Annotated in this window: 103 protein-coding genes, 1 pseudogene and 1 riboswitch; of the genes and pseudogenes, 45 read left to right on the top strand and 59 right to left on the bottom strand. The window is 67.4% G+C overall.

What is annotated here, in order from left to right; all coding sequences use genetic code 11:
* Positions 1-97 precede the first annotated feature (97 nt).
* The gene (locus IBJ06_RS07360) at positions 98-865 is read left to right on the top strand and encodes a TetR/AcrR family transcriptional regulator (RefSeq protein ID WP_292158778.1); all 768 of its coding nucleotides are present in this window, start codon (positions 98-100) and stop codon (positions 863-865) included.
* Here the strand turns inward: IBJ06_RS07360 and IBJ06_RS07355 are convergent.
* From IBJ06_RS07355 to ftsY, 3 genes are all read right to left on the bottom strand, one after another.
* On the bottom strand, positions 841-1,467 hold the full coding sequence (locus IBJ06_RS07355) for a MarR family transcriptional regulator (protein WP_292158775.1): 627 nt from the start codon (positions 1,465-1,467) through the stop codon (positions 841-843). The genes IBJ06_RS07360 and IBJ06_RS07355 overlap by 25 nt on opposite strands.
* A 106-nt stretch (positions 1,468-1,573) precedes the next feature.
* Positions 1,574-2,248, bottom strand: coding sequence for a septation protein IspZ (locus IBJ06_RS07350; RefSeq protein ID WP_292158772.1), 675 nt, complete (start codon positions 2,246-2,248; stop codon positions 1,574-1,576).
* Entirely contained in the window at positions 2,245-3,186 is a 942-nt protein-coding gene (ftsY, locus tag IBJ06_RS07345; protein WP_292158770.1) for a signal recognition particle-docking protein FtsY, read from the bottom strand. The genes IBJ06_RS07350 and ftsY overlap by 4 nt, the downstream gene beginning before the upstream one ends.
* Before the next feature lie 137 nt (positions 3,187-3,323).
* Here ftsY and IBJ06_RS07340 point away from each other — a divergent pair, with 137 nt between their 5' ends.
* Together IBJ06_RS07340 and IBJ06_RS07335 are read left to right on the top strand one after the other, a co-directional pair.
* Positions 3,324-5,405, top strand: coding sequence for an NAD(+) synthase (locus tag IBJ06_RS07340; protein ID WP_292158768.1), 2,082 nt, complete (start codon positions 3,324-3,326; stop codon positions 5,403-5,405).
* Positions 5,402-5,626: an alkylphosphonate utilization protein gene (locus IBJ06_RS07335; RefSeq protein ID WP_123288190.1), complete on the top strand. Its 225-nt coding sequence runs from the start codon at positions 5,402-5,404 to the stop codon at positions 5,624-5,626. The genes IBJ06_RS07340 and IBJ06_RS07335 overlap by 4 nt, the downstream gene beginning before the upstream one ends.
* A gap of 12 nt (positions 5,627-5,638) precedes the next feature.
* On the opposite strand, the gene IBJ06_RS07330 is transcribed toward IBJ06_RS07335, so the two are convergent.
* Positions 5,639-6,520 (bottom strand): alpha/beta hydrolase, encoded by an 882-nt coding sequence (locus tag IBJ06_RS07330; protein ID WP_292158764.1) that lies wholly within the window; start codon positions 6,518-6,520, stop codon positions 5,639-5,641.
* Between the two features lie 49 nt (positions 6,521-6,569).
* Positions 6,570-7,097: an HAD family hydrolase gene (locus IBJ06_RS07325; protein ID WP_292158762.1), complete on the bottom strand. Its 528-nt coding sequence runs from the start codon at positions 7,095-7,097 to the stop codon at positions 6,570-6,572.
* A gap of 187 nt (positions 7,098-7,284) precedes the next feature.
* Between IBJ06_RS07325 and IBJ06_RS07320 the strand changes: the two genes are divergently transcribed.
* From IBJ06_RS07320 to IBJ06_RS07310, 3 genes are read left to right on the top strand one after another with little or no spacing between them, the layout of a single operon-like run.
* A complete protein-coding gene (locus IBJ06_RS07320) occupies positions 7,285-8,445 on the top strand; it encodes a DegT/DnrJ/EryC1/StrS aminotransferase family protein (RefSeq protein WP_292158760.1) in 1,161 nt (386 codons plus the stop codon).
* A 5-nt stretch (positions 8,446-8,450) separates the two neighbouring features.
* The gene (locus IBJ06_RS07315) at positions 8,451-9,371 is read left to right on the top strand and encodes a Gfo/Idh/MocA family oxidoreductase (RefSeq protein ID WP_292158758.1); all 921 of its coding nucleotides are present in this window, start codon (positions 8,451-8,453) and stop codon (positions 9,369-9,371) included.
* Positions 9,368-9,967, top strand: coding sequence for a GNAT family protein (locus IBJ06_RS07310; protein ID WP_292158756.1), 600 nt, complete (start codon positions 9,368-9,370; stop codon positions 9,965-9,967). The genes IBJ06_RS07315 and IBJ06_RS07310 overlap by 4 nt, the downstream gene beginning before the upstream one ends.
* A gap of 469 nt (positions 9,968-10,436) precedes the next feature.
* On the opposite strand, the gene IBJ06_RS07305 is transcribed toward IBJ06_RS07310, so the two are convergent.
* From IBJ06_RS07305 to IBJ06_RS07295, 3 genes are read right to left on the bottom strand one after another with little or no spacing between them, the layout of a single operon-like run.
* Positions 10,437-10,997: a DNA-3-methyladenine glycosylase gene (locus tag IBJ06_RS07305; protein WP_292158754.1), complete on the bottom strand. Its 561-nt coding sequence runs from the start codon at positions 10,995-10,997 to the stop codon at positions 10,437-10,439.
* The gene (locus tag IBJ06_RS07300; protein ID WP_292158753.1) at positions 10,994-11,446 is read right to left on the bottom strand and encodes a MaoC family dehydratase; all 453 of its coding nucleotides are present in this window, start codon (positions 11,444-11,446) and stop codon (positions 10,994-10,996) included. The genes IBJ06_RS07305 and IBJ06_RS07300 overlap by 4 nt, the downstream gene beginning before the upstream one ends.
* Positions 11,443-12,435 (bottom strand): threonine/serine dehydratase, encoded by a 993-nt coding sequence (locus tag IBJ06_RS07295; protein WP_292158751.1) that lies wholly within the window; start codon positions 12,433-12,435, stop codon positions 11,443-11,445. Before IBJ06_RS07295 ends, IBJ06_RS07300 begins: the two co-directional genes overlap by 4 nt.
* 82 nt (positions 12,436-12,517) lie before the next feature.
* Here IBJ06_RS07295 and glpK point away from each other — a divergent pair, with 82 nt between their 5' ends.
* Together glpK and IBJ06_RS07285 are read left to right on the top strand one after the other, a co-directional pair.
* On the top strand, positions 12,518-14,038 hold the full coding sequence (gene glpK / locus IBJ06_RS07290) for a glycerol kinase GlpK (protein WP_365812232.1): 1,521 nt from the start codon (positions 12,518-12,520) through the stop codon (positions 14,036-14,038).
* Positions 14,035-15,111: a phosphotransferase family protein gene (locus tag IBJ06_RS07285; RefSeq protein ID WP_292158749.1), complete on the top strand. Its 1,077-nt coding sequence runs from the start codon at positions 14,035-14,037 to the stop codon at positions 15,109-15,111. The genes glpK and IBJ06_RS07285 overlap by 4 nt, the downstream gene beginning before the upstream one ends.
* A 3-nt stretch (positions 15,112-15,114) precedes the next feature.
* Here IBJ06_RS07285 and IBJ06_RS07280 read toward each other — a convergent pair whose 3' ends face one another.
* The 6 genes from IBJ06_RS07280 to IBJ06_RS07255 all read right to left on the bottom strand — a co-directional run bounded on the left by IBJ06_RS07280 (position 15,115) and on the right by IBJ06_RS07255 (position 23,859).
* The gene (locus tag IBJ06_RS07280) at positions 15,115-16,830 is read right to left on the bottom strand and encodes a CHAT domain-containing protein (protein WP_292158747.1); all 1,716 of its coding nucleotides are present in this window, start codon (positions 16,828-16,830) and stop codon (positions 15,115-15,117) included.
* Positions 16,831-16,888: 58 nt separating this feature from the next.
* Positions 16,889-17,575 (bottom strand): hypothetical protein, encoded by a 687-nt coding sequence (locus IBJ06_RS07275; protein WP_292158745.1) that lies wholly within the window; start codon positions 17,573-17,575, stop codon positions 16,889-16,891.
* A gap of 110 nt (positions 17,576-17,685) precedes the next feature.
* On the bottom strand, positions 17,686-18,438 hold the full coding sequence (locus tag IBJ06_RS07270) for a DUF1223 domain-containing protein (RefSeq protein ID WP_292158743.1): 753 nt from the start codon (positions 18,436-18,438) through the stop codon (positions 17,686-17,688).
* A 70-nt stretch (positions 18,439-18,508) separates the two neighbouring features.
* The gene (locus IBJ06_RS07265; RefSeq protein WP_292158741.1) at positions 18,509-20,746 is read right to left on the bottom strand and encodes a prolyl oligopeptidase family serine peptidase; all 2,238 of its coding nucleotides are present in this window, start codon (positions 20,744-20,746) and stop codon (positions 18,509-18,511) included.
* Between the two features lie 65 nt (positions 20,747-20,811).
* Positions 20,812-22,959 (bottom strand): prolyl oligopeptidase family serine peptidase, encoded by a 2,148-nt coding sequence (locus IBJ06_RS07260; protein ID WP_292158739.1) that lies wholly within the window; start codon positions 22,957-22,959, stop codon positions 20,812-20,814.
* A 96-nt stretch (positions 22,960-23,055) separates the two neighbouring features.
* A complete protein-coding gene (locus IBJ06_RS07255) occupies positions 23,056-23,859 on the bottom strand; it encodes a potassium channel family protein (RefSeq protein ID WP_292158737.1) in 804 nt (267 codons plus the stop codon).
* Positions 23,860-23,950: 91 nt separating this feature from the next.
* Between IBJ06_RS07255 and dapF the strand changes: the two genes are divergently transcribed.
* On the top strand, positions 23,951-24,796 hold the full coding sequence (gene dapF / locus IBJ06_RS07250; RefSeq protein WP_292159382.1) for a diaminopimelate epimerase: 846 nt from the start codon (positions 23,951-23,953) through the stop codon (positions 24,794-24,796).
* A gap of 103 nt (positions 24,797-24,899) precedes the next feature.
* Positions 24,900-27,194 (top strand): NADP-dependent malic enzyme, encoded by a 2,295-nt coding sequence (locus IBJ06_RS07245; protein ID WP_292158734.1) that lies wholly within the window; start codon positions 24,900-24,902, stop codon positions 27,192-27,194.
* A gap of 4 nt (positions 27,195-27,198) precedes the next feature.
* On the opposite strand, the gene IBJ06_RS07240 is transcribed toward IBJ06_RS07245, so the two are convergent.
* The 8 genes from IBJ06_RS07240 to rdgB form a co-directional block, all read right to left on the bottom strand.
* Positions 27,199-28,923: an MFS transporter gene (locus IBJ06_RS07240; RefSeq protein WP_292158732.1), complete on the bottom strand. Its 1,725-nt coding sequence runs from the start codon at positions 28,921-28,923 to the stop codon at positions 27,199-27,201.
* A gap of 36 nt (positions 28,924-28,959) precedes the next feature.
* The gene (locus IBJ06_RS07235; protein WP_292158730.1) at positions 28,960-30,468 is read right to left on the bottom strand and encodes a response regulator; all 1,509 of its coding nucleotides are present in this window, start codon (positions 30,466-30,468) and stop codon (positions 28,960-28,962) included.
* A 34-nt stretch (positions 30,469-30,502) separates the two neighbouring features.
* Positions 30,503-32,080: a YifB family Mg chelatase-like AAA ATPase gene (locus tag IBJ06_RS07230; RefSeq protein WP_292158729.1), complete on the bottom strand. Its 1,578-nt coding sequence runs from the start codon at positions 32,078-32,080 to the stop codon at positions 30,503-30,505.
* 67 nt (positions 32,081-32,147) lie between these two features.
* Positions 32,148-33,092 carry a glutathione synthase gene (gshB, locus tag IBJ06_RS07225; RefSeq protein WP_292158728.1) on the bottom strand — a complete coding sequence of 315 codons (945 nt, stop codon included), beginning with the start codon at positions 33,090-33,092 and terminating at the stop codon, positions 32,148-32,150.
* 15 nt (positions 33,093-33,107) lie between these two features.
* Positions 33,108-33,518 carry a YraN family protein gene (locus tag IBJ06_RS07220; protein ID WP_292159379.1) on the bottom strand — a complete coding sequence of 137 codons (411 nt, stop codon included), beginning with the start codon at positions 33,516-33,518 and terminating at the stop codon, positions 33,108-33,110.
* A 17-nt stretch (positions 33,519-33,535) separates the two neighbouring features.
* Complete coding sequence (gene rsmI, locus IBJ06_RS07215) at positions 33,536-34,417, bottom strand: 16S rRNA (cytidine(1402)-2'-O)-methyltransferase (RefSeq protein WP_292158726.1); 882 nt, start codon at positions 34,415-34,417, stop codon at positions 33,536-33,538.
* A 42-nt stretch (positions 34,418-34,459) separates the two neighbouring features.
* Positions 34,460-35,611: a radical SAM family heme chaperone HemW gene (hemW, locus tag IBJ06_RS07210; protein WP_292158723.1), complete on the bottom strand. Its 1,152-nt coding sequence runs from the start codon at positions 35,609-35,611 to the stop codon at positions 34,460-34,462.
* Positions 35,604-36,206 carry an RdgB/HAM1 family non-canonical purine NTP pyrophosphatase gene (rdgB, locus tag IBJ06_RS07205; RefSeq protein ID WP_292158721.1) on the bottom strand — a complete coding sequence of 201 codons (603 nt, stop codon included), beginning with the start codon at positions 36,204-36,206 and terminating at the stop codon, positions 35,604-35,606. The genes hemW and rdgB overlap by 8 nt, the downstream gene beginning before the upstream one ends.
* 465 nt (positions 36,207-36,671) lie before the next feature.
* Between rdgB and IBJ06_RS07200 the strand changes: the two genes are divergently transcribed.
* Genes IBJ06_RS07200 through IBJ06_RS07190 form a run of 3 tightly spaced genes read left to right on the top strand, consistent with a single transcriptional unit; the run spans position 36,672 to position 38,057 of the window.
* Entirely contained in the window at positions 36,672-37,268 is a 597-nt protein-coding gene (locus IBJ06_RS07200; protein ID WP_292158719.1) for a DUF2975 domain-containing protein, read from the top strand.
* Positions 37,269-37,291: 23 nt separating this feature from the next.
* Positions 37,292-37,540 (top strand): helix-turn-helix transcriptional regulator, encoded by a 249-nt coding sequence (locus IBJ06_RS07195; protein WP_292158717.1) that lies wholly within the window; start codon positions 37,292-37,294, stop codon positions 37,538-37,540.
* Positions 37,524-38,057, top strand: a complete 534-nt coding sequence (locus IBJ06_RS07190; protein ID WP_292158715.1) for a Smr/MutS family protein — start codon at positions 37,524-37,526, stop codon at positions 38,055-38,057. The genes IBJ06_RS07195 and IBJ06_RS07190 overlap by 17 nt, the downstream gene beginning before the upstream one ends.
* A 71-nt stretch (positions 38,058-38,128) precedes the next feature.
* Here the strand turns inward: IBJ06_RS07190 and IBJ06_RS07185 are convergent, their stop codons facing one another.
* Complete coding sequence (locus IBJ06_RS07185) at positions 38,129-38,599, bottom strand: Hsp20 family protein (protein ID WP_292158713.1); 471 nt, start codon at positions 38,597-38,599, stop codon at positions 38,129-38,131.
* 289 nt (positions 38,600-38,888) lie between these two features.
* Here IBJ06_RS07185 and IBJ06_RS07180 point away from each other — a divergent pair, with 289 nt between their 5' ends.
* From IBJ06_RS07180 to IBJ06_RS07170, 3 genes are all read left to right on the top strand, one after another.
* On the top strand, positions 38,889-39,674 hold the full coding sequence (locus IBJ06_RS07180; protein ID WP_292158711.1) for a methyltransferase: 786 nt from the start codon (positions 38,889-38,891) through the stop codon (positions 39,672-39,674).
* 114 nt (positions 39,675-39,788) lie between these two features.
* The gene (locus IBJ06_RS07175; RefSeq protein ID WP_292158709.1) at positions 39,789-40,730 is read left to right on the top strand and encodes a methyltransferase; all 942 of its coding nucleotides are present in this window, start codon (positions 39,789-39,791) and stop codon (positions 40,728-40,730) included.
* Complete coding sequence (locus tag IBJ06_RS07170; RefSeq protein ID WP_292158707.1) at positions 40,727-41,803, top strand: alpha/beta hydrolase; 1,077 nt, start codon at positions 40,727-40,729, stop codon at positions 41,801-41,803. Before IBJ06_RS07175 ends, IBJ06_RS07170 begins: the two co-directional genes overlap by 4 nt.
* Here IBJ06_RS07170 and IBJ06_RS07165 read toward each other — a convergent pair.
* Together IBJ06_RS07165 and IBJ06_RS07160 are read right to left on the bottom strand one after the other, a co-directional pair.
* Positions 41,800-42,942, bottom strand: coding sequence for a serine hydrolase domain-containing protein (locus IBJ06_RS07165; protein ID WP_292158705.1), 1,143 nt, complete (start codon positions 42,940-42,942; stop codon positions 41,800-41,802). The genes IBJ06_RS07170 and IBJ06_RS07165 overlap by 4 nt on opposite strands.
* Positions 42,939-44,198, bottom strand: a complete 1,260-nt coding sequence (locus IBJ06_RS07160; protein WP_292158703.1) for a TIGR03862 family flavoprotein — start codon at positions 44,196-44,198, stop codon at positions 42,939-42,941. The genes IBJ06_RS07165 and IBJ06_RS07160 overlap by 4 nt, the downstream gene beginning before the upstream one ends.
* A 462-nt stretch (positions 44,199-44,660) precedes the next feature.
* On the opposite strand from IBJ06_RS07160, the gene IBJ06_RS07155 reads away from it, so the two are divergent.
* A complete protein-coding gene (locus IBJ06_RS07155) occupies positions 44,661-45,335 on the top strand; it encodes a DsbA family oxidoreductase (RefSeq protein ID WP_292158701.1) in 675 nt (224 codons plus the stop codon).
* On the opposite strand, the gene IBJ06_RS07150 is transcribed toward IBJ06_RS07155, so the two are convergent.
* From IBJ06_RS07150 to IBJ06_RS07130, 5 genes are all read right to left on the bottom strand, one after another.
* A complete protein-coding gene (locus IBJ06_RS07150) occupies positions 45,332-46,960 on the bottom strand; it encodes a reverse transcriptase domain-containing protein (protein ID WP_292158699.1) in 1,629 nt (542 codons plus the stop codon). The two genes, IBJ06_RS07155 and IBJ06_RS07150, sit on opposite strands and share 4 nt — an antisense overlap.
* A 156-nt stretch (positions 46,961-47,116) precedes the next feature.
* Positions 47,117-48,922: a phosphomethylpyrimidine synthase ThiC gene (thiC, locus tag IBJ06_RS07145; protein ID WP_292159377.1), complete on the bottom strand. Its 1,806-nt coding sequence runs from the start codon at positions 48,920-48,922 to the stop codon at positions 47,117-47,119.
* Positions 48,923-49,048: 126 nt separating this feature from the next.
* A riboswitch (TPP riboswitch) is annotated at positions 49,049-49,155 on the bottom strand.
* A gap of 16 nt (positions 49,156-49,171) precedes the next feature.
* Positions 49,172-49,558: a hypothetical protein gene (locus IBJ06_RS07140; RefSeq protein WP_292158697.1), complete on the bottom strand. Its 387-nt coding sequence runs from the start codon at positions 49,556-49,558 to the stop codon at positions 49,172-49,174.
* Positions 49,558-50,388 carry a TIGR02587 family membrane protein gene (locus IBJ06_RS07135; RefSeq protein ID WP_292158695.1) on the bottom strand — a complete coding sequence of 277 codons (831 nt, stop codon included), beginning with the start codon at positions 50,386-50,388 and terminating at the stop codon, positions 49,558-49,560. The genes IBJ06_RS07140 and IBJ06_RS07135 overlap by 1 nt, the downstream gene beginning before the upstream one ends.
* Before the next feature lie 35 nt (positions 50,389-50,423).
* Complete coding sequence (locus IBJ06_RS07130) at positions 50,424-50,876, bottom strand: hypothetical protein (RefSeq protein ID WP_292158693.1); 453 nt, start codon at positions 50,874-50,876, stop codon at positions 50,424-50,426.
* Positions 50,877-51,039: 163 nt separating this feature from the next.
* Here IBJ06_RS07130 and IBJ06_RS07125 point away from each other — a divergent pair, with 163 nt between their 5' ends.
* Positions 51,040-51,576, top strand: coding sequence for a hypothetical protein (locus IBJ06_RS07125; RefSeq protein ID WP_292158691.1), 537 nt, complete (start codon positions 51,040-51,042; stop codon positions 51,574-51,576).
* Positions 51,577-51,580: 4 nt separating this feature from the next.
* Here the strand turns inward: IBJ06_RS07125 and prfA are convergent, their stop codons facing one another.
* A complete protein-coding gene (gene prfA / locus IBJ06_RS07120; protein WP_292158689.1) occupies positions 51,581-52,648 on the bottom strand; it encodes a peptide chain release factor 1 in 1,068 nt (355 codons plus the stop codon).
* 186 nt (positions 52,649-52,834) lie between these two features.
* Between prfA and IBJ06_RS07115 the strand changes: the two genes are divergently transcribed.
* Complete coding sequence (locus IBJ06_RS07115; protein ID WP_292158687.1) at positions 52,835-53,614, top strand: sulfite exporter TauE/SafE family protein; 780 nt, start codon at positions 52,835-52,837, stop codon at positions 53,612-53,614.
* Here the strand turns inward: IBJ06_RS07115 and IBJ06_RS07110 are convergent.
* From IBJ06_RS07110 to IBJ06_RS07090, 5 genes are all read right to left on the bottom strand, one after another.
* The gene (locus IBJ06_RS07110) at positions 53,611-54,210 is read right to left on the bottom strand and encodes a glutathione S-transferase N-terminal domain-containing protein (protein ID WP_292158685.1); all 600 of its coding nucleotides are present in this window, start codon (positions 54,208-54,210) and stop codon (positions 53,611-53,613) included. The two genes, IBJ06_RS07115 and IBJ06_RS07110, sit on opposite strands and share 4 nt — an antisense overlap.
* A 2-nt stretch (positions 54,211-54,212) precedes the next feature.
* A complete protein-coding gene (ispG, locus tag IBJ06_RS07105) occupies positions 54,213-55,364 on the bottom strand; it encodes a flavodoxin-dependent (E)-4-hydroxy-3-methylbut-2-enyl-diphosphate synthase (protein WP_292158683.1) in 1,152 nt (383 codons plus the stop codon).
* A 56-nt stretch (positions 55,365-55,420) separates the two neighbouring features.
* Positions 55,421-56,419: a helix-turn-helix domain-containing protein gene (locus tag IBJ06_RS07100; protein ID WP_292158680.1), complete on the bottom strand. Its 999-nt coding sequence runs from the start codon at positions 56,417-56,419 to the stop codon at positions 55,421-55,423.
* 246 nt (positions 56,420-56,665) lie between these two features.
* Entirely contained in the window at positions 56,666-58,867 is a 2,202-nt protein-coding gene (gene ptsP / locus IBJ06_RS07095) for a phosphoenolpyruvate--protein phosphotransferase (protein WP_292158678.1), read from the bottom strand.
* A gap of 117 nt (positions 58,868-58,984) precedes the next feature.
* Entirely contained in the window at positions 58,985-60,244 is a 1,260-nt protein-coding gene (locus IBJ06_RS07090) for an aspartate kinase (protein ID WP_292158676.1), read from the bottom strand.
* Between the two features lie 53 nt (positions 60,245-60,297).
* Here IBJ06_RS07090 and ubiG point away from each other — a divergent pair, with 53 nt between their 5' ends.
* Together ubiG and IBJ06_RS07080 are read left to right on the top strand one after the other, a co-directional pair.
* Complete coding sequence (ubiG, locus tag IBJ06_RS07085; protein ID WP_292158674.1) at positions 60,298-61,101, top strand: bifunctional 2-polyprenyl-6-hydroxyphenol methylase/3-demethylubiquinol 3-O-methyltransferase UbiG; 804 nt, start codon at positions 60,298-60,300, stop codon at positions 61,099-61,101.
* 97 nt (positions 61,102-61,198) lie between these two features.
* Positions 61,199-61,411, top strand: coding sequence for a hypothetical protein (locus IBJ06_RS07080; protein ID WP_292158672.1), 213 nt, complete (start codon positions 61,199-61,201; stop codon positions 61,409-61,411).
* Here the strand turns inward: IBJ06_RS07080 and IBJ06_RS07075 are convergent.
* The 6 genes from IBJ06_RS07075 to IBJ06_RS07050 form a co-directional block, all read right to left on the bottom strand.
* Positions 61,408-61,884, bottom strand: a complete 477-nt coding sequence (locus IBJ06_RS07075) for a DUF6265 family protein (protein WP_292158671.1) — start codon at positions 61,882-61,884, stop codon at positions 61,408-61,410. The two genes, IBJ06_RS07080 and IBJ06_RS07075, sit on opposite strands and share 4 nt — an antisense overlap.
* 29 nt (positions 61,885-61,913) lie before the next feature.
* The gene (locus IBJ06_RS07070) at positions 61,914-62,726 is read right to left on the bottom strand and encodes a helix-turn-helix domain-containing protein (RefSeq protein WP_292158669.1); all 813 of its coding nucleotides are present in this window, start codon (positions 62,724-62,726) and stop codon (positions 61,914-61,916) included.
* 3 nt (positions 62,727-62,729) lie between these two features.
* Positions 62,730-63,161, bottom strand: a complete 432-nt coding sequence (locus tag IBJ06_RS07065; RefSeq protein ID WP_292158667.1) for a DUF1178 family protein — start codon at positions 63,159-63,161, stop codon at positions 62,730-62,732.
* Complete coding sequence (locus IBJ06_RS07060) at positions 63,158-64,006, bottom strand: carbon-nitrogen hydrolase family protein (protein WP_292158665.1); 849 nt, start codon at positions 64,004-64,006, stop codon at positions 63,158-63,160. The genes IBJ06_RS07065 and IBJ06_RS07060 overlap by 4 nt, the downstream gene beginning before the upstream one ends.
* A 9-nt stretch (positions 64,007-64,015) precedes the next feature.
* Positions 64,016-64,273, bottom strand: a complete 258-nt coding sequence (gene grxC, locus IBJ06_RS07055; RefSeq protein WP_292158663.1) for a glutaredoxin 3 — start codon at positions 64,271-64,273, stop codon at positions 64,016-64,018.
* A 63-nt stretch (positions 64,274-64,336) separates the two neighbouring features.
* Positions 64,337-65,146: a ComF family protein gene (locus IBJ06_RS07050; RefSeq protein ID WP_292158661.1), complete on the bottom strand. Its 810-nt coding sequence runs from the start codon at positions 65,144-65,146 to the stop codon at positions 64,337-64,339.
* Positions 65,147-65,192: 46 nt separating this feature from the next.
* On the opposite strand from IBJ06_RS07050, the gene IBJ06_RS07045 reads away from it, so the two are divergent.
* Entirely contained in the window at positions 65,193-66,023 is an 831-nt protein-coding gene (locus IBJ06_RS07045) for a methyltransferase domain-containing protein (protein WP_292158659.1), read from the top strand.
* Here IBJ06_RS07045 and IBJ06_RS07040 read toward each other — a convergent pair.
* From IBJ06_RS07040 to IBJ06_RS07025, 4 genes are read right to left on the bottom strand one after another with little or no spacing between them, the layout of a single operon-like run.
* Complete coding sequence (locus tag IBJ06_RS07040; protein WP_292158657.1) at positions 66,020-66,196, bottom strand: Flp family type IVb pilin; 177 nt, start codon at positions 66,194-66,196, stop codon at positions 66,020-66,022. The two genes, IBJ06_RS07045 and IBJ06_RS07040, sit on opposite strands and share 4 nt — an antisense overlap.
* A gap of 18 nt (positions 66,197-66,214) precedes the next feature.
* Entirely contained in the window at positions 66,215-66,619 is a 405-nt protein-coding gene (locus tag IBJ06_RS07035) for a (deoxy)nucleoside triphosphate pyrophosphohydrolase (protein WP_292158655.1), read from the bottom strand.
* Entirely contained in the window at positions 66,616-68,001 is a 1,386-nt protein-coding gene (argJ, locus tag IBJ06_RS07030; protein ID WP_292158653.1) for a bifunctional glutamate N-acetyltransferase/amino-acid acetyltransferase ArgJ, read from the bottom strand. The genes IBJ06_RS07035 and argJ overlap by 4 nt, the downstream gene beginning before the upstream one ends.
* Positions 67,998-68,909, bottom strand: a complete 912-nt coding sequence (locus IBJ06_RS07025) for a peptidylprolyl isomerase (RefSeq protein ID WP_292158652.1) — start codon at positions 68,907-68,909, stop codon at positions 67,998-68,000. Before IBJ06_RS07025 ends, argJ begins: the two co-directional genes overlap by 4 nt.
* Before the next feature lie 286 nt (positions 68,910-69,195).
* On the opposite strand from IBJ06_RS07025, the gene secA reads away from it, so the two are divergent.
* Both secA and IBJ06_RS07015 read left to right on the top strand, forming a co-directional pair.
* Positions 69,196-72,045, top strand: coding sequence for a preprotein translocase subunit SecA (gene secA, locus IBJ06_RS07020; protein ID WP_292158651.1), 2,850 nt, complete (start codon positions 69,196-69,198; stop codon positions 72,043-72,045).
* 134 nt (positions 72,046-72,179) lie between these two features.
* Positions 72,180-73,370 (top strand): aminotransferase class V-fold PLP-dependent enzyme, encoded by a 1,191-nt coding sequence (locus tag IBJ06_RS07015; protein WP_292158650.1) that lies wholly within the window; start codon positions 72,180-72,182, stop codon positions 73,368-73,370.
* Here IBJ06_RS07015 and IBJ06_RS07010 read toward each other — a convergent pair.
* From IBJ06_RS07010 to IBJ06_RS06995, 4 genes are all read right to left on the bottom strand, one after another.
* Positions 73,367-74,248 (bottom strand): hypothetical protein, encoded by an 882-nt coding sequence (locus IBJ06_RS07010; protein WP_292158649.1) that lies wholly within the window; start codon positions 74,246-74,248, stop codon positions 73,367-73,369. The genes IBJ06_RS07015 and IBJ06_RS07010 overlap by 4 nt on opposite strands.
* A gap of 105 nt (positions 74,249-74,353) precedes the next feature.
* Positions 74,354-75,856, bottom strand: a complete 1,503-nt coding sequence (locus tag IBJ06_RS07005) for a CoA-acylating methylmalonate-semialdehyde dehydrogenase (RefSeq protein ID WP_292158647.1) — start codon at positions 75,854-75,856, stop codon at positions 74,354-74,356.
* 47 nt (positions 75,857-75,903) lie between these two features.
* On the bottom strand, positions 75,904-76,821 hold the full coding sequence (locus tag IBJ06_RS07000) for an alpha/beta hydrolase (RefSeq protein WP_292158645.1): 918 nt from the start codon (positions 76,819-76,821) through the stop codon (positions 75,904-75,906).
* Positions 76,800-77,291 (bottom strand): Fur family transcriptional regulator, encoded by a 492-nt coding sequence (locus IBJ06_RS06995; RefSeq protein WP_292158643.1) that lies wholly within the window; start codon positions 77,289-77,291, stop codon positions 76,800-76,802. Before IBJ06_RS06995 ends, IBJ06_RS07000 begins: the two co-directional genes overlap by 22 nt.
* 109 nt (positions 77,292-77,400) lie before the next feature.
* On the opposite strand from IBJ06_RS06995, the gene IBJ06_RS06990 reads away from it, so the two are divergent.
* From IBJ06_RS06990 to IBJ06_RS06965, 6 genes are all read left to right on the top strand, one after another.
* Positions 77,401-79,515, top strand: a complete 2,115-nt coding sequence (locus tag IBJ06_RS06990; protein WP_292158641.1) for a TonB-dependent receptor — start codon at positions 77,401-77,403, stop codon at positions 79,513-79,515.
* An 87-nt stretch (positions 79,516-79,602) separates the two neighbouring features.
* Positions 79,603-80,406 carry a SapC family protein gene (locus IBJ06_RS06985; RefSeq protein WP_292158638.1) on the top strand — a complete coding sequence of 268 codons (804 nt, stop codon included), beginning with the start codon at positions 79,603-79,605 and terminating at the stop codon, positions 80,404-80,406.
* 148 nt (positions 80,407-80,554) lie between these two features.
* Positions 80,555-81,739 (top strand): acyl-CoA dehydrogenase family protein, encoded by a 1,185-nt coding sequence (locus IBJ06_RS06980; RefSeq protein ID WP_292158636.1) that lies wholly within the window; start codon positions 80,555-80,557, stop codon positions 81,737-81,739.
* 3 nt (positions 81,740-81,742) lie between these two features.
* Entirely contained in the window at positions 81,743-82,864 is a 1,122-nt protein-coding gene (locus IBJ06_RS06975; protein WP_292158635.1) for an acyl-CoA dehydrogenase family protein, read from the top strand.
* Positions 82,865-82,937: 73 nt separating this feature from the next.
* Positions 82,938-84,230 carry a homogentisate 1,2-dioxygenase gene (gene hmgA, locus IBJ06_RS06970; protein WP_292158633.1) on the top strand — a complete coding sequence of 431 codons (1,293 nt, stop codon included), beginning with the start codon at positions 82,938-82,940 and terminating at the stop codon, positions 84,228-84,230.
* Positions 84,231-84,259: 29 nt separating this feature from the next.
* Positions 84,260-84,604, top strand: a complete 345-nt coding sequence (locus tag IBJ06_RS06965) for a hypothetical protein (RefSeq protein WP_292159375.1) — start codon at positions 84,260-84,262, stop codon at positions 84,602-84,604.
* A gap of 112 nt (positions 84,605-84,716) precedes the next feature.
* Here the strand turns inward: IBJ06_RS06965 and IBJ06_RS06960 are convergent, their stop codons facing one another.
* Positions 84,717-87,302 (bottom strand): TonB-dependent receptor, encoded by a 2,586-nt coding sequence (locus IBJ06_RS06960; RefSeq protein ID WP_292158631.1) that lies wholly within the window; start codon positions 87,300-87,302, stop codon positions 84,717-84,719.
* A 421-nt stretch (positions 87,303-87,723) separates the two neighbouring features.
* On the opposite strand from IBJ06_RS06960, the gene IBJ06_RS06955 reads away from it, so the two are divergent.
* The 8 genes from IBJ06_RS06955 (at position 87,724) to IBJ06_RS06920 (ending at position 95,731) form a co-directional block, all read left to right on the top strand.
* Complete coding sequence (locus tag IBJ06_RS06955) at positions 87,724-90,591, top strand: monovalent cation/H+ antiporter subunit A (protein WP_292158629.1); 2,868 nt, start codon at positions 87,724-87,726, stop codon at positions 90,589-90,591.
* Positions 90,592-90,593: 2 nt separating this feature from the next.
* On the top strand, positions 90,594-90,935 hold the full coding sequence (locus tag IBJ06_RS06950; RefSeq protein WP_365812373.1) for a Na+/H+ antiporter subunit C: 342 nt from the start codon (positions 90,594-90,596) through the stop codon (positions 90,933-90,935).
* Positions 90,932-92,473, top strand: a complete 1,542-nt coding sequence (locus IBJ06_RS06945; RefSeq protein ID WP_292158624.1) for a monovalent cation/H+ antiporter subunit D — start codon at positions 90,932-90,934, stop codon at positions 92,471-92,473. Before IBJ06_RS06950 ends, IBJ06_RS06945 begins: the two co-directional genes overlap by 4 nt.
* Positions 92,470-92,961, top strand: a complete 492-nt coding sequence (locus IBJ06_RS06940) for a Na+/H+ antiporter subunit E (protein ID WP_292158623.1) — start codon at positions 92,470-92,472, stop codon at positions 92,959-92,961. Before IBJ06_RS06945 ends, IBJ06_RS06940 begins: the two co-directional genes overlap by 4 nt.
* On the top strand, positions 92,958-93,239 hold the full coding sequence (locus IBJ06_RS06935; protein WP_292158620.1) for a K+/H+ antiporter subunit F: 282 nt from the start codon (positions 92,958-92,960) through the stop codon (positions 93,237-93,239). Before IBJ06_RS06940 ends, IBJ06_RS06935 begins: the two co-directional genes overlap by 4 nt.
* The gene (locus IBJ06_RS06930) at positions 93,236-93,658 is read left to right on the top strand and encodes a Na+/H+ antiporter subunit G (RefSeq protein ID WP_292158618.1); all 423 of its coding nucleotides are present in this window, start codon (positions 93,236-93,238) and stop codon (positions 93,656-93,658) included. Before IBJ06_RS06935 ends, IBJ06_RS06930 begins: the two co-directional genes overlap by 4 nt.
* 47 nt (positions 93,659-93,705) lie before the next feature.
* The gene (locus IBJ06_RS06925) at positions 93,706-95,112 is read left to right on the top strand and encodes a protein adenylyltransferase SelO (protein WP_292158616.1); all 1,407 of its coding nucleotides are present in this window, start codon (positions 93,706-93,708) and stop codon (positions 95,110-95,112) included.
* A 184-nt stretch (positions 95,113-95,296) separates the two neighbouring features.
* On the top strand, positions 95,297-95,731 hold the full coding sequence (locus IBJ06_RS06920; RefSeq protein ID WP_292158615.1) for a DoxX family protein: 435 nt from the start codon (positions 95,297-95,299) through the stop codon (positions 95,729-95,731).
* A gap of 12 nt (positions 95,732-95,743) precedes the next feature.
* Here IBJ06_RS06920 and IBJ06_RS06915 read toward each other — a convergent pair whose 3' ends face one another.
* The gene (locus IBJ06_RS06915; RefSeq protein WP_292158613.1) at positions 95,744-96,865 is read right to left on the bottom strand and encodes a hypothetical protein; all 1,122 of its coding nucleotides are present in this window, start codon (positions 96,863-96,865) and stop codon (positions 95,744-95,746) included.
* A 291-nt stretch (positions 96,866-97,156) separates the two neighbouring features.
* Between IBJ06_RS06915 and IBJ06_RS06910 the strand changes: the two genes are divergently transcribed.
* The 3 genes from IBJ06_RS06910 to IBJ06_RS06900 all read left to right on the top strand — a co-directional run bounded on the left by IBJ06_RS06910 (position 97,157) and on the right by IBJ06_RS06900 (position 100,873).
* Entirely contained in the window at positions 97,157-97,678 is a 522-nt protein-coding gene (locus IBJ06_RS06910; protein WP_292158611.1) for a MerR family DNA-binding transcriptional regulator, read from the top strand.
* 3 nt (positions 97,679-97,681) lie between these two features.
* Positions 97,682-99,466, top strand: a complete 1,785-nt coding sequence (locus tag IBJ06_RS06905) for an acyl-CoA dehydrogenase C-terminal domain-containing protein (RefSeq protein WP_292158609.1) — start codon at positions 97,682-97,684, stop codon at positions 99,464-99,466.
* 243 nt (positions 99,467-99,709) lie between these two features.
* A complete protein-coding gene (locus tag IBJ06_RS06900) occupies positions 99,710-100,873 on the top strand; it encodes an acyl-CoA dehydrogenase family protein (RefSeq protein WP_292158607.1) in 1,164 nt (387 codons plus the stop codon).
* Here IBJ06_RS06900 and IBJ06_RS06895 read toward each other — a convergent pair.
* Genes IBJ06_RS06895 through IBJ06_RS06875 form a run of 5 tightly spaced genes read right to left on the bottom strand, consistent with a single transcriptional unit; the run spans position 100,842 to position 105,975 of the window.
* Positions 100,842-101,246: a hypothetical protein gene (locus tag IBJ06_RS06895; protein WP_292158605.1), complete on the bottom strand. Its 405-nt coding sequence runs from the start codon at positions 101,244-101,246 to the stop codon at positions 100,842-100,844. The genes IBJ06_RS06900 and IBJ06_RS06895 overlap by 32 nt on opposite strands.
* Positions 101,239-102,381: a polysaccharide biosynthesis/export family protein gene (locus IBJ06_RS06890; RefSeq protein ID WP_292158603.1), complete on the bottom strand. Its 1,143-nt coding sequence runs from the start codon at positions 102,379-102,381 to the stop codon at positions 101,239-101,241. Before IBJ06_RS06890 ends, IBJ06_RS06895 begins: the two co-directional genes overlap by 8 nt.
* A gap of 58 nt (positions 102,382-102,439) precedes the next feature.
* Positions 102,440-103,672, bottom strand: a complete 1,233-nt coding sequence (locus tag IBJ06_RS06885; RefSeq protein ID WP_292158600.1) for a glycosyltransferase family 1 protein — start codon at positions 103,670-103,672, stop codon at positions 102,440-102,442.
* Positions 103,673-103,676: 4 nt separating this feature from the next.
* Positions 103,677-104,975 carry a glycosyltransferase family 1 protein gene (locus tag IBJ06_RS06880; protein WP_292158598.1) on the bottom strand — a complete coding sequence of 433 codons (1,299 nt, stop codon included), beginning with the start codon at positions 104,973-104,975 and terminating at the stop codon, positions 103,677-103,679.
* A gap of 1 nt (position 104,976) precedes the next feature.
* Complete coding sequence (locus IBJ06_RS06875; protein WP_292158596.1) at positions 104,977-105,975, bottom strand: KpsF/GutQ family sugar-phosphate isomerase; 999 nt, start codon at positions 105,973-105,975, stop codon at positions 104,977-104,979.
* A gap of 277 nt (positions 105,976-106,252) precedes the next feature.
* Between IBJ06_RS06875 and otsB the strand changes: the two genes are divergently transcribed.
* The 3 genes from otsB to IBJ06_RS06860 are packed head-to-tail and all read left to right on the top strand — an operon-like array spanning position 106,253 to position 110,234.
* Complete coding sequence (otsB, locus tag IBJ06_RS06870) at positions 106,253-107,044, top strand: trehalose-phosphatase (protein ID WP_292158594.1); 792 nt, start codon at positions 106,253-106,255, stop codon at positions 107,042-107,044.
* On the top strand, positions 107,041-108,825 hold the full coding sequence (locus tag IBJ06_RS06865; protein ID WP_292158592.1) for a glycoside hydrolase family 15 protein: 1,785 nt from the start codon (positions 107,041-107,043) through the stop codon (positions 108,823-108,825). The genes otsB and IBJ06_RS06865 overlap by 4 nt, the downstream gene beginning before the upstream one ends.
* The gene (locus IBJ06_RS06860) at positions 108,822-110,234 is read left to right on the top strand and encodes a trehalose-6-phosphate synthase (protein ID WP_292158590.1); all 1,413 of its coding nucleotides are present in this window, start codon (positions 108,822-108,824) and stop codon (positions 110,232-110,234) included. Before IBJ06_RS06865 ends, IBJ06_RS06860 begins: the two co-directional genes overlap by 4 nt.
* On the opposite strand, the gene IBJ06_RS06855 is transcribed toward IBJ06_RS06860, so the two are convergent.
* Both IBJ06_RS06855 and IBJ06_RS06850 read right to left on the bottom strand, forming a co-directional pair.
* Positions 110,231-111,436 carry an acetyl-CoA C-acyltransferase gene (locus IBJ06_RS06855; protein WP_292158574.1) on the bottom strand — a complete coding sequence of 402 codons (1,206 nt, stop codon included), beginning with the start codon at positions 111,434-111,436 and terminating at the stop codon, positions 110,231-110,233. The two genes, IBJ06_RS06860 and IBJ06_RS06855, sit on opposite strands and share 4 nt — an antisense overlap.
* A gap of 88 nt (positions 111,437-111,524) precedes the next feature.
* Positions 111,525-112,433 carry an SDR family NAD(P)-dependent oxidoreductase gene (locus tag IBJ06_RS06850; protein ID WP_292158568.1) on the bottom strand — a complete coding sequence of 303 codons (909 nt, stop codon included), beginning with the start codon at positions 112,431-112,433 and terminating at the stop codon, positions 111,525-111,527.
* 200 nt (positions 112,434-112,633) lie between these two features.
* Here IBJ06_RS06850 and IBJ06_RS06845 point away from each other — a divergent pair.
* A pseudogene (locus tag IBJ06_RS06845) lies at positions 112,634-112,814 on the top strand (cell envelope biogenesis protein OmpA); the annotation flags it as partial.

The following is a 112,814-nucleotide window of genomic DNA, read 5'->3' as shown; positions in this document are numbered from 1 at the left end:
CGGAATTCAGGCTCGGCTGTGGCAGGAATACATACCCCCGGAGGACGTGCCGGATGCGTGATTGCCGGATGGAGGTGGCGCGACTAGCCTTGTCGGCATGAGCAAGATCACCGCGCCGTTGGCCCCCGCCCTGCCCGTCGAGGGCAAACGCGCCGGCCGGATCGAGACCACCGCCCGGCGGGGCCGACCGTCCAAGAGTCAGGGGAACCGCAACGGTGAAACGCGCGACTCGATTCTGGATGCCGCCGAAGACCTGTTTTCCAAACACGGCTTTTACGGGGTGACGATCCGCGAGGTTGCCCGCGAGGCCGGCGTCGATACGGCCCTGGTCCATTATTATTTCGGCGCCAAGCGCGATCTGTTCGACGCCGTCTTCCTGCGCCGGGCCGAGGTCTGGAACAATGAGCGGGTCGAGGCGATCAACCGCTACGCGCGCGAGAACGAAGGCCGGATGACGCTGGAGGGCCTGCTGGAGGCCTTTCTGAGGCCACCCTTCCAGTGGTCGCTGAAGGGGGGGCCGGGCTGGAAGCACTATTCGGCCCTGGTCGCCCAGACCAACGCCAACCCGACCTTTGGCGGCGAGACCATGGCCCGCTATTTCGACCCGTCGATCCGGCGGCTGATCGATCTGCTGCGCGTCGTCCTGCCGGAGGCCAGCGACGCCGATCTGTACTGGGGATGGCACAATCTGTCCGGGGCCCTGACCCTGACCCTGGGTGAGACGGGCCGGCTGGACCGCCTGTCGGGCGGGCTGTGCCAATCGGGGGATCTGGACAGCGCCTGTGACTATATGGTGCGCTTTGCGGCCGCCGGGTTCCGGGCCGTCAGCGGACCGAAGGGTCAGGCGGCCTCAGGTTCCGCCTGAGCGGCATCCTTGCCCCTGGCCTTGCCGGACTTCTTGCCCGACTTTTTCAACGCGGCCTTTTCGGCCTTCTGCGCGGCTTTCTCGGCCTTGCGCAGTTCCTTGAGCCGTTTCTTTTCGGCGCGCGCCGCAGCGATGGCTTCCTCGGGGGCGGCATCGGCCGCTCCGGCCAGTTCGCCCAGGATTTCGAGGAAGGCCTCGCGCCGCCCCTTGGGCAGGAGAGCCATGATCTGACGGTCCGCCTCGACGACGCGGGGACGGGCCTCGGCCAGAGCCGCCTCGCCCTCGGGCGTCAGGCGCACGGCCATGGCGCGCGCGTCGAGAGACGACCGCTCGCGCGACAGAAGTCCGCGCTGCGTCATGCGGGCCACCAGATCGGCGAGGGTCGAGCGGTCGATGCCCGTGGCCTTGACCAGATCGGTCTGCGTCAGGCCGGCGCGCAGCGACACGGCCTCCAGCACGGCAAACTGGCGTTGGGTCAGGCCGTCGGTCCCCACTTCACGTGTATAGATATCGAGGGCGAGCTGCAGGGCCCGGTGAATGAGGTGGCTGGGCGAGTCCGCGAGAGAGCCGGCCTCGCGCGCCTTCTTGCCGGACTTCACCATGACCGATCGCCTCCCCTGACGCGCCTCAATGCCGACAGGGCTATCAGGGCCGCTTTACGCTTTCGCGACGGCTGCGCGACATTTCTTCCGTCCGCGCCCCGGCTGTTCAGGGCGCGGTATTGGGGCCGGGCGGCGGGGCGGCGGGGCCATCCGGGGCTTCGGACTGAAGATTGCGAAAGATCAGGGGCATGTTGCTGAGGCCGAACACGGACGAGGCGATCCACAGGACCCCCCGGAAGCTGACCCAGACGTCGGCCGGGTCAACGCCATCATAGCCCAGCTGATCGGTCACCCAGCCGACCAGGGCCTCGCTGCGCACAGCCTCATTGACCAGGGCCACCGCGGCGAAGAACAGGCCGTAGCGCAGGGTCAGGATGCGCCATGCCCGATCATTGATGGGGATGACGCTGCCCAGCAGGGCCTTGAGCGGCTGCTTGCCCATTTTCAGTCCGCCCAGCAGCAGGATCGAAAGGCTGAGGTTCAGGATGGTGACCTTGAGCTTCACCCATAGATCATCCTGGGTGAACAGGGTCAGCAGGCCGAACACCAGGGCGAATCCGCCCACGATCAGGGGCATCAGCGCCAGGCGCCGCTCGACCACGAGGCCGACGGCGACGGCGATGGCCGCACCGCCGACAAGGAACCAGGTGGCCTGGACCAGGGCCTCGTCGCCGGGAAGCCCGCGCACGCGATAGAGGATGAAGGCGCCCGCGAAGGCGGCGAGAGCCCCGAAATCGACGGCCTGGCGGACCCAGGTGGGGGGAGCGGCGCGCTCACTCATGATGTGGCCTCCAGACCGACCAGCGAACGGGCAAAGGCGTCGGCGTCAAACGGTTGCAGATCGTCGATGCCCTCTCCCACCCCGATCAGCTTGATGGGGGCGTCCGATGCCTGGGCGACGGGGACCAGCACACCGCCTCGGGCCGTGCCGTCCAGCTTGGTCATGACCAGACCCGACACATAGGCTGTCCGGCCAAAGATCTTTTCCTGTTCCAGGGCGTTGCGGCCGACGGTGGCGTCAAGCACCAGCAGGGTTTCATGCGGGGCCTCCGGATCGACCTTTTTCAGGACCCGCACGATCTTGAGCAGTTCGTCCATCAGGGCCGACTTGTTCTGCAGACGGCCGGCGGTGTCGATCAGGACGACATCATAACCTTCGGCCCGGGCCCGGGTCACGGCGTCGAAGGCCAGACCGGCAGGGTCGGCGCCGTCGCGGCGGCTTTCAAACGTGGCACCGGCCCGCTCGGCCCAGACCTTCAGCTGTTCGCGGGCCGCAGCGCGGAAGGTGTCGCAGGCCACGATCATGACCTTGGCGCCCTGACCGGTCAGATCGGCGGCGATCTTGCCCAATGTCGTCGTCTTGCCCGAACCATTGACGCCGACGAACAGGGTGACGAAGGGGCGGGGGCCGTTCAGCGGCTCATAGCGGGCCTCATGAGCGCGCAGCTCGTCGGCCACCGCCTCGGCCAAGGCGGTCTTCACCTCGACCTCGGAGGCACCGGCCCCGAAGCGCAGGGCGCGGAACCGCTCGACGATGCGGTCGGTCGCGGCCGGGCCCAGATCGCTTTCCAGCAGATGCTCTTCCAGCTGTTCCAGTGCCGTCTCGCTGAGGGGCTCCTTGACGAAGGTGGAGACCACCTGTTCGGTCATCTGGCGCGAGGAGCGGGACAGTCCGTCGCTCAGCCGCTGGAACCAGCCTTTTTTCGGTGCGTCATTCATGGGTCCGCTTTAGCGGGCGGGCGCGCCAGCGTCACCTGCGACACGAAGAAACCGCATCTTGGGGAGTGCACCCCATATGTGCGACAAGGCGGCGGTCGGCGCCCAGATGCTCCCTCGGCGCGCTCCCGGATGGATTGATGGCCCAGACACATCCCTTCTTCAGCCCGGCGACCCACGGCTTTGTGCGCGTGGCGGCGGCCACCCCTGTCGTCCATCCTGCGGACCCAAAGGCCAATGCCGATGAGCATATCCGCCTGATCGAACAGGCGGCCGAACAGGGCGTCGACCTGATCGTCTTTCCCGAGCTGAGCTTGAGTGGCTATGCGCTGGATGACCTGCATATGCAGGGGGCGCTGCTGGATGAGGTTGAGCGGCAGATTCGCCGTATCGCCGTGGCTGCCGGGGAGGCACATCTCGTCGCCTTGTTCGGGGCGCCCATCCGGCACGGCGATCGCCTCTACAACTGCGCCGTGGTGGTGGCGAACGCGAAGGTGCGTGGCGTGGTGCCGAAGACCTACCTGCCCAACTATCGCGAGTACTATGAGAAGCGTTGGTTCGCCGCCGCCGATGAGATTGGAGCCAGCTATCCCATGGTCGCGGTCGGCGGTGAGTATGCGCCCTTCGGGACCCATGTGCTGTTCGAGGCCGACAACCGCCACGGCTTCGTGTTCGGCGTGGAAATCTGCGAGGACTTCTGGGCGCCGCTGCCCCCCTCGACCCGTCAGGCCCTGGCGGGGGCTCGCATCCTGCTGAATCTGTCGGCCTCCAATATCGTCATCGGCAAGGCCGATGAGCGGGCCCTGCTGTGCGCCAGCCAGTCGGCGCGGGCCATGGCCGCCTATGTGTTCGCCGCCTCCGGCTGGGGCGAAAGCACCACCGATCTGGCGTGGGACGGTCAGGCCACGGTTCATGAGCTGGGTGCGAAACTGGCCGAGGGCGAACGGTTCGCAATGGGCGGAGGGCTGACGATCTGCGACGTCGATGTGGACCGCATCGGACAGGATCGCCTGCGCAATGGCACTTTTGCCGACTGCGCCAGGCGCGAGCCGGCTGCCACGCATTTCACCCCCTTGAGCTTTAACGCCCGGCCCGCGCGAGGGCGGGACGACCTTATCCGCCCGCTCGACCGCTTTCCGTTTGTGCCGGACGATCCCGCGCGCCTGGACCGCGACTGCTATGAGGCGTTCAATATCCAGGTCCAGGGCCTGATGAAGCGGATGGTGGCGACCGGGTCAAAGACCGTGGTCATCGGCGTCTCGGGGGGGCTGGATTCGACCCAGGCCCTGCTGGTCGCCTGCCGGGCCTTTGACCGGCTGGAGCTGCCCCGCACCGGCATCCGCGCCTACACCATGCCGGGCTTTGCCACCTCGGAAGGGACGAAATCGAACGCCTGGGCGCTGATGAAGGCCCTTGGCGTGACGGGCGAGGAGATCGATATCAGCCCGGCGGCCGAGCGGATGCTGGCCGACATCGGCCATCCGGCGGCACAGGGTGAGGCCGTGCACGACATCACCTATGAGAATGTGCAGGCGGGTCTCAGGACGGATTATCTGTTCCGCCTGGCCAATCAGCACAACGGCTTTGTCATTGGCACGGGTGATCTGTCGGAGCTGGCGCTGGGCTGGGCCACCTATGGCGTCGGCGATCACATGAGCCACTATGGCGTCAATTCCGGCGTGGCCAAGACGCTGATCCGGCACCTGATCCGATGGGTCGCGGACCGGGAACTGGTCGGAGCGGATGCCACCCCGGTGCTCAAGGCCATTCTTGACACCGAAATCTCGCCCGAACTGGTGCCGGCGAAGGACGGACAGATCCAGTCGACCGAGGCGACGGTCGGCCCCTATGCCCTGAACGACTTCTTCCTGTTCCACTTCAGCCGCTATGGCATGGCGCCGTCCAAGGTGGCCTTCCTGGCCTGGCAGGCATGGAAGGATGCCGGCAGCGGGCACTGGCCCTCGGGGACGCCGGACGCTGAAAAGGTCGAATATGATCTGGAAACGATCGTCTTCTGGCTGCGCAAATTCCTCGTGCGCTTCTTCCAGACCAGCCAGTTCAAGCGCTCGGCCCTGCCGAACGGGCCCAAGGTGGTGACGGGGGGCTCGCTGAGCCCCCGGGGCGACTGGCGCGCGCCGTCGGACGTATCGGCCCGGGTGTGGCTGGACGAACTGGACGCCAATGTGCCGATCAAGGCCCCCGTTGAGAAAGCCCCGAAATGAGCGATACCCCGACCCGCGATGCCAACGGCAATGAGCTGGCCGACGGCGACAGCGTCACCCTGATCAAGGATCTGAAGGTCAAGGGATCAGGCGGGGTAACGCTGAAGCGCGGCACCATGGTGCGCAAGATCCGGCTGACCGGGGACCCCGACGAGATCGAGGCCAATGTCGACAAGGTCAAGGGACTGGTGCTGCGCACCGAGTTCGTCAAGAAGGCCTGAGGATCGGCCCGGTCAGGGCACGTCCGACAGGAATTCGAAGATCGCCGCCCGGGCGGCCGGCTCGTCCAGCATGGGGGCGTGGCCGATGCCGGGGACCTCGACATAGTCCATCTTCGGGGCGCGCTTTCTCATCTTCGCGGCGATGCCGGCGCTGAGCAGGTCCGAGGTCTCACCGCGCACAAGCAGGGTCGGCCGCCCCCGGGCCAGTCGCCCGAACATCGGCCACAGATTGGGCACCAGCGCCTTGTCGCCTGCCGCCCGGATCGGCACCGCGATGTCGGGATCATAGTCGAGCACGGGCGTGCCCTCCGTCCCCTCGCGGAACACCCGCCGGGCGAAGGAGGCCCAGTCGTCGGGGCCGTAGTGGGGGAAGGCAACGCCGTTGGTCTTTTCGACATAGGCGGCGGCGGCCTCCCACGTCGGGGTTTCGACCGGCTGGCCAGTGTAGGCGGCGATGCGGGCCAGACCCGCCTTGTCCACCTCGGGGCCGATGTCGTTCAGGATGGCGGCGGCGATCACCCTGGACCGCAGGGCCGCCACCGCCATGGTGATCAGCCCGCCCATGGAGGTGCCGAGGAACACCGCCCGCTCGATACCTGTCTGGGCCAGCAGGGCCAGCACATCCTTCGCATAGGTGGCGGGCTGATAGGTCATGGGATCGGGGGCCCGGTCCGAGCGGCCCCGCCCGCGCACATCGACGGCGAGTACGCGACGGCCGCCCTGGGCCAGCAGGGTCGCAATACCGTGGAAGTCCGCCGAGTTGCGGGTCAGGCCGTGGATGGCGATGACGGGCAGGCGCGCCTGCCCATCGGCCCCGGCATAGTCGCGCGCATACAGATCCAGCCCGTCCTCGGAGGTGAAGCGGCGCTCGGCATAGGTCCGGGTCTCAGTCATGATCTGGGCTCCGACGGCTGGGTATTTCACCCCATGTAGAATTTATGCCTCAGATCGCCAGCAGGTCACGCACGAAATCGTCGAGATTTCCACCGTCGAACAGAAAGCCGGGGATACCCGCTCTCCGTGCGGCCTCCATGTCGCTGGGCCGGTCGCCGATCATGAAGGCGCGCTTCGGATCAATGCCGTGGTCGGCGATGGCGCGCAGAATCATGCCCGGGTTGGGCTTGCGGTCCGGATGATCCGGGTGGTGCCAGGCCGGATCGACGGCCTCGGCATGGTAGGGGCAGGCATAGACCGCCCCAATGCGCGCGCCCTTTGCGGCCAGCCGACGGACGATCAGATCGTTGAAGGCTTCCATCTGGCCGTGGCTGAACATGCCCCGCGCGACTCCCGACTGGTTGGTCACGATCACCACCAGATAGCCCAGGGTGTTCAGGCGCCGCACGGCCTCGGCCGCGCCGGGCACAAAGGCCAGCTGGTCCTCGCGGTGCGGATAGCCGACATCATCGATCAGGACGCCATCACGATCCAGAAACACGGCCGAATGGCCGGCGGACGCCGGTACTGAAATCACGTCTTCTCCCGGATCAGGCGCAGGGGTTGTGTGTCCGCGAACGGACATTGAGATCGCCCTGATTAGGGCGCATCGTAAGAAGTCGCAACGCGAAGTGACCGTCCCCCGTTTGGTCAGAAGGGCGCGTGCTTGCTATGGCGCGCCACCAGACGCGGGGCAAACCCGCCGCACAGAAAGACCGAGACCCATGAGCATTGCCTTCATCGACCTTCAGGCCCAGCGCCATCGCCTCGGCGGCAAGATCGAGGCCGCCGTCATGGCCGCCGTGGAAAGCGGTGCCTGGGTCATGGGCCCGCAGGTCCGCCAGTTCGAGGACGATCTGGCCGCCTTTGGTCAGGCGAAGCACGCGCTGGGCTGCGCCAACGGGACCGACGCCCTGATCCTGCCGCTGATGGCCTGGGGCCTGCGCACCGGCGATGCGATCTTTGTGCCCAGCTTTACCTTCACCGCCACGGCCGAGGTGGTGCCCTGGCTGGGCTGCACGCCGATCTTCGTCGATGTGGACCCGCACACCTGCAATATGGATCCGGCCAAACTCGAGGCCGCCATCGAGGCCGTGAAGGCCGAGGGCAGGCTGAAACCGCGCGTGGTCATCGCTGTCGACCTGTTCGGCCAGCCCGCCGACTATCCGGCGATCCGGGCCATCTGCGACCGCCATGACATGAAGCTGATCTCGGACTCGGCCCAAGGGTTCGGTTGTACGCTGAACGGTGCCCATCCGCTGAAGTGGGCCGACATCACCACCACCAGCTTCTTCCCGGCCAAGCCGCTGGGCTGCTACGGCGACGGCGGGGCGGTGCTGACCGACGATGCCGATCTGGCCGAGGAGATGGATTCGCTGCGCGTGCACGGCAAGGTCGTGGCCAAAGACATGCAGGGGCAGACCTTCGACCATGATCCCAAATACCTCGCCATGCGGATCGGCATGAATTCGCGGCTCGACACCATTCAGGCCGCCATCCTGATCGAAAAACTGAAGGTCTTCCCGGAAGAGATCGAATGGCGCAACCGCATCGCCGCCCGCTATAATGAGCACCTCGCCCCCCACGTCGCGGCCGTGCCGCATGTGATCGAGGGCGGCGTTTCCGTCTGGGCCCAGTACACGATCGAGCACGACGACCGCGCGGGCCTGATCGACCATCTGAAGGCCGAGGGCGTACCGACCGCCGTCTATTATCCGGTGCCCATGCATATGCAGCCCGCCTATCGGCGCTTTCCGCAAGGGGCCGGGGGCCTGCCGGTCACCGAGCGGCTGAAGGACCGGGTGCTGAGCCTGCCGATGCATTCGGATCTGGACGAGGCCACCCAGGACCGCATCATCGCCGCCGTCGCCAGCTACAAGGGATAAGTCCGATGCAAGTTCTGAAGATCGGCGTGGCCGGCGCCGGCGTCATGGGCCGCAACCATGCCCGGGTGCTGACCGATATCCGCGATGTCGACCTGACGCACGTCTTTGATCCCGACGCGCTGGTGGCGAAGGGCGTGGCCGAGGCCTATGGCGCCTCGCCCGTCACGACCGCCGAGGCCTTTGCTGACGCCGGTCTGGACGCGGCCGTGATCGCCACGCCCAACCGCACCCATGCCGATCTGGGCGTGGCCCTGCTGGAACGCGGGGTCCATGTGCTGGTCGAAAAGCCGATTGCGGCGACCCTCGAGGATGCCCAGCGCCTGATCGATGCCGCCAGGGCAAACGACCGGGTGCTGATGGTCGGTCAGGTCGAACGCTTCAATCCGGCGGTCGAGGCGGTCAAGCGCGCCATTGCCGATGAGGACGTCATCTCGATCCAGATCACCCGCGTCGGCCCCTTCCCGCCCCGTATGGGCGAGGTCGGGGTGGTCATCGATCTGGCCGTGCACGACATCGACATCATCCGCCACCTGACCGACAGCGAGATCGTCGAGGTCCAGCCGCAGCTGGCTCGCACCAAGGCCGAGCGCGAGGATACGGCCCTGCTGCAGTTCCGGCTGGCCAACGGCACCATCGCCCACATCACCACCAACTGGGTCACGCCCTACAAGACCCGCACCCTGCAGGTCGCCACCAAGGCCAAATTCGTGGTCGCTGACCTGATGACGCGTCAGGTGACCGAATATTTCGGCCAGCAGCCCGACGGCACCTATTCGACCCGCGGCGTCCACAGCTGGCCCAATGAGCCGCTGAAGAAGGAGCTGGAGGCGTTCGTTCACGCCATCCGCACCGGCGAGACCCCGGCGGTCACCGGCGAGGACGGCCTGCGCAATCTGGAAGTGGCCCTGAGGTGTCTGGGGGAATGAACCTGCTGCCGGCGGTTCTGGAGAACCGGTTCGTCCGGCTGGAGCCCCTCGAGGATCATCATCGGGAGCCCCTGCGCGCTGCCTGCAATGCCGACCCGGACCTTTGGCCGACTCTCTACTACCGGTCCTATGGCGGCGAGTATTTCGACGCGGGCTGGGATGATCTCGTCGCGGGTCAGTCGGCCGGCACCCGCATTCCGTTTGCGGTCATGGTGGACGGCACCCTTGTCGGCATGAGCAGTTATATCGACATCCAGCGCAACAACCGGGCGCTCGAGATCGGCACCACCTACTACCGTCCGTCCGCCCGGGGCGGTCCGGTCAATCCGGCGGCCAAGCGTCTGCTGCTCGAGCATGCCTTTTCCTGTGGTGCCAATCGCGTGTCCTTCAAGGTCGATGACCGGAACGCGCGCAGCCAGGCCGCCATGCTGAAGCTGGGGGCGACGCGTGAAGGCGTGCTGCGCCACGACATGATCACCTGGACAGGCCATGTGCGCAGTTCGGTGGTCTTTTCCATCCTCGCAGAGGAATGGCCGGCGGTCAGGGCGAGGCTGGATGAGCGGCTGGCAGCCTTCGTCCGGGCGTCAGGGGAATAGCGGCGTTCTGTCGTCTGGCACCGCGTCTGCATTGTGGCTGATAATGGTCGAATGAAGCGATCCGCGTTCCGAACCGTGATGGTCTTCGCTGCTGTGGGCCCCCTTACAGGAGGCTTGGTCCTTGGACTTGTGGTCTTAGGCGAGCGAGCACTGGCTGGGGGAGGCAGCGAGGTCGGTGAACTCCTGTGGGGCCTCCTCATGTCGGGGCTTGCCGGATACGTCTACGGATGCATCCCGGCGATAATAACTGGTATGGCCGCAGCCCATGTTTCCAGGGGGGGCCGGAACACATGGTCCTGGCTGGGTATGGCCACCGGCCTCGGCGCGGCGTTCAGTGGGCTGATGAGCCTTCTCCTCGGCGCTCCCGGCCTCGCCTTGATATTGAGTCCGCTCGGCGCAATCGCTGCCTTTGTGAGTGGTTTGACGGCGCTTGGAGTCCGGCCTCTCGGAGACGGAACACCGTCGACGGTCACTGCCGAAACGGCCGGCTGAGGTAGGGCGAGCCCTTGAGGCCAAAGCGCCAAGGGGTGTCGGTGCCCTTGGTGATGCCGATGCGGGCGCCGATGACGACACCGGCAGGGGGCGGACCCGGTTCCAGCACGAAGGGCGGCGCGTCCAGCGGGGCGTGGTCCAGCGCCTTGTCGATCGCCAGCGCCTGACACAGCTTCCCCGGACCGGAGCAGAGCTGTCGCGGGTCGTGGGTGCTGCGCCGCTGCGCCATCATGCCCAGGCCATCGGTCGGCTCCAGCGCCCGGATCAGGACAGCGCTGCCCGGCCTTGTCCGGTCACAGACGATGTTGAAACACCAGTGGGCGCCATAAATCCGGTAGACATAGGCCCGACCAGCCGGACCGAACATGGCGGCGTTCCGGGGCCGGGGACCGCCAAAGCTGTGCGACGCGGGGTCGGCCGGATCATAGGCCTCGGTCTCGACGATGGTACCGCCGACGCCGTCGACCAGAAGCCGCGCCCCGATCAGGTCACGGGCCACCGTGACGGCATCACGCGCCAGCCAGTCATTCAGGCTCAAGACACGACCTGCATCCCCAGCCATTCGGCGATCAGGGCCGGTTTGTCGCCGCTCTCGATCTCGACGGTCAGTTCATGCTTCAGCAGCCAGCGGCCGCCGCCCTTGTCCTCGGCCGAGAGGAGTTTGAACCGGCCCCGGATCTTCGAGCCGGCGGGCACGGGGGCGAGGAAGCGCAGTTTGTCGAAGCCATAGTTGACGCCCATGACCACGCCCTCCAGCGGGGCAACCGCGTCATAGCTCATGGCCGAGGCGAGGCTGAGCGTCAGGAATCCGTGCGCAATCGTGCCGCCGAACGGGGTGGCCTTCGCCGCTTCGGGGTCGACGTGGATGAACTGCTCGTCCTCGGTGATCTTCGCAAAGGCGTCGATGCGCGCCTGGTCGACCTCGATCCAGCGGGACACCCCCACTTCGGTGCCGATCAGGGATTGCAGGTCACTCGGCTTGGTCATGCGGGGGCTCCGGGGGTGAAACGATCCTCGATGATGGCGGCAAACAGGGCCGGGTCAATGTTCCCGCCCGAGAGAACGATGGCCGTGGTGCGGCCCGCTGCCTCGATCTTGCCCGCCAGCAGCGCAGCGAGCGACACCGCCCCGCCCGGCTCGACCACCAGTTTCAGGGTGCGGAAGGCATAGCGAACCGCCTCGGCCACCTCCGCATCGGTGACGGTCAGCACGCCTGCCAGCCGCTGATTGATGGGGAAGGTCAGCTCGCCGGGCCGGTCGCTCATCAGCGCATCACAGATCGAAGGGGCCGCACCGGGCGGATAGGTTATGCGCTCTCCGGCCTCCAGCGAGCGGCGCGTGTCGTCATAGGCGGCGGGCTCGACCGCCAGCATACGGGTCGCGGGGGAGCGCTCGGCAAAGGCCAGGTTGATCCCGGCCATCAGCCCCCCGCCCGAGGCGCCGCACAGCAGCTGGTCGATCGGCGCATCGGCCTGTTCGAGGATTTCCAGCCCGGTCGTGCCCTGTCCCTCGATGATGAAGGGGTCGTCGAAGGGGCGCACCAGCACACTGCCGCGCGTGCGGGCGATTTCCTCGCCGATGGCCTCGCGCGATTCAGTCCAGCGGTCATAGGATCGCACCTCGCCGCCGAAGGCGATCACACCCTCGACCTTCACCCGGGGGCTGTCGGCGGGCATGACGATGATGGCCGAAGTGCCCATACGCCGGGCGGCGGCGGCCACCGCTTGGGCGTGGTTGCCCGAGGAATAGGCCACGACACCGCGGGCCTTTTCCTCGTCGGTCAGGCGACTGATCCGGTTATACGCCCCCCGGAATTTGAAGGCGCCGGCGACCTGCAGGGTCTCGGCCTTGATCAGCACCCGCCCGCCCAGACGATCGTTCAGCGCCGGGCTTTCGATCAGGGGCGTGCGGACCGCGGCGCCGGCGATCTGACGGGCGGCATCAAGGACACCGGAGAAGGAGGCTGTGTGGGTCATGACCGCATCTAGCGCGGCTGGCGGGCGTGTGGCGAGGGGCAATGCGCTTGCCTCGCCCGGCGTCCGTCGTCACTAATCCCCCATGAGCCGGATGATCCTTTCCATCGACCAGGGCACGACCTCGACCCGGGCCATTGCCTTTGAGGTGTCGGAGGCCGGAGCCTTTTCGGCGGTGGCCGTCAGCCAGATCGAACTGCAGCAGCATTTCCCCAAACCCGGCTGGGTCGAGCATGACGCGGGCGAGATCTGGACCGCGGCCCTGCAGACCTGTCGCGAGGTGATCCGCAAGGCGGGCGGCGTCGACCGGTTTGCGGCCATCGGCATCACCAACCAGCGCGAGACCTCGGTGCTGTGGGATGCAAGGACGGGCGAGCCCTTGCACCGGGCCATCGTCTGGCAGGACCGGCGCACGGCCGATATCACCGCCGCCCTGGCGCGGGACGGCCACGAGCCGGAGGTGCAGGCACGCACGGGCCTGATCCTCGATCCCTATTTCTCGGCATCCAAATACGCTTGGCTGCTGGATGCGGTGCCCGGGTCGCGCGAGCGTGCCGAGGCGGGTGAGGTGAAGCTGGGCACGATCGAGAGCTGGCTGATCTGGAAACTGACCGGCGGTCGGGCGCACGTGACCGACGCCACCAATGCGGCGCGCACCAGTTTGATGGACCTCCAGACCCTGAGCTGGCAGCCCGATCTGGCCGCGCTGTTCCGGGTGCCGATGCAAGCGCTTCCGGAGATTCGGGGGTGCACCGACGCTCTGGGCGACTGCGACCCGGCCCTGTTCGGGCGGGCGGTGCCGATCCATGGCGCGGCCGGGGATCAACAGGCGGCGCTGGTGGGACATGGCGCGATCCAGCCGGGTGAGGCCAAGATCACCTATGGTACCGGGGCCTTTCTGGTCGCCAATGTGGGCGCGGAGCCGGTCATTTCGACCAACCGCCTGCTGGGTACGCTTGCATATTCCGTAGACGGACGATCTGCCTATGCCCTGGAGGGGTCGATCTTCTCGGCGGGTTCGGCGATCCAGTGGCTGCGCGACGGTCTGGGCGTCATCAGCCAGTCGCGTCAGTCCGAGGCCTTGGCCCAGAGCCTGCGGGACAACGGCGGGGTCTATCTGGTGCCGGGCTTTACCGGTCTGGGCGCGCCCTGGTGGTCGCCTGAGGCGCGCGGCACGATCACTGGCCTTACGCGCGACTCCGGCCCGGCGCATCTGGTGCGGGCGGCGCTGGAAAGTCTCGCCTATCAGACCCGCGACCTGCTGGATGCGCTGGCGGCCGACGGCGCCCCCCGGCTGGCGCGGCTGAAGGTCGATGGCGGGGTGACCGCCAATGCGCTCGCCATGCAGTTCGTCGCCGACATCTGTGAGGTCGAGGTCGAGCGCCCGGCCTTTCAGGAGATGACGGCGCTGGGGGCCGCCAGGCTGGCGGCGCTGGGCGTGGGCCTGATCGACCGGCTGGATATCGCTCCGGCGGAGACGCCCGCCGTCTGGACGCCCCGGATGGATGCCGCCACCCGCAACCGCCTGCTGGACGGGTGGAAGGCCGCCATCCGCGCCACCCTTGCCGCCGCCCAACCGACTCCTTCACAGACGGACCGCCCATGACCGATGTCGCCCTCGATCCCCAGTCCGCCTTTTCCGGCACGCGCGAAGTCGACCCGCGGCATACGCTGGACGTGGCGAGGCTGGAGGCCTGGCTGGCCGGGAACATCGAGGGCTATGAGGGGCCGCTGACGCTGCGTCAGTTCAAGGGGGGGCAGTCGAATCCCACCTATGAGCTGACCACGCCCGGCCGGACCTATGTCCTGCGCCGCAAGCCGCCCGGCACCCTGCTGCCCAGTGCCCATGCAGTGGATCGGGAGTTCCGGGTGATTTCCGCCCTGCACGCCGAAGGGTTCCCGGTCGCAAGACCCTATGCTCTTTGTACGGAAGATGCCGTGATCGGCTCCATGTTTTACGTGATGGACAAGGTCGAGGGCCGCGTATTCTGGGACCTGAAACTGCCGGGCCTCGCCCCCGCCGAACGCCGCGCCATCTATCAGGCCCAGACTGATACCCTGGCCGCCCTGCACCGGTTCGATCCGGGTGCCATCGGCCTGTCGGACTATGGCAAGCCCGGTAACTATTTCGCCCGTCAGGTCGGTCGCTGGACCAAACAGTATCAGGCGTCCGAAATCGACACGATCGAGGCCATGGACCGGCTGATCGCCTTTTTGCCCCAGAGCCTGCCGGCGGATGGGCCGACGCGGATCGTGCATGGGGACTTCCGGCTCGACAATATGATCCTGGCCCCCGACCGGGCGGAGGTCCGTGCGGTTCTGGACTGGGAGCTGTCGACGCTGGGCGACCCGATGGCGGACTTTTCCTATCTGCTGATCGCCTGGGTGATTCCGGCGACGCTCAGAAACGGTCTGGCCGGGGCGGATCTGGAGGCGCTGGGCATTCCGTCGGTCGAGGACACAGTTGCGCGCTATGCCGAGAAGACGGGAACGGCGGGCCCGGCCAACCTCGACTGGCTGTTCGCCTATAATCTGTTCCGGCTGGCCGCCATCTGTCAGGGCATTGCCGGGCGGGTGCGCGACGGCACCGCCGCCAGCAGCCACGCCCGCACCATGGCCGCCCAGGTCGGTCCGCTGTCGGAGGCGGCCTGGAGCTTCGCAAAAAAGGCCGGCGCCTGACGCCTAGCCGGGGGTGCCGACCAGGGTGAAGGCCGCCCAATAGGCCGGGTGCTGCCAGCGACGGTCGGCGCGCACCTCCAGCATGGCGCCCTGCAGGGCGACGGCGCGGTTGCCGGGCGTCCGGTCCAGTCCGGCGAAGGTGCCGGTGATCAGGGCCGTGGTCGCCTGATCCGAGACCTCCCAGTGAGACACCAGCAGGGACCGGGCCCCCGCATGGAAAAAGGCGCGCGCCAGTCCCGACAGGCCCTGTCCGCCGGGGCGGCCGTCCGACGCGGCCGTATTGCAGGCCGACAGCACGACGAAGTCGGCATTCAACCGCAGCTGCGCCGCCTCGGACGCCGTCAGATAGCCGTCGTCGTCGGGCGTGGCTTCAGTCGGCGGGGTCAGGACCAGTCCCGGCTCGGCGAAGCTGGCGCCGCCCATCAGGCCGTGGGTCGAAAAGACGACGAAGCGCGCCTCGGCCAGAAGGTCGGTATCGGTCTGACGCACGGCCGTTTCGGTGGCGGCCGCGCCGATGCGGACCACGCCCTTCGGATAGATCTGGCCCAGCGCGGTCAGTTCGGCCCGGGCCCCCGGCAGGTCGGGCAGGGCGCGCAGCTTTTCGACATCGGCCAGCTTGCCCGGGCCCAGAATGCCGTCCGCGTCCGGGGCACCCCGCGCGGCGGGCACGGGCGAGCCAGTCAGCACCGGGGCCCCAAAGGCGATAAGAGGCAGGCGGTCCGGCGTGACCGCTGCCCGCTCAACCCGCTCCGGTGTCAGGCGCGGCGGGCATCCCGGGTGCCGCCCGCCCCCGGTCGCCAGATGACAGCGCAGGGCCTTGAGACTGGACACTGATGGCAGGGTCGCGAGTGCGTAGCGGTCGATCAGCCATTCGGTGGTGATCAGGGCCTCGGGACCCGTATCCTCTCCCTCCGGAGGAGCGGTGACCAGGGCGGCCAGGGGCAGGGTGGTCAGGGGCCCGCTCACCACGGTGATCAGGGTGGTGCGGCCCTCGAACACGGATTCCACCGGCTGGATCAGAGCCCGATAAAGGCGATGGGCCTCGCGCCGGTCATAGGCCCGGACCGGGCGGCCAGCGAACAGGGCCGGATCCAGCGTCGGATCGGCCCGTGTGCCGGCCGTGGTCAGGGATTCTCTCAGCTTCGCCACCGACAGGGTCAGGGCCTCCTCGCCCAGATCCCCGGCCCGTGCCCATTCGACCCGATCCGAGGTCACGCCCCACACGTAGGTCGCCTCGGGATTGACGAAGACCAGCAGCAGGGCTTCGTCCGGGTTCAGCAACCCTTGCGTTTCGGCCACGGTCAGGGCGCGGGGACGGGTCAGTTCGGCAAAGGCCGGAAACTCGGCCTCGATGCGGGCGTCTACCTCCGCCAGTTCGGCCAGGGTCTGCTCATAGGTGCGGCCCATGATGCGGCGGCGCTCGCGGGCCGCGTCTGAGTTCTGGGCATAGAGGCTCTCGACCTCGCGCTCCAGCGTATCGCGGCGCTGGATCAGCCGTTCGCGTTGTTCGGCCAGCTGGCCGAGCGCGTCGTCGCCCTCCGCGAAGCGGGCAGAGACCTTGGCGAGGGCATCGGCGGCGTCGGACACGATCGCCCACTGGGCGGCCTCGAAGGCCTCCGCGCGCAGGGATTCGGGCGTATCCGGGTCCTGCGGGGAGGATGCGCCCGATCGGGCGTCCCCGTGGCCGACGATGGCCACGGCCAGCAACAGGGCGATCATGAGCCCGGCAAGGGTCCAGCCCGGAAGTCCGTGTTGCGCCCCAGCCCTCATTCCGTCCTCAGTTGCTGAGGATCTGGACCTTGGTCCAGATCTCGCCGCGGTTGACCACGCTTACACGCACCTTGCCTGCCACGCGGGGCATCAGGGTGCAGACCGGATAGTGGTCGCCGAACCCGTCCTGACACAGCAGGCGCCCGTCCGCGTCCCGGATGATCAGATCGATATTGGTGTCGCCGTCGCCGATGGCCGCGATCCGCAGAATCTCACCGCCGCGCGCGTCCACCTCGAACCCGAAGGTCTCTCGCGCCCTGACATCCTTGACCGTCGCGATCGGACCCCGCCCGAAGGGAGACGAGACCACGCCGCGAACGGTCTGGCCCCGGACCTGTTCGATCGCCGCCAGATAGGCGGGCTGACCGGCCGCCATCGCCTCGGCCTCGTTCAGCAGACCTTCGAAAGTCAGCAGGGGGGGTTGGTTCCCCTGATTGCGTAGCGGAACTTCGGCGACGATGCGCGCCGCCATGATCAGGGCGCCGGGATCGTCATGGGCCCGACCCCAGTCGGCCAGCCCCGCCGCCGTCACCAGCTGGGATACGCCCGCCGCCTCGGGCGAAAGCGCGGGGGCATGCGGGTCCGACGCGCGTCCCGGACCGGCGGCGCAGGCGACCACCGTCAGCATGGCCATCAGGCCCAGCAGACCCCCGCGCACCGGCCTTGACACAATCGCCTGTCCAAATCGCCCCATCAATCTTCCCCACACCCCGCGCGGGACTGCGCGTCGCGACAGCCTGCCTGCCCTCAAGCCCGGAGAATACTGACTGAATGTGATGGTGACCGCAAAGGGTCAGTCACCGTTCAGCGAACGGCGGCGCCCAGGATCTGCCGATCATCGCGGGACTGGACCAGCACGGCCACCCGGTCGCCCGCCTCGATATCGGTCGGCAGGGACAGCAGGATGGGGCGCCCCGTCCATTCGCCGATCGGCTGGATGGACTGCACCACATTGGTGTGGCGGACCACCCGGCCCCGGTTGTCGCCGCTTTCGACCCGCACCAGCACCGGGCCGGGGCGGAACACGACGGCCAGCACCTCGGCACCGTCTGCGGCGACGCGGCCCGAGCCGATGCCGACCCGATCGCCAGTCTCGCGAAACTCGATATCCGGCGCCGACCGGCTACGGGCGGCCTCCTCATTGACGGCGAGCCCGAGGGTGTCTTCGTCCGGCGGGGCCACCGTCCGATGGCCGTCCAGAATGACCTGGGGGGTCGCCACGGCCCGCAGGCGCAGGGCCTGCCGGTATTCCTGCTGCCGGGCGGAGAACTCGGGCCGGGCGAGCGTGTCCGCCCAGCCGGTATAGTCCCAGTAATCGACGGGATAGGTCAGCACGATCACGCCCGGTCGGCCGACCAGGGTCTCGACCCGCTGATTGGCCTCGGGACAGCCGCCGCAGCCCTGTGCGGTGAACAGCTCGACGACGACGGGGTCGCTGCGCATGGCCACCGGCCGGTCCACACGCCGTACCGACTGGGCCGAAGTGCCCACGGCCCCGAACAGGCAGGCGCCCACAGCCCCTGCGATCGCCAAACGTGACCAGCCCCGAAATATCATGGGTCAGACTCCTAGCCGGTCCGGCGTATCCGCGCCCCTCATTTTCGCGTGAGGGGCGCGTGAAGCCGCCTCAGTCCATCAGTTGCTGGGCCAGATAGACATAGTGGCGGGCCCAGCGGCGGGCATTGGCCACCGGATCGGCATCGTTGGAGTGCCCCCCCGCCGTGTCCTCGAAATAGAGGTGGTCGTGGCCCTGGGCCTCCAGCCGCGCCGCAAACTTGCGGGAATGGCCGGGGTGGACGCGGTCGTCGCGGGTGTTGGTGGTGATGTAGACGCGCGGATAGGCGACCTCGGGGCTGAGGCGCTGATAGGCCGAGTATTCGGCGATCCAGGCGGCCTCTTCGGGAATGCGCGGATCGCCGTATTCCCCGATCCACGAGGCCCCGGCGGGCATTTCGTGATAGCGCAGCATGTCGATCAGCGGGCTTTCGATGACCGCCGCATTGAACAGCTCGGGCCGCTGGGTGATCGATACACTGGTCAGGACCCCGCCGTTCGACCGGCCATAGATGCCCAGATGCCGGGGCGAGGTGATGCCGCGCGCGATCAGGTCCTCGGCCACGGCGGCGAAGTCGTCAAAGGCGCGTTGGCGGTTTTCATTGAGGGCCGCCTGGTGCCAGCCCGGACCGAACTCGCCGCCGCCCCGGATATTGGCCTGGACGAAGACTCCGCCGTTCTCCAGCCACAGCTTGCCCATTTCGGGCTTGTAGGCGGGCGGGAAGCTGATCTGGAAGCCGCCATAGCCGAACAGGATGGTGGGTGCCGTGCCATCCAGGGCGAGATCGCGCGGCATGACGACGAAATAGGGGATTTTGGTGCCGTCGGTGGAGGTGGCCTCATACTGCTCCACCCGGTGGGTTGAAGCGTCGAACTTGGGCGGGGCGGAACGGAGCTCAATGATCGAGTTCGGTGAAGCCGCAGTCTCCGTCTGATGTCGCTCCACGAGGAAGTCGACGTTCAGCAGACCGATGGTCGGGGGTGTCAAGAAACCTTGGGAAGAAACGAACAGTTCATTGCGCGCCTTTGAAGAGTCTCCGAGCCCCACCGCACTGTTCGGCGAAACCGCGACCTGACGCTGTGCCCAACCCCACTCGCCCGTATTCTTGAAAATCGAAAGCTGGCCGTTGACGTTGTCGTTGGTAGCGACGGCGACACGGTCTCCGAAAACGGCGACCTGGCTGATCGACTGACGCGGACCGGGCTCGAAAATCTGCCGCGCCTGGTTGCTGAGTGTCACCGCGCCGCCCTCGCGCAACTCGACGAGCGGGAAAGACAACAGTGAGCCCGCCGCGTAGTCCGTGCCCATTGACCACGTCTGCTCAGGGGAAAAGATCAGCAGACTTCCCATGGTCCCGTAGAGACTGACCCGTTCGGGGAGCTTTAGACGAACAGGGCGACCGTCGACCCATTCCCACCGCTCACTGCGGAACGTATCCAGCGGACGGTTGAAGATCACCGCCTGCACCGCGCCATCGCCATCGCGGAAGACCGAGGCGCTGACCCCATAGCCGCCGTCGCCCGCCTCGCCGCGATAGACCTCGGTGGCCTGGGCCAGGGTCTGGCCGCGCTTGAGCGTCTTGACGATGTAGGGATAGCCGGACTCGGTCAGGGTGCCGGGGCCGAAGTCGGTGGCCACCAGCAGGGTGTCGGCGTCCAGCCAGCTGATGCGGTGCTTGCCCTCGGGCAGTACGAACCCACCCTCGACGAAAGTCTTTGTGGTCAGGTCGAATTCGCGGACCACCACGGCATCCTTGCCGCCGTCCGACAGGTTGATCAGGCAGCGGGTCTCGGCAGGCGGCAGGCAGCTGGCGCCTTTGAACACCCAGTCGCGACCCTCGGCGCGGGCGAGGGCGTCGATGTCCAGCAGGGTCTCCCACTCGGTATTGCCCGAAGCATAGGACTCCAGCGTCGTGCGGCGCCAGAGGCCCTTGGGATTGGTGGCGTCCTGCCAGAAATTGCCGATGCCGTCGCCGAGGAAGGACGGGGCGGGGATCCGGTCGGTGGCCGTCAGAATCGCCTCGGCCTGCTGGCGGAAGGGCTCATAGCGCGGGTCGCCCTCCAGCGTGGCCAGGGCGCGTTCGTTTGACCGGGCGACAAAGGCCATGGCCTCGGCCCCCTCGACCACCTCCAGCGCCAGATGATCGTCTGCCGCCGCCACGCCCGCCGGCGTCAGGTCTGCCGGAAAGTTCGGCATGGAGGCCTGCGCCACCGGCACCGAGACCTCGGCCGGGTCCTGCGCCCCCGGCATGGTGCTGCAGGCACCCAGCATCAGGGCAGGAATGGCGGCGGACAGGATCAGGCGACGCATTATGCAAACTCCGGCTTCTTGATCCTCCCCCGTTTCGCAAGCTCCACGGGGGAGGATAGGGTTTCTCAGTCCATCAGGCGGCGGGTCAGATAGGTATATTCCAGCGCCAGACGCCGGGCGGTTTCGCGCAGATTGGCCCCGGCGGCGTGGCCCCCGTCGGTGTTCTCGTAGAACAGCACCGGATAGCCCAGCTCTGCCAGACGGGCGGCGGCCTTCCGCGCATGGCCGGGGTGGACCCGGTCATCCTTGGTCGAGGTGTGGATGAAGACCTCGGGATAGGGCTGGCCCGCGCGCAGATTCTGATAGGGGGAATAGGCGGCGATCCAGGCGCGCTCTTCCGGAATGTCGGGGTTGCCGTATTCGGCGATCCACGAGGCCCCGGCCAGCAGGGTGTGGAAGCGCAGCATGTCGAACAGGGGCACCTGGATGACCGCCGCATTGATCAGGTCGGGGCGCTGGGTCAGCATCGCCCCCATGAACAGGCCGCCCTGCGAGCCGCCCATGATGCCGAGGTGCGGCTGGCTGGTGATGCCGCGCTCGATCAGGTCAAGCGCCACGGCCTGGAAGTCCTCATGCGCGCGCTGGCGGTTCACGCCTTGGGCCGACTGGTGCCAGTTGGGGCCGAACTCGCCCCCGCCGCGGGTGTTGGCGACGACATAGACGCCGCCCCGCTCCAGCCACAGCTTGCCGACCGTGGCTGAATAGCCAGGCAGCATCGACACCTGGAAGCCGCCGTAGCCGTACAGCAGGGTCGGGTTGGAGCCGTCCACCGGCATGTCCGAGCGACCGACGACGAAATAGGGAATGCGGGTGCCGTCGGCGGACACGGCCTCGAACTGGCGGACCTCAAGGCCCTCCGCATCGAACTTGGCGGGCAGGGATTTGACCACCCCGCCCTGGCCGGTCGCGGCATCGACCATCCACAGCGCCTGCGGATTCAGATAGCCGGACACATTGACGAACACCCGGTCGCTGAGGCTGGAGGTCGAGCCGACGCCCACGGTGACGTTCTCGGGCAGGTCCAGCCGGGTGCGGCTCCAGTCCGAGGGGTCATAGACATAGACGGCACCCCGGACATTCTCGAACAGGGCGACGACCAGACGGTTGCGGGTGGCCGAAACCCCCTCGATTGACTCACGCGGGCCCGGGCGGATGACCAGATGGGCCTGAACCGTCGGATCGGCCAGCCAGGCGGCCAGATCATAGGCCAGCACGTCGCCCGTCTGGAACACCTGCCCCGAGGGGGCGGTCCAGTCCTGATCGGTGGTGACGATCAGCTTGCCGTCGACCAGGGCGGTGATCCCGCCCTTGAGCGGCAGGGGCAGCTGGCGGGTCGAGCCGTCGGCGTTCAGCTGCCAGGTTTCGCTCTCATAGAAGTTGATGCCGCGGTTCAGCAGCACGGCCTGAACTGCGCCGTCCGCATCGCGCAGGGTAAAGCCGCTGACCGAGACGTCGGTCTGCTGGCCCTCGAACACCACCGGCGCATCCGCGATCGCCTGGCCGCGCGTCAGCAGGCGCACGGTGCGCGGATAACCCGAATCCGTCAGCGTGCCTTCGCCGAAGTCGCGCGACACCAGCAGGGTGTCGGCGTCGATCCAGGTCACGCCGCCCTTGGACTCCGGCAGGGTGATACCGCCCTCGACGAACCGGCGCGTCTCGCGGTCGAACTCGCGCACGGTGACGGCGTCCTTCCCGCCGTCCGACAGGCTGATCAGGCACATCCGCCCGTCCGGCGGCAGGCAGTTGGAGCCGCGCCAGACCCAGTTGGCACCCTCGGCCGCAGCCAGGGCATCGACGTCGATGATGGTTTCCCATTGCGGGGCCTCGGTCGCATAGCTGTCGACCGTGGTGGTGCGCCAGATGCCGCGCACATGGGTGGCGTCCTGCCAGAAGTTGTCGATCTGCTCGACGCCCCCCAGCCGGCGGAAGCCCGGCGAGGGAATGCGGTCACGTGACTCCAGAATGGCCAGGGCCTGATCATGCAGGTTCTGATAGCGCGGGTCACCGGTCAGCACGCCGAGCGAGCGGGTGTTCTGGTCCTCCACCCAGGCCATGGCGCGTTCGCCCTCGACCTCTTCCAGCCACAGATAGGGGTCTTCGATGTCGGCGGCTGGGGTCATGGAGGGGGCGGGGGCGCTCTGGGCAAAAACGGGAGCCGCCATCATCGTGAGCGGCAGGGCCGCGGCAATGGCAGTCAGGGTGCGACGAAGCATGGGCAGGGGTCTCCGGTCAGGGGTGGGGCACCTTACCCGGGCGACCGGCGGCGACAAGCCGTGGCCGACTTCATTACGGTTTCGTCATGCGGGCCGTCAGTGCTCGTAATTAGGGATGCACAGCCCCTCGCCGCAGGCCTTGCAGTGAACGGCGTCCGTATCGTGGCGCTGCAGGCCGCAGTTGGGACAGGGATAGTGGATCTTGGGCGGGCGCAGCAGGGTCTGTCCCAGGCGAACGAACAGGGTCACCCCCGTCAGCATGATGACGATCGAGATGATCCGCCCCCAGGCCCCGGGCAGCAGGATGTCCCCATAGCCCGTGGTCGTCAGGCTGGTGACGGTGAAATAGAGGGCATCGATATAGCCGGTCAGACCTTCGTGCGTGCCGACGAAGGACGTATAGACAAAGCCGGTGGCGACGAAGACGAAGGTCACCAGGGCGGCCAGCGCCTTGACCACATCCTCGACGTGGGTGTCGTCATACTTGCGGCCCACGGTCCGCCAGAAGAAGTCGGAATTGATCAGGGTCCACAGACGGATGACCCTGAGGAAGCCGAAGTTGAACAGCCAGGCCGGGAACAGCAGGGTCGCCAGAATGAACAGGTCCACCCAGACCACCGGCCGTTTCAGCCAGGACTTCAGATCGGTCCAGGCCAGGGCCCGGGCCAGCAGGTCCGCAGCCAGGAGGGCGGCGATGACATAGTCGAGGGCATAGAAGATCCACCCCTCACCCCGCAGGACAGGCGCGGCGATGAAGAAGGCGATGATGATGAAATCGATGATCAGGACAGTGTAGCGGAACCGCACCGCCTGACGCGAACTGCCGTGGTACAGGGCGCGCAGCCGGGCCCGGATGCGCCAGCCGCGGGGATCGTCCTTCGGGCTCGTCGGGGAAGCCATGGCCTGCGATAGCGCGGATGGCCGCGGATGCAAACCGTTCGTGATCGACCGGTCGCTCGCGCCGGGCGTGCCGCTGGCCTATAGGCAGGACATGAGCGCGAGCGGGATGCCGTATCTGAAGATGAATGGGGCGGGCAACGCCTTCATCATCCTGCGCGCGGACCGGCCGGGCTTTGATCTGGACAGCGATACGGTGCGGCGGCTGGCCGATCCGGCTACCGGGCCGGGCTGTGACCAGCTGATTGTTATCGAGCCGTCGACGGAAGCCGGCCAGACCGCCTTCATGCGCGTCTGGAATGCCGACGGAGGCAAGGTCGAGACCTGCGGCAATGCCCTGCGCTGTGTCGGCTGGCTGCTGCTGGAAGCCTCGGCGCAGGATCGGGCGGTGATCGGCACCCTCGGGGGGGCCACGATCGCCCGGCGGGCCGGTGACCACCGCATCGAGATCGACATGGGCGTGCCCCGGCTGGGCTGGCGCCAGATCCCCCTGGCCGAGGAGATGGACACGCGCGGCATCGAACTGCAGGTCGGGCCGGTCGACGCCCCGGTGATCCACACGCCCGGAGCGGTCTCGATGGGGAATCCGCATGTGGTCTTCTTCACCGACCGGCAGGACGACGAATTCGTGCGCGGGGCCGGGTCTCTGATCGAACATCACCCGTTGTTTCCGGAAGGCGTGAATGTCGGCTTTGCCCATGTTCTGGCCCCCGATCACATCCGGCTCAGGGTGTGGGAGCGGGGCGCGGGCCTGACCCTGGCCTGCGGCACCGGGGCCTGCGCGGCGCTGGTGGCAGCCCACCGGCGCGGCCTGACCGGACGGTCCGCCACCCTGACGCTGGACGGGGGCGATCTCGACATCCGCTGGGACGCGGACACCGACCATGTCTTCATGACCGGTCCGGTGGCGCTTGACGGCACCGGAACGCTCGACCTCTGACCCCCGCCGCCTGACGTAACGTCAAAACGGTCCTCCCCCGCCGTTGTTCACGCCGCACCCGCCCTCTAGGATCGTCCCCTTTCTCTCGCCCTGAAACGACCCCATGCCCGACCTGACCGACAAGAAGACCTTTTCCGACACCGACGCGCTGGACTTTCACCGCGTCCCGACGCCGGGCAAGATTTCCATGGCACCGACCAAGCCCATGGCGACCCAGCGCGACCTGTCGCTGGCCTATTCGCCGGGGGTGGCGGTGCCGGTGCTGGCCATCGCCGACGATGCCGACCGGGCCTATGACTATACGTCCAAGGGCAATCTGGTCGCCGTGATCTCGAACGGGACCGCCATCCTGGGCCTGGGCAACCTCGGCCATATGGCGTCAAAGCCGGTGATGGAGGGCAAGTCCGTCCTGTTCAAACGGTTCGCCGACGTCGACAGCTTTGACGTCGAGGTAAAGACCACCGATCCGGACGAGTTCGTCACCGTGGTCAAGAACATCGGCGACACCTGGGGCGGCATCAATCTGGAGGACATCAAGTCCCCGGAATGCTTCGTCATCGAGAGCCAGCTGCAGGACCTGCTGGACATTCCGGTGTTTCACGACGACCAGCACGGCACGGCCATCATCTCGACCGCCGGTCTGATCAATGCCTGTCACATCACCGGCAAGAAGCTGGAAGACGTCAAGGTGGTGCTGGCCGGGGCCGGGGCGGCGGGCCTGTCCTCCATCGGTCTGATGAAGGCGGTCGGGGTCCGCGCCGAGAACACCGTCATCGTGGACCGCGACGGTGTGGTCTACAAGGGCCGCGAGAATATCGACCAGTGGAAGGCGGCCCACGCCACCGACACCCCGCACCGCACATTGGCGGAGGCGATGGTCGGTGCCGATGTGGTGCTGGGCCTCTCGGCCAAGGGTGCGATCACCAAGGAGATGGTCGCCTCCATGGCGGCCAATCCGATCATCTTCGCCATGGCCAATCCGGATCCGGAAATCACGCCCGAGGATATCCGGTCCGTGCGCGACGATGCGATCATCGCCACGGGCCGGTCGGACTATGCCAACCAGGTCAACAATGTGCTGGGCTTCCCCTACATTTTCCGGGGGGCGCTGGACGTGCGGGCCCGCACCGTCAATCACGAGATGAAGATCGCCTGTGCCCGGGCCCTGGCCATGCTGGCGCGCGAGGATGTGCCGGATGAGGTGGCCGCCGCCTATTCGGGCCGCAAGCTCAAGTTCGGCCCCGACTACATCATTCCGACGCCGTTCGACCCGCGCCTGATCTGGTACATCCCGCCCTTCGTCGCCCAGGCGGCCATGGACACGGGCGTGGCGCGTCAGCCGATCGAGGACATGGAGGCCTATCGCGTCGCCCTGCGCCAGCGGGTCGATCCGTCCGCCGCCCTGATGCAGAAGATCGCCTCGGCCGTGCGCGCCGCCCCCAACAAGCGGGTGGTGTTCGCCGAGGGCGAGGAAACCGCCGTCATCCGTGCCGCCTGGGGCTTCAAGCAGGCCGAGCTGGGCACGCCGATCCTGGTCGGTCGCGAGGATCTGATCCGTCGGAACGCCGCCGAGGCCGGACTGAATTTCGACGAGCTGGACATAGAGATCGTCAATGCCCGCATCTCGGACAGGAACGACGCCTATACCGACTGGCTGTATGAACGCCTGCAGCGGCGCGGCTATCTGCGGCGCGACGTCCAGCGGATGATCAACCAGGACCGCAACTATTTTGCCGCCACCATGGTCGCGCGCGGCGATGCCGATGCGGTCGTGACCGGCACGACGCGGAACTTCAACATGGTGCTGAAAGAGGTCCGCCGGGTCCTCGACGTGCGCGACCGGCTGATCGGCCTGTCGGTGCTGCTGGCCAGGGGGCGGACCCTGTTTGTCGCCGACACCTCGATCCACGAACTGCCCGACGCGCGGGAACTGGCCGAAATCGCCATGCAGGCCGCCACCACGGTCAGGAAGCTGGGCCGCACCCCGCGCGTCGCCTTCCTCAGCTATTCCACCTTCGGAAACCCCCCGGGCGACCGCAGCGAACAGGTGCGCGAGGCCATCCGCATTCTCGACCAGATCGGCGTGGACTTTGAGTATGAGGGCGAAATGCCGGCCGAACTTGCGCTCGATCCCGAGGCGCGGGCCGCCTATCCCTTCATGCGCCTGACGGGCGACGCCAATGTACTGGTCATGCCGGGCATCCACTCGGCCTCGATCTCGACGCGTCTGGTGCAGGCGCTCGGCGGGGCGACCGTCATCGGGCCGCTGCTGGTCGGGCTGGAGAAGTCCGTCCAGATCGTCAGCCTCGGCGCCTCGGTCAGCGAGATCATCACCGCAGCGACCTTTGCCGCCTATGACGGCACCGTCGACAAGGGGGCCGTCGACGCCGAAGCGTGAGGGGTCAGGTGGGCTCCCCCTCGGGCCTGGCCCGCGCCTCGATTTCGGGCTGGCGCTTCGCCACGATGAAGGCGAGCCCGATGGCGAAAACACCGATCAACACGGAATAGAGGAAGAAGGTCACATAGCCCGCCCCCAGAGAAGGGGCGGACACGCCCGCCGTAGCCGCGCCTTCAACCAACGACCCTTGCGGCAGACCTGCAAACCAGCTCCGCAGGCCGGCATTGAATCCTCCCGCCTCCGCCACGCGCGCCGTCTCCTCCACGATCCGGCCGGACTGAGACGCGGTGATCTTGCCGAAGATGGCATAAAGCGAACTGAACAGGGCGTACTGCGTGGCGGTGAACCCGGCACTGGTCAGGCTGGACATGTAGACAATCAGGGCGGTGCCCGCGATGCCCGTGGCAAAGTTGTCGATGGTGATGGCACCATACAGCACCGCCATGTCCGGGCCTGAGACCGCCAGCCAGATGAACACGAGGTTCGACAGGGGACTGGCGAAGACGCCGATCACCATGCTCTTGATGATGCCGAAGCGGGACACCATCCAGGCACCGAAGGCGATGCCGGCCAAAGACGCAACGACCCCGTAAACCTTACGCACCTCCGCGATCTGGGTGAGGCTAAAACCCAGGTCGATATAGAAGGGATTCATCAGATTCAGGACAAAGTCGGAGAGCCGGTAAAGGCAGATCAGCGCCATGATCAGCAGCCCGAACTTCATCCCGAAGCGTTGGAAAAAGTCCCCGAGCGGCTGGCCGTAGGACCGTCGCAGATAGGCACCGGGTCGCGTGACGACACCGGGTATGGGCAGACAGGCCAGAGCAATCAGACCCAACCCCGCCACCACCCCGCCGAATTGCAGGAAGATGCCGTTCGGCCGGGCCTCCCACGCCGTCCTGAAGGCCTCGGCCCCCGCATCGCTCGCACCCAGCAGATTGACGACGCTGGCCAGCAAGGCACCATTGGCCGCCAGTCCCGAGCCGGCCAGCAGGGCTCCCGACAGGATGAGCAGCAGCCTGGCCACCCACTCCACGGCTTCCGGCGCAGGACGTTTGGGCAGGCCGTCGTCGGCCAACAGGGCGACCCGGACCTCGCCGCCACGGGGTGCCAATAGCACGGCGCCGATCGCCACGAACATGATCGCCGCCATCACCGCATAGCTGAGGTTCCAGCTGAAGGCTTCCGCCAGAAACAGCGGCAGCGCGCCGGCCGTGATCATGGCGCCGCGATAGCCCCACTGATAAGCCGCCGCCATCACGCCGTAGCGGGCCTTGTCGACCACCTCGATGCGCCATGCGTCGATGGCGATGTCCTGTGTCGCTCCGGCAAAGCCAACCAGAACCGCCAGCAGGGCCACGCGCGTCAGATTCATCTCCGGATCGGACCCCGCGATCAGCCACAGGCCGAGGATGATGATGATCTGCATCAGCACCATCCAGGACCGCCGCTGGCCCAGAAGTGGTTCGAGGATCGGTATTTTCACGCGGTCGACGACCGGCGCCCAGACGAACTTCAGGGAATAGGACAGGGTGGCCAGCGAGAAGGCTGTGATCGTCTGGAGCGACAGTCCCTCCTGCCGCAGCCAGGCGGACAGGGTGTCGAAGATCAGGAAGAAGGGCAGGCCGGCGGCCATGCCCAGCAGCAGCATGACCGCGACACGCCGCTCTTTCAGCGTCTTGACGAACTCCCAGGTTGAAAGCCGACGCTCTGTCGTATCCGCGCTCATTCCGATCGCCCTTCCTCAGGACGGCGATAACCGTCCCTATCCGGACGCGACCTTGGCGCGCTCCGGCGGGTTCGTCCAGCGGGTCAGGGCGGCGGTCAGGGTCTCCAGGCCCAGAGGCTTGGTCAGATGGTCGTCCATGCCCGCCTCCAGACAGGCGCGGCGGTCGTCGGCAAAGGCGTTGGCGGTCAGGGCCAGCACGGGCGTGGTATCGCCCCGGGCGCGCAGGGCCCGGGTGGCGGTCAGCCCATCCATGCCGGGCATGCGCATGTCCATCAGCACCAGATCGAACCGGGCCCGCTCCAGCGCCCCCAGCGCCTCCTCGCCACCCGCCGCCGTCTCGACCACACAGCCCTGACGCTTCAGCAAGGTGGTGGCCAGCAGGGCGCCGACCGGATTGTCCTCGACCAGCAACACCCGCACGCCGGGGAAGGCCGGGCGAACGAGGCGGTCATCCTCGGCCGTGTCGGGCACCGGGCCCGGGCGGGTCCCGGAGCCGGTCAGGGCCAGAGCCCGCGCGACCAGCGAAGCCGGACGCAGGGGCTTGATCAGATAGCCGTCGAATCCGGCGGCGCGATATTCGGCGATGCGGTCGCGCCGTCCGGGTCGGAGCAGGATCACGGCATGGCGGCTGTCGGGGCGGGGTGCGAGGATCTGGTTTTCCGCCCGACCGTCGTCATCGACCAGTACCAGAGCGGCCTGCTCCGGCTCGACCGATATGGCCCCCGCCGCTTCGGCCATGGCCGTGGCAGCCGCCTCCGTGAACGGATGGGTGCCCGCCGCAGCGATCTTCAGGCCGCCGAGGGGTGCCGCCGGTCCGGCTTCACCGGGGACCGGATCGAACCGGCTCTCGAACACAAATCGGGCCCCGCCGCCCGGGCGGTCGTCGACCGACAGTGTGCCGCCCATGGCCTCGGCCAGCCGCCGCGCCACCGCCAGCCCCAGCCCGGCCCCGTCGTGGCGGGTGGCGTCTGTGCTGTCGGCGTGGCCGAATTCCTCGAAGATGCGGGCGCGGGCCGCCTCGGGCACGCCGGGGCCGGTGTCCTCGACGACGAAGGCCAGCGCCCCATCGCCGGATCGGCTGACGGTGATCGACACCCCGCCGTTCGGCGTGAACTTCACCGCATTGCCCGCCAGGTTGAACAGGATCTGTCGCAGCCGTCCTTCGTCGGCGCGCACCATCGGCACATCGGCGGCGACGCTCCAAGCGATCTCCAGCCCCTTGTCGTGGGCCCGCGGGCTGAGCAGTTCGGCGACCCCGCGCACCAGATCGTCGATGGCCACGGGCGCCAGGTCGAACTCCAGGCTGCCGGCCTCCAGCCGGGCATAGTCCAGCAGATCATTGACCAGCCCCAGCAGATGGTCGGCCGAGGTCCGGGCTGCCTCCAGATAGGCCTTCTGGGCCGGATCGAGACCGCTGTCGGACAGCAGGCCCAGCATGCCGATCACCCCGTTCAGGGGCGTGCGCATCTCATGGCTCATCAGCCGCAGAAAGCGGACGGCGGGATCCGTGTCTTGCGGACCGGGCGGGGCGGCGGGCGACGTCATCGGGCAAGACTAGCGCCGACCTCTTAACGCCCGCTCAAGCCGGGCCGTGGGCCACGGCGGTCGCCCGATTGAACTGGGCCTCGGCGTCCATGCGGCTATGACGATAGATCAGGGCCTCGGCCACATGGCGGCGCAGAATGCCGTCCGATCCGTCGAGATCGGCGATGGTGCGCGCCAGACGCAGCGTCCGCGTCCAGCCCCGCGCGGTCAGTCCCCCGGCCTCGCCCGCCCGCATCAGCAGGGCCCGCCCGTCGGCATCGGGCGCGGCAAACCGGTCCAGCAGGGCCCCCGCCAGATGGGCGTTGATGACGGCCTCCCCCTCGTGGCCGGCTTCAGCCAGCCGGGCGGCCTGGATTTCGCGGGCGCGGGTGACGCGGGCCGCCGCCTCGGCCGTGCCCTCGGCGGGGGCGGGCAGGCTCATGTCGGCGGCGGTCACCGGCGGCACCTCGACCGTCAGGTCGATGCGATCAAACAGGGGGCCGGAAATGCGGTTCTGATAGTCCCTCTGGCAGCGCGGGGCCTTGCCACACGCCCCCTTGCCCGCCCCGCCGAGGCCACAGCGGCAAGGGTTCATGGCCGCCACCAGCTGAACCCGCGCCGGATAACGCACATGGGCATTGGCGCGCGCCACAATCACCTCGCCCGTCTCCAGCGGCTGACGGAGCGAATCCAGGGCCTGCGGCGAGTACTCGGGCAGTTCATCGAGGAACAGCACGCCGTTGTGCGCGAGCGAGACCTCGCCCGGTTTGGCCCGGTGCCCGCCGCCGGTCAGGGCTGCCATGGAGGCCGAATGGTGCGGCGCTCGGAAGGGCCGTTCGCGCGTCAGACCACCCCGCTCGATCAGCCCGGCCATGGACCAGACCATGGAGGTTTCCAGCAACTCCTTTGGCGTCAGCGGCGGCAAGAGGCCGGGCAGGCGCTGGGCCATCATCGACTTTCCCGAGCCGGGCGGGCCGATGAACAGCAGATTGTGCCCGCCCGCCGCCGCGATCTCGAGCGCGCGCTTGGCCCCTTCCTGCCCGCGCACCTCGTTCAGATCGGGCACGGGGCCGTTCGACTTCAGGGGGCCGGGGCGCGGGGCGGCCAACACCTGACTACCCTTGAAATGGTTGATCAGGCCGATCAGCGAGCGGGGGGCCAGCACCGCTACCTCAGGGCCGGCCCAGGCGGCCTCGGGCCCATTGGCTTCGGCGCAGATCAGGCCCAGCCCCATGCCGTTGGCGGCAACGGCGGCAGGCAGGGTGCCGCTGACCGGCACGATCCGTCCGTCGAGGCTGAGCTCGCCCAGCGCGGCCCAGCCATCCAGCGCATCCGGCGCGATTACCCCCATGGCGGCCAGCAGGGCGAGGGCGATCGGCAGGTCGAAATGGCTGCCCTCCTTGGGCAGGTCGGCGGGGGCCAGATTGGCGATGATGCGCCGCGACGGCAGGGCCAGGCCGATGCCGGCAAAGGCGCCGCGCACGCGTTCGCGGCTTTCGGCCACCGCCTTGTCGGGCAGGCCGACCAGGGTGAAGCTGGCCTGGGTGCCCTCTCCCCCCAGAATCTGGACCTCGGCATCGACGCGCCGGGCATCCACCCCGTCGAACGCAACCGTCACCACCCGCGCGACCATGGCCGTCCCTCCGCTCCCGCGAATGGGAACAGATCATGAACGAACGCCGGTTGTCAAATGCGCTGGGTCAGCCGCCCCGCTTGGCCTCGATCACCTGCCACATGCGCTCGGTCGCATCGATGCCGGTAAAGCGCTTCAGCTGTTGCGCCCCCGTGGGTGAGGTGACGTTGATCTCGGTCATCCAGTCCCCGATCACATCGATGCCGACGAAGATCAGTCCGCGTTCCTTGAGCGTCGGGCCGATGGCGGCGCAGATTTCCTTGTCGCGCGCGGTCAGATCGACCGGCCGGGCCGTGCCCCCCACGCGCAGGTTGGAGCGCACCTGGTCCTTTTGCGGGACGCGGTTGATGGCCCCGACCGGCTCGCCGTCCACCAGCAGGATGCGTTTGTCGCCCGCCGAAACGGCCGGCAGGAATTTCTGGATGACCAGCGGGTCGCGCGATCCCATGGCGTGGATCTCGACCAGGGCCGCCAGATTGGGGTCCCCGGCCTTCAGCCTGACCACGCCCGAGCCTGCCGCCCCGTGCAGGGGCTTCAGCACCACATCCCCGTGGCGGGCGTGGAAGTCGGAAAGCTGGACCACGTCGCCCGTGATCAGGGTCGGCGGCGTCAGGCCCTGAAACTGCGCGACCAGCAGCTTCTCGGGTGCCGAACGCACCTCGGCCGGGTCGTTGACCACCAGGGTGCGAGGATGGATGGTCTCGAGCAGATAGGTGGCGGTGACATAGGCCATGTCGAAGGGCGGGTCCTGACGCATCAGGACGACGTCGACGTCCGCGCCCAGATCCAGCCGCACCCAGTCGCCGAAGGTGGCGTGGTCGCCCTTATTCTCCTGAACCTTGACGGGGCGTGCCCGGCAGAACAGCCGCCCGTCCTCCAGCGCCAGGGTACGGAAATCATAGACCCACAGCCGGTGACCGCGCGCCTGTCCGCTCAGGGCCATCAGGAAGGTGGTGTCGGAGGCGATGTCGACCGCTTCCATCGGGTCCATCTGGATAGCGACCTTGAGCATGACGGACCTTTCGGATCAGAGACGATAGCGGCCGTCGAGATCGGTCTCGGCGGCCAGGCCCCGGATATGGCGCGGCAGGCGCCCCGGCGCCAGTGCGATCAGATCCAGCCGCAGCGTCAGGCCCTTCAGGCCGGGCCGCGATTTCCGGACCGCCCCTGCGGCCCGCACCAGCCGGCCGTGCTGCACCGGGCCGAGCGCCTCGATGGCGGCGGCCAGCGTCCCGCGGCGCTTGACCTCGACGGCGGCCAGCACCGGTCCCTTGCGGGCGAGGATGTCCAGTTCGCCGTGGCGGGTCTTCAGCCGGAACCCCAGGATCTGATAGCCCTTGAGCATCAGCCAGACCGCCGCCGTCCATTCCGCCGCATGGCCTTCGCTATGGGCCAGCCGGCCCTTGCGCGTGCGCCCCTCGCGACGGTCGGGCGCGATCGGGGTCACCGGCTCCTTCACTGGCCCGACAGCTCAAGCGCCCGCCGATAGACCTGCTTCCTTGGCAGGCCGAGGCTGGCCGCCACGCGGGCGGCGGCCTCTGATACCGACCGGTCGGCCAGTTCGGCGGTCAGGGCCTGATCCAGCGTCGCCTCATCCGGCGCGACCTCAGCGGTCGGGCCGATGACCACCACCATCTCGCCCTTCGGTGATTGACAGCGCGGGTCGACCGCAAGGCGGTCCAACGGGCCGCGCACCCAGGTCTCGTGCAGCTTGGTCAGTTCGCGGGCGACGACAGCCTCGCGCGGACCCAGCACCTCGGCCATATCGGCGAGCGAGGCCGCCAAACGCGGACCGCTTTCGAACACCACCACCGTTTGGCCGGGCACCTTGAGCCCCTCCAGTGCCGTACGGCGCGCGCCCGGCTTCGCCGGCAGAAACCCGGCGAACAGCACCCGGTCGCTGGGCAGGCCCGCCCCCGTCAGCGCGGCCAGCAGGCTGGACGGGCCCGGCAGCGGGAAGACCGGTAGCCCCGCCTCGATCACCGCCCTGACCACGGCATAGCCCGGATCGCTGACCAGCGGCGTGCCGGCATCCGACACCAGCGCCACCACCTGACCGGACTCCAGCCGCTCCAGCACGCCCGGAATGGCCCGCGCGGCGGCATGGTCGTCGCAGCGTTCCAGCCGCGCCCGGATGCCATAGGCGGTCAGCAGGCGCGCGCTAACCCTTGTGTCCTCGGCCAGCACCAGATCGGCGGCAGCCAGCACATCCAGCGCCCGAAGCGTGATGTCGCGCAGATTGCCGATGGGTGTCGCCACCACATAGAGGCCGGGGTCGACCCGACGCGGCGGCGGGGCGGTTCCGGACCACAGGCGGGAGGGATCGGGGTCGGTCATTGATGGACCGTGCCAGCACCGGGGGCACGGCTCAAGCCGGGATCAGGTCAGCAGGGCTTTCAATACGCTGTCCAGCATCGGACGGCCCCGGGCGGTCGCCGCCACCCGCCCCTCCGACAGGACGAGAAATCCGTCCTCGATCAACTGCGCCAGCGGGCCGTCAGCGGGCCCCAGCCCCAGCTCCGCCAGCATGGCCAGGGGCACACCCTCGACGGTTCGCAGGCCCAGCAGCACCCGTTCCTCAGCCGCCTCGACCAGGGACAAGGCGGTCTGTTCGGCCCAGAGCGTACCCGACCCGACCCCGGCGACATAGTCCGCCACACCCCGGTGGGCGACGGTGGCCGTACGCACGCCGTCCAGCGTCAGCCGCCCGTGCCCGCCCGGCCCAAGGCCCAGATAATCGCCGCCCCGCCAGACATGCAGATTGTGGATCGACCGGGCGGCCACACCGCGCGCATGGTTCGACACCTCATAAGCCTCGAACCCGGCCGACCCCAGAACCGACTGTGTCGCCTCATAGAGGTCGGCCGCCAGATCGTCGTCGGGCGGCGTCCAGGCCCCGCGCGCCACAGCCCGGCCGAAAGCGGTGCCGGGCTCTATGGTCAGCTGATAGGGCGAAATATGCTCGAACCCGCTCTCCAGCGCCCAGAGCAGCTCACGGGTCCAGTCACTCACCGTCTGGCCGGGCCGGGCATAGATCAGGTCGATGGAGAGACGCTGGAAATGGCGGGCGGCGAGCGCCACGGCCCGCCGGGCCTCGGCCCCCGAGTGATTTCGTCCGAGGAATCTCAGCGCCGCGTCGTCCAGCGATTGCACCCCCAGCGACAGCCGGGTGACGCCGGCTCCGGCCAGCGCCGCGAACCGGTCCGCTTCGGCATCGGTGGGGTTCGCCTCCAGCGTCACCTCGATGTCGCCGGGCATCGGAAAGAGGGACCGGGCCCGCTGCACCACCGCGGCTACGGCCTCGGGTGGCATCAGGGAGGGTGTCCCCCCGCCGAAGAAGATCGAGACCAGCGGACGAGGGCCGATCCGCGTCGCCTGTGCCTCCAGATCAGTCAGCAAGGCCGCGACCAGCCCCGCCATCTCGGCCTCGCGTCCCCGGGCCCGCACGACATTGAAATCGCAATAGGGACAGATGCGCGCGCAATATGGCCAGTGGACATAGAGAGCCAGACCGTCGGGCGTGTCAGTCAATCAGGGCGTCTTTCAGCAGGGCAAAGGCCCGGGCCCGGTGGCTGATCCCGTCCTTGAAGGCCGGTTCCATTTCACCAAAGGTCTCGGCGTGGCCCTCGGGGACGAAGATGGGATCATAGCCGAAACCGCGCGCCCCGCGCGGCGGGAACGTCAGGGTGCCGTCGACCCGACCCTCGACGACCACGGCCGGGCCCTTGGGCCAGGCGACCGCGAGGGCCGAGGTGAACCAGGCCATGCGGTCGTCAGAACCGATCTCCTCCAGCCGCTGCTCGACCTTGGCCATGGCATGGGGAAAATCCTTGTCCGGACCGGCCCAGCGCGCGGAAAAAATCCCCGGGGCCCCGTCCAGCGCCCGCACGGACAGGCCGGAGTCATCCGCCAGCGCCACAAGCCCCGAGGCCTCGGCGGCATGCCGGGCTTTCAGCAGGGCATTGCCGCAAAAGGTCGTCTCGGTCTCGTCCGGTTCGGGCAAATTCAGCTCACTCATGGTGACGATGTCGTAATTTCCATCCAGCAGGGCCGCGATCTCGACCGCCTTGCCCGGATTGTGGGTGGCGACCAGCAACCGCATCCCTTTGATTAATTTGAGATTCATGTGGCGACGCTTCCAAGCCGGCGGGATTGCCAAAGTTTAACATCGTTAAACGATATGTAACGTGATTTTTTCACGAGGCAGGGCTATCTATTATTTCAAGGACGCGGGGTTGCAGCGTTCTTGCCAACGGCTCATACCGCAACCATATTGCTGATCTAAACAAAAACACGCAAAACCAGCCCTCTCAGGGCAAGATGGAGAAATATGATGAACGCCATGCCTGTTACCATGCTGATGGACCGTATCGGTCACATCATCCTGAATGTCGCCCTGGTGGCTGCCCTGCCGACCGCCGTTGTGGCCATTCTGGTTCAGTCCTTCTGATCCGGCCCGCCTTGAAGTCCCCGACTTTGACGCTGCAGACAAACACCGCGATTGTGAAATCCGCGCGGGCCTGAACGGCCGGTACCCGCGCGGCGATCGCCCCTGGTCGCGTCCTTGTCGATCCGGCCGGCGAGATTTCCGATGCGCCCACCTTCGCTTCGTTTCGCCTCCCGCTTCGGCACCCGCCTGGGACATGGTCTCCCCGGCTTTCGGGCCCTCGGCCCCGGCTCCGTCTCCAGCCTGCTGAAGACCGCCCTCGATATCACCTACGGCCTGCTCATCTTCCTGACCCTGCTGACCTGTCTGGTCTTTGCCGTGGTCGCCATCATTCCGATGGATCAGGTCGGCCTGACGGTTACCTCCGACACGGGCGGCACCCGCATTCCCCTTCCCCGCGCCCATGCCCTGTTCGGGATCGGGGCCTTCGTCGGCTATTTCGGCGGTTTCACCCTGATCCTGCGCCATCTGCGGCGCATCTTCCGCACCCTGACGCTGGGTGATCCCTTCCATCCCGACAATGTCAGCCGCCTGAAACAGGTCGGCTATATCCTCGCGATCGTGACCGGCGGCGTGTGGCTGGGCCAGTTTCTGGTCGCGCGCCTGGTCCGCGGCATCATGGACCCGCCCAGCCTGTTCAACCTGGTCACCCCGGCCTTTTCGGTGCTGGTGGTGTTCGTCCTCGCCGAGGTCTTTCGCGAGGGAGCCCGGCTGAGACGCGAATCCGAACTGACGATCTGATCTGCATCGACTAGAGTTCCCCCATGGCCATCCGCGTCCAACTTGATCGACTGCTGCAGGAGCGGCGCATGTCCCTGACGGAGCTCAGCGACCGGGTGGGCGTGACCGTGGCCAATCTGTCCATTCTCAAGACCGGAAAGGCCCGCGCCGTGCGTTTCTCGACGCTGGACGCCCTGTGCCGCGAATTGGGTTGCCAGCCGGGTGATCTCCTGTCCCGCGACCCGGGGCCGGCCGGGATGGGGGATGAACCGGGCGATGACCCGCAAATCTGATCGACCCGCCGAGGACGGAGAGCGGCTGTGGCAGAGGGTGGCGTCAACCGTCACGCCCCTGGCTCCCCGGCGCACGCCGGTCCTGCCGCCCATGGCTGTCGAGACCGCGCCGACCCCGCCCCCCCGCCCCGCGTCCGGCCCGGCGGCGTCCGACCGGCCCTCACCCACGCCGCGATCCTTCTCTGCCCCGACCGATATAGACCCGCGACGCCACCGCCGCCTGTCGCGGGAGCGGGAGCCCATTGAAGCGCGTCTCGATCTGCACGGCCACGGACGGTTCCAGGCCCAGGACGTGCTGACGGGTTTTCTGCTGCGCGCGCATCAGCGGGGCCTGCGCGTGGTGCTGGTCATCACAGGACATGGTCGCAGGGCCGGAGGCGGCGAGGGGGTGATCCGCGCCTCCCTGCCGGAATGGCTGCGCGGTCATGCCCTGCGCGGTGTCGTGGCGGCCTATGCTCCGGCGCATCGCCGCCATGGAGGGGACGGTGCCTGGTACATCACCCTCAAGCGGGGTTGACGCATGAAAACGGCCCGGAGGGCTGAACCTCCGGGCCGCAGGTCATTGGGATTGCAAGAAGAGCGGAGGGCTTATGCCGCTTTCTTCTCGATCTTCGGCTCAGCCTTGCCCTCGATGGCCGAGGGGCCGGTCGCGATCGGGATCTGGCGGGGCTTGAGCGCTTCCGGCAGCTCGCGCTTCAGATCCACGGTCAGCAGGCCGTTCACCAGACGGGCCTCGGTCACCATCACATAGTCGGCCAGCTGGAAGCGACGTTCAAAGTCACGCTCGGCCAGGCCGCGATGCAGATAGGTCCGGTCCTCGCCGGTGTTCGCTTTCCGGCCGGTGATGGTCAGCAGGTTCTCCTTGACCTCCATCGTGAGTTCGTCGGGAGAGAAGCCCGCCACCGCCAGCTCGATCCGGTAGGCGTTCTCGCCGGTCGTCTCGATGTTGTAGGGGGGCCATCCCGCCTCGCTGGTGCGCGCGGCGCTTTCCAGCAGACCGGCCAGACGGTCAAAGCCGACGGCGGAACGGTAGAGGGGGGTCAGGTCATAGGTACGCATATCATCCTCCTGGGATCAGCAAGGTTGAACCGCCCGGCGATTTGCCCGGACGGCGGGGTTATGGGCGATACGACCCGCTGTGCGGCGCCGCTCGTCCCGGGAGCCCGATATCGGCACTCCCGATCAGGGATTTGGGGTGGCCGACGGCGTCGTCAAGGGCTCGGTCGACACCTCGCGCATTTTCCGGCGCGACGATTTATCCACCCGCTTCCGGCCCATCGTGCTTGCCCTCGGGGCTCAGCCCCTTAAGGCTGGCAGGCAACCTCTTCACCATGACCGGATCTGTCCCATGACCCACGTCCTTCGCTTGCCCGTACTGATGGCCATCGCGGGGGGGCTGGCCCTGGCGATGCCGGCCCAGGCCCAGACGTCTCGCGCAACCCAGGACCGGGCCCTGGTCCAGCCCATGATCCAGGAAGACGAGGTGCTGAAGACGGCCATCGCCTCGGACACCCGTTCCGAGGCCGACAGGGCTCGAGACGTCCATCGCCGTCCGTACGAAAGCCTGACCTTCTGGGGTCTGCGTCCGGGAATGACGGTGGTCGAGATCCAACCCGGAGCCAATGGCTGGTGGACGCAGATCCTTGAACCCTATGCCGCCGCCACCGGGGGGACCTATGTACCGGTCAACCGCATCCAGGACGGCCTGGGTGTCGCCGACGGCTCGGCCGACTTTATCCTGGTGGCCCGCGCCTTTCATAACTGGCACAGGGCCGGGCGGACGGATGACTTCATGTCCCTGTTTTTCGCCGGCCTGAAACCCGGCGGCATCCTCGCGGTCGAGCAGCATCGCGCGCCGGAGGGAGTCGACGTCGATCAGAGCTCAGCGACCGGCTATGTGCCCGAATCCTATGTCATCGCCGCCGCCCTCAGGGCCGGCTTCGTGCTGGATGCCTCGAGCGATCTCAATGCCAATCCCGCCGATGACCGAAGCCACCCGTTCGGCGTCTGGACCCTGCCGCCCGTGCGCCGCAGCGAGGGTGACGGCCGCGTGCTCACCGGGGCCGAGCGGGCCGCCTATGACGCCATCGGCGAAAGCGACCGGATGACCCTGCGGTTCCGTAAGCCGGAATGATCCCGCACGGCGGCTTTGACCCTGCCTGCGAAGCTGGCTAAGCCGGTCGGGCCGTCGGCCTGCCCGGCGTCGCCCACCCGTGACCGACCCGAGAAAGTGTCCCTGGAACGCGACATGCCCGATCCGACCTTCCGTGTAACCCGGCCTCCCGTGTCCGGCCTGATGCGGCCCTCGCGACGGGGGCTGATCCTCGGCGCGGGCATGGCCGGTCTGGTCGCCGCCTGCGGTGATCGGCAGAAGGCCGAAGAACCCGCGCCTGATGCCCCCCCGGTCCCCGAAGGCCCGCCCGAGGGCAGCCTGGCCTGGGCCATCGCCGGTTCGTGGCGCTCCGAGGCCGAACGCGCCCGCGATGAATGGCGCCATCCGTTCGAGACCCTGCGCTTCTTTGACCTTCAACCCCGGATGACGATCGTCGACTTCTGGCCGGGCAGCGGCTGGTACACCCAGATTCTGGCCCCGTATCTGGCCCGCAACGGCGGAAAGTACGTCGCCGCCAATGTCCAGGCCGGGCTCGGCGTCGATCCGGTCCAGGCCAGGCTGGTCACCGAGTACGAGAAGGTCTTCGGCGAGAACCCCCGCCTGTACGGCACTATCGAATTCAGCGACTTCGGTCCGACCAGCGGACCAGTGGCCGAGGCTGGGTCCGCCGATCTGGTGCTGTTCATGAGCCGGCTGCATCACTGGATGGCGGCCGGCATCGCCGAAAAGGCCTTCGCCGACGCCTTCTCCGTCCTGCGCCCCGGGGCGACCCTCGGGATCGAGCAGCATCGCCTGTCGCCCGAGAAGGATCAGGACCCGATCGCGGCCAGCGGCTATGTCCAGGAGGCCTATGTCCGCCAGCTGGCGGCCGAGGCCGGCTTCATCTTCGTGGCCGCCTCGGACATCAACGCGAATGAAAGGGATGATCGCGATCATCCGTTCGGCGTCGACACCCTGCCCCCCATGCGACTGACCGCGCCCCAGGGCCAGCCGCCGAACCCGAACTTTGACCGCACGGAATATGACGAGATCGGGGAAAGCGACCGCATGACGCTCAAATTCAGGAAACCCGAGTGAACCGAGTCGCTGCCTATGCCGCCAATGCCCCGCTGATGGGCGTGCCCGGGGCCTCGTCGCCCCCCCACGGGGAGGGGGAGTGGTTCAGGGGCGCCGGGGGTCTGCGCCTGCGCGCCGCTTTCTGGACGCCCTCTGCCCTCGTGGCTGCCCGGCCGCGCGGCACGGTCATCCTGAGCCCCGGCCGGACCGAGCCGATCGAAAAGTATTTCGAGGTGATCGGCAATCTGCTGGCGCGCGGCTTTTGCGTCCTGGCGCATGACTGGCGGGGGCAGGGGCTGTCGGCCCGCCTGCTGCCCGACCGGCTGAAAGGCCATGCCCGGGCCGTCGAGGAGTTCCTCGATGACTATGCCCGCCTGCTGGATGCGTTCGAGACCCGGGCACCCAGGCCATGGATCATGGTCGGCCATTCCATGGGAGCCGCGCTGAACCTGATGAGCCTGGAGATGGGCGAGAGCCGCATCGCGGGCGCGGTGCTCAGCGCCCCCATGCTCAAGATCAAGACCGGCAAGCGCTCCATGTGGTCGGTCAAGCTGGCGGTGCGCTGGAACCTGCGCCACGGCAAGGCCGGCGACTATGTGCTGGACGATCCGGACGATCCCTTCGAGCACACCTTCGAGAACGACGCCCTGACCTCGGACGAGACCCGCTATGAGCTGTGGCGGCAGCAGCTGTACGCCTGCCCGCATCTGGCGGTCGGGGGGCCGACCTGGGGCTGGCTGGGCTTTGCCATCGACCTCGGCGAGCGGGCGCTGAAGCCCAAGGCGCTCAAGAGCGTGAAGATTCCCGTCGCCATCGTCCAGCCGGGCGAGGACGACCGCGTCTGGAAGCAGACCAACCGCTGGGCCTCCAAACGGCTCGGGCGCGGCCGCTATGTCGAGGTTCCCGGGTCGAAGCACGAGGTGCTGATGGAGACCGATCCCATGCGGGCGGTCTTCCTAGAAGAGTTCGACGCCATGGCGGACTATGTCTCACCGGTCGAGGATCTGTCGCCGGTGCAGCCGGTCGAGGCCGAACCGGCCGCCCCTGCGGATCCGCTGGCCATGCCGGCCGCCCCGGAACAGCAGACCTCCTAGAGCGTCGCGTAGAGCGCCCGGATCAGGGCCATGGGCCTGGGATCGCCGATCAGGTGCGGCGACTGGCGCGTCATCACATAGGCGGCGGTAAGGCCGGTCCCGGGGTCGGCAAAGGCGCACGACCCGCCCCAGCCGCAGTGGCCGACGGTTTCGGGGTTGGGGCCGAACACCGCGCCTTCGCCCTGGTTCAGCATGACCCCGGCCCCCCAGGACAGGTCAAAGGGCAGCACCCGGTCCGGGCCGGCGATCCGAGGCTTCATCAGGGCCGTCCGCGTCGCCGCTGACAGCGTCTTGCCCGCCACCCCTTCGGGCAGGGCCAGCGTCAGCATGCGCGCGAGGGCCTCGGCCGTCGCATGCATATTGGCGGAGGGGATCTCCATCCTGCGCCATTCGGCCGATCCGCGTCCGGCGGGGGCCGAGCCCTTGTCGAGGAAGGCGGCGGTCTTGATGGGGTCGATTGGGCCGAGGTCGGGGGCGGCGGTCGGCTTCTTCATCCGGGCGACGCGGTCGTGCTCGGCTTCGGGCAGACCCAGCCACAGGTCGAGGCCCGCCGGGTCAGCAAAGTCGGCCTTGAGCGCCTGGCCCATGGTCCGGCCGTCGGCGCGGCGGAACACCTCGCCCGCCAGATAGCCGACGGTAATGGGGTGATAGCCCGAGGCCGTGCCCGGTTCCCACAGCGGCGCCTGGCGGCACAGCACCTCCAGCACCTTTTCCGGCTCGAACCACAGGGTCGGGTCGATGGCCGGGAACGGCCCCGCGAGGCCGGCCTGATGGCTCATCAGCTGGGCCAGCGTAATGTCGGCCTTGCCCGCCTGGCCGAACTCGGGCCAGACCTCGGCGACCGGGGCCTCATAGTCCAGCAGGCCGCGCTCGACGGCCCAGGCGATCATCAGCGCCATGACCGCCTTGCCCGTCGAGAAGACGGGGGCGAGCGTGTCCGGCCCGAACGGCTGGCCCTTCAGGCTGTCGGCCTGCCCGGCCCACAGGTCCAGCACCACCTCGCCGGCCCGGCAGACGGTGAAGCGCGCCCCGATCTCGTCCAGCCCCTCGGGGCCGTCGGTGAAGTTGCGGGCGAAGGCGTCCCTGACCGGACCGAAGGGGTCGGGGCAGGAGCCGTGGATCTCGGGCGCGTCGGTCATTCCGCTTCCCTAACGGGCCCGGCGGCCGCGATCCAGTCCAGCACCCCCTCGGCCGCGACCACGGCCGAGGCCATGACGGCCTGCAGCAGATAGCCGCCGGTCGGGGCCTCCCAGTCCAGCAGTTCGCCGGCCAGGAACAGGCCGGGGTGATCCGCGACCATCAGGCCCGGGGTCAGGGCCGCCCGGTCGATCCCGCCCGCGCTGGAGATGGCCCGCTCCAGCCCCTGAAGGCCGGTGACGGCCAGCGGCACCCCCTTCAGCCGCTCGGCCAGCGCCCGGTCGTCGGCCCCGGCGGGCAGGGGCGGCCCCTGCCGCAAGAGGGCGGCCTCCACGGGCCGGAGGCGGGCGGCCCGGCGCAGGCGATTGGCCCGCGACTGGCTGGACGGCACCCGGGCCAACCGCCCGGCCAGCGCCTCTGCGGTCTCCGAGGGGCGCAGGTCGACATAGAGCCGCGCCACGCCGTCGCGCTCCAGGGCCCGGCGCAGCGCGGGGCCGAGGGCATAGACGGCGCCCCCTTCCAGCCCCCGGCGGGTCACCATGGCTTCGCCCCGCACCCGGTGCCGCCCGACGGTCAGGGCCACGGCCTTGAGCGGCTGGCCGGCGTGGGCCGCGGCAAAGTCCGGCGACCAGACGAGGTCCACCCCGACGTTGGCGGGGCGAAAGGCCGGGCCGGGCACGCCCAGATCGGCCAGCACATCCCGGCCCTGCCCGTCCGAGCCCAGCCGGGGCCAGCTGGCCCCGCCGGTCGCCACAACCACCGCCCGGGCGGCGATGCGGCGACGCTCCCTGTCCTGGTCGAAGACCGGCGCGCCCGCCTCAAAGCCGACCCAGCGCGAGCCGGTGTGCAGCCTGACCCCCTGGCCCCGCAGGCGCTCCAGCCAGGCCCGCAGCAGGGGCGAGGCCTTCATCGCCCGGGGAAACACCCGCCCGCTCGACCCGAAAAAGGTGTCCGCCCCCAGGCCGTCGGCCCAGTCGCGCAGATCCTGCGGCCCGAAGCGGGACAGCCAGGCCATGACCCCGGGCGCGGCCTCGCCATAGCGGTCGGGGAAGCGGTCCGGCGGCTCGGAATGGGTCAGGTTCAGCCCGCCCCGCCCGGCCATCAGGAATTTCCGCGCCGGCGAGGGCATGCGCTCATGCACCGCGACCGCCAGCCCCGCCGCCGACAGCCGCTCGGCCGCCATCAACCCGGCGGGCCCCGCGCCGACGATGACGACGGGACCGGCGGGGTCGGGCTGGAAGGCAGGCGTCGGGGTCATGGGGCGGGTCTAGACCATCCCCCGGGACCAGGCGAGACAACACCGTCTGAACCGTCTGAACCGTCTGAACCGTCTGAACCGTCTGAACCGTCTGAACCGTCTGAACCGTCTGAACCGTCTGAAGGGTCTGGATTGCGTCTCCGTGCCGCGAGGGGGAAGGGCTGACCGGACAGTGTACGCGATGCGGCGACCCGGTTGGGCAGATGGGTGCGGCAACGGGCCGGGGCATTGAAAGGCTTGAAAAAACGGCGGGCGGTTGTGCGGGGGGAAGGTAAGGGGTTCATCACAGCGAACACAGAGGAAGGCACAGAGGGCACGGCGGGGCGGTGCGGGTCTGAGGTCGCTGTGTTTCTCTGTGTGCTCTCTGTGATCTCTGTGAAGAACCCGCTTCGCGGGCGGGCGCGTGACGGCTGACCTTTTGCGCAGACCGTCAGCCCCCATCTAGGGCCAAAGGAGCTCCCCATGACCGCATCGCCCAGACCCCTCCATATCGATTTCGTCTCGGACGTCGTCTGTCCCTGGTGTGTGGTGGGGCTGGGCGGGCTGGAGACGGCGCTGGGGGCGTTGGCGGCCGAGGGCATCACGGCCGAGATCCACTTCCAGCCGTTCGAGCTGAACCCCGACATGGCGCCCGAGGGGGAGACCATCACCGAACACATTGGCCGGAAATACGGATCGACCCCCGAACAGTCGGCGAAGAACCGCGCCATGATCCGCGACCGGGCGGCGGAAGCCTGGCCCGGGTTTGAAATGAAGATGGGCGAGACCAGCCGCATCTGGAGCACCTTTGACGCCCACCGGCTGCTGCACTGGGCCGGCACGGTCGGTCTGGCCGAGCAGAGGGCGCTGAAAGAGGCCCTGTTCCGCGCCCACTTTACCGATAACCGCCCCCTGCCCGACGCCGATGTGCTGGCCGAGGCCGCAGAGGCCGCTGGCCTGGACCGCGCCGAGGCCGCCCGCGTGCTGGCCGACGGCCGCTATGCCACCGATGTCCGCGAGGCCGAGGCCCTGTGGCGGTCGCGCGGCATCACCGCCGTGCCCGCCGTGGTGGTGGAGGGCAAATATCTGATCAGCGGCGGCCAACCGGCGGCGGTGTTCGAAGAGGCGTTGAGGAAGATTGCGGGGGAGGCCCTCTAAGCTGCCAACCAAGTCGCTACTAGGTCAGCGTGCGGTCTAAAGGGCGTAATCGTGTAGGACATTGGGGAGTAATCCTCGCCAATTCGTGGGCCAGTGTTGATTTGCCCGACCAAAAATCCATCGCGACTGAAAACTGGTCCGCCGCTTGATCCGTGCGATAGGGGGCGGTCCACCTCAAGGCGCTGGTTTCCAGAAATGTATCTTTCAGCTGTTATGCGCGTGGAAATAGTGGAAATGCTATTACCGTCTTCGTATTGCGGAAAGCCACAAGCAAAAACGTCGTCACCGATGCGAACGCTCTTTCCGTCTGTTGGAATAGAATGACGAGACAAATCAAACGTGCCAGTAGCCCGTACCAATGCGATGTCTCGCTCGCGATCTATATGGGAAACCACTGCCGTGATTTGCTCTGGGTAGTGCGGAGGGCAGGCTAATTCACAACGCAGAACACCAGGTCGATCTGCAAAGATGTGCGCGGCCGTTAGAAATTTCCCTCCGCCAGTGTGGAAAGCGGTCCCCATCATAAGATCTTGCTCGTTGGTGAGGACGTAAATTGCTTTCTCGCGATCGTCACGGGGTCTAGGTATTGACCGCTCTTCGAACAATCTAGCAGTTCGACGCGCTAGCTTATTGTAGCGCTCTGAATAGTTAAGCACGTGCCCCAAGAATGCTAATCTACCCAGCAAATTCTCACGAAGTTGTAGGGATTCGTTAGGTTTTCTAAAACGATCTATGTAAACCGACTGTGCGGCTTCGTATCCATAATTTTCTATTGCGTTTATCGACGATTTCAGGTTTCTGTAGAACTCCTTAGATACGTTTGTCTTCCTGTTAACAGTTAAGCCTGTAACGGATTGACGAACGCGCCGCGACATCAAGACTGCCTTGTTCGGATTAAGTGAGAATCCGTTCTGGGTAAACAGCGCGTGGAATGAATCGGATAGCTCTTCAGTCCCCCGAATCACAAAGCGATCGCCGACGTGAATGCCGGTTGCCTCATTCAGGTGTCGACTATTTGAAGTCGAAAAGGTTATATCGTCTGCGTAGCGTGTATATCTCAGCTTATGCGCCTTAGCTAGCCTGAGAAGCGAGGAATCCAGCGGCCCGCACACCATATTCGCCAAGATACCAGATGTCGGCGCCCCAATCGGCAGCTGGCCGCCATGGCAGGCTATCTGCGCAATGGCAACGGCCACGTCTCGGCTCAGTGAATATCGGCGTGTCTGTAGTATGCCAGAAACACGTTTGAAGTGTATGGATGGGAAAAAGTCGTTAAGATCAAGATTAAGCACGTAACGCTGACCAACGTGATCACTGGCGTTGGTCAGAATTGATTGCCCTCCCTGAAACCCTCTAACACATGGAGGAGCGTCGTAGATTTCAGCGAGTAGTGGTACTAATCGACGCTGAAGTTTCTTGAGAAGTCGTATCGGAGCATTGATTTGGCGGTCGCCACCGCTCTTCTTGGCAATATTGAAGGATCGATACCTTCCAGTAGGGGGGAAGCGATAAAGGATGTAAGCGAACTCACGAGAGTAACTGACTCCCATTAGTGCGGCTAATTCCCGAGTGGTGGTGATATCTCGAAGCGACTGCCGGGGTGGTACGAGCGTGATATCAACCATGCAGGCAGTGCCGTTGTAACCGGGATGCTCGTCAACTGTCTCCTCGCCGGGCGTATGTACCACCGTAGACGCGAAGCGGCCGCAGTAACGCGACCAAGATACAAACCACGCTCGTACACCGCAGGTTACCCACGGCCAAGGCGTTCGCGCAAGCCCTCACACCTTCACCTCCACCACACTCCCCCCCGCGCGGAATTTCGCGCTCATCTCCGCCATACCCTTTTCGGCCTCGTCGGCTTTTGCGGCGTCGCGGATGTCCTGGCTGATCTTCATGCTGCAGAATTTGGGGCCGCACATGGAGCAGAAGTGGGCGGTCTTGTGGGCTTCCTTGGGCAGGGTCTCGTCGTGGTATTTGCGGGCGGTTTCGGGGTCGAGGCCGAGGTTGAACTGGTCTTCCCAGCGGAACTCGAACCTCGCGCGTGACAACGCATCATCGTGCAATCTCGCGGCGGGGTGGCCCTTGGCCAGATCGGCGGCGTGGGCGGCGATCTTGTAGGTGATGACGCCGTCCTTGACGTCCTGACGGTCGGGCAGGCCCAGGTGCTCCTTGGGCGTGACGTAGCAGAGCATGGCCGTGCCGAACCAGCCGATCATGGCCGCCCCGATGGCCGAGGTGATGTGGTCATAGCCGGGGGCGATGTCGGTGGTCAGGGGCCCGAGCGTATAGAAGGGCGCTTCGTGGCAGTGCTTCAGCTGCTCATCCATATTGGCCTTGATCTTGTGCATCGGCACATGGCCGGGGCCCTCGATCATGACCTGACAGCCGTGGTCCCAGGCGATCTTCGTCAGCTCGCCGAGGGTGCGCAGCTCGGCGAACTGGGCCTCGTCATTGGCGTCGGCGATGGAGCCGGGGCGCAGGCCGTCGCCGAGGCTGAAGCTGACGTCATAGGCGCGCATGATCTCGCAGATCTCGGCGAAATTCTCGTAGAGGAAGGACTCCTTGTGGTGGCTGAGGCACCACTTGGCCATGATTGAGCCGCCGCGTGAGACGATGCCGGTGACGCGGTTGGCGGTCATCGGCACGAAGGCAAGCCGCACGCCGGCGTGGATGGTGAAATAGTCCACGCCCTGTTCGGCCTGTTCGATCAGGGTGTCGCGATAGACCTCCCACGTAAGGTCTTCCGCTACGCCATTCACCTTCTCCAGCGCCTGATAGATGGGGACGGTGCCGATGGGGACGCTGGAGTTGCGGATGATCCAGTCGCGGATGTTGTGGATGTTCCGGCCCGTCGACAGGTCCATGACGTTGTCGGCACCCCAGCGAGTGGCCCAGACCAGCTTGTCGACCTCGTCGTCCACGCTGGACAGCACCGCCGAGTTGCCGATGTTGGCGTTGATCTTCACCAGGAAGTTGCGGCCGATGATCATCGGCTCGACCTCGGGGTGGTTGATGTTGTGCGGGATGATGGCCCGGCCGCGGGCGATCTCCTGACGCACGAACTCCGGCGTGACGAAGTCGGGGATGACGGCGCCGAAATCCTCGCCGTCGCGGATGCAGGGCGCGGTTTGCTCGCGGCGCAGGTTCTCGCGGATGGCGACATATTCCATCTCGGGCGTGATGATGCCGGCGCGGGCGTATTCCAGCTGGGTCACCGGACGTCCGGGCACACCCTTGAAGACCTTGTGGTTCGAGGTGTCGAAGCGCGGCGCGAGGTGGCGGCCCGAGGCATGGCCGTTGTCCTCGGGCTTGACCTCGCGCGGGTTGGCCACAGGGGCGATGTCGCCGCGGTCAAGCTGCCAGCTGGATTTGACGTGCGGCAGGCCCTTCTTGATGTCGATGGTGACGGTCGGGTCGGTATAGGGGCCCGAGGAGTCATAGATGGTCACCGGCGGCTCATTGGCCGAGGGGTGGACCGCGACCTCGCGGAAGGGGACGCGGATGTCGGGGTAAAGCTCGCCCGCCACATAGACCTTGCGGCTGCCCGCCCGCTCGCCGGTCGGGATGGTGCCCGTCTCGCGCATGACCTGCTCCCGGGCTTCCTTCAGCGCCAGATCGGACGAGGGTTCGGCGGGCGTGTCTGCGGGGACGTGGATGTTCATGGCAGCCTCTCGGTCTGAGGGCGCCGACGTCAGGCAGATTGCGGGCGTGAGGTCCGCCCGTTCCCATCCCTTCGCCGGCATGACCCGGATCAGGTTCGACGGGTCAGGACGCGGTCCAATCTCAGCCGCCTTGCGCGGCCCCCCGGAGAACAGGGGCACGATAGGCTGATCTCAGGGCTCGGACCAGCCCCGGATGCGAAATGGCGTGTCGGGGCCGGGGCGGGCCTCGAACACCAGGCTGAGCCGCTCTCGACCGTGGCCGGGGGCGTAGTCGAGCGTGGCCGAGGCCACGTCGGGGGCCTGACCGCCCTCGACCTCGACCGAGGCGGCGGTGGCATCGCCGCGATTGGTGACCTCGACCTCGGCCACCCACTGATCGCCCATGGGCCGGGCCTCGACCAGGCGCACCTCCAGCGACGGCGGCGAAGGGCGGCTTGAGGCATCGCGCAGGACCAGCGCCAGCGCCGCCAGCGTCAGCACCAGGCCCAGCCCCGCCATGACCCACTCCAGCACCGGACGGCCGGTTTCGGTCTTCGGGCCCTTGCGCGCGGTGGCCATCAGACCAACAACCGCGCGGCGGCGGCCCCCAGCGATGCGGGAAAGCCCAGCACGACCGCCATGGACGCGATCTCCGACAGGGCCTGACCCTCGGTGCGGCCGAACACCCACAGCATGAACAGGCTGACCAGCAGCACGAGGCCATAGCCCGCGAGGGTGAAGTGGAAGAAGGCGGTGACCGGCTGGTCGGCCTCTTCCTGACCGGCGAACCCGACGTGAAAGACCAGGGCGTGCATGAGGGCGAGGGAGAGCAGCAACAGGGACGCCGTGTGCCAAGGTGTGGCCCGAACAGCAATCAGCAGCACCTCCTCGGTCGGGGCCACATTGAGGGCGAGGAACAGGGCTCCGGCCACCATCAGGAACAGCTCGCCCGGATAGGAGGCCTGCTCCTCGCGCTGTTCGCCGGAGTCCTCCGCGCCGCTCAGCTGACGCCGGGCCAGAAGGGCGCCGATGGCCCCGGGCATGGCCTGCAGCGCGACCTGGCCCAACGGCTGGCCGAGGGTGGCGCCCGTGTGCAGCACATTCAGCAGGGCCAGCAGACAGCACGCCGTCAGAAAGCCGACCGCGAGGGCCACCAGGGTGTCCAGCAGGTCGGGCAGCCAGCCCCGGTCCCGGCTGAAACCGGCATAGTGGGCAAGGCCGTACAGCAGCGGCAGGCCGGCCAGCACGAAGACGGCCAGCCGCTCCCGGTCGAGATAGAGGCCGAAGCGCCACATCTCCATGGTCATGAGCAGGGGCACGGCGAACAGCAGGGCTCCGCCAAAGGCCCGCGCGAGGTCCCGGGCGTAAGCCGCTTCCCGTGCAGGGTCGATCAGGAGCACGCGCGTCATGGGACCTAAACGCACCCCGGGTCAGACGGCTCCGCTCAGCCCCGCGGCAGGTGGCCCCTGGTGATGAAGCCGCCGAACAGCCACATGATGAAGGCCACGGCGCCGATGCCTGCCCCCGCCAGCGCCAGCAGGCCCAGCATCCAGAGCAGGGCGCCCGAGGCCGCCGCCAGCCACAGGATCAACGCCGCCGCACCCAGGCAGGCGACGATCCAGATGACGATGAACAGGCCGATCAGCAGGTGGGTGGTCAGCATGCCCGGGCCAAGCTTCCGGCAGGAGGGGCAGCGGACCACCTCGCCTCCCGGCCCCTTGGCGAGGGTGTCGAGCTCGTCGTTGGCCGACTGGATGATGGCCTCGTCCGGTCGGGTCAGGCCGCCGGAGTTGCGCTTGACCTCGACCTTGCGGGTGAACTCATAGCGGACGCCGCAGTGGGGGCATTTTATCGGATGGGTCAGGTCGCGCGAAAAGACGAACTGCGGCTTTGACATGGTCCCGTCCCGTGCGGTCGATCATGGCCGCACAGGACCCCGCGCCGCACTGGGGGTCAAGGATTGCTGCCTGTCCGTCAGACGCTGTCAGGAAAACTCGGCATCCTGTTTCCTCCTTCCCCGGGTCCAGCGTAGGATCGTGTGGACGGAAGGGGAGAAGTACATGGTTCTGGCTGCCGTTATCGCGCTGTTGATCAGCGCGCCTGCCCCGCCTCAAGAGGCGTTGTCTATTGAGGCGTGGGAGGCCTGTGCGATTGGAACGTCGCAGAAGTGCGTGATTTCGCGGGAGGCAGAGAACTGGCGCACCTGCATGGAGGGCGTGTCTCCGACACGGGCGCCTCGCGAGTGGGAAATGTGCATGATCACAGCCTTTCCCGAATGCTATCAGCAGGAAGCGCCAGAGGACGTGGAATATCTGCTTAGGCTGTGCAGCGCCAAGGAGGTCGTGGCGACGCGCCAGATCGCTGAGACATGGATTGCTGACTTGGGGCCGCTCGTGGGGCCCGAAGGTAAGAGGCTTCTGGAAACTTTGGTGACGACAACTGAAGCACGTGCCAACGAGGACGTGCCTGATGAGCCGTTGATGGCATCGGCGCGACGGGCGGGAACGTGGGCGGCTTTGCTTGGCCCCCTCGCGGTCATCCGTGAGGGCGTTCTGACCGATGGCAAATCCTTCAGCGAAATGAGACCCTACGACTGACTGCCTAGGAAAACTCGGCCTCGAGGTCGGCGAGGCGGGCGGCCTGGTCCTCGGCGATCAGGGCGTCCAGCAGGGGGTCGAGGTCGCCCTCGAGGATCTGGGGCAGGCTGTGAAGCGTCAGGTTGATGCGGTGGTCGCTGACCCGCCCTTGCGGGAAGTTGTAGGTGCGGATGCGCTCGGAGCGGTCGCCGGATCCGACCTGGGACTTGCGGGCGTCGGAGCGGGCCGCATCCTTGGCCTGACGCTGCTGGTCATACAGGCGGATGCGCAGGTTCTTCATCGCCTTGTCGCGGTTTACGTGCTGCGACTTTTCCGAGCTGGTCACGACGATGCCGGTCGGCAGGTGGGTGATGCGCACGGCCGAGTCCGTCTTGTTGACGTGCTGGCCGCCCGAGCCGGAGGCCCGGAAGGTGTCGATGCGGATGTCCTTGTCGTGGATCTCGATCTCGACGTCCTCGACCTCGGGCAGGACGGCGACGGTGGCGGCCGAGGTGTGGATGCGGCCGCCGGCCTCGGTGACCGGCACGCGCTGCACGCGGTGGACGCCGGATTCGAACTTCAGCCGACCGAACACGCCTTCGCCGGAGACGGTGGCGATGATTTCCTTATAGCCCCCGGCCTCGCCCTCGGTGGCCGAGTCCAGCTCGACCTTCCAGCCGCGGTTGGCGGCATAGCGGGAGTACATGCGGAACAGGTCGCCCGCGAACAGGGCGGCCTCGTCGCCGCCGGTGCCGGCGCGGACTTCCAGAACGGCCGAGGCCTGTTCATCGGCATCGCGCGGGGCCAGCAGCAGGGCGACCTCGCGTTCCATGGCGGGCAGGGTGTCCTTGAGGGTCTGCAGCTCTTCGACGGCCATTTCGGCCATTTCCGGATCGGACGCCATGGCCTCGAGATCGGCCATCTCAGCCCGGGTCCTGGCCAGCGCCATGACGGCGTCGGCGATGGGCTTCATCTCCGCATGCTCTTTCGACAGGCGCACGATCTCCTGACCGTCGGTGGCGGCACCCATGCGCGCCTCGACCTGCTGGAAGCGGTCAATCACCTGATCAAGACGGGCCTGGGGAAGTCGCAAGGGAAACTCCTGGGGGACGAAGCCGGTGCTTTAGCGCGACGGGGCGTTGGATACCAAGGGCGAGGCAGCTGCCGGGAGAATTGAGAATGGCCCTTCCTTCCTACAAGCGACGCCCGCCCGCGCGCAGCTATAATGCCCCGAAACCGTTGTGCTGACGGTGGTGATGCGGCCGGTCGCGGAGTTCCCTTGGAAACCTTCCTGATGTTCCTGCTGGTCGGGCTGCTGGCCCAGTCGGTGGATGGCGCTCTGGGTATGGCCTATGGCGTGGTGTCGAACACGGTGCTGCTGGCCGTGGGTGTGCCGCCCGCCGCAGCCTCGGCCAGTGTTCACGCGGCGGAGGTCTTTACCACGGGGGCGTCGGCGACCTCGCATGTGATGCACCGGAATGTGGCATGGCGGCTGTGGATCCCCCTGACCATTGCAGGGGTGATCGGCGGGGTGCTGGGGGCCTATGTGCTGACGGGGCTGGAGGGCAATGTGATCAAGCCCTTCATCCTGATCTATCTGGGCGTGATCGGGGTATGGATCATTCTGAGGGGGCTGAAGGACCGCAAACCCCGCCATGTCCGCAGTTTCTGGGGCTTTCCGCTGGGGCTGGCCGGGGGCTTCATGGACGCCATCGGCGGCGGAGGCTGGGGACCGACCGCCACCACAGCGCTGGTTGGCGCCGGCAAGGAACCGCGCATGGCGATCGGCACGGTCAATACGGCGGAGTTCTTTGTCACGGTGGCAATCTCGGCGACCTTCGTCTGGGCCCTGGTCACCGGTCACTGGCAAGATGCGGGGGCGATTCGCGACCATGCCACGGCGGTTGCGGGCCTGATCGTCGGAGGGCTGATCGCCGCGCCCTTTGCCGGCTGGATCGCCCGGACGGTGCCGACCCGCATTCTGACCCTGATCGTGGGCGGGCTGATTCTGGTGCTGGCCGTCTATCAGGGCCTGCAACTGGCGGGCTGGGTGCCTTAGCTCGGCCGGGTGTCGAAGAAGCTCGGCCGGGCTTCCAGCCGGTCGGTGAGGGCGACGAGGCGCGGATGGCCGGTGCGCCAGTCGATGTCCGGGTGGCGAAAGCCGGTCCAGGTGGTGGCGACGCCGGTGGCGATCACGCCGAGGTCGAGCGCATCATCGTCGGGCAGGGCCTGTTCAAGGGCGTCGAACGAGCGATGCATATTGCGGGTCCAGCGGTCGATCCAGGACGGCGACTGCTCGCTTTCGGGGCGGCGGCGCTCCAGCACGCGTTTGACGCCCATTTCCAGCGCGCCATGGGCGAGGGTCTGGAGTCTGCGGACCCGCCAGCGCTCCGGACCCTCGGGCGGCAGCAGGCGGGGGCCGGTGGTTCCGTGCGCATCCAGCCATTCGCAGATGACCGGGCTGTCGGTCAGCGGCAGGCCGTCGTCCGCGATCAGGGCCGGCACCTGGACCAGCGGATTGGACGCCATCAGGCCGGGATCATCCGCATAGGGATCGGCCACCACCTCCTCGATACGGTCAGCAAGGCCCCGCTCGCGCGCCACGATCCGGCACAGGCGGGCATAGGGGGAGGGGGTGGTGATGTAGAGTTTCATGCTCACTCGGCAGGTTCCAGCACGGTCCTGGCCTCGGCCGCGCGGCGTGCGGCATCCAGCTCGGCGGCCTTGGCTTCGACGCGGGCGACGATCTCGTCGATCATGCCCTCATTGGCCTGTTTGTGGGCGATCTTGCCGTTCAGATAGACCATGCCTGCGCCCTTGCCGCCGCCGGTGAAGCCGACGTCGGTATAGAGGGCCTCGCCCGGGCCGTTGACCACACAGCCGATGATCGACAGCGACATGGGGGTGGTGATGTGGGCCAGCCGCTCCTCGAGGATGCCGACCGTCTCGATGACGTTAAAACCCTGACGGGCGCAGGACGGGCAGGCGATGATGTTGACGCCCCGGTGGCGCAGGCCCAACGACTTGAGGATGTCGAAGCCGACCTTGATCTCCTCGACCGGATCGGCGGCGAGGCTGACGCGGATGGTGTCGCCAATCCCGGCCCACAGCAGGGCACCCAGCCCGATCGAGGACTTGATCGTCCCGGTCCGGAGGGGGCCAGCCTCGGTCACGCCCAGATGCAGCGGGCAGTCGATGGCGTCGGCCAGTTGCTGATAGGCGGCGACGGTCAGGAAGGGGTCGGAGGCCTTCACCGAAATCTTGAACTCGTGAAAATCGTGATCCTGCAGGATGCGGGCGTGGTTGAGGGCGGATTCGACCATGGCCTCGGGGCAGGGCTCACCGTATTTCTCCAGCAGGTCGCGTTCCAGCGAGCCGGCGTTGACGCCGATCCGCATGGAACAGCCGTGGTCACGGGCGGCCTGGACGACCTCGCGCACCCGGTCCGCCGAGCCGATATTGCCGGGGTTGATCCGCAGGCAGGCGGCGCCCGCCTGGGCCGCCTCAATGCCCCGCCTGTAGTGAAAATGGATGTCTGCCACGAGCGGCACCCGGGCCTCGCGCGCAATGGTTTTGAAGGCGGCGGTGGAGTCCTCATCCGGACAGGAGACGCGGACGATGTCTGCCCCGGCGGCTTCCAGCTGGCGGATCTGGTCGATGGTGGCTGCGGCATCGGCCGTCGGCGTATTGGTCATCGACTGGACGGTGATCGGCGCGCCGCCGCCCACGGGGACATTGCCGACCCTGATCTGGCGGCTGGGGCGGCGCTCGATGTGGCGCCAGGGGCGGACGTGGGAGAGCTCGGACATGGCGGGGTTCAGATAGTCCTTATCGGCGCCGATTGCCACGACGCACGATGTCGCCGTCAGCCCACCGGGGCGAGCCCCGGGTCAAGCCCCCGGCCGCTTTCCTGGGCCGAGCGGACCGCGGCCTGGGTGCGACGGGCGATTTCCTCACTGGCTTGGCGCGCGAGGGCCTCAGCCCGGCGATTGAGCTGCGACAGGGGGGTCAGCGCCTGTTCCAGGCGGCCTCCATGCTCGCCGTTCAGATAGACGTCGAAGGCCGACGGATCGGCGACGTCGATGACTGCCTGGACCCCGATCGGCGCGCGCCAGGCTTCTCCGGCGGCCAGCTGACGGGCGAACAGCACCCGGCCATCGGCCATGCGGACCACGAGGATGGTGGGCTTGCGCGCCTGAAGGACGACCTGGGAGGCGGTGGCGGCGGCGCCATACACGGCTCCGCGAGGATTGAAGGCCTTTTGCACCGGGGCGGTGTCGGCGGCGGCGGCCGCTTCGGTGTCTGCCACGGTCAGGCCGGTCAGCTCGGTCTCGAGCCCGCGGGTGACATAGAGGGCGGGTACGGTCTGGTCGGGCGGGGCGGGGCGGGCCACCTCAAGGGCGACCGTTCCGGGGGCCGAGCCGACCGACCAGCTTTCCGGCACGGCGACCAGATCGGACGGCTGGGCCGGCGACATCAGGCTGACGCGCTGGAAAACGTTCCATCCGAGCACGGACAGGCCGATGATGGCCAGCACGCCGATGATGCGCGGCGAATAGCGGCGGACTTCCTCGAAGGCGATGCCGACGGGGGCCTGGAGAGGGACGGAAGGGTCGGGCACGTCACGCTTGAACCGCTCGACCGCCAGCTGCTCGTCGACCCCCAGGGCACCGGCATAGGCCCGCACATAGCCGATCGAGAAGACCCGCGACGGCAGGATGGAGGTGTCGTTTTGCTCCAGGGCCCGCAGATAGCGGACATGGACGCGGGTGATAGCCGACATGTCCTCGAGCGAGCGACCCGACGCCTTGCGCGCGGCGCGGAGCCCGTCCCCCAGAGTCGGAGCGTCCGTGATGGGGGGCACAGGGTCCCTCCACTCGGGGTGTGCCCGAAACGCGTCGGGGATATTCCCCGTATCCAGTGCCATGAGGCCCGACCCAACTCCCGGCATCGGAGATGCCGCACTCAACCACGACGCAGCGCCTAGCAAACCCGGGTGACGGTTACCGCCTCCCCCCGGAGGACTTTTGCGATCCTCTTGTGGATAACCCATCGTGGCCCCCCGATCAACGTCCCGTTAAGCATCCGGTCCGTTTCAGGACGGGACGCTTCAGAGCACGACGTTCAACTTCCGGGCCAGCGACTCGATCTCGTTGCGGATCGAGCCCGCCGACAGGCCGAGCAGGCTGGTCATGGCGCGCTGGGCCTGACCGAGGTCAGTCGACAGGCACATCCGCTTGACCGGACCGACGCCGGCGGCCGGCGCGGACAGGCGGGTGAAGCCCAGGGTCAGCAGGGCGAAGGCCTCGAGCGGGCGCCCGGCCAGTTCTCCGCACACGGACACGGGCGTTCCGGTCTCGGCGCATTTCCGCTGGATTTCGGCCAGGGCCCTGAGCGCAGGCGGCGACAGGGGATCATAGCGGTCCGAGACCAGCGGATTGGTGCGGTCGGCGGCGAACATATACTGCAGCAGGTCATTGGTGCCGACCGACACGAAGTCGGTCAGGGGCAAAAGCGCATCCAGATGCCAGAGCAGGGAGGGGCATTCGATCATGGCACCCACCCGCAGCAGACTGGGCAGGCTGCGGCCCCGCCTGCGGGCCCAGGCGCATTCGACGTCGACCAGTTCGCGCGCGGCCCGGAATTCGTCGACGGTCGCGATCATGGGGAACATGACGCGCAGCTCGCGGCCCTCGGCGGCGGACAAAAGGGCGCGGATCTGAAGGCGCAGCAGGCCGGGCCGGTCGAGGCCCAGGCGGATGGCGCGACGGCCGAGGGCGGGGTTCTCCTCCCGTTCGGCTTCGAGATAGGGCAGGACCTTGTCGCCGCCGATGTCGAGGGTGCGAAAGACGACAGGGCGGTCTCCGGCGGTGTCCAGGACCTTGCGATAGAGATTGGTCTGGGCGTCCAGCCGGGGCAGTTCCTCGGACACCATGAACTGGAATTCGGTGCGGAACAGCCCGATGCCCTCGGCGCCGGTCTGGTCCAGATTGTCGAGGTCGACGGCGAGGCCCGCATTGGTCAGCAGCTGGATGCGCTTGCCATCCAGGGTGATGGCCGGGGTGTCACGCAGCCGGGCGAATTCGGCCTGGCGCTTGCTGCGCAGGTCGAGGCGGGCCTGGACGGCCTCCAGCACATCGGGGCGGGGACGCAGATAGGCCTCGCCCGTCTCACCATCGGCGATGACCAGATCGCCCTCGCTCAGGCGGTCGCGCAGGCCGGCCATCCGCCCCACGCAGGGAATCTGCAGGGCCCGGGCGACGATGGCGGCGTGGCTGGCCGCCGAGCCTTCTTCCAGCAGCAGGCCCTTCAGCCGTTCCCGCGGATATTCCAGCAGGTCGGCGGGACCGAGGTTGCGGGCGACCAGAATGGTGTCCTCGGGCAGGTCGCGCTCGCCCGGGCGGTCGCCGGCCAGGACCCGCAGCAGGCGGTTGGCCAGATCCTCAAGGTCGTGCAGCCGCTCGCGGATATAGGGGTCGCGGGCCTTGGCGAAGCGGGCGCGGTGCTCGTTGCGGACCCGGTCGACGGCCGCCTCGGCGGTCAGGCCCGAACGGACGGCCTCTTCCAGCGAGCGGTTCCAGCCCCGGTCGACGGCGAACATGCGGTAGGTTTCCAGCACCTCGAACGAGGGGCCGGACAGGCCCTGGCTGCCGTCCAGCATGGCGTCGATATTGGCCTTGAGCGCTTCCAGACCGACCCGCAGCCGTTCTTCCTCCACCGCCGTGTCATCGGCCAGCAGTTTTTCGGGTGGCAGGGGCGGCTCGTGCAGGACGACATGGCCATAGGCGAGGCCGTCCGAGAATTTCTGGCCCTTGAAACGTTCGGGCCGGTGCGGCGCCACCTCGACGTCGCGCAGTTCGTCCAGGCCCATGAGCTCGCCGGACGCGACCGTTTCGGCCAGCACCATGGCAATGGTCTGGATGTCCTCGATCTCGTCCTCGTCGTAGCGACGCTCGGACTGATTCTGGACGACCAGAACGCCGATGGCGCGTCCGCCCCGCAGCAGGGGCGCGCCGAGAAACGCATGATAGGGGTCTTCGCCCGTCTCCGGCCGGTAGGAGAAGCTGGGGTGGGCGGGGGCGTTCGACAGGCTGATCGGCTCGGCCACGCGTGCGACCTCGCCCACCAGACCCTCGCCGGGACTGAGGCGGGTGTTGTGCACGGCCTCGCGGTTCAGGCCCTGGGTGGCGAACAGCTCCAGTTCGCCCGAGGCGCGCCGGAGATAGATCGAACAGACCTCGGCCACCATGGTCTGGGCGATGATGCGGACGACCAGATCCAGCCGTTCCTGGGCCGGACCGCCCCCGGCCATGGCCTCACGGATCTGGCGCAGGAGGTTCCTTGGCCCTCGTGTCGTCAATCCGCTTGCAGCTGGCATGGCCCCTCCGTCAGACCCGATAGATAGGGGGCCCGGGCGATATTCCCATGCTTATACGGCCTCGAGGCCGTAGGCGGAATGGAGCGCGCGCACGGCCAGCTCGGCATAGGCGGCATCAATCAGGACGCTGATCTTGATTTCCGACGTCGAGATGGCCTGAAATTTGATGCCTTTATCGGCCAGGGCGCGGAACATGGTCTGGGCGACACCGGCGTGACTGCGCATGCCGACGCCGACGACCGAGACCTTGGCCACATCCTCGTCGAGACGGATTTCCTGAAACCCGATGTCGGTCTGGGCGGCACGCATCAGCTCGGCGGCCCGGGTCGCGTCGCGGCGTCCGGTGGTGAAGGTAAGGTTCACCGCGCCCTCGGTGCGTGACTGGCTCTGGACGATCATGTCGACGTTGACGCCCGCCTCGGCCAGCCGGGTGAAGACATCGGCCGGGGCGTCGGTGCGGTCGCCCAGTCCGAGCAGGGTGATGCGGGCCTCGTCACGGCTCATGGTGACGCCGGACACGATACGTTTTTCCACGATCTCTTCCTCGTCGCAGATCAGGGTGCCGCCCTTTTCGGGAAGCACGCCGTGATCATCGGGTTCAATAAAGCTGGACAGCACCCGGACGGGTACCTTTTTCGCCATGGCCAGTTCGACCGAGCGGGTCTGGAGCACCTTGGCCCCCAGCGAGGCCATTTCCAGCATTTCCTCATAGGAGATCCGCTCCAGCCGACGGGCGCGGCTCTCGATGCGGGGGTCGGTCGTATAGACGCCGTCCACATCGGTGTAGATGTCGCAGGGGCACTCCAGGGCCGCCGCCACCGCGACCGCCGAGGTATCGGAGCCGCCCCGACCGAGGGTGGTGATGCGGCCGCCGGCGGTCACGCCCTGAAAACCCGGCACCACGGCGATCTCGCCCCCGTCGACGGCCGTGCCGAGGGTCTCGCCCGGAATGTCGATGATGCGCGCCTTGCCGTGCTGGTCGTCGGTCAGGATGGGAATCTGCCAGCCCATCCAGCTCCGGGCCCTGAGACCCATGTTGCGGAGGGTCAGGGCCAGCAGGCCGGCCGTGACCTGCTCGCCCGAGGCGACGACGGTGTCATATTCGTCATCGGAGGGGTCGATGCCCTGGGCCGGGCGCCCGGCACCATCGGTCCAGGCGACCAGCTCATTGGTCTTGCCCGCCATGGCGGAGACCACCACGGCCACGCGCCGTCCGGCCGCGTATTCGGCCGCCACGATCCGCGCCGCGCGCCGGATCCGGTCAAGATCGCCCATGGAGGTCCCGCCGAACTTCAGCACCAGGCGCGTCATTCTGACCGGGATCCTCTCTTGAAAGTGATGTCGGGGGCGTTCATGCCATGCCCATGGGCGCTTCTAACGACACGGCCGGGCCGCGCAAACCGAAAACCGATCCGGGGCAAGCCCCGGGTCCGGCCTACAGCGTCGACCCCGCCGATGTGGCGCGCTTTTCGGCGCTGGCCGAGGAATGGTGGGACCCGAAGGGACCGTTCGCGCCGCTGCACCGGTTCAATCCCGTACGCCTGGGCTTTATCCGGCGCGAGGCGCTGGCGCGGTTCGGGCGCGATGGCAGCGCACGGCGGCCGTTCGAGGGATTGCAGCTGCTGGACATTGGCTGCGGCGGCGGCCTGTTGTCCGAACCCATGGCGCGGCTGGGCTTTCAGGTGACGGCCGTCGATGCTTCGGACCAGAACATCGGCACGGCGCGCATGCACGCCGACGCACAGGGTCTGGAGATCGACTTTCGCCATGGCACGGCCGAAGGCCTGATGGCGGCGGGCGAACCGCCGTTCGACCTGGTCCTGAACATGGAAGTGGTCGAACACGTCGCCGATCCGGCGGCCTATCTGCGCGACACCGCCGCCATGATCGCGCCGGGTGGCATGATGATCGTCGCGACGCTCAACAAGACGCTGAAGTCCCTGGCGCTGGGCAAGGTGGCGGCGGAATACATCCTGCGCTGGGTGCCGCCGGGGACGCATGACTGGGGTCAGTTCATCAGGCCCGCGACGCTGAAGGCCTGGCTGGAGGCCGCGCCGGGCGTGACGGTACGGGGGCCGTTCGGCGTGACCTTCGACCCCCTGTCGGGCCGGTTTTCGGAAAGCGATGACGTCGGCATCAACTATATGATGATCGCCGACCGCGACTGAGTCTTACAGAGATTTCATCCAGATTTCAGACTTGTAACGGGAGTGCATCGGAACTGGCGGGTACAGGTGAAGCTCAAGCTTCACCGGAGATACCCTCATGAAACGCCTGTTCCTGACCGCCAGCCTGATCGCCGCCGGCCTCGCCACCTCGGCCTGTGTCACCATTATTGACGCGACCCACGAGGACGGATGGCGCGCCCGGGCCGCCACGCCCTTCAATGAGGCGCGCGACCAGTGCCGCCAGACCGCTGACGTCCGCAGCCGGGCCTTCCAGACCTGCATGGCCGAACACGGCTGGATCCGCGACTAGGATTGCGCACAACGGGCGTTGAGCGGGGCAGCGTCGAACCGCCATTCCACACTCCGCAGCGTGCCCGCAATCTCGCCTTCGATGCGAGCTTTCAGCCCGTCGCCGTCGCGTTCGTAGCGAATGTGGGTGGGAAAGTCGTTGTCCGGATTCGAGAAGACGACGAAGTCCTCCCCCTGTTCGGTCAGGGTGAACCGCACCTCGTCCTGACCCGAGGGCTTGACGACATAGGCCGCCCCGCCATCCGGCAGGGTGGCGATGAACGCCAGCTCAAACCCCACCCGCCCCTGCGACGAGACCGTGACCGCATGGCCGGCCATCAGGCCCTGGCGCGGATCGGTCCAGGTCTCGGAGGCCTCACGCCCGTCCGAACAGTCGAGCCAGTAGCCGCTCATCCAGCCGAGGCCGGTGACGGGGTCCTGTGCCGGCGTCGTGGTCGTGAGCAGGGCGGCGGCGAGAGCGGGCAGCAGGGACATCGGCGATCTCCGGTTTCGATGTCCAGGTTCTAGCCCGGCTCAGGTCCGCCCGGCTTGTAGGATTGCGACGCGATGGCCCGGGCCAGCTCGACCTGTTCGCGCGCCCATTCGGTTGCGGTGCAGCCGAGAAAGCGACGGAACTCGCGCGCCAGCTGGGGCTGGTCGAAATAGCCGGCGTCCAGCCCCGCCGAGAGCCAGCCTTCGGCCTCCTCGGCCATGGCATGATCGAAGACACGCCGGAAGCGGATGACCGACCGCAGGGTGCGCGGGGCGATGCCCACCCGGTCGAGGAACCGGCGCTGGAGCGCGCGGCGCGCTGAGGCGTCGCGGGGCGGCGACGGCTGATCCGCGTGAATGGCCTCGACCTCGGTTCGGACCAGCGGGTCTATGGACCAGTCATCCCGGCGCTGGCCGGCCATCCAGTCGATCATCTGCCGGGCCTGCGCCTCCGGATCACCGGCGGGCGGGGAGAGGTCCCTCAGCCGGTCGGTCATGTTCAGCCGCTGGTCGGTGGCGGTGCGCAGGGAGCGGCCCAGCCAGTCGCGCGCGCCGTCCGGGTGGAAGCGCAGGGCGACGAGCTCGACCGGTCCGACCGGTCGGATGGCGATGGGGCGGGTCATCTGGCCCGCAAACAGCGCGGGCGGCTGAAGGTGGAAGACGCCGTCGGCGTCGGCTTCTTCGTAAGGGTCGCCGAGATCGAGGATCAGTTCGGGACAGCCGTCGGGCGCAATCCGCTGGATGGTACGGCTGGGGCTCGGGCAGGCATAGGTCCAGACCTTGCGCACCCAGGGGCGGAGCGCCTTGGGCGGGTCGAACTCCTGATAGCGCTCTCCCCCGTCCATGGCCTAGTGCGCCTTTGACGGATCCGGCGGTGGGGCCGGCAGGGGCGCGCAGGGGATGCCGTCCTCCTTCAGCGCCCGGACCTCTTCGGCGGTCGCCTCACCATAGATCTCGCGCCGTTCGGATCGGCCCTCGTGGATGGCGCGAGCTTCGCGGGCGAAGGTGTCGCCGACATAGTCGAAATTGGCCTCGACATGGGCCCGGACCTCGCGCGCGGCCTGCATCATCAGGCTCTGGAGACGGGCCGGGTCCGCTGACAGGGCCGGGCCCCGGGTGCCGGTCACGGCCGGGGCCATGATCTGCTTCGCCACCTCACGCGAGCCGCAGAAGGGGCATTCGACCAGCCCCCGGGCGGCCTGATCGTCATAGTCCGAGGAACTCGAGAACCAGGCCTCGAACGGATGGTCGGCCGCACAGGTCAGGGCGTAGCGGATCATGCGTCGGATGCGGAGCGGAAGGGCCGGTCGTGGGTCAGGGACGGAATGGCGCGCCTTGCCCGATCGACGGCGTCGAGGTCAAGCCGGGCGTGCAGCACGCCGGGCTGGTCGTGGTCGAGGGCAGCGATGACCTTGCCCCAGGGATCGACCACGGTGGACCGGCCCCAGGTCGCACGACCGTCCTCGTGGGTGCCACCTTGCGCCGCGGCCAGCACAAAGGCGCCGGTCTCGATGGCGCGGGCGCGCAGCAGGATCTCCCAGTGGGCCTCCCCGGTCGGCACGGTGAAGGCGGCGGGGACAGTGATCATGCGCACATCGGAGCGGGCCCCGGCCAGGTCGCGGTAAAGCTGGGGAAAGCGCACATCATAGCAGATGGAAAGGCCCAGCCCGCCCCAGGGGGTGTCGGCCACCACGGCCCGGCCGCCGGCACGCACGGCCTTGCTTTCGCGCCAGCTCTCGCCCGTGTCGAGGTCAACGTCAAAGACGTGCAGCTTGTCATAGCGGGCGGTGATGCGGCCCTCGGGGTCGATCAGCAGGGCCCGGTTGGCGGCGCGACCGGCTTCATCGTCCTCCGCACGGACCATGACCGACCCGACCTGCAGCCAGATGCCCAGCTCACGGGCGAGGGCGCACAGGCCCGCGACAGCGACATCTTCGCCTTCATGAGCCAGGGAGGCCCGCCCCTCGCTGCGGCGCTCGACACGGTTGGTCGCCTCGGGCGTCAGCACCAGTTGCGCCCCGCCGGCCGCCGCCTGACGGATCAGGGGCGCGACATGGTCCAGACCGGCCTGGCTGGTCGCCGGCGTGCGGGTCTGGATCAGGGCGATGTCGAGCGGCTCGGCCATGGCGGGGTGTCAGGCTTCCAGCAAGGGGTCCAGTCCGCCCCGGGCGTCCAGGGCATGCAGGTCGTCCGAACCGCCGATGTGGCGGTCGCCGATGAAGATCTGCGGGAAGGTGGCGCGGCCGCCGGATTTCGACATCATCTCGGCCTTGAGCTGCGGGTCGTTGGAGGCGACGATCTCCTGATAGTCCACGCCCTTCTTCTTCAGCAGCATCATGGCCGAGATGCAGTAGGGGCAGCCCGGCTTGGTATAGATAACGACATTGGCCACGGGGCGGATACTCCTTGGAAATTTCAGACGGGGATTCAGCCCGCGGATGGACGGATTGTTCCCCTATCTAGGCATTGTGCGGGCGGTCTGCACGCGAGCGACGACGGCGAGGTCCACGGCGCGCACTCCCGCATCCAGCAGGGCCCGGGCGCAGGCCTCGGCCGTGGCCCCGGTGGTCAGCACATCATCGACCAGCAGGATACGCCGCCCGCGCAGGCGGCCCCGGCGCTCGTCGGGCACGGAGAAGACCCCCTTCACATTCAGTTTGCGGCCCCGCGCGCCCAGCCCGCCCTGGGAGGCCGTGGCGGCCCGGCGCACCAGACTGTCGGGCAGATAGTCGAGACGTTCGCTGCGGGCGAGCGGCCGGGCGATCTCGGCGGCCTGATTGAAGCGGCGGGCCAGCAGGCGCGAGGGGTGGAGCGGCACGGGCACCACGGCATCCGCTTGATCCAGCAGAGGGCGGGCCGACCGCGACAGCCAGCGGGCGAACAGCGGCGCCAGCGGCTGGTCGTCCGCATGCTTGAACCGCAGGATCAGCGGGCGCGACCCGTCGTCATACAGACAGGCCGCGCGGGTCCGGTCGAAGGCGAGCGGATGGGCGGTGCACGGGGCGCAGCGGCCCTCGGCGAAATCGCCGGAGTCGACGGTAAAGGGCGCGCCGCAGCCGTCGCAGACGGGGTCCTCGAGAAAGGTGATCCGCGACCATTCGAGGGGCGTCAGGGACGCGCCGATGCGGCCGGCCGGACCGGGGCTTTCCGGCGGCGGCAGGATCAGATCGGCCAGACCACGCCCCACGATCCGCGCGAAGGACTGGACACGCGCGCCGGGACCGGCTTTCCAGAAGTCGCCCTCCGCCCCCATATCGTTTCGCATGACCCCCACGTCCGCTCCGCCTCGACTGTTCGACCCTGCCCGCAGGATGACGCGTGTGCAACGGGCTGAGCGAGCGGCACCGCCGGTCGACTTCCTGCACCGGCGCGCGGCCGAGGGCTTGGCGGACAGTCTGGATGCCATTCCGCGCGCGTTTCCGGTGGTGGTCGACCTGTCGCCGCGCACGGGGATTTTTGCCGATGTGCTGGCGGCGCATGACGCGGCTGCCCGGATCGGGTCGGTGACCGTGCCCGTGGCATCGGCCGAGCGGGTCGTGCCGGGCGAGGGGCCGTTGGGGCTTGAGGACGGATCGGTCGATCTGATCGCCTCGGTGCTGGGCCTGCACTGGGCCAATGACCTGCCGGGGGCGCTGGCGCAGATCCGGCGCGCGCTGAAGCCGGATGGCCTGTTTCTGGGGGCCATGTTCGGGGCCGGAACCCTGGCTGAGCTGCGCGATGTTCTGACCCGGGCCGAGCTGGATGAGACGGGGGGTGCGGCGCCCCGGGTCTCGCCCTTTGCCGATGCCTATGATGCGGCGGGGCTGATGCAGAGGGCCGGTTTCGCCCTGCCGGTGGTGGACGGCGATACGGTGGCGGTGCGCTACCCGGATATGATGGCGCTGGTGCGTGACTTGCGCGCCATGGGCGAGGGGGGCCCGCCCGAGGGGCCGAAACCGCGCCTGTCGCGCCGAACAGTGGCCCGGGCGGCGGGCCTCTATGATCAACGACATTCCGTGACGGGCGATGACGCGCGTCCCAGGGTGCAGGCGACGTTCGAGACCCTGTTCCTGACGGGATGGGCACCCTCTCCGGATCAGCCGAAACCGCTGAAGCCCGGCTCGGTCGCGACCGGCTTTCGGGTCGCGCCGCGAAAGGTCTAACCGCCGATCGCGGTCTTCAGCGTGGTCATGGCGGTGTTGAAGATGCCCGACCCGGTCCCGCCGAAGGCCGTCAGCGCCGACAGGATCACCAGAAAGATCAAGGAGATGATCAGGCCGTACTCCAGCGAGGTGGCACCGGCTTCGTCCCTGAGGACGCGGCGAAGAAACAACATCGCCCCCTCCCTCGGTGGCTAGAGCAGGTCGCGGAGCCAGGCGACCAGGGGTTCATCGGCGGGCGGCATGGGCCAGTCTGAAAGCTGGTTCGGCCGGACCCATTTGAGCGCGGCATGTTCATGCGCCACGACCGTGCCCTCCCAGCGACGGCACAGATACAGTGGCATCAACAGGTGAAAGCTTTCGTAAGCGTGGCTGGCGAAGACGAAGGGGGCCAGACAGGCCTCTTTCGTCTCGATCCCCAGTTCCTCGCGCAGTTCTCGGATCAGGGCGGCTTCCGGCCGCTCGCCCGGCTCGACCTTGCCGCCGGGGAACTCCCACAGGCCGGCCATCTGCTTGCCCTCGGGCCGCTGGGCGATCAGCACCCGCCCGTCGGAATCGATCAGGGCCACGGCGACGACAAGGACGGTGGGGATCGTCACGAGCGATAGTCGCCGTTGATCTCGATGTAGCGTTTGGTCAGGTCGCAGGTCCAGACGGTGGCGGAGGCGCGGCCTGCGCCGACGTCGACAGTGATGTCGATCTCGGCATTCTTCATATAGGCGCTCATTTTCGCCTCGTCGTAGGAGGGGGACGGCGCACCATCGATCGCGGCGACATGGGGGCCAAAGCGGACGGCCAGGCGGTCGCGGTCCACGGGCTCCTCGGTCTTGCCCACGGCCATGACGATCCGGCCCCAGTTGGCGTCCTCACCGGCAAGCGCCGTCTTGACCAGGGGGCTGTCGGCGATCGACTTGGCCAGTTTGCGCGCCGAGGCCGGGCTGGCGGCACCGTCCACGGTGACCTTGACGAATTTGGTCGCCCCCTCGCCGTCGCGGACCAGCTGGTGAGCGAGGTCGAGCATCACGGCGTCGAGGGCGCGCGAGAAGTCCTTGAGCCGCCGGTCGCCCACGCGGCCGATGCGCGGCGCGCCCGAGGCCCCGGTCGCGAACAGCAGGCAGGTGTCGTTGGTCGAGGTGTCGCCGTCGACCGTCACCGAGTTGAAGGTGGTCCGCACATGCAGGCCAAGCATGGCCCGCAGCACGCCGGGATGGATGTCGGCGTCGGTGACGATGAAGGCCAGCATGGTCGCCATGTCGGGCGCGATCATGCCCGAGCCCTTGGCGATCCCGGCGATCCTTACCGTGTAGCCGTCAATCGTCGTTTCGGCGTACGCCCCCTTGGGAAAGGTATCGGTGGTCATGATGCCGCGCGCGGCGGCCGTCCACTGCTCTGACGCGGGCATAGCGGAGTCGAGACGGGCTTCGACCTCGCCGAGGCGGGTGGCGATCTTGCGGTCGTCCAGGGTGACGCCGATCACCCCGGTCGAGGCCAGCATGACGTCACGCTGGCGACAGCCGAAGCGTTTGGCGACCTCGGAGGCCGTGCGCCGGGCGGCATCCGCGCCGGGCTTGCCGGTGAAGGCATTGGCACAGCCGGCGTTGACGACCAGGGCGCGAACGTCCTTGCCCCCGTCGTCGGCGTCCAGATGGCGACGGCACCAGTCGACCGGAGCCGATCCGATCCTGTGCCGGGTGAAGACGCCCGCGCAGCTGGTGCCCCGGGCAAAGCGGAACACGACCAGATCGTCCCGCTGATGCTTGTAGAATCCGGCCCGCGCGGTGGCGATTTCGACCCCTCCGACGGTGCCGAAGGCCGGGAAGGGCACAGCCAGCGGCGAGATGTCCAGCCCCGGCTTACCGGGCGAGGCGGAGGCGTCGGTCGGGGGTGCCGGCTTCGCGCCGCGCTTGAGGGCCGCCGTGAGCGGATCAAGGGCCTTTTCCAGCGAGGTGCGACCCTCGATCTTTCCCTTGGGCGGCTTCATTCGGGGGTTCCAGCAGACGGCGGAGCCGAAGCCGGCTCCTCGAGGGTGGACTCGGGTTCGGCACCGAGCAGGATTTCCACATCGGCGCGGCCGCGCAACCCTTCCAGCAGCTGGCGCACGCCCTCATAGGTCAGATAGCGCACGATCTGGGGGCGGGCCTGTTCGAGGGTGGGCGGGGTCTCTCGCCTACGATCCTCGACCCGGACGACGGCCCAGCCGCCTTCGGTCTGGAAGGGGCCGACGGTGGACCCCGCGGGCTTGTCGCGCAGGGCGTTGGCGAAGGCTTCGGGCAGGACGTCGAGGGTGCGATAGCCCAGATCCCCCCCCGAGAAGCGGGTCGCCTCATCGATCGAGCTTTCGGCGGCCACGGCCTCAAAGGCGGCGCCGGTGCCCAGCACGCCCATGACGGTCTCGGCTTCCTGGCGGGTGCGCGACAGGATCAGGCGAATGCGGACTTCTTCCGAAGATCGGGCCAGCCGCAGCTGTTCCTGATAGAGGGCTTCCACCGCCTGGTCGGTGATGGTGCCGTTGACCACCGCCTCGACCAGCACATCCCCGAGGATGCGGTCCCGGGTGACTTCCAGACGGCGCTGAACCAGTGGGGACTTGTCCAGGCCCCGGCGTTCGGCCTCGCGGGCCAGCAGTTTCTGGTCGATGACTTCATCCAGGACGCGACGGAACAGGCTGGACGTGACGTCCAGCGGTTCGCCCTCGCCGATCAGGCCCTGGGCCACGGCCTCGCGCTTGACGTCCGAGGCCCAGATGGTTTCGCCCGCGACCCGGGCCACGGCCTGGTCACCCGGCTCGGGCGGACGGTCGCTGCCGCGATCTCCCGTACAGGCCGACAGGGTAAACGCCAGCAGGAGGGCGGTCAGAAGAAGAACAAGCGGATTGGACGACAGTCGCATGCGGCGCTCCTCGGCCCGGGCGAAGGGAATACGGCCTTTTGGGTGGGTCCGGGAGAGGTCCACCGAATGCCCCTCGCGTTGACAGGGATAAGGCCGGTGCTTAAGTCCCGCCTGCGCCCAAGTCGAGGGGTTTCCACCGTTCGCGTGGCCGGGTTTCGGGGTTTTCTCCGCCGGTGCGGGACGGGCGTGACCCTCTCGCCGCGACGGCGTGTATCGCTGTTCGCCTCGTCCCCGACAGGGCCCCACTGATTGAGCCTGTTCGCTCATCGTACCTACCGGATCCTCCATGCTCGGCTTTGCCAAGAAATTCCTCGGTTCCTCGAACGATCGCAAGGTCAAGGGCTTCATGGCCCAGGTCCAGAAGATCAACGCCATGGAGGACAAGTACGCCGCCCTGTCCGACGGCGAGCTTCGCATGATGACCGATGCCTTCCGGGACCGGCTGGCCAGGGGCGAGACGCTGGACAAGCTGCTCAACGAAGCCTTCGCCGTGGTGCGGGAAGCGTCCAAGCGGGTGCTGGGCCAGCGCCAGTATGATGTCCAGCTGGCCGGCGGCATGATCCTCCACGAGGGCGGGATCGCCGAGATGCGGACCGGCGAGGGCAAGACGCTGGTGGCCGTGGCCCCGGTCTATCTGAACGCACTGGCGGGCAAGGGTGTGCACGTCATCACCGTCAACGACTATCTGGCCCGGCGCGACGCCGAGTGGATGGGCCGGGTCTATCGCTTCCTCGGCATGGACGTGGGCGTGATCGTCAATGGCCTGTCCAGCGGCCAGCGCCAGGCGGCCTATGCCGCCGACATCACCTACGGCACCAACAATGAGTTCGGCTTCGACTATCTGCGCGACAACCTGGTCTACGACCGGCGCGAGATGGTCCAGCGCGGCCACCATTTCGTCATCGTCGACGAGGTTGACTCCATCCTGATCGACGAGGCGCGCACGCCGCTGATCATCTCGGGCCCGACCGAGGACCGTTCGGACCTCTATGTGACGCTGGACGGCATCATCAAGGAACTGGTCAAGGAGCCCTCCTATTTCGAGGTCGACGAGAAGCAGCGTCAGGTTCTGCTGACCGAAGAAGGTTCGGAGGCCATTGAGGCCATTCTGGAAGAGCGCGGCCTGTTCGCCGAAGACACGACTGGCCTGTATGACGCCGCCAACATCACCCTGGTGCACCATATGAACCAGGCGCTGCGGGCGAATACGCTGTATCAGCGCGACAAGGACTACATCATCCGGTCCGACGAGGTGATGCTGATCGACGAATTCACCGGTCGGATGATGCAGGGACGCCGTCTGTCCGAAGGTCTGCACCAGGCGCTGGAGGCCAAGGAGGGCGTCAAGATCCAGCCCGAGAACCAGACCCTGGCCTCGGTCACCATCCAGAACTACTTCCGCCTGTATTCCAAGCTGTCCGGCATGACCGGCACGGCCGCGACCGAGGCCCAGGAATTCCTCGACATCTACAAGATGGACGTCATGGAGATTCCGACCAACCGGCCGATCCAGCGCATCGACTATGACGATGAGGTCTATCGCACCGCGCGCGAAAAGAATGAGGCAATCGCCAAACTGATCGCCGAGCGCCATCTGGCGGGCCAGCCCATTCTGGTCGGTACGGTATCGATCGAGAAGTCGGAGACCCTGTCGAAGCTGCTGCAGACCTATGAGTACAAGGTCGAGGTGGATCGTACCCTCAAGCCCGAGTTCAAGGGCCGCGAGAAGGAGGCCCAGAAGGCCGGCGACGCGGCCTATGACATCCGCTATGAAACGAAGCTGAAGGGCATCCCTCACAGCGTCCTGAACGCCCGCCAGCATGAGCAGGAGGCCTTCATCGTCGCCGAGGCGGGCCTGCCGGGCGCGGTGACCATCGCCACCAACATGGCCGGCCGCGGGACCGACATCCAGCTGGGCGGCAATCTGGAGATGCGCCTGCAGCGCTGGCGTCAGGATCAGCGCAACATGGGCATCGAGGTCACCCCCGAGGCCGAGGCCGCCCAGGAGGAAGCCTTCAAGGCCGAGATCGCCGAGAAGAAGAAGATCGCTCTGGAGGCCGGTGGCCTGTTCGTTCTGGGTACGGAGCGCCACGAAAGCCGCCGGATCGATAACCAGCTGCGCGGCCGGACCGGCCGTCAGGGCGACCCCGGCACGTCGAAATTCTACCTGTCCTGCGAGGACGACCTGCTGCGCATCTTCGCCGGTGACCGGCTGGATTCGATCATGAAGACCTTTGGCGTGGCCGAGGGCGAAGCCATCACCCATCCCTGGCTGAACAAGGCGATCGAGCAGGCCCAGAAGAAGGTCGAGCAGCGCAACTATGACATCCGCAAGAACCTTCTGAAGTACGACGACGTCGTCAATGACCAGCGCAAGGCCGTGTTCGAACAGCGTCAGGAGTTCATGGACGCGACTGACATGTCGGAACTGGTCGGGGAATTCCGGCACGATGTGATCACCGATCTGGTCGAACGCTATATGCCGCCCAAGGCCTATGCCGAGCAGTGGGACATCGACGGGCTGGACGAAAAGGTCCGCTCAACCCTGGGTCTGGAGCTGCCGCTCCGGGAGTGGGCCGCCGAGGAGGGCGTGTCGAACGAGGAGTTCGAGGAGCGGCTGCTGGCCGCCGCCGACGCCCGGGCCGAGGAGCGGCTCAAGCTGATCGGCGACGACCGCATGCGGGGGCTGGAAAAGCAGTTCCTGATGCAGATGATCGACATGCAGTGGCGCGAGCATCTGGTGCATCTGGACCATCTGCGCGGCGTCATCGGTCTGCGCGGCTATGGCCAGCGCGATCCGCTGAACGAATACAAGACCGAGGCCTTCGCCCTGTTCGAAAGCCTGCTGTACGACCTGCGTCACAATGTGACCCGCTGGCTGATGACGGTCGAGTTCCGCTTCGAGCCGCCGCCGCAGATGCCCGAGTTCGAGGAAATCCACCTCAATCCCGGCACGGGCGAGAACGAGATGGCCAACCCCAATGCCCAGCTGCCGGAAGGCCGTCTGGACGGGGATGACCGGTCGCGCCTGCCGGTCGAGATGCTGCCGGAAGGCTGGCAGCGCACGGGTCGAAACTCGCTGTGCCCCTGCGGTTCGGGTCGCAAGTTCAAGCACTGCCATGGAAGTTTGATCTAGGGCGCATTGCGCCGCGCTAACGCTCGCGACGCGGTCGCTCGCTGCTTGAGCGCGAGGCCGGGCAGACGGATGGCGTCGAGGGCGACACCGATCCTCGGGTCAAGCCCGAGGATGACGGCTCAGGAGATTGACGCATGACGACGGCGCGCAAGGATCTGTTCACGCGGGCGCTGGCGGCGGCGCCAGGGCGGCTGCATTTCGCAGCGCACAGCCATCATCTGTGGCCGGATGCCAGCTTCGAAGGTCAGGTCGAGGCCTGGAGCGACGGCGTGCGGCTGGCCGACAAAAAGTGGGACCGGGTGTTCGGCGAGGTCGTGCCCGAGGCCCAGGGCCATGTGGCGGGCGAACTGTTCCTGCCCGATCCGGAGACGGTGGTCTTTGCCCAGAACACCCACGACTTTCTGATCCGCATTGTGTCGGGCATGCAGGGGCGGCCCGTCCGAATTCTCACCACCGGCGGCGAATTCCATGCCTTCCGGCGCCAGGCCGAGCGTTGGGAGGAATCCGGCCAGGCGGTGGTGACCCGGGTGTCGCCCGATCCGGCCGGGACGCTGGGCGAACGCTATCTGGAGGCGGCCCGCACGGGCGACTTTGATCTGTTCGTCATCAGCCAGGTTTTCTTCCGGACCGGTCAGGTGTTTGGCGAACTGGAGGCGCTGGCGGGCCTGTGCCGCCCCGAAGGCCCGTGGGGTATCGTCGACGGCTATCACGGCTTCATGGCGACCCCGACCGATCTTTCTCGGGTGGCGGACCGACTGTTCTATGTGACCGGCGGCTATAAATACGCCATGGCGGGCGAGGGCGCGGGCATCCTGCACGCGCCGCACGGCTATTGCGAACGGCCCGGGATCACCGGCTGGTTCGCCGAGTTCGGCAATCTGATGGGACCGCCCGAGGGCGTGCGCTATCGCGGCGATGCCGGGCGGTTCTGGGGCGCGACCTTTGATCCGACACCGCTCTACCGGTTCAATGCCGTGCGGCGGATGCTGGCGGCCGAGGGGCTGACCACGCCGGTTATCACCCGGCATGCACTCGCCCGGCTGGCCCAGTTCCAGAGCGCCGTGCAGGAGGGCCGATGCGGTCTGCTGGCAACGGCGGAGATCGTCAATCCGATCGTGGAGCAAGCGGGCAATGACCTGCCGACCCGGGCCCGGTTCCTGGCGATCCGCCATCCCGAGGCCCAGGCGTGGCGCGCGCGCCTGCTGGAGGCCGACATCGTCACCGATGTGCGCGACGACATTATCCGGTTCGGCTTTGGCCTCTATCAGGACGAAGACGATGTGGAGCAGCTGATCGCCGGCTGTGCCCGGGTTCTGGCGGCCTAGTAGAAGGTGGTGTCGTCCTGACGCTGGGCCTTGGGTGCCGGGGGCGGGGTCGAGGGCTGACGGGGGGTCGGGCGGGTTTCGGACGACGTCGGCGTGTCCGGGCCGGTATCGCCGGTCGGCGTGTCGCTGTCCGGGATCGGCGGCAGATCGGGATAGTCGAGCGGCGCCAGGGCACCGTCGGATTGCGCCTCGGGATCAAGCCCCAGCTCGACCGGCTCATCGGCGGCGATGCGGTCCGGCGCGCCCAGATCGTCACGGATGAAGACCCAGGAACGTGGATCGGTGCAGGCACAGGCCTTGAGATAACCCTGCTGGTCCCGCCACAGGATCAGCGGATAGCCCGGCTGCAGGCCGGAATTCCTCAGATAGCCGGTCAGGTCGGTGACGAACTTCTGTCCGGCGGCGACCACGGCGCTGCGGGCCAGATTGTCGTCCGCGGCGGGGATGCCGGCGGCCGTCCAGCTGGCGGTCGGGGTGGCGGTCCAGCGCTCGTAGAGCGGCCAGTCGCGCGTCAGCCACAGCTCCGCAACCGTGGCGCGCTCGGCGGCGGTCGACTGCTGCATGCCCTCGCGGTCGGGACGGGCGAACAGGATGATGCGCACCTCGGCCCCGGCGGCCTTCAGCTTGGGCACTTCTTCCCGCTCGTAACGCTGCATGGCGGCGCTGTCGCGATAGCCGACGATATAGACGGGCGAGCCGCCCCCTCCGGCCGAGATCCAGCCCGCCTCGTCCAGCAGGGTCTGGATGGCTTCCTGGTCCCGCGAGACGGTGACCGGCTGGAACCGGGCGTAATAGGTCCAGTAGGCCCAGTAACCGCCACCGGCGATCAACAGACCCACGAGCGCGGCCAGAGCCGACCAGACGAAGAACCGACGCATCCCCGGGGCACTCCTCAGTGACTGGGCCTTAACCCTAGCACCGTTCTGTCGGCATTTCTAAGACGGTCAAGCGGTTTCACCCGTCAGCCGCCCTGCGCCCCGATCCTAACCCATCGTCGGGATGACGAAGGAGCTGTCGGCATGCTCCAGGTCGCTGTCGGGCCAGCGGGCGGTGACGGTCTTGACCTTGGTCCAGAACTTCACGCCTTCCATGCCGTGCTGGTTGGTGTCGCCGAAGGCCGAGCGCTTCCAGCCGCCAAAGGTGTGATAGGCGACCGGCACCGGGATCGGCACATTGATGCCGACCATGCCGACGTTTACGCGGGCCGCGAAGTCGCGGGCCGCGCGACCGTTCTGGGTGAAGATGGCGACGCCATTGCCGTACTGGTGCTTCGACGGCAGGGCCAGAGCCTCCTCGAACGACGCCGCGCGCACGATCTGCAGCACCGGGCCGAAGATCTCTTCCTTGTAGGAGGCCATGTCCGGGGTGACGTGGTCGAACAGCGACGGGCCGACGAAATAGCCGTTCTCGTGGCCCTGTAGCGTAAAGCCGCGGCCGTCGACGACCAGTTCGGCCCCGTCCCTGACGCCCTGGTCGATCCAGCCCTCGACGCGGGCCTTGTGGGCGCCGGTGACGACCGGGCCATAGTGGGCGCCGGCGTCGGTCGAGATGCCGACGCGCAGGCTTTCGATCTCGGCGACCATGCGTTCGCGCAGAATATCGGCGGTCTTCTCGCCGACCGGCACCACGACCGGCAGGGCCATGCAGCGTTCGCCGGCCGAGCCGAAGGCGGCACCCGACAGGTCCTTGACCACCTGGTCCATATCGGCGTCGGGCAGGACGATGCCGTGGTTCTTGGCGCCGCCCATGGCCTGGACCCGCTTGCCGTGCCGCGCGCCGGTTTCATAGACATAGTTGGCGATGTCGGAGGAGCCGACAAAGCTGACGGCGTGAATCTGCGGATGGGTCAGGATGGCGTCGACGGCGGTCTTGTCGCCATGCACGACGTTCAGCACACCGGCAGGGGCACCCGCCTCCATCATCAGCTCGGCCAGGCGGACGGGCACGGACGGATCGCGCTCACTGGGCTTGAGGATGAAGGTGTTGCCGACGGCGATGGCCACGCCGAACATCCACATCGGGATCATGGCCGGGAAGTTGAACGGGGTGATGCCCGCGACAACGCCCAGCGGCTGGCGCATGGAATAGACGTCGATGCCGGGACCGGCGCCCCAGGTGTATTCCCCCTTGACCGCATGGGGGATGCCGCAGGCGAATTCGATCACTTCCAGACCGCGCTGGATGTCACCTTTTGAATCGGCGATCACCTTGCCGTGCTCGCTGGACAGAAGCTCGGCCAGTTCGTCCATGCGGGCCTCGACCAGCCGCTTGAACTCGAACATGACCCGCGCGCGGCGCTGGGGATTGACGCCGGACCAGTCCTCGAAAGCCGTCTGGGCGGCCTGGACGGCGCGATCCATCTCGGCCTCAGTCGCCAGCTGGACGCGGGCCTGCACTTCACCGGTGTTCGGATTGAAGACATCGCCGAACCGGGCCGAGGTGCCGGTGACGCTCTGGCCGTTGATGAAGTGATGGATGTCGCGCATGGGCGTCTCGCTCCTGGAAGGCGGGTGTTCTTGTGGTTGCGGGCGGTTTACCGCGCGGAACCGGTCGAGGCCACCCCGTCCGCATCAAGCTGTTCAACCAGCGTCTCGCGAACGGCGTCGGGACTCAGCATGGGCAGGAAATGGGTGGCACCCGGAACGCGTCGGCTGCGCACATGGGCAAGTCCGGGGGGCCGGTCGGGCACGTGGCAGGTGGAGCCGGTCGCGGCCCTGAGAATCCGGACGGGGCCCCGATACCGGGCCATGGCTCCCCACGGGTTGTGCGCCTGGGCGGCATAGCCGGAGGCCTCCCACGCGGGAGGACAGGCAAGGGTCAGTCCTCCGTCGGAGGGCTTCAGACCGGTTTCCAGAAAGGCATCGAGCACCGCGTCGGGCCAGCCGGCAAAGGCGCCGCGTCCGCGATACGCTTTTCGCGCGGCCTCGAGATCGGGAAAGTCGGCGCGGCGCTTTCGTGCATTGCGGACCAGCGGGATGCGCCCTGCCATCCGCGACATGCCCGGCAGGTTGAAGGCCAGGGTGGTCAGCGGCAGCCAGATGACGGGGTCCAGCAGGACGAGCCCCCGCACACGCTCCGGCCGTCTGGCGGCCGCCAGCAGGCTGACGGTGCCGCCCATGGAATGCCCGGCCAGCACGGGCCGGCCTTCTGTCTGATCCAGCAGGGCCAGCAGATCATCGCGCAGGTCGTGCCATCCCCGGCGGCCTGAAGGCTCGGCGGGCAGGTCGGTCAGGCCATGGCCGCGCTGATCGACCGCCCAGATGCGCCGACCCTCGGCCAGCGGCGCCAGCAGGGGGCGATAGGTCGTGGCATTGAAGCCATTGGCGTGCAGGAAGATCAGGTCGACCGGCCCCTCCACCCGGCCCAGTTCGAGCACGGACAGGGCACCGCCTGTGGCCAGCGGCACGGACAGTCGGCGTTCGGCGGATGTCACGCCGGGCAGGCCGGGCAACGGCCGTGGGCCTCTATGGTCGTGTGGCTGATGACATAGCCGGCGGCGGTGGCGGCGCGCGTGAGGCTGATCGCCTGCTCGCCGGTCACCTCCTGGGTCGCACCGCAGCAGTCGCAGATCAGAAAGGCGGCGGCGTGCAGGGGATCCCCGTCAGATTCGGGCTCCGCACAGGCGACGTAGGCGCTGATCGAGGCGATGCGGTGAGCGAGGCCCCGGCGCTCAAGGAACTCAAGTGCGCGATAGACGGTCGGTGGCTTTGCGGCCTGACCGTCTTCGCCAAAGCGGGCGATCAGATCATAGGCCTTCATCGGCTCACCGGCTTCGACCAGCAACTCCAGCACGCGGCGGCGCGGGGCGGTCAGCCGCTCGCCGTCGGCCTGACAGCGCGCCTCGGCCTCGGATATGCGCCGGCGTACCGAGCCGCTGTCCGGTGCGGGGGTGTCATGATCGTGGTCGCAGGCGTGTCCCATGGTGCTCAACAGCTAGCGATGCGGACGGGTTGCCGCAACTGCGCTTGACGTTATGTGATGTTATCTCATAACACACGACGAGTGCTATTTCCTGCCCCCAGAGGTTTCCATGTCCGATCGCTCGTCCCGCCTTTCCAGTGCCGCCCGCGCGGCCCTGCTGAGCGCCCTGATCCTGCCGGTGGCGACGCCGGTCCTGGCGCAGTCGACGAGGCAGGATCCCGACCCCGTGGAGCGGACGACCCGGCTGGATGACATCATCGTCACCGGGGCGCCCTTTGGCATCAGCGCCGAGGCCAGTCTGATCGCTGTCGATGTCCTGGACCAGGAAGCCCTGTCGACCGCACCGTCGGGGACGCTGGGCGATGTGCTGAGCGGCCTGCCCGGTGTGCGCTCCACGGCTTTTTCGCCGGGTGCCAGCCGTCCGGTGATCCGGGGCCTGGCCGGGCCGCGCGTGCAGGTGCTGACCAATGGCATGGGACTGATTGACGCCAGTTCGCTGTCGCCGGATCACCAGGTGGCAGCCGATCCGGGCGAAGCCGTGCGGATCGAGGTGCTGCGCGGGCCCCAGACCCTGGCCTATGGGGGCTCGGCCATCGGCGGGGTGGTCAATGTGATCGACGACCGAATCCCGGAAGAGGCCCCTTATGACGGCTTTGACGGACGGGTCACGGCCCAGGCGTCCAGTGTCGACAATGGCCGCTCGATCGGGGCGGGCCTGACCATTGGCCAGGGCCCCTGGGTGCTGACGCTGGACGGCCTGGATCGCCGCAGCAGCGACTATGACATTCCCGTGCCCGCCGAATCCCGCCGCCAGGTCGAGGACGAGGGAGAGGCATACGAAGACACCGGCCGTTCGACGGTCGAGAACAGTTCCTCACGCGTGCGGGCCTACGGCACCGGGCTGACCTATGTGGGCCAGCAGGGCTATCTCGGTGTGTCGGTGAAACGCACCGAGAGTGACTATGGTGTCCCCGGCCACGCCCATCACCATGACCACGACGACGATGACCACGACGACGATGATCACGACGACGATGATCACGACCACGACCACGAGGATGAAGAGGCCGTCACCATCGGTCTGAAGCAGACCCGCTATGACCTGCGGGGTGAGTGGCGCTTCGCCAATGCCCCGATCGATCGCATCCGCCTTTCGCTCGGCTATGCGGATTACACCCACACCGAGTTCGAGGGGGATGAGGTCGGAACGGTCTTCACCTCCGAGGGTCTGGAAGGGCGGCTCGAGATCGTCATGCCGCGCCGGGGAGGCTGGAACTCCGCCTATGGGCTGCAGGGCCTGACCCGCGATTTCGATGCGGTGGGCGACGAAGCCTATGTGCCGCCGGTCGAGATCACCGAACTGGGTGTCTATACGCTGCACCGCTATGACATGGACAACTGGGGCCTGGAAGGCGGATTGCGGTTCGATACGCGCGATCTGGACAGCCCTTTGGGTGGTCAGCGGGATTTCTCGAACATCTCGGCGTCGGCAGGCGTGTATTTCAAACCGGTCGAAGCCCTGTTCCTCGGCCTGTCGCTGTCCCGCAACGGGCGTGCCCCGACCGAGGCCGAGCTGTTCGCCGAAGGGCCGCACATCGCCACCCGCGCCTTTGAGGTCGGTGATGCCGATCTGGACTCCGAGACGGTGACCTCGATCGAGGCGACCCTTCACTGGGAGCAGGGGCCGTGGACCGCCGACCTGCACCTGTTCCGGGCGGGCTACGACGGCTTCATCGACCTGCGTCCGACCGGCGCCGAGGAGGATGACCTGCCGGTGTTCGCCTATGTGCAGACGGATGCGGAGTTCCATGGCCTCGAGGCCCGGCTGGACTATCAGGCCTGGCAGTCCGGCCAGGACGGGCTGACGCTGGGTCTGGGGTATGATTATGTGCGGGGGGACACCGACCTGGGGCCGCCCGCGCGCATTCCGCCGTGGTCGCTGAGCGGCAGGGCGCAACTTGACCTCGGCCCCTGGACCACCCGCCTGACCGTGCGTCGGGTCGGAGACCAGAACCGGGTCGCGGATTTCGAACTGCCGACGGATGCCTATACGACGGCGGACCTCTATCTGGGGTGGACTCCGGACCGCGCGTCGGGCCTGACCCTCTATGTCGAGGGCCGCAATCTGGGTGATGCCGAGGTGCGCGAGCACACGTCGTTCCTCAAGGATCTGACGCCGCTTCCAGGCCGCAATCTGCGCGCGGGTATGGCCTGGCGGTTCTGAATTCCCGTTCGGGGCGGGCCGGTTTGCCGCCCGCCCCGGCATGGGCTAGAAGGCGCGACCTTCTTTCACTTTCAGTCCCGAGCCTTCATGACCGACACGACCTCCATGCAAACCGGCGACATGTCCGGCCAACTCGCCGGCACCGTTCTGTTCTACGGCAAGCCCGAACCCCTGTCGGTCGAGAACCATGGCAATCTGGGCATCAACCCGTCAGACAAGCCCTATGCCTTCGTCGCCCAGTCGAACATCGTGCCGCTGACGGTGACGGAATTCGCTCCGGCGGCCCTGTCCTTCCCGGTGATCTTCGTCGGCGACAACCGCCAGCCCGTCGCGGTGCTGGGCCTGCGCCAGGGCGAGAATCTTTACATTGATGACGGGATGTTCCGCTCCGATGCCTATATTCCGGCCTATGTGCGGCGCTATCCGTTCGTGTTCGCCAATGACGAGGCGCAACAGCGCCTGATCCTGTGCGTGGACCGCGCTGCGCCCTTCCTCGCGGAAGGGGGCCAGCAGCCGCTGTTCAAGGATGGCCAGCCCAGCGAGTTCACCCAGCAGGCCATGGAGTTCTGCAATAATTTCGAACAGGAGCGCCTGCGCACCGAATCGTTCGTCAAGCTGCTCCAGGACCTCGATCTTCTGGATGTGCGCGAGGCCGTCTTCACCCCGCGCGGACCGCAGGGCGAGCCGGGCGAGCCGCAGAAGATCGCCGAATACTATGCCGTCTCGGAAGACAAGCTGAAGGCCCTTCCGGCCGACAAGCTGGTCGAGCTGCGCGACAATGGGGCGCTGGGCCAGATCTACAGCCATCTGACCTCGCTGCTGGGCTGGGATCGTCTGATCGCCCTGACCTTCCAGCGCGCGGCGCAGCAGCCGGCGGCCGCCAACGCCTGATCCGACAGGATTGACCGGATTGACGCCCGTCCCGCAGGCTGCGGGGCGGGCGTTCGTCTGTCTGCGACGAAAATCCCGGCGGGGGTGACGCAGCGTCAGCCCGCCAAGCCTGCTAGGCTTTGGCAAAACGAAGCGAAACGGGGAGCCCATGCGCGATCTGGATACCTTTCGGGCCGAAGTGAGGGCCTGGCTTGAGACCCACTGTCCGCCCGAGGTCCGGGGACCGGCGGCCGGCGAGGACGCCGCCATCTGGGGCGGGCGCAAGGCGGAGTTTGCCACCCCGGCCCACAAGGCGTGGCTGGAGGCCATGGGGGCGAAGGGCTGGACCGCACCCGAATGGCCGAGCGAGTACGGTGGCGGGGGGCTGACCCGCGAGGAGGCCAAGGTGCTGGCCTCGGAACTGCGCCGCATCGAGGCTCAGCCGGCCCTGCTGAGCTTCGGCATCTGGATGCTTGGGCCGGCGCTGCTGAAATTCGGTACCGAGGAGCAGAAAAAGCGCTTCCTGCCGGAGATCGTGCGTGGCGAGATCCGCTGGTGCCAGGGCTATTCCGAGCCGGGGGCCGGATCGGATCTGGCGGGGCTGCAGACCCGGGCCGAGGACCGCGGCGACCACTGGATCGTCAATGGCCAGAAGGTCTGGACTTCCTACGCCGACAAGGCCGACTGGATCTTCTGTCTGGTGCGCACCGATCCGGACGCGCCCAAGCATCTGGGCATTTCCTTCGTGCTGTTCGACATGGAGACGCCCGGAGTCTCAACCCGGCCGATCACGCTGATTTCCGGCAAGTCACCCTTCTGCGAGACCTTCTTCGACGACGTGCGGGTGGAAAAAGAGAATCTGGTCGGCACGCTGAACCGTGGCTGGGACGTGGCCAAATATCTGCTGGCCCACGAACGGACCATGATCGGCGCCATGGGCGAGATCGGGGGAGGGCGCCCGCTGGGCCAGGTGGCGACCGGCTCGATCGGCACCGACGACGAGGGACGGCTGGACGATCCCATGCTGCGGGCCCGCATCGCCGAGCTGGAAGTGGATGCGGCCGCCTTCCGCCTCGCGCTGGAGCGGAGCGGCGATCATATGAAGGCCGGCCAGGCCCACCCGGCCATCGCCTCCATGCTGAAATACTATGGCTCGGAGCTGAACAAGCGCCGCCATGAGCTGCTGATGGCGGCGGGTGGCATCGATGCCCTGGAATGGGAAGGCGAGCGGTCACACGAGGGTGCTGCTGCCCGCGACTGGCTGCGCACCAAGGCCAATTCCATCGAGGGCGGCACCAGCGAAATCCAGCTGAACATCATCGCCAAACACCTGCTTCAGCTGCCGGGAGCCTGAGCCATGCCGCTGATCCTGACCGAAGAACAAACCATGCTGAAGGAGGCCACGGACGGTTTCCTTGGCGAAAACGCGCCGCTGGCGCACCTGCGCAAGCTCCGCGACAGCCGCGATGTCGACGGCGTCTCGCGCGAGCTGTGGCGGGCGTTCGGCGAGATGGGCCTCGCCGGGGTGATCATCCCGGAGGCGCACGGCGGCGCGGGTCTAGGCGCTGTGGAGGCCGGGGTGGTGGCCGAGAGCCTGGGTCGGACGCTGACCCCCTCGCCCTTCATGGGGTCGGCTGTGCTGTCGGCGCGGGTGTTGATCGATGGAGGATCTGACGCGCAGCAGGCCGCCTGGCTGCCGAAGATCGCGGCCGGCGAGGCGATCGTGTCGCTGGCGGTCGATGAGGGGGCCAAGCATGCGCCCGGTCGGATCACGACCACTGCCGAGCGGTCGGGCAACGGGTTCCGCCTGAACGGTGCCAAGGCCATGGTGCTGGACGGCCATGTCGCCGACGCCGTGATCGTCGCGGCCCTGACCGAGGGCGGGCTGACCCTGTTCCTCGTCGATCCGAAGACGGCGGGGATGGAGGTCGAACGGACCATCATGGTCGACGCCCACAATGCCGCGCGCATCACCCTGAGCGATGTTCAGGTCGATGCCGATGCGGTGATCGGCACAGTCGATGGGGGTGAGGCCCTGTTGGAGGGCGCGCTCAATCTGGGGCGGGCTTGCGCGGCCGCCAGCCTGACGGGTGCCGGCGATCAGGCGTTCCAGATCACCATGGACTATCTGAAGACCCGCAAACAGTTCGGCCGCGCCATCGGCGAGTTCCAGGCCCTGCAGCACCGCGCCGCCCATCTGTTCAGCGAGCTCGAAATCGCCCGGGCCGCGACCCTGGGTGCCCTGCAAAAGCTCGACGCCGGCGATGCCGCCGCACCGCTGGCGGTTGCCGTCGCCAAGGCCAAGGCCGGGCGGGTCGCCGAACTGGCCGTTCAGGAAGCGGTGCAGATGCACGGCGGCGTCGGCATGACCGATGAGTATGATGTCGGCCTGTTCATGAAGCGGGTGCGGGTGCTCAACGAACTGCTGGGCGATCCCGGCTTCCACCAGGACGCAGTGGCGCGGGCGCAGGGGTTCTGAACCGCGGAATGTCGCACGGGGTGGCGGGGCCGTGCCGGCGGGGCTAAATCTCCCCTACAGGGAGACACGCACCATGACGCGATCCAACGCGCCCGCCTATATGCCCGGCTTTGGCAACCATTTCTCGACCGAAGCGGTGCCGGGCGCCCTGCCGGTGGGCCGCAATTCGCCGCAGCAGACGCCGCTGGGCCTCTATGCCGAGCAGCTGTCGGGCACGGCCTTTACCGCCCCGCGCACCGAGAACCGCCGCAGCTGGCTGTATCGCCTGCGCCCCTCGGCCCAGCATCCCGCCTATCAGAGGATCGACCGGGGCCTGATCCGCTCCGGTCCGTTCGATGAGGTGCCGCCCAATCCGAACCGCATGCGCTGGAACCCCCTGCCGGTGCCCGAGGCGCCGACCGACTGGGTCGAGGGTCTGGTGACCTATGCCGGTAATGGCGATCCGGATGCCGATGCCGGGATCGGCATTCACCTGTATGCCGCCAACCGGTCGATGACGGATCGGGTCTTCTATTCCGCTGACGGCGAGCTGCTGATTGTGCCCCAGCAGGGCGCGCACCGCTTCGTGACCGAGTTCGGCATCGTAGAGGCCGAGCCCGGCCATGTGGTTCTGATCCCGCGCGGCGTCCGCTTCCGGGTCGAGCTGTCTGGTCCGTCGCGCGGCTATGTCTGCGAAAACTATGGCGCGGCCTTCCGCATTCCGGATCTGGGGCCGATCGGGGCCAATGGCCTGGCCAATCCGCGCGACTTCGAGACGCCGGTAGCCGCCTTCGAGGACGTCGATCGCCCGACCGAATGCATCCAGAAATATGGGGGAGAGCTGTGGACCACGACCTTTGACCACAGCCCGCTGGATGTGGTGGCCTGGCACGGTAACTACGCCCCCTGTCGCTATGACACCGCCCGCTTCAACACCATCAATACGGTCAGCTATGACCACCCGGACCCGTCAATCTTTACGGTACTGACCAGCCCGTCGGACACGGCGGGTGTGGCCAACTGTGATTTCGTCATCTTCCCGCCGCGCTGGATGGTGGCCGAGGACACCTTCCGCCCGCCGTGGTTCCACCGGAACGTCATGAGCGAGTTCATGGGCCTGGTGACCGGGGCCTATGATGCCAAGGCCGACGGTTTCGCGCCCGGCGGAGCGTCCCTGCACAACCGGATGAGCGGCCACGGCCCGGACCAGGCCACCTATGAGGCGGCGATCGCGGCGGACCTCAGGCCGCACAGGATCGAAGGGACCCTCGCCTTCATGTTCGAGACCCGCGCGCCGATCCGCGTCACGAAATGGGCGGAATCCACCCCCCTGATGCAGCTGGACTATGACGACTGCTGGTCCGGTTTCGACAAGGGCCGGGTCTGAGAGCCGAGGGAGAAACCGCCTTGATCCGTGTGATGCTGATGACCGGTGCGCTGGTCCTGGGAATGGGGCTGTCGTCCTGCTTCGGGGGCGGGCCCACGCCGGAACAGCGGGCCGAGGCAGAGTGCACGGCCCAAGGCGGCAAGATGCAGCGGGTCGGCCGGATGCAAAGCCTGCAGTGCGTGCTGCAGTATTCCGATGCCGGAAAGACCTGCACCGACGCGACCCAGTGCCAGGGCGACTGCCGGGTGCCCGGCAGCGTCATCGTCGAGGACGGGCGCGCCGTCGACGGACAGTGCACCGCCGATTCCAATCGCTTTGGCTGCTATACCCGGGTCGAGAACGGGCGGGCGACGGCGGCGATCTGCGTCGACTGACCGCGGCTCACCGTGGGGCATAAGAAAACCGGCCGGAGAGCGATCTCCGGCCGGTTCCTTATTGGAGAGTCCGCTAGGGACCGTCGGGGGCCTCCGTGGAGGCCCCGTCAGATCAATAGCGGATGCGCAGGGTCATGCCGTAGGTGCGCGGCTGGCCGAGGAAGGCATCATAGGTCTGGGTGTCCAGGGCGGGGTTGTAGAAGGTCCCGTTGGGCTGAACGGTCGTCTGGAAGGCATTGCCTTGCAGCGGCGCGTTGTAGGCGACCTGGACATATTCCTCGTCGGTCAGGTTCTGGGCCCAGAGGTCGAGGGTCCAGCGCTCGTCTTCCGAGCCGATCGAGATGCGGCCGTTCACCAGGGTGTAGGCGTCCTGCTGCTTCCAGGGCAGCAGATCCGAGCCGGTGTTGTACTCGCTCATATATTTGGCCGACAGGGCAAAGCCGCCGCGCAGGCCATTGCCGAGATCGCGATCATAGTTGAGCGAGCCCGAGGCGGACCATTCCGGAGCAAACGAGGCCGTGGCTCCCGGCAGCAAGGACAGCTGCGGGAAGTTGGCCGGATTGGCCAGGTCAGCCGCGGTGAAGTTGCCGTACTTGGTCTCGGTGTAGGTCACGCCGCCCGACAGGCTGAGGCCCTCGATCGGAGTGAACCACAGGAAGTCGGCATCGACGCCGCGCGAGGTCAGCTCAGGGATGGATTCCACCACGAAGGCGGTGCCCAGGAAGGTGTTGAGCTGGAAGTCCGAGAAGGTCTGGTCGAAGTAGGTAGCGTTCAGCAGCAGGGTGCGATTCAGCAGGGTCATCTTGACCCCCGCCTCATAGCTGTCGACCACCTCGGACGGGAACAGCAGGCTGGCGGTGGGGGTGATGCCCGACTGCACGCGGTCCAGGTTGTACCCGAAGCTCTTGTAGCCGCGCGCGTAGGACGCATAGGCCATGAGCGAGGGGTTCAGCCGGTAGGACGCCTTGATGGTTCCGCTCAGTTCGGAGTCGTCGAAGGATTCCGAGAGGGCGCGGTTGTTGAAGGCGACGTTCGACCATGGCAGGCACATACGCGCCAGGAAGGTCGGCGTGTTGGCTCCCAGAACCGGGGCGATGGCGCCGGCGTTGCCGAGGGCCGCGGCGCAGGCCGCGCCATTGCCGTTGACGTTGGTCTGCTGACCCTCGAGGGTCTTTTCGTCCATCGTGTAGCGCAGACCCAGGGTGATATCGAACTGGTCCGTCACCCGGAAGGTGTTGTTGGTGAACAGGGCGACGGAGGTCGATTCCTGTTCATAGGTGTCGTAGTACCCGGCCCCGACGGTGAAGCCGATGCCGCCCGTGCCGCCGACGGCACCGCCGGTCCCGAGGCAGGTCTGGAAACCGACCGTGGTCTGTCCCGGAGCCGTGAAGCACCGGATGATATTCGGGCTGACGGGAACCAGGGGGTTGGAGCCGTTGATGGCGGCGCTGAGCAGGAAGGACAGGAAGGGCGTGTAGTCCGCCCCATAGTTCCAGCTGTCGTTCCGGCGGATGTCTTCCTTGGTGACGAACACACCGACCAGCCAGTCCAGACGGTCGGTCGAGCCGGCCAGGCGCAGCTCCTGGGTCAGGTTCTCGACACCGTAGCCGTATTCGCCGTTGTCCAGACGATAGGCGATGTCCGCGCCGGTGTAGTCGACGTCCATGCCGATATCGCCGTCCCACTTCCGCCACGAAGTCAGCGACGTCAGGGTGGCGTTCAGCGACGGCATGTCGAAGTTGGCTTCCAGCGAGACGCCGCGATCCTCGATGCGCTGGCCGGTGCCGCGGTTGGCATAGGCGAGGCGCGAGAACGGCACGGCACCGAAGCCGGCCGACGGCGGGGTCTGACCCGTGCCGGTCGAAAGGCCGTCAATAAAGGGATAGGTCGGCCCCACGCGGGTCTGGACGCCGACGCAGCAGTACTCGTCCCGCTTGGAGTAGTCGGCGATCAGACGGAAGGAGGCCGTGTCGCTGGGCAGCCACAGCAGCTGGCCACGGACGGTCCAGAAGTCCTGGTTGGCGTCGTCGGTCTGACGTCGCGGGCCATCGCCCGTGTCCACGTCATAGAAGCCGTCGCGCTCACGGATGCCGGCGTACAGGCGCATGGCCAGGGTGTCGCTGAGCGGGCCGGTGACCGAGCCGTTCAGCGCGCGGGCACCGTAGTTGCCGATGGTGACCTCGGCATTATAGCCCGGGGTGAAGGACGGCTGCTCGGTGATGATGTTGATGACGCCCGCCGAGGTGTTCTTGCCGAACAGGGTGCCCTGCGGGCCCTTCAGCACCTCGATGCGCTGCAGTTCGCCCAGGTCGCCGAAGCCGACCGAGTTGCGCGAGCGGTAGACACCGTCGATCACGACGCCGACCGAGCTTTCAAGGCCGGGGTTGTCGCCCACGGTGCCGACGCCGCGGATGCGGGCGGTGGTCGAGGCCTCGGACTGGGTCGAGGTGACCGTCATGCCGGGGGTCAGGATCTGCAGATCCTTGATGTCGCGGACGCCCGCGTCCTGCAGGGTTTCCTGCGACAGGGTCGTGACCACGATCGGCACGTCCTGCAGGTTCTGCTCGCGCTTCTGGGCGGTGACGATGATGTCGTCGACCGTGGTCTCCTGGGCCGAGGCAATTCCGGCAAAGCCGAAAGTCACGGCACCGACGACGGCGGCGGACGCTGTGGTACGAAGAAGGGTAGTGAGGCGCATGATGGCTCCCGGCTTGATGCTCGACAGCTGAATGGCCGTCGAGCCGTTTCCTTATCCCTGGATCTGCCCTTCTGGCGGGGCGAGGATCCTCCAGCCCTTGGGGTAATCCAAGCGTGGCCCAGCCACAAGCATCGGGCCCTTCCGGGGCCTGGATTCCGCCCTGTGGTGGACTGAACTGTGACGCAAAAGCGACAGAAACCGATGACGTTACGTCAATATTCGTTCAATCGTCGACAGTAACCGGGCGGTCGACGGGTAAAATCCTGCGCGCGACCGCTCCGATACGGGTCGGGGACCGCCCCGTCCTTGCCCCGGATGCGGCACGGGTGCGACATTTTTTTGCAGCGGGGGAGAAATTCGGACGGGCAGCCTCTACAAGAACGGCCCGCGCCCCGCCTGACCCCGCTTCCGAGGCCGATCCTTGCTGTTTCTGCTTGCCCTTCTTCCCCTGCTGGGGGCCCTTGCTCCCGCCCTGGCGATCCGGTTCGGCCGGAACGCGTGCGCCCTCGCCGCGGGGGCGGTCACAGTCTCGGCCCTGATCATCCTGGGCAGCATGGTGCCCGGGATCATGAGGGGGGAAGTCGCCACGGCGAGCGTGCCCTGGATTCCCGCCCTCGGCCTCAACGCCAGCCTGTTTCTCGATCCCCTGGGACTGATGTTCGCGGGCCTGATTCTGGGGATCGGCCTGCTGATCATCATCTATGCGCGCTTCTATCTGGCGGCGGCCGATCCCATGGGGCGGTTCTTCACCTATCTGCTGCTGTTCCAGGGCGCGATGCTGGGCATCGTCCTGTCGGACAATGTGCTGCTGCTGCTGATCTTCTGGGAGCTGACCAGCCTGTCCTCCTTCCTGCTGATCGGCTTCTGGCGCTATTCGCCCGAGGCCCGTCAGGGGGCGCGGATGGCATTGTTCGTCACGGGCGGTGGGGGGCTGGCCCTGATCGGCGGCCTGTTGATCCTCGGCAATATCGCGGGGTCGTATGACCTGACGGTGATCCTGCAGCAGGGCGAGGTGATCCAGGCCTCGCCACTCTATCTGCCGGCCCTGTTGCTGATCCTGGGGGGGTGTTTCACCAAATCCGCCCAGTTCCCGTTCCATTTCTGGCTGCCGCACGCCATGGCGGCCCCGACGCCGGTCAGTGCCTATCTGCATTCGGCCACCATGGTGAAGGCCGGGGTCTTCATGCTGGCGCGGCTGTGGCCGGTTCTGGCCGGCACGGATGCCTGGTTCCTGATCGTGGCCACCACCGGTCTGGTGACCATGGTGTTCGCCGCCTGCGTCGCCCTGTTCAAGGATGATCTGAAGGGGCTGCTGGCCTATTCGACGATCAGCCATCTGGGCTTTCTGACCATGCTGTTCGGCATCGGCACTCCGATGGCGGCGCTGGTGGGCGTGTTCCACATCCTCAATCATGCGATCTTCAAGGCGGCCCTGTTCATGAACGCCGGCATTGTCGACCATGAGGCCGGAACCCGGGACATCAAGCGGCTGGGCGGACTGTTCGGCCTGATGCCCATCGCCGGAACCCTGGCGCTGGTCGCCGGGCTGTCGATGGCGGGCATCCCGCCGCTGAACGGCTTCATCTCGAAGGAAATGATGCTGTACGAGGCCGCCGACACGGTCTGGCTCAACCAGGCCTGGGTGTTCCCCGTGCTGGCGACGCTGGGGGCGACGCTCTCGGTGGCCTATTCGCTGCGCTACATCGTGCACGTCTATTTCGGAAAGCGGCGCGACGCCTATCCGAAGACGCCGCATGATCCGGGCATCGGCCTGTGGGGGCCGCCGGCGGTGCTGGTGGCGCTGGTGGTCGCCATTGGCCTGGCCCCCGCGCTCGTCGCCGGGCCGCTGGTGGACCGGGTGGCCGGCGCGGTGACCAATGGCGCGGCACCCCATGTGCACCTGGCCCTGTGGCACGGAGTGACACCCGCCCTGTTCATGAGCGCGGCGGCTATCCTTGTCGGTGTCCTGCTGTTGATGGCGCATGGGCGGCTGGAGCGCCTGTGGCGGGCCGCGCGTCTTCCAGAGGCCAAATCCCTGTTCGACGCCGGCGTCGTCGGGGCCGCCAAGCTGGCGCAGAAGGGCACCGACCTGCTGCAGAACGGGTCGCTCCAGCGGGGCCTGGTGGCGCTGATCGGCACCGCCGTCGTCGTGGGATATGCCGGATTCCTCACACCCGGTTATGTCGCAGGCGACCAGCCCGGCGTGCCCGCGTCGCCGGCGGCCGTGGTCGGCTGGGTGGCCCTGATCGCGGCGACGGCCATGGTCGTCCTGACCCACCGGGCGCGGTACGTTTCGCTGATCTACATCGGCATCGTGGGGCTGATCATCTCCATGGCCTTTGTTCATCTGTCGGCGCCCGATCTGGCCCTCACCCAGATCTCGGTCGAGGTGGTGACCATTCTGCTGATGCTGCTGGCGCTGAACCTGTTGCCCAAGGAGACGCCGGTCGAAAGCCGACCCTGGCGCAGGGTCCGCGACGGGTCCGTGGCGGGGGCCGCCGGCCTGGGCGTGGGCGGGGCCGCATGGGCGATCATGACCCGGCCCCTCGACAGTATCTCGACCTATTTCTGGGAGAATTCCTATTCCGGCGGCGGCGGGACCAATGTCGTCAACGTCATCCTCGTGGACTTCCGCGCCTTCGACACCTTCGGCGAGATCATCGTGCTGGGCGTGGCGGCTCTGGGCATCTTCGCCCTGCTGGAGACGGTCGGGACCGGACCCAGCGGACGGCGGCTGGCGCTGTGGAAGCCCGATGCGGTGCGCTCGCCCGAACACCACCCGATGATGCTGGTGGTGGCGACCCGTGTGGCCCTGCCGCTGGCGGTGATGGTCGCCCTCTACATCTTCCTGCGCGGCCACAACCAGCCGGGCGGCGGCTTCATCGCCGGTCTGGTCGTCGCGATCGCCATCCTGATGCAATACATGGCCTCGGGCTTTACCTTCGCAGACCAGCGGCTGCGGGCCGACCACCATTCCATGATCGGGGCCGGCGTCCTGGTCGCGGGGCTGACGGGCCTTGGCGCCCTGGCGTTCGGGGCGCCCTTCCTGACCAGCGCCTTCGACTACTTCACCCTGCCGGTGATCGGCGAGTTCGAATTGGCGACCGCCATCCTGTTCGACATCGGGGTCGCCCTGACCGTCATCGGAGCGGTCATGCTGGCGCTCGCCCAGCTGTCCCAGGTCGCCCAGAAGGCCGAGAAGGAGCCGACCCCCGACACCGAGACGGCGATGGATGTCGATCCCGCGCGCAATGAACCGACCCCCGCCGCCAAGGAGGCCGACCGATGACCATGGAACTGCTCGTGGCATCGGCCATCGCCGTCCTGACCGCCGCCGGCGTCTATCTGGTGCTGCGCGGGCGGACCTTCCCGGTGGTGCTGGGACTGGCCTTCCTGTCCTACGCGATCAATCTGTTCCTGTTCGCCATGGGCCGGCTGGTGATCAACCGGCCGCCCATCTACGACAAGGCGGCGGAAGCTTATACCGACCCCCTTCCGCAGGCCCTGGTGCTGACGGCGATCGTCATCGCCTTCGGCATGACCGCCTTTGTGGTGGTGCTGGCGCTCAGGACCTTCCTTGAGACCGGAACGGACCAGGTTGACGGTCGCGAAGACGGGGAAGCCCGGTCATGACCCCCGTCATCGCCTATCTGGTCGTTGCCGCCGTCATCCTGCCGACCTTGCTGGGCGCGATCACCCTGCTGGCGCTCAGGCATCGGCTGTCGCTCTCGCGCCTGGTCTCGATCGGGTCATGCGCGGCGCTGGTTGCCGTGGCCGGGGCCCTGACCGTGCACGCCTCGGGCGGAACGATCGAAAGCTATGCCCTGGGCAACTGGCGCGCGCCGTTCGGCATCGTGCTGGTGCTGGACCGGCTGTCGGCCATGATGCTTCTGCTGACGGCGGTGCTGGCGCTGGCGGTTATGATCTATGCCGTGGTCACCGGCATTGATCGCAAGGGCTGGCATTTCCACCCCCTGTTCCAGTTCGTGCTGCTGGGCCTGAACGGGGCCTTTCTGACCGGCGACCTGTTCAACCTGTTCGTCTTCTTCGAGGTGTTCCTGATCGCGTCCTATGGCCTGTTGCTGCACGGTCAGGGCGCGGCCCGGCTGAAGGCGGGCGTGCAGTATGTCGTCATCAATCTGGTCGGCTCGACGCTGTTCCTCGTCGGGGTGGGCCTGCTTTACGGAGTCACGGGCACGCTCAACATGGCCGATATGGCGGTCCGGGTCGCGGCGGCCTCGCCCGGCGACCAGGGGCTGATCGCGGCCGGGGCCCTGGTGCTGACCGTGGTGTTTGCGCTGAAGGCGGCGCTGGTTCCGCTTCATTTCTGGCTGCCGGGCGCCTATGCCGCGACGAGCCCCGTGGTCGCGGCCTTGTTCGCCGTCATGACCAAGGTCGGGGCCTATGCCATTATCCGCACCAGCACGCTGATCTTCGGCGAGGACGCGGGTGCCCTGGCCTTCCTTGCCGGCCCCTGGATCCTGCCGGCGGCCCTCGTCACGACCGTCATCGGCTTCGTCGGCCTGTTCGCTGCCCGCAGCGTGAGAGAGATGGCGGCCTGGGCGGTGATCGGTTCCATGGGGGTGCTGCTGAGCGCCGTCTCGGTGTTCCGTGTCGAAGCCATGGGCCCGGCCCTCTACTATGTACTGCACTCGACCCTTGCGGCTGCGGCCCTGTTCCTGGTGGCCGACATGATCGCCCGGCGGCGCGGCGAGCAGGGCGACGCCCTGACGCTTGCCCCGCGGTTCTGCCAGTCCGGGGTGCTGTCCGGTCTGTTCTTCCTCGCGGCCATCGGCGTCACCGGCCTTCCGCCGCTGTCGGGCTTCATCGGCAAGCTGCTGATCCTCGACGGCGTGCGGGCGGTGCCCGAGGCGCCCTGGATATGGGCCGTCATCCTGATCACCACCCTGATCGGGGTGCTGGCCTTTGCCCGCGCGGGCAGCCGCATCTTCTGGAAGAGCGCCTCGGTCGAGGGGATGATCCCGGTGCGCGTCCTCAGGGGGCGCTGGGGGGGCGTGGGGGCGGCGGCCGGCCTGCTGGCCCTGCTGGCGGCGCTGACGGTGATGGGCGGGCCGGTGACGGCCTATACCGGCGCGACCGCGACCCAGCTGTTCGATCCGCAGCAGTATATTGACGCCGTCCTTGGCGAGATGGCGGGAGGTCGCCGATGATCCACCGCCTGTTCCCCCACCCGGCCCTGAGCGCCCTGCTGGTGGTCGTCTGGATGCTGCTGGTGAATGAGTTCACCTTCGGGGCCCTGTTCCTCGCGCTGGTGTTTGGCGTGCTGGTGCCGCTGGTCACCAGCCGGTTCTGGCCGGACCGGCCGAAGGTCCGCTTCGGTTACGATGCGGCGGCCTATCTCGCGGTGGTGCTGTTCGACATCGTGGTGGCCAATTTCGAGATCGCCTGGATCATCCTGACGCGCCGCAACCGCGACCTGCGCTCGCACTGGCTGGTGGTGCCGGTCGAACTGCGCTCTGCCGAGGCGATCACCGTGCTGGCGGGGACCATCAGCCTGACACCCGGGACGGTCAGCAGCGATGTGTCCGCCGACGGCCGGTGTCTGCTGGTCCACGCGCTGGACGTTGCCGATCCGGCGGCCGAGGTCGCCCGCATCAAGCAACGCTATGAAGCCCGTCTGCTGAAGGTGTTCCGATGACCGGTTCCATCCTGTCCTGGGCCCTGGGGTTCGCCCTGGCCTGTATCAGCCTGGCGCTGCTGCTCAGCCTTTACCGGCTCGTCCGGGGGCCGACGTCGGGGGACCGCATCCTGTCGGTCGACACCCTGACCATCAATGTCATCGCCCTGATCGTGGTGTTCGGCGTGGCCGAGGCCACCCAGACCTATTTCGAGGCCGCCCTGCTGCTGGCCATGGTGGCCTTCGTCGGAACGGTCGCCTACTGCAAATTCCTGCTGCGGGGAGACATCGTCGAATGAGCCCGCTTGCGGAAATCCTCATTGCAGCCCTGCTGGTCCTGGGCGGGATCTTCATCCTCGTCGGCTCATGGGCCCTGGCGCGCCTGCCGTCGCTGATGACCCGGCTGCATGGGCCGACCAAGGCGACCACCCTGGGGGTGGGCAGCTGTCTCATAGCCTCGATGATCTATTTCCCGGCCTCGGGTTACGCCTTCTCGGCGCATGAACTGCTGATCACCATCTTCCTGCTGCTGACGGCGCCCATCTCGGCCAATATGATCGCCAAGGCGCATCTGCACCGCCAGGGGCATCACATCGATCCCAATCCGGCGGACGGCATTCCCGAAAGCCTGCCTCCTCCGACAAGCGGCGAGGACTGGGCGACCTTCCATGGTGCCGAAGCGGAACCCGCCGAGGACGCGCCGGCGCGGCGGGTCTGAACCTCTCGCCCATTGCGGGGGAAGAGCAGAGGCCTCATCTGTCGCCGATGCCGATCTCTTCCGCCTATCGCCCCGAGCCGCGCTTCTTTGACCTGGGGGAGGATTACGGCGATGCCGTCCGCGCAGCGGAATTCCCCGAGACCCGATTGCGTTTTCGCAACGACCGGGCCGCGGCGACGGTCGCACTGGACACGCTGACGGACGCGGAATGGATCGCCCATTTCGGCCGGTTCGAGCCCTTGCCGGGTCAGCCGGGGCCGGTGGCCATGCGCTATCACGGCCATCAGTTCCGGACCTACAACCCCGATCTCGGCGACGGGCGCGGGTTTCTGGCGGCGCAGTTGCGCGACGATCAGGGACGGCTGCTTGATCTTGGCACAAAGGGTTCAGGGACTACCCCCTGGTCGCGGGGCGCCGACGGGCGGCTGACGCTGAAGGGCGGGGTGCGCGAGGTGCTGGCCGCCGAGATGCTGGAGACGCAGGGCGTGCCGACCAGCCGCGCCCTGTCGCTGATCGAGACGGGCGAGGCGCTGGAGCGGGGCGATGAGCCCTCGCCGACACGCGCGGCGGTGCTGGTGCGGCTGTCGCACAGCCACATCCGGTTCGGCACCTTCCAGCGGACGGCCTATCTGGAACGCCCCGACCTGACGGCGACGCTGGTCGAGCATGCGCGCGCCCACTATCACCCCTCGGTCGCGGAGGGGGACGTCCCCGGCCTGATGGCGGCGATTGTCGCGGCCTCGGCCCGCCTGACCGCCCGCTGGGTGGCGGCAGGTTTCGTTCACGGGGTTCTGAACACCGACAATCTGAACATCACGGGCGAGAGCTTTGACTATGGCCCCTGGCGGTTCCTGCCCCACTATGAGCCGGGCTTTACCGCTGCTTATTTCGACCGGTTCGGCCTCTATGCCTTTGCCCGCCAGCCCGAGGCGGTTTTCTGGGCGCTTACCCAGCTGGGCGGGGCCCTGAAGCCGATCGCCGATGTCGGCCTCCTCACCGAGGCCCTGAACGGGTTCGGACCTCGCTATATCGCCGGGCTGCGCGCCGCCTTTCTGAAGCGGCTGGGGGTGAAGTCGCTGGGCGAGGCCGCGGACCAGCGGCTGGTCGATACGACGCTCGCCCTGCTGCGCAAGGGGGGTGAGGCGCTCAGATGGGAGCCCTTGTTCCACGACTGGTTCTGCGGCTTCTCCTCGTCCGAGCGGGCGCTCCGGGGGCCGAGATCGCGGCTCTATCAGGGCGAGGCGTTCGACGCCTTCCGCTTTGCCCTATTCGAGCATGAGCCGGACCGCCCCGAGCGGCTGGAGCATCCGGTTTTTGCCGCGCCGGATCCCGAAGAGATGCTCATCGACGAGGTCGAGGCACTCTGGGATGCCATCGACCGCGACGACGACTGGGGCCCCTTCCACACCAAACTGGCGCGGCTGGCGGACGCGCGGGCCGCGCGCCAGGGTTAACCGGGCCGAAAGGCTGTCGGGATTACACATCCGTAGGGATACGGCCACGCTTTGGCCGTCGACCCGGCGCAGAAGGCGATCACGGATGGTTACGCTCACGCTTCGCACCCTTGCGGGACCGGCCCGCCATTCCGACATCGCCACTGTTACCAATAAAGCGAAGCCCCTTCCCGGGCCAAAGACCATGCACTCTCGGACCTACCCCACGGCGCAGGCGCGCCTGAACGCCAGCTATCTGAATCTGACCCTGTGGACGCTGCAGGGCTGGGTCGCGATGTTCTTCGTGGCCGCCGGCTATGCCAAGCTGACCGAACCGGTCTCCACCCTGACGGCCCTTATGGGCTGGCCGCAGCATGTGCCGGTCGATCTGGTACGCGGCGTCGGCCTGGCCGAAATCGTGCTGGCCGTTATGCTCCTGACCCCTCTGATCAGCTGGAGGCTCGGCCGCCCCCTGCTGATCGTGGCCGCCGCGGGCCTGCTGGTGCTGCAGACCGTCATGCTGGGCGTGCACGCCGTGAGCGGCGACCTCGGCCATTCGGGGGTGAACCTTGCGCTGCTGGCGGCAACCGCCCCGGTGCTGTGGTTCCGCCTGCGCGAGGCCTGCCCGGCCCGCGACTGAAGGCGCGCGCTCCTACATCGGATAGCGGAGGATCGCCGCCAGGCCGCTCCCGCCCGGTATGTCCGTAGCGCGGGCCGCAAGCACCCGGGCACCCGTCGCCAGGGCACGGCCGGCGATTTCGTCGACAATGTCATAGCTTGAAGCGGTGGCGGCTTCGGCGAAGCTGATCGCCCCCGTCTCCTCGTTGATCGTGCCGTGCTTTTCAATATCCAGATCGACGATCAGGATTTCGATCGCACCGAAGGTTGCCGCCCGCGCGGCATCCGACAGATCGGTGGTGGTGCGGCTCTGTCCGGCGCGGGAATCGTAGAGCTCCCTGATCTCGCCCATCTGTGTCTGGTGCCAGATTTCGAGAATGGGACGTGCGGCCTGCGCCAGTTCCGCCGCGCTGATCCGGTCGGGACTGTGCTCGATCCCGTGCGGCAGGAGCCGTGAATAGCTGTTGGCCGCGCGATAAACAGGGGCGAGGCGCCCGGTGGCGGCCAGAATCAGGGGCGCCTCCTTTTCCTTGAGCACGGGTCCAAGCACGGCATCGATCTCGGCGGCATATTTCTCCAACAGCCTGTTCTGATGTTCGGCGTTGTGGATGCTGTCGTCATTGTCGCGCCCTTCCGGGGTCGATTTATCGACGGCGTCGGCACTGGGCGGGGGCAGCCCGTCGACGGAAACCTCAACTGCAGGAAGGTCCGCGAACAGTTCCACCAGCCGCACGGCCTTCTGCGACAGCGCCAGCACATAGGCATGGTGGCTGAAGGTGATGGCCCGCAGCAGCGGCTTCAGGTGGAAACGGTCCGCCACCTGAACCGTAGCCTTAAGGCGATTGGCCAGGCGGAACACATGCAGACCATCCGCCGTCGCCAACACGGCCAGACTGTTCGCCTGAAGACGCCAGAAATTGTAGTTCCCATCCAGGGCCTCAATTCGGGCAAGGGCGGCCTCGCGACGGTCGGGATCAAACCCGCCTTGCTCCAATTGCTGACGCGCCTGCCGGACCGCCGATTTCAGGGCGATCCGGGTGGAGTCGCTGTCCTGCGAAAGCGGCGTGGCCTCCAGGTAGATCGAGATACAGAAGTCCGCGCGCAGGGCGCTGAGGTTCGCGAAGTTTCCGGCTGTAGGAATGTCGACGTGCAGCATATTCAGACCTTGTTCGAGGGACGCCCTGCCTGGGATCTGGCCGCACAGGGGGGACGAAGCGGCGCGTCCCGGGCCCGGCGGCAGGGCAACGGTTGAGGTGTCCGGCAAGGCCGGAAGCCCGGGGGGCTTTGGTAGCCGTGAGAGGAGGCAACGCCTTAGGCTCCCGGTTCGTTGCGGTGCTTGGGCCCCGACTCTACGTATCGTCTTCTCGGCGACATCCCCCGTCATGGACATGACGTCGCGTCATCGAAAAAGCTTCCCTTTACGTGCGCGTCAAGTTATGACGGGCGCATGGCCAACGCCGATGATCATCGCACCTATTCCATCCGCCAGCTGTGCCGCGAGTTCGGGGCGACGGCGCGGGCGCTGCGCTTTTATGAAGACAAGGGTCTGCTGACGCCTGCGCGCAAGGGCCAGACCCGCGTCTATTCGGCGCGCGACCGGGCGCGGCTGAAGCTGATCCTGCGGGGGCGCCGCATCGGCTTCTCGCTGCAGGAGATCCAGGAGATGCTGGATCTGTACGACCACAACGACCACAATGTGCACCAGATGGCGGTCGCTCTCAGGCGTCACCGGGCCCAGATCGAAGCGCTGAAGCAGCAACGCCAGGATCTGGACGACGCCATCGCCACGGCCGAGGAGGCCTGTCGCGTCATGGAGCAGCGGCTGGGCCAGTACCGCCCCGACCTGCTGCCCGGTGCCGAAGAGTATGCCAGCCTGCTCAAGGCCCGGCTGAACCCCGACCATGGACCTGTGCCGCCCCTGCACAGCCTTCATTCCCCCCTGTCCCATTCCCAGAAGTCGAGAGTCTGACCCATGGCCTACAAGGCGCCTGTCCGCGACCTGACCTTTGTCCTGAACGAAGTGCTGGAGATCGACCGCTATTCGAACCAGCCCGGGTTCGCCGAGGTCAGCTCCGATCTCGTCCAGCAAATCCTCGAGGAAGGTGCCAAGTTCGCCGAGGAGGTCATCGCCCCGCTGAACAGGGTCGGCGATCAGGAAGGCTGCAAGTGGGACAACGGCAAGGTCACCGGTCCGACCGGCTGGAAAGAGGCCTATAAGCAGATGGTGGCCGCCGGCTGGCCCGGTCTGTCCTCTGATCCCGAACATGGCGGTCAGGGCATGCCCGCCATCGTCGGCATGGCGTTCGGCCAGTTCACGGCGGCGGCCTCGCCCGCCTTTTCCATGTACCCCGGCCTGACCCACGGCTGCTACGAGGCGCTGCACGCCAATGCGTCGGATGAGCTGAAGGCCATCTATTGCCCCAGGCTGGCGACCGGCGAATGGGGCGGCACCATGAACCTGACCGAGCCCCAGTGCGGCACGGATCTGGGCCTGATCCGCACCAGGGCGGTGCCCAACGGTGACGGCAGCTACAACATCACCGGCCAGAAGATCTGGATCTCGTCGGGCGAGCACGACTTCACCGACAACATCATCCATCTGGTGCTGGCTCGCATCGAGGGTGCCCCGGCGGGCATCAAGGGCATCAGCCTGTTCGTCGTGCCGAAATTCTTCGTCAATGAGGACGGCTCGGTGGGCGACCGTAATGAGGGCGTCCAGTGCGCGGGCCTCGAGCACAAGATGGGCATCCACGGCAACGCCACCTGCGTCATGTCGTACGAGAACGCGAAGGGCTGGCTGGTCGGTACCGAGAACAAGGGCATGGCGGCCATGTTCGTCATGATGAACGAGGCGCGTCTGGGCACCGGCCTTCAGGGCCATTCGATCGGCACCGCCGCCTATCAGGCCGCCGTCGAGTTCGCAAAGGACCGCCTTCAGGGGCGCTCGCTGACGGGACCCAAGAATGCCGACGGTCCCGCCGATCCGATCATCGTCCACCCGGACGTGCGGCGCATGCTGCTGGAGTCCAAGGCCTATGTCGAAGGCGGCCAGGCCTTCATCCTGTGGACCGCGCTGCAGGCCGACCTGCAAAAGTCGGACGATGAGGCGACGGCGCAAAAGGCCCGCGACTACATGGGCCTGATCACCCCGGTGGTGAAGGCCTTCCTGACCGACCGCGGCTTCCACGTGGCCTCGCTGGCCATGCAGGTGCACGGCGGCTCGGGCTATACCGAACACTTCACCGCCTCCCAGTCCCTGCGGGATGCCCGCATCACCATGATCTATGAGGGCACCAACGGGGTGCAGGCGCTGGACCTCGTGGGCCGCAAGCTGCCGGCCAACGGCGGTCGCGCGGTCATGACCTGGTTCGGCGAGATCGACGCTTTCGTTTCGGACAATGCCGGCAATGAGGCGGTCAAACCCTTCATCGACGGCGTGTCGGATTCGAAGAAGAAGTTGCAGGAGGCCACCATGTGGCTGATGCAGAACGGCATGCAGAACCCGGACAATGCCGGTGCGGCCTCGACCGACTATCTGCACATCTTCGGCCTGACGGCCATGGCCTATGCCTGGGCCCAGATGGCGATCGCCGCGCAAAAGGCCATCGACGGCGGCTCGGACGATCCCTTCTATGTCACCAAGCTGCAGACCGGCCGCTATTTCGTCGAGCGCATCCTGCCCGACGCCGGCGCCCACCTGGCCAAGCTGAAGACCGGCGCCGACGTGCTGATGGCCATGCCGGCAGAGGCGTTCTGATTTGACTGAAGGCAGATGCCCGGTCTGCGGTTTTCCGGACGGCCTCAGTCCGGATGACCGTTACCAGGAAATCTGTCCGTGTTGCGGCGTGCAGTTCGCTTACGATGACGCGACAACATCTCATGCCGAGCTGCGTCGTCGATGGATCGCGGCCGGAATGCATTGGTGGTCATGTGCCGTGCCGCCTCCGCCCGACTGGAATCCGCGCCAGCAGCTGAACCTGACCTTCTCTGGAGACCCAGAATGAACATCCTCAACGCCCCCGACCCCGATTTCATGCAGGACGAGGAGATCACCCTCTTCTCCGACTCCGTCGGCAAGTGGATCGACGAGCATGCGCCACCGGAAAAGGTGCAGGAGTGGATCGCCGATTCCTCGGTCCCGCGCGAGCTGTGGACCCAGGCCGGCGAGGCGGGCCTGCTGGGCCTGTCGATGCCGGAAGAAGACGGCGGCATGGGCGGCGACTATCGCCACGAGGTGGTGCTGATGCGCCAGCTGGGCTGGAAGGGCGCGGACCACTTCGGCATCTCGCTGCACAACGCCATCGTCGCCCCCTACATCTGGCACTATGGCACCGACGAACAAAAGGCCCGCTGGCTGCCGAAGCTGGCCTCGGGTGAGCTGGTCGGCGCCATCGCCATGACCGAGCCGGGCGCCGGCTCCGACCTGCAGGGCGTCAAGACGACCGCCATCAAGCAAGGCAACCAGTATGTGGTGAACGGGTCCAAGACCTTCATCACCAATGGTCAGCTTGCCAACTTCATCATCGTCGTGGCCAAGACCGACCCGGCCGAGGGTGCCAAGGGCACCAGCCTGATCGTCGTCGAGACCGACGGGGCCGAGGGCTTTGAACGCGGGCGGAACCTCCACAAGATCGGCATGGAGGGCAATGACACCTCCGAGCTGTTCTTCAATGACGTTCGGGTGCCCGGCGAGAACATCATCGGCGGCGTCGAGGGGATGGGATTCGTCCAGCTGATGCAGCAGCTGCCCCAGGAACGCCTGAACATCGCCGTCCAGGGCGTGGCCGCCGCTGAGCGGGGCCTCAGCGAGACCCTCGCCTACGTCAAGGAGCGCAAGGCCTTCGGCAAGCGGGTCATCGACTTCCAGAACACCCAGTTCAAGCTGGCCGAGGTCAAGACCAAGCTGACGGTGGCCAAGGTGTTCGTCGACCACTGTATGGGGCTGCATCTCAAGGGCAAGCTGGATGCCGCGACCGCCTCCATGGCCAAATACTGGGTCACCGACATCCAGGGCGAGACCATCGACGAGATGCTCCAGCTGCACGGCGGCTACGGCTATATGAACGAATACCCGATCGCCCAGCTGTACAAGGACGCCCGCGTCCAGCGCATCTATGGCGGCACGAACGAGATCATGAAGCTGCTGATCGCCCGGACGCTGTAGGCGGGGCGAGGGAGGTCGGCAGGGACAGGGCCAGATCGATCAGGTCCGCCAGCTCCCCCTCGGCCCCGTCCAGCGCGGCCTCCAGCCGTGTGCAGGCCACAAGCACCCGCGACGCCTCGCGTACCTCTGACGCCTCGTGCGCCTCACCCAGCCGGTCCCGCTCCAGATAGCGCCAGCCGCTGTCCGCCGGATGGGACCGGATCAGGTCCCAGCGCGCCTTCACGTCCAGATCATCGGCCACCCGCGCCCAGCGCTTCGCCCGGGGCCCCCTGCGATAGAAGCCCGGCCGTGTCGGCAGGTCGTGGGCCCGATAGACCGCCAGCGCCGACGTCCTCAGCGCCGCCAGCCGCGCCCCTGCCCCTGGGTCAGTCAAGGTTGAGGGCGCTGGTGACCGAGACGTCATAGACCACCCGCGTCACGCTCTGAACCAGCTCGAAGAACTGCCGCAGCTCGGTCGATCCCGCGCGCGGCACAAAGATCAGATCGTCGGGCCGGACCTCGAAGTCCGAGGCCACGAACATGCCGTTGGCACCCGACAGATCCAGACGATAGACGACCGGCACCCCGCGTGGGCTGGGCGGCTGGCTGAGACCCAGGGCGCGGGCGACCGCCGGGCTCTCGAAGCGGAACACCAGCACCGACCGCGCATCGGCGGTATCGGGGTTCGGACCGCCGGCCCGCGCCAGAGCTGCCGCCAGCGTCAGCGGCCCCGGCCCCATCTCGGCCTGTGACACCGCCCCCAGCGCCCCCATGACACTGTAACGACGCGGCCGGTAGTCCAGGCTGACCCGGTCGCCCGGGGCCAGCCGCACATTCTGGTCAAAGCGGGTGGTGACGGCGGTCCAGGGCGCGCGCCAGCTCGTCTGGCCGCGGCTGACCACCACCTCGATCTCCTCAGGGCTGCGTGAAAGCCCGCCGCTGGCCGCGATCACATCCAGCAGGCGGTCGCGGCTGGCCGACAGGGGCACCCGGCCCGGGGTGCGAACCTCGCCCAGCACGGTCACCCCGGTCGAGGGGGCCTCGGCGACCATGACCGTCACCTGCGGATTGCCGACCCGCCCGACCAGCGCCCCCCTCACGGCCGCCCCGGCCTCGGCGGCGGTCAGGCCCTCCACGCGAACGGCTCCGGCAAAGGGAATCTGGATCGTGCCGCTGTCGGCGACGACAACGGGGGGCAAGGTCTGGCTGGCACCCTGCACCGTGCCGCCCCCGCCGCGTGCCCCGAACAGGGCCCCGCTGGGCTCATAGATCGACACCGACAGGGTATCGCCGACGCCGATCCGGTCGAGAGGCGCGGTGCTCTCGGCCCCGGCCAGCGACGCGGTCGGCTCTGCCGGCAAGGCCCGCAGCATCTGGCTGATCCCCGCGTCCAGCTCGACCAGGGCATAGGTCTGATCTCCGGCCTGACCGCTCACATCGCGGGCCGAAGGGCCCTCCACCGGCAGGGTCGAGCACCCGGCCAGCGCCAGGGCGGACAAAAGGGCAGGAAGGGCAAGAGGTCGGGCCATGCCTCAGACTTACCGGCGTTTCAGGGGCCGCGCCAGTCGCCCGCAGGCCCCGGGTGCGTCAGATGCCGGGCGTCATCCCCAGCGCCTCCGCCACGATCCGAAAGTGGGCGTGCCAGGTCGGCGGCTTGTAGGGGGGAGGCTGCCCGTCGCCGCGCGCCGCGCGGTCCAGCGCCTTCAGCCAGCCGGGTCCGTCCAGCGGGTCGATCAGCTTGGCCTTGGGCACCAGTTCCCGGTGGGCGGCGATGTCCGAGGCGATCAGCGGCACACCCATGGCCATGGCCTCGACCGCCGGCAGGTCGAACCCCTCGACGGCCGAGGGGGCCACAACCCCGCGCGACGCCCGCATCAGCCGCGACAGGGCCGCATCCGGAAGTTCCGAGGCCTGGTGCACCAGCCCCTGCAGCGGCGGTGACCGCTCCAGATGATCCAGCACCGACTCATTTTCCCAGCCGTTCCGGCCGATCAGCACCAGCGCCGGGGTTTCCCCGCCCCTCATCTCCTCCAGACGCCGCCACAGGGTCAGAAGGAAGGTCAGATTCTTGCGCGCCTCGATCGTGCCGACGTGGACGAAATACGGGCGCTCCGCGGGACGCCAGCCGGGTTCCGCGAACGGCGGTTCCAGCCCCAGGTGCGCGACCACGACGGTCGGTGTGGCCAGTCCCTCCCGCTCGGCAAACGCCTTGAGCACATTGGCGGTGGTGTCCGAGTTCACGACCAGCACCGACCCCTGCTTCAGCGCCAGTCGCATCCGCGTACGGTGCCGCGCGCCTTCGCCGGGCCGGCAGTATTCCGGGTGGGTGATGGGGATCAGGTCGTGGACCATCAGCACCGACCGGACGCCGTCCTCCGCCAGTTTCGACAGCAGCCGCGAGCTGGTCAGGCCGCTGTGACCGACATTGATGTACAGCGTCCCGCGCGTGATCTCCGGCAGGGCGCGCGTCATCAAGAGCCGCGTCATGACCTGTCGCCGGGGCTCCCGTTCGCGGCTGACGGGGCCGGACAGGGAGCGCGCGCCACGCGGACGCGCCAGAAGGTCGGTCAGCGCCCGCTCGGCCTCGCCCACGCCATTGCCGGTCCAGCGGTCGCGCAGAGACACCGCGAGATCGCCGAACCATCTCCGGTCCAGCGCCATGAGGTGGTCGCCCCGGCTGCGCACCGGGACGAACCGCACATCGGGATGCCCCATCAACCATTCTGCATAGGCCAGACAGACGCGGTCCACGCCCGTCGGCGTGGTCCGTCCGCTGCGCTGTAACAGGCGGCCGGCGTCGAACAGCACGGTGCGGGCCATCGCGTCAGGCGACCCGGGCGTAAAGCGCGCTCAGGCGAGCCTGATAGGCCTCGGGGCTGAATTTCTGCGCCTGAACCAGGCCCCGCGCAGACAGGTCGGCGGCCAGATCGTCGTCGGCATCCAGCGCCCGGATCCGTGCTGAAATGGCCGCGGTATCATAGGGGTCGGCCATCAGGGCGGCATCACCCGCCACCTCGGGCAGGGAGGCGGCGGTCGAGGTGACCACCGGCGTGCCCAACGCCATCGACTCCAGCACCGGCAGGCCGAACCCCTCATAGATGGACGGGAACAGGGTGCCCCGCGCCCCCCGGATCAGGTCGACCAGCAGCGAGAACGGCAGGAAGTCATACAGGCGGATGCGCTTTTCGCGCGCCTTCCTGGTCCGGCGGATCTGGTGCATCAGGGCGGTCTCGTCCTCGTCCAGCCAGGCGCGACCGCCGACGACGACCAGCGGCCGCGTCGAGCCGGAGGTCAGATAGGCCTCGACGATCCGGCCCAGATTCTTCTTGGGTTCGATGGCGCCGAAATAGAGGTAATAGCCCTTCCATCCCAGCTGGTGAACGCTGGCCAGTTCCGCGGCCACCGTCTCGTCGGACTTGGCCAACAGGCGCGGCGGAATGCCCACAGACTGGTATGTGATGCTGATCCGGTCTTCCTCGACACCCAGTATGTCGATGACATCGCGCTTTGTGGCCTCCGACACCACGGCGATGTGGTCGGCCTTCTTCGCGATCTGGCGGCACAGGCCCAGGAACAGCCGCTTGTTGTCCAGCGTCGTGTGCGGCAGGCGCAGCGGGATCAGATCGTGGATCGTATAGATGTTGGGCACGCCCCGCGCGATGCAGGGCAGGACGGTGGTCCAGTGCATGACATCGGGCCGCGCCACCGTCTCGTGCGCGCGAAAGCTCAGGGGCGTGAACACCCTGTCGGCGGCAAAGGCCCGATTGGCGGTCGAGAACAGCCGGGGCGAACTCCAGTAGGCCGAGGCTGCGGGTCGGCCCCCGCCCCGCGAGGGCCAGATCACCATGTCGCTGGGCGCAATGGCCGTCGCCGTCTTGCCCAGTCGCGCTGTCATGGTCTCGACCTTGCGCCGCAGCGGCCGGTCACGCGGCGTATGGGCGTCGATCAGGGCGATCTCGTTCAGGATCGGCCGCTTCCTGTTGATGGCGGCGTTGGGGCCATACAGGACCTGGGTGTCCAGCCCGGCATCGTTCAGGTTCCGCAGCAGGTTCCGCCCATAGGTGGCGATGCCCGTGCCCTTGGCCATGCCGATGTTGAAGCCGTCGATACAAACCCGGGTCATGTCAGGAGACGTAGCCCGCCTGCATCAGTTCGGCGAGGTGGATAATCGCCACCGGCCGGTCGTCCTCGACCACCAGCAGGGTCGAGATACGGTTCTGGGTCAGGATGTCGACCGCGTCGCTCATCCGGGCATCCGGCGATATCTGTTTCGGACGGGCGGTCATCAGGTCCCCGGCGGTGAGATCCTTCAGCGAGGTCGGCTCGCGGCCAAAGGCCCGACGGACATCACCATCGGTGACGATCCCGGCCAGCCGCCCGTCGGCCTCGACCACGGCGGTGGCGCCCTTCATGCCTTCGGTGATGGCCGAAATGACCTCGGCAAAGGGGGTGCCGCGGGTGACGGCGGCGACCCTGCGCGGGCGATCCCCCATCCAGTCGCGCACGCTCTGCAGGCTCATGCCCAGTTTGCCGCCCGGGTGATGCAGGCCAAAGGCCTCGGCCGAGAACCCGCGCCGCTCCATCAGCACCATGGCCAAGGCGTCGCCCAGGGCCAGCGTCATCAGGGTCGAGGTGGTCGGTGCCAGATTGTTGGGACAGGCCTCGGCCACCTGCGGCAGCCGCAGCAGGACGGCGCTGTTGCGCCCGAGGAAACTCTCGGGCCGCTGGGTCATGCCGATCACCGGAATCCCCCGCCGCTGGCAGAAGATCAGGGGATCGCGCAACTCGCGGCTCTCGCCGGAGTTGGAGATGGCCAGCAGGGTACAGTCGTCGCGCAGCATGCCCAGATCGCCGTGGCTCATCTCGGCGGGGTGGACGAAAAAGGCATTGGTACCGGTCGAGGCCAGGGTGGCCGCCAGCTTGCCGCCGATGTGACCCGACTTGCCCATGCCGGTCACCACCAGATAGCCGGGCCGCGACAGGATCACCGAACAGGCGCGCGCCACGCTGTCGTCCAGTCCGGCCTCCAGCGCCTCCAGCGCCTCCCGGTTCAGCCGGATCACTCTCCGGGCATGATCGGTGATGGCCTCGGTGGTGTCGGCATCAAAGGGGGGCTGGGTCATGTCATGCGCGTCAGATCGGCCGTCATCGGCCCGCCGGATGGGAAGCCGCAGGATGTGCCGCATCCCGTCTCGTTTCACAATGCCGGGCCCGCCCTTCCGATCCGCCGCCCTCCGGTTTGATTTGACCACAGATAGCCGACAACCTTTGCCGCAGCGGGGCGTTAGCAGGACCGCGACCCGAGCTGACCGTCTTCCTCCCCGCTGGACGGTCCCTCTTCCGAGTACGGGCACCCGCTCCGGTGTTGCCCCGGCCATGAGAAAGATCCGACCCGACCTGATGACTGCCGCGATCGCCCCGACCGACCCCCGCGCCCTCGCGTCCCCGCCGGCCCCGGCCTCCCTGATCCGGACCCGCGGGCCTCTGGCCCTGTTTCTCGACCTCGACGGTGTGCTGGCTCCGATTGAATCCCGGCCTGAGGATGTCGGCCCCGATCCGCGCCGCTCGCGCCTGCTGGACGCCCTGATCACGACGCTGGAGGGTCGGGTCGCGGTGCTCAGCGGCCGCGCGCTGGCCGACGTCGACCGCATTCTGGAAGGTCGCGTGGTGCCGGTGGCGGGGGTCCACGGGCTTCAGCGCCGCTCGGCCGACGGGCGGATCGAGGCCCGCGGGGCCGAGGCCGACGTGGCGCGGGCGGTGGAAGGGCTGACCCGGGCCCTTGGCGCCGACATCGCCGATGGCGTCGAGATCGAGAACAAGGGCGTGGGCGTGGCTGTCCACTATCGCAACGCGCCCGACCGGGCGGCGGGCGTTCGCCATGCCACGACCACGTTGGCCCGGGACCACGGCCTGCATCTCCAGCCTGGCCATATGGTGGTCGAGCTGAAAGGCGGCGATGCCGACAAGGGTCAGGCCCTGGCCGCCTTTCTGGCCGAGCCGCCCTTCGTCGGAACCCATCCCGTCATGATCGGCGACGATCGCACCGACGAAGCCGCCTTTCGCGCGGCCGAGGCGGCGGGCGGCTTCGGCATACTGGTCGATCCCCGGTGGGTCAGCGCCGCCCGCTATGGCCTGGCCGACACGCGGGCCGTCACCGACTGGCTGACGCAACTGGCGGAGGCGGCCCGATGAAGCCTTCGGTCGATCTCGCCCCCATCGGCAACTGCGCCATCAGTGCCCTGATCGACCGGCAGGGCCGTTATGTCTGGGCCTGTGCGCCGCGCGTGGATGGCGACCCGCTGTTCTCGGCCCTGATGGACGGCAGCGACCCGGACCACGGCTTCTGGGACATTGTGCTGGAGGGTCAGGTCAGCGCCGAGCAGGACTATGTGCGCAATACGCCGGTTCTCCGCACGATTCTCCATGCTGTCGATGGGTCCGCCCTCGAGATCATCGACTTCTGCCCCCGCCATGCGCATCAGCAGCGCACCTATCGTCCGCTGGCCTTCGGACGGCTGATCCGGCCCCTGTCCGGCACGCCACGCATCGCCATCCGCCTCAGGCCCGCCGCTGACTGGGGCGCGCGTCTGGCCGACTGTACCCACGGCTCCAACCATATCCGCTATCTGTGCACCGGTGCCACCTTCCGCCTGACCACCGACTGCCCGGTCAGTCACATCGTCAATGAGCGGGTGTTCCGCCTTGAGAAGCCGCTGGCCTTTTTCTTCGGTCCCGACGAGGCTTACGACCAGGACGTGGGCCCGGGGCTGGTCGCCGCGCGCGACCGGACGATCGGCTATTGGCAGGACTGGGTGCGCAAGCTCTATCTGCCGCTCGACTGGCAGGAGGCGGTGATCCGCGCCGCCATCACGCTCAAGCTGTGCGCCTATGAGGAGACCGGGGCCATCGTCGCGGCCCTGACCACCTCGGTGCCGGAATTCCCCGGCAGCGGCCGCAATTGGGACTACCGCTACTGCTGGATCCGCGACGCCTATTACACAGTGCGCGCCCTCAACCGCCTCGGCGCGGTCGACATCCTTGAAAACTACCTCGTCTATCTCCGCAATCTCGTCGACCAGGCCGACGGCGGCCACGTCCAGCCGGTCTATGGCGTGGGCCTTGAAGAGGACATCGACGAGCGGATCACCGAGACGGTCGAGGGCTATCGCGGCATGAAGCCGGTGCGCGTCGGCAATCAGGCGCGCGAGCATCTGCAGCACGACGTCTACGGACAGATCGTCCTGCCGCTGGTGCAGGCCTTCTATGACCAGCGCATGCTCCGGCCCGGCACGCTGGAAGATTTCCACGCCCTCGAACGGGTCGGACAGCGCGCCTTCGAGATGCACGATCAGCCCGACGCAGGCCTGTGGGAGTTCCGGACCTTCGCCCGGGTCCACACCTATTCGTCAGTGATGTGCTGGGCCGCCTGCGACCGGCTGGCCAAGGCCGCCGACCATCTGGGGCTGGAGGGTCGCGCCGCCGACTGGACGGAAAAGGCGCGCGTCATCCGCGCGCGGATCGAGCGCGAGGCCTATCTGGCCGAAGAGGGCCATTTCGCCGCCAGCTTCGGCGGCACGGAGCTGGATGCCTCGCTTCTGCAACTGACGGATGTCGGCTTCCTGCCGCTCGACGATCCGCGTATGGCCCGCACCTTCGAAGTGATCGAGCGCGACCTGAAAAAGGGTCCCTTCCTGTTCCGCTATGTCGAGCCCGACGACTTCGGCGAGCCCGAGACGGCCTTCAACTTCTGCACCTTCTGGTTCATCGAGGCCCTGCACCAGAATGGCCGCGATGAAGAGGCCCGCACCATCTTCGAGGAGATGCTCAAGCGCCGCACCCACGCCGGACTGCTCAGCGAGGACATCGCCGTCGAGAGCGGCGAACTGTGGGGCAATTATCCGCAGACCTATTCCCTGGTCGGGATCATCAACTGTGCCATCCTGCTCAGCCGCTCGTGGACGGACGTGCGATGAGCCGCCTGATCGTCGTTTCGAACCGCGTCTCGGCGCCTACCGACCCCTCGGCGGGCTCGGCCGGCGGTCTGGCCATGGCCCTGTCGGCGGCGCTGCGCGAATACGACGGCCTGTGGTTCGGCTGGTCCGGCAACACCACACCGGAATGGAAGCCCGAAGCCCAGATCGAGGACCGGGCCGGCGTCACCGTCGCCCTCGTCGACCTCGAACCCCAGGACGTCGAGGAATATTACAACGGCTATGCAAACAAGACCCTGTGGCCGCTGTTTCACCACCGGGTGGACCTCTCGGCCTATGAACGGTCGTTCGGCGAGGGCTATGAGCGCACCAACGACCGGTTCGCCGAGGCCCTGGCCCCGCTGATCCAGCCGGACGACCTGATCTGGATCCACGATTATCACATGATCCCGCTGGCCCGGGATCTTCGGCGTCGAGGCATCAGGAACCGGATCGGATTCTTCCTGCACACGCCCTGGCCCGTGCGCCAGCTGCTGGTGACGCTGCCCTATCATCGCCGGCTGGTGGAATCGCTGTTCGACTTCGACCTGCTGGGCTTTCACACCCGCGAGTGGCTGGACCTGTTCCGGGACTATGTGGCGTCCGAGCCGGGCATCCACGGGCGGCTGTTGCCCAATGACGCCCTGACGGCCTTCGGCAAGACCGTGCAGACGGGGGTCTTCCCCATCGGCATCGACGTGGACGGCTTCCTCGAGGCGCGGAACTCCGCGCTCGGCGTGCGCACCTACGACCGGATGGCGGCGTCTTCGGCCTTTCGCTCCATGATCGTCGGAGTGGACCGGCTGGACTATTCCAAGGGGCTTGAACAGCGGCTGCTGGGCTATGAGCAGTTCCTGAAGGACAAGCCGGAGCAGAGGGGCAAGGTCTTCCTGCTGCAGGTCACGCCCCTGTCCCGCGATGAGGTCGACACCTATCAGGACATCCGCGGACGCCTCGACAGCCTGGCCGGGCACGTCAACGGCACCTATGGCGATGTCGACTGGCTGCCGGTCCGCTATCTGAACCGCACCTACCGGCGCGATCAGCTGGCCGGCATCTATCGCGCCGCCCGGGTCGGTCTGGTCACGCCCCTGCGCGATGGCATGAATCTGGTCGCCAAGGAATATGTCGCGGCCCAGGACCCCGATGACCCCGGCGTGCTGATCCTGTCGCGCTTCGCCGGCGCGGCCGAGGAGATGACCGAGGCCCTGCTGATCAATCCCTTCAGCCGCGAGGAGATTTCCGACGCCCTCAGCCGCGCGCTCGCCATGCCGCTGGCCGAACGCAAGGACCGGTGGCAGGCCCTGATGCAGGTCGTGCGGGATTCTGACGTCGCCCTGTGGCGCGACCTGTTCGTCTCTACCCTCAGGGCGATCCCCCCGGGAGGGGACCAGCCGGTGGCCGGGGCCTAGTAGATTTCGAACAGGCCCGCGGCACCCATGCCGCCGCCGACGCACATGGTGACGACGCCGTATTTCGCGCCGCGACGCTTGCCCTCGATCAGCACATGACCGGTCATGCGGGCACCGGACATGCCATAGGGGTGGCCGATGGAGATGGCCCCGCCCGAGACGTTCAGCCGGCCATTCGGAATGCCCAGCCGGTCGCGGCAATAGATCACCTGCACGGCGAAGGCCTCATTCAGCTCCCAGATGCCGATATCGTCGACGCCCAGACCATGCTGCTTCAGCAGCTTCGGCACGGCGAAGACCGGGCCAATGCCCATTTCGTCGGGGTCACAGCCGGCCACGGCCATGCCGACATAGCGGCCGAGCGGCTTCAGACCGCGCTTCTCCGCCTCCTTTGCTTCCATGATGACCGAGGCCGAGGCCCCGTCCGATAGCTGGCTGGCGTTGCCGGCGGTGATGAAGCGGCCCTGTTCGATCTTTTCGCCGCCGCCAAAGACGGGCTTGAGCGAGGACAGGCCTTCCAGGGTGGTCTCCGGACGGTTGCCCTCATCCTTCGACAGGGTCACCTCCTGCGCCGAGGTCTGGCCGGTGGCCTTGTCCATCACCTGCATGGTGGTGGTCATGGGCACGATCTCGGCGTCCAGATGCCCGGCCGCCTGGGCCGCGGCGGTCCGCTGCTGGGACTGCAGGGCGTATTCGTCCTGGGCCTCGCGCGAAATGCCATAGCGGTCGGCGACCACCTCGGCCGTCTCCAGCATGGACATATAGATGTGGGGTGACAGCGCCAGCAGGGCCTCGTCCTTGAAGCGATAGAGGTTCATATGCTGGTTCTGGACCAGCGAAATGCTCTCCAGCCCGCCGCCGACAGCGACCGTCTGGCCGTCGACGATCACCTGTTTGGCCGCCGTGGCGATGGCCATCAGGCCCGAGGCGCACTGCCGGTCCAGGCTCATGCCCGCCACTGTGGACGGCAGGCCGGCGGCCAGCGCGATCTGTCGGGCGACATTGGTCGAGGTCGAGCCCTGCTGCAGGGCCGCGCCCATCACCACATCCTCGATCTCGGCGGGATCGACGCCGGCGCGCTCGACCGCGTGGCGGACCGCATGGGCGCCCAGCTGCTGGGCCTGGGTGTCGTTGAACGCCCCGCGATAGGCGCGCCCGATCGGGGTGCGGGCGGTCGAGACGATGACGGCTTCACGGGACATGGGATTTCTCTCCTGATGGCTGGCGCAGCTAAGCGCGTGACCCCGCGTCAAGGCAAGCGTCATTCACGCCGATGAGAGCATTCCGGCTTCAGCCCTTCATCGCCGTCTGCAGTTTGCCCAGTTCGATCATCCCCTGGGCCGCGCCCATCTCGGGCACGATCTCGTCCGTGCGGTCCGAAATGTCGTCGAAACGGGCCGCCACCTGCTCGCGGGCATCGGGGCCGGTCGCGCGGATCCCTTGCGTCAGGGTCACATAGGCGCGCTCGAACCCGCCGGCTCCGGCCGCCAGAATGCAGCGTGTCGGGGCATCCTCGCCGACCAGATGCACCAGCCCGGGCGACACCAATTCCGGCCCAAGCTGATCCAGCGGCAGGGCCGCGCCCAGATCCTCGGTCATGCGGGTATGAGCCGTGGGTGCCAGGCAGTTCACCCGGATGTCGTTCTTCTGGCCCTCGATCGACAGGGTCTGCATCAGTCCGACCAGCGCCATCTTCGCCGCCCCATAGTTCGACTGGCCGAAATTGCCGTACAGGCCGGACGACGAGGTCGTCATGACGATCCGGCCGTAGTTTGCCGCGCGCATGTGGTCCCAGACGGCCTTGGTGCAAATGACCGCTCCCATCAGGTGCACGTCCACGACAAAACGGAAATCGTCCAGGTCCATCTTCGCAAAGGACTTGTCGCGCAGCACCCCGGCGTTGTTGACCAGGATGTCGACGCGACCCCAGCGCTCCATGGCGCGGGCCACCATGGCCTCGACCGCGGCAGGGTCGGTGACCGAGGCCCCGTCGGCCATGGCCTCGCCGCCCAGGGCCTCGATCTCCCGGACCACGGCTTCTGCGGCGGTCGCCGAGCCGCCCGTACCGTCTCGCGCCCCGCCCAGATCATTGACGACGACCTTCGCCCCGCGCTCGGCCAGGGCGAGGGCATGGCAACGGCCCAGTCCGCCCCCCGCGCCGGTGACAATCGCCACCCGTCCGTCGAATTCCTGCCGCATCGGGGCCTCCCATCGTGGTGAAGCGTCTCTCCTAGCAGGAGATTGGTGCCCCGAAATGGGGATTTGTGTTGAAATCGGGCCACAGTCACGCCACCGATGCGTCAATTCCGGAACTCGAACGTCATAATCCCGTTCGATGCTCGGAGCCGCCCGTGTAAGCAGGGGCACACTGTCAAGTTTGACGAGCAGAATTTAGAGGGATGAGCATGAAGGTAAAACTTCTCGCCAGCGTCGCCGCGGTCGGCATTTTTGCCGCTGGTGCGGCTTCGGCTGAGCCGAATGGCTGGTATGGCGCGATTGACGCGGGCTGGCACAAGGTCAACGACGTTTACGCCGTGGATTCGCTGGCCGGCAACGGCTGGGAGTTCGAGATCAAGGAAG

The sequence above is a fragment of the Brevundimonas sp. genome, assembly GCF_016742135.1.
In the GTDB taxonomy this organism is placed as follows: Bacteria; Pseudomonadota; Alphaproteobacteria; order Caulobacterales; family Caulobacteraceae; genus Brevundimonas.
Note: the sequence above shows the minus strand (reverse complement) of the source record. Positions and strands in the feature narration are given on the sequence as shown.

Bases quoted from the DNA above. Each gene is read 5' to 3' on its own strand.
- IBJ06_RS06920 (WP_292158615.1), top strand. From the start codon at position 95,297: ATGCACTCTCGGACCTACCCCACGGCGCAGGCGCGCCTGAACGCCAGC.
- IBJ06_RS07300 (WP_292158753.1), bottom strand. From the start codon at position 11,446: ATGACCAAGCCGAGTGACCTGCAATCCCTGATCGGCACCGAAGTGGGG.
- IBJ06_RS07355 (WP_292158775.1), bottom strand. From the start codon at position 1,467: ATGGTGAAGTCCGGCAAGAAGGCGCGCGAGGCCGGCTCTCTCGCGGAC.
- argJ (WP_292158653.1), bottom strand. From the start codon at position 68,001: ATGAAGCCGCCCAAGGGAAAGATCGAGGGTCGCACCTCGCTGGAAAAG.
- IBJ06_RS07040 (WP_292158657.1), bottom strand. From the start codon at position 66,196: ATGTTGTTTCTTCGCCGCGTCCTCAGGGACGAAGCCGGTGCCACCTCG.
- IBJ06_RS06855 (WP_292158574.1), bottom strand. From the start codon at position 111,436: ATGTCCCGTGAAGCCGTCATCGTCTCGACCGCCCGCACCCCGATCGGG.
- IBJ06_RS07140 (WP_292158697.1), bottom strand. From the start codon at position 49,558: ATGGCCACCGCGCGCAAGGGCCCGAAGACCGAAACCGGCCGTCCGGTG.
- IBJ06_RS06945 (WP_292158624.1), top strand. From the start codon at position 90,932: ATGACCCCCGTCATCGCCTATCTGGTCGTTGCCGCCGTCATCCTGCCG.
- rsmI (WP_292158726.1), bottom strand. From the start codon at position 34,417: ATGACCGACCCCGATCCCTCCCGCCTGTGGTCCGGAACCGCCCCGCCG.
- thiC (WP_292159377.1), bottom strand. From the start codon at position 48,922: ATGCGCGAGACGGGCACCATCCCGACCGGCGAGCGGGCGGGCAGCCGC.
- IBJ06_RS06850 (WP_292158568.1), bottom strand. From the start codon at position 112,433: ATGCGGCAGGAATTCGACGGACGGGTGGCGATTGTCACCGGCGCGGGG.
- IBJ06_RS07015 (WP_292158650.1), top strand. From the start codon at position 72,180: ATGACGACGGCGCGCAAGGATCTGTTCACGCGGGCGCTGGCGGCGGCG.
- IBJ06_RS06975 (WP_292158635.1), top strand. From the start codon at position 81,743: ATGCCGCTGATCCTGACCGAAGAACAAACCATGCTGAAGGAGGCCACG.
- IBJ06_RS06915 (WP_292158613.1), bottom strand. From the start codon at position 96,865: ATGCTGCACGTCGACATTCCTACAGCCGGAAACTTCGCGAACCTCAGC.
- IBJ06_RS07245 (WP_292158734.1), top strand. From the start codon at position 24,900: ATGCCCGACCTGACCGACAAGAAGACCTTTTCCGACACCGACGCGCTG.
- dapF (WP_292159382.1), top strand. From the start codon at position 23,951: ATGAGCGCGAGCGGGATGCCGTATCTGAAGATGAATGGGGCGGGCAAC.
- IBJ06_RS06960 (WP_292158631.1), bottom strand. From the start codon at position 87,302: ATGCGCCTCACTACCCTTCTTCGTACCACAGCGTCCGCCGCCGTCGTC.
- IBJ06_RS07230 (WP_292158729.1), bottom strand. From the start codon at position 32,080: ATGGTCGCGCGGGTGGTGACGGTTGCGTTCGACGGGGTGGATGCCCGG.
- IBJ06_RS07265 (WP_292158741.1), bottom strand. From the start codon at position 20,746: ATGCGTCGCCTGATCCTGTCCGCCGCCATTCCTGCCCTGATGCTGGGT.
- ftsY (WP_292158770.1), bottom strand. From the start codon at position 3,186: ATGAATGACGCACCGAAAAAAGGCTGGTTCCAGCGGCTGAGCGACGGA.
- IBJ06_RS07165 (WP_292158705.1), bottom strand. From the start codon at position 42,942: ATGACCGACGCGCCCGAGATCCACGGCTCCTGCCCCGACCCCTTCGGT.
- IBJ06_RS07335 (WP_123288190.1), top strand. From the start codon at position 5,402: ATGAGCGATACCCCGACCCGCGATGCCAACGGCAATGAGCTGGCCGAC.
- IBJ06_RS07160 (WP_292158703.1), bottom strand. From the start codon at position 44,198: ATGACCCCGACGCCTGCCTTCCAGCCCGACCCCGCCGGTCCCGTCGTC.
- IBJ06_RS06925 (WP_292158616.1), top strand. From the start codon at position 93,706: ATGCCGATCTCTTCCGCCTATCGCCCCGAGCCGCGCTTCTTTGACCTG.
- IBJ06_RS07070 (WP_292158669.1), bottom strand. From the start codon at position 62,726: ATGGACGGGGGAGAGCGCTATCAGGAGTTCGACCCGCCCAAGGCGCTC.
- IBJ06_RS07080 (WP_292158672.1), top strand. From the start codon at position 61,199: ATGAAACGCCTGTTCCTGACCGCCAGCCTGATCGCCGCCGGCCTCGCC.
- ptsP (WP_292158678.1), bottom strand. From the start codon at position 58,867: ATGGCCGGGGGCGGTCCGGCCCAGGAACGGCTGGATCTGGTCGTCCGC.
- IBJ06_RS07330 (WP_292158764.1), bottom strand. From the start codon at position 6,520: ATGACTGAGACCCGGACCTATGCCGAGCGCCGCTTCACCTCCGAGGAC.
- IBJ06_RS06995 (WP_292158643.1), bottom strand. From the start codon at position 77,291: ATGGGACACGCCTGCGACCACGATCATGACACCCCCGCACCGGACAGC.
- IBJ06_RS07360 (WP_292158778.1), top strand. From the start codon at position 98: ATGAGCAAGATCACCGCGCCGTTGGCCCCCGCCCTGCCCGTCGAGGGC.
- gshB (WP_292158728.1), bottom strand. From the start codon at position 33,092: ATGCTCAAGGTCGCTATCCAGATGGACCCGATGGAAGCGGTCGACATC.
- otsB (WP_292158594.1), top strand. From the start codon at position 106,253: ATGACTGCCGCGATCGCCCCGACCGACCCCCGCGCCCTCGCGTCCCCG.
- IBJ06_RS07150 (WP_292158699.1), bottom strand. From the start codon at position 46,960: ATGGTTGATATCACGCTCGTACCACCCCGGCAGTCGCTTCGAGATATC.
- hmgA (WP_292158633.1), top strand. From the start codon at position 82,938: ATGACGCGATCCAACGCGCCCGCCTATATGCCCGGCTTTGGCAACCAT.
- IBJ06_RS07175 (WP_292158709.1), top strand. From the start codon at position 39,789: ATGCCCGATCCGACCTTCCGTGTAACCCGGCCTCCCGTGTCCGGCCTG.
- ubiG (WP_292158674.1), top strand. From the start codon at position 60,298: ATGGGCGCTTCTAACGACACGGCCGGGCCGCGCAAACCGAAAACCGAT.
- IBJ06_RS07130 (WP_292158693.1), bottom strand. From the start codon at position 50,876: ATGTCAAAGCCGCAGTTCGTCTTTTCGCGCGACCTGACCCATCCGATA.
- IBJ06_RS07255 (WP_292158737.1), bottom strand. From the start codon at position 23,859: ATGGCTTCCCCGACGAGCCCGAAGGACGATCCCCGCGGCTGGCGCATC.
- IBJ06_RS07200 (WP_292158719.1), top strand. From the start codon at position 36,672: ATGCGCCCACCTTCGCTTCGTTTCGCCTCCCGCTTCGGCACCCGCCTG.
- IBJ06_RS06985 (WP_292158638.1), top strand. From the start codon at position 79,603: ATGACCGACACGACCTCCATGCAAACCGGCGACATGTCCGGCCAACTC.
- IBJ06_RS07350 (WP_292158772.1), bottom strand. From the start codon at position 2,248: ATGAGTGAGCGCGCCGCTCCCCCCACCTGGGTCCGCCAGGCCGTCGAT.
- IBJ06_RS07235 (WP_292158730.1), bottom strand. From the start codon at position 30,468: ATGACGTCGCCCGCCGCCCCGCCCGGTCCGCAAGACACGGATCCCGCC.
- IBJ06_RS06990 (WP_292158641.1), top strand. From the start codon at position 77,401: ATGTCCGATCGCTCGTCCCGCCTTTCCAGTGCCGCCCGCGCGGCCCTG.
- IBJ06_RS07195 (WP_292158717.1), top strand. From the start codon at position 37,292: ATGGCCATCCGCGTCCAACTTGATCGACTGCTGCAGGAGCGGCGCATG.
- IBJ06_RS07065 (WP_292158667.1), bottom strand. From the start codon at position 63,161: ATGATCCGCTACGCCCTGACCTGTGCGGCCGACCATCCGTTCGAGGCC.
- IBJ06_RS06890 (WP_292158603.1), bottom strand. From the start codon at position 102,381: ATGGCCCGACCTCTTGCCCTTCCTGCCCTTTTGTCCGCCCTGGCGCTG.
- IBJ06_RS07275 (WP_292158745.1), bottom strand. From the start codon at position 17,575: ATGGGGCGATTTGGACAGGCGATTGTGTCAAGGCCGGTGCGCGGGGGT.
- IBJ06_RS06980 (WP_292158636.1), top strand. From the start codon at position 80,555: ATGCGCGATCTGGATACCTTTCGGGCCGAAGTGAGGGCCTGGCTTGAG.
- IBJ06_RS07270 (WP_292158743.1), bottom strand. From the start codon at position 18,438: ATGATATTTCGGGGCTGGTCACGTTTGGCGATCGCAGGGGCTGTGGGC.
- ispG (WP_292158683.1), bottom strand. From the start codon at position 55,364: ATGTCCGAGCTCTCCCACGTCCGCCCCTGGCGCCACATCGAGCGCCGC.
- IBJ06_RS07190 (WP_292158715.1), top strand. From the start codon at position 37,524: ATGACCCGCAAATCTGATCGACCCGCCGAGGACGGAGAGCGGCTGTGG.
- IBJ06_RS07090 (WP_292158676.1), bottom strand. From the start codon at position 60,244: ATGACGCGCCTGGTGCTGAAGTTCGGCGGGACCTCCATGGGCGATCTT.
- IBJ06_RS07240 (WP_292158732.1), bottom strand. From the start codon at position 28,923: ATGAGCGCGGATACGACAGAGCGTCGGCTTTCAACCTGGGAGTTCGTC.
- IBJ06_RS07295 (WP_292158751.1), bottom strand. From the start codon at position 12,435: ATGACCCACACAGCCTCCTTCTCCGGTGTCCTTGATGCCGCCCGTCAG.
- IBJ06_RS07315 (WP_292158758.1), top strand. From the start codon at position 8,451: ATGCAAGTTCTGAAGATCGGCGTGGCCGGCGCCGGCGTCATGGGCCGC.
- glpK (WP_365812232.1), top strand. From the start codon at position 12,518: ATGAGCCGGATGATCCTTTCCATCGACCAGGGCACGACCTCGACCCGG.
- IBJ06_RS06905 (WP_292158609.1), top strand. From the start codon at position 97,682: ATGGCCTACAAGGCGCCTGTCCGCGACCTGACCTTTGTCCTGAACGAA.
- IBJ06_RS06865 (WP_292158592.1), top strand. From the start codon at position 107,041: ATGAAGCCTTCGGTCGATCTCGCCCCCATCGGCAACTGCGCCATCAGT.
- IBJ06_RS07050 (WP_292158661.1), bottom strand. From the start codon at position 65,146: ATGCGAAACGATATGGGGGCGGAGGGCGACTTCTGGAAAGCCGGTCCC.
- IBJ06_RS07005 (WP_292158647.1), bottom strand. From the start codon at position 75,856: ATGCGCGACATCCATCACTTCATCAACGGCCAGAGCGTCACCGGCACC.
- IBJ06_RS07025 (WP_292158652.1), bottom strand. From the start codon at position 68,909: ATGCGACTGTCGTCCAATCCGCTTGTTCTTCTTCTGACCGCCCTCCTG.
- IBJ06_RS07180 (WP_292158711.1), top strand. From the start codon at position 38,889: ATGACCCACGTCCTTCGCTTGCCCGTACTGATGGCCATCGCGGGGGGG.
- IBJ06_RS07280 (WP_292158747.1), bottom strand. From the start codon at position 16,830: ATGATCGCCCTGTTGCTGGCCGTGGCCATCGTCGGCCACGGGGACGCC.
- IBJ06_RS06860 (WP_292158590.1), top strand. From the start codon at position 108,822: ATGAGCCGCCTGATCGTCGTTTCGAACCGCGTCTCGGCGCCTACCGAC.
- IBJ06_RS06930 (WP_292158618.1), top strand. From the start codon at position 93,236: ATGAGCCCGCTTGCGGAAATCCTCATTGCAGCCCTGCTGGTCCTGGGC.
- IBJ06_RS07125 (WP_292158691.1), top strand. From the start codon at position 51,040: ATGGTTCTGGCTGCCGTTATCGCGCTGTTGATCAGCGCGCCTGCCCCG.
- IBJ06_RS07320 (WP_292158760.1), top strand. From the start codon at position 7,285: ATGAGCATTGCCTTCATCGACCTTCAGGCCCAGCGCCATCGCCTCGGC.
- IBJ06_RS07260 (WP_292158739.1), bottom strand. From the start codon at position 22,959: ATGCTTCGTCGCACCCTGACTGCCATTGCCGCGGCCCTGCCGCTCACG.
- secA (WP_292158651.1), top strand. From the start codon at position 69,196: ATGCTCGGCTTTGCCAAGAAATTCCTCGGTTCCTCGAACGATCGCAAG.
- IBJ06_RS07110 (WP_292158685.1), bottom strand. From the start codon at position 54,210: ATGAAACTCTACATCACCACCCCCTCCCCCTATGCCCGCCTGTGCCGG.
- IBJ06_RS07185 (WP_292158713.1), bottom strand. From the start codon at position 38,599: ATGCGTACCTATGACCTGACCCCCCTCTACCGTTCCGCCGTCGGCTTT.
- IBJ06_RS07045 (WP_292158659.1), top strand. From the start codon at position 65,193: ATGACGCGTGTGCAACGGGCTGAGCGAGCGGCACCGCCGGTCGACTTC.
- IBJ06_RS07155 (WP_292158701.1), top strand. From the start codon at position 44,661: ATGACCGCATCGCCCAGACCCCTCCATATCGATTTCGTCTCGGACGTC.
- IBJ06_RS06910 (WP_292158611.1), top strand. From the start codon at position 97,157: ATGGCCAACGCCGATGATCATCGCACCTATTCCATCCGCCAGCTGTGC.
- IBJ06_RS06885 (WP_292158600.1), bottom strand. From the start codon at position 103,672: ATGGCCCGCACCGTGCTGTTCGACGCCGGCCGCCTGTTACAGCGCAGC.
- IBJ06_RS07060 (WP_292158665.1), bottom strand. From the start codon at position 64,006: ATGGCCGAGCCGCTCGACATCGCCCTGATCCAGACCCGCACGCCGGCG.
- IBJ06_RS07075 (WP_292158671.1), bottom strand. From the start codon at position 61,884: ATGTCCCTGCTGCCCGCTCTCGCCGCCGCCCTGCTCACGACCACGACG.
- IBJ06_RS07310 (WP_292158756.1), top strand. From the start codon at position 9,368: ATGAACCTGCTGCCGGCGGTTCTGGAGAACCGGTTCGTCCGGCTGGAG.
- IBJ06_RS07010 (WP_292158649.1), bottom strand. From the start codon at position 74,248: ATGCGTCGGTTCTTCGTCTGGTCGGCTCTGGCCGCGCTCGTGGGTCTG.
- IBJ06_RS06875 (WP_292158596.1), bottom strand. From the start codon at position 105,975: ATGACCCAGCCCCCCTTTGATGCCGACACCACCGAGGCCATCACCGAT.
- IBJ06_RS07340 (WP_292158768.1), top strand. From the start codon at position 3,324: ATGGCCCAGACACATCCCTTCTTCAGCCCGGCGACCCACGGCTTTGTG.
- IBJ06_RS06900 (WP_292158607.1), top strand. From the start codon at position 99,710: ATGAACATCCTCAACGCCCCCGACCCCGATTTCATGCAGGACGAGGAG.
- IBJ06_RS07285 (WP_292158749.1), top strand. From the start codon at position 14,035: ATGACCGATGTCGCCCTCGATCCCCAGTCCGCCTTTTCCGGCACGCGC.
- IBJ06_RS06880 (WP_292158598.1), bottom strand. From the start codon at position 104,975: ATGACCCGGGTTTGTATCGACGGCTTCAACATCGGCATGGCCAAGGGC.
- rdgB (WP_292158721.1), bottom strand. From the start codon at position 36,206: ATGAATCTCAAATTAATCAAAGGGATGCGGTTGCTGGTCGCCACCCAC.
- IBJ06_RS06935 (WP_292158620.1), top strand. From the start codon at position 92,958: ATGACCGGTTCCATCCTGTCCTGGGCCCTGGGGTTCGCCCTGGCCTGT.
- IBJ06_RS06940 (WP_292158623.1), top strand. From the start codon at position 92,470: ATGATCCACCGCCTGTTCCCCCACCCGGCCCTGAGCGCCCTGCTGGTG.
- IBJ06_RS06950 (WP_365812373.1), top strand. From the start codon at position 90,594: ATGGAACTGCTCGTGGCATCGGCCATCGCCGTCCTGACCGCCGCCGGC.
- IBJ06_RS07135 (WP_292158695.1), bottom strand. From the start codon at position 50,388: ATGACGCGCGTGCTCCTGATCGACCCTGCACGGGAAGCGGCTTACGCC.